Raw genomic sequence first — 115,343 nt, forward strand, 5'->3', positions numbered from 1 at the left:
CAGCGCCTCTGCCTCAAACATATCAACCAAAGACGCTTGGTTGATTTTGATGAAGTAGGTGCGTTTTCCATCGCTGACGGCATAGCCTTGATTGATGCAACCACCACTCACCGATTGCCGGTGCTGACTTTGAAACTTTTCACCCGTTAGGCGAGTGATTTGAGCGTCTATTTCTGTCCACATGGGAGAAATTTTAACCCAGAGTCACGCGAAGGCACGCAAAACTAGATTGACTTCTTTGCGTACCTTTGCGTAAAAAAAACTAGCTAACTGGCTTGATCGCAACCACACCATAAGCATCGCAAGAGAGATACTGTTGAGCCGCTGACTGGAGATCCGCCGCTTCCAATGCTTGAATTCGAGCCGGATAATTCAATGCTGGAGCCAAGTCACCCATCATGGTTTGATAGTAGCCGTATAAGTTAGCGCGATCGCTTGGCGTTTCATTCCCGAAGACAAACCGATTCGCTACTTGCGTCCGGAAGCGGGAAATCTCTGCCTCACTCGCGGGTTCTGTCTGGAGGGTGCGAATATGAGCCAGAATCGCCGCTTCTACCTCTGCCAAATTCTCTACCGGCAACTGCGCCCCAATATAGAAGATGCCTTGATGCCGATGGCTCATATTGCTCACCCCAATATTTGTCACCAGGTGCCTGTCTTCCCGCAAATCTCGGAACAGCCGCGACATTCGACCTTGTCCCAGAATCACGCTCAACACATCCAGCGCGTAAGTATCGGATAAGTGCGCCATTCCAGGCACTCGCCACATCATCACTAACCGCGCTTGCTGCAAGCTTTCATCAACATACTCGCGGCGGACAATTTCCCTAAAAGCAGGTTCGGGAGTGAGGGTTGAAGCGATCGCTTCCTGACTTTTGACTTCTGGCGGCTGAGTGCTGACTCCTATCTCCGTCAATCCCTCTGCCACAATTTCAATTAATTCCTCAACCGGCAAATTGCCCACAACTGCCGCTGTTATCGATTGGGGTTGATACTGACTGGCGTGGAAATCGCGCATCTGTTGCGCCGTCAGATGCTCAATTACCGCTGCTGGCCCAAGTACCTGACGCCGGTAGGGCAGGGTGTCAAATGCCACCTCCATCGCCCGCTGGTAAGTCCGACGGCGGGGATTATCTTCCGAGCGGCGAATTTCTTCTAAAACGACCAATCGCTCTCTTTGAAAGGCATCCTCTGGAATGCTCGGATTTAGCACCACATCTAGTTGCAATGGTGCCAAATGGGCAAAATCTTTAGGAGCTGTTGTGATGTAGTAGTGGGTATAGTCCTGACTGGTTGCTGCGTTTGTTACGGCACCCCGCTCTTCAATCAGTCGCTCGAATTCTCCACTGTTGAGCCTTGGTGTCCCCTTAAAAACCATGTGTTCTAGAAAGTGAGCCATGCCGTTAATGGGATCTGGCTCATCGAATGAGCCGACGTTTATCCACACGTTCAGGTTAACGGCTTCGACGGGCATCTGCTCCGCCACAATCGTTAAACCGTTAGGCAGGCGGTGGAGAGTAGGGGCGTTGAGTGGCGTAGATTTGAGCAGAGTTGAGGTCATGGGTTCTTCGTCGCTGGGCTATTTCTCCTTTTATCTTACTCAGTCTGCACCTGTCTCCTCAGCCAGCTCCCCAGCATTGCGCGATCGCGCTCTAGATGTGATGTTTTTAAAAAGTTTCCCGCTCCTATCGGCTTTAACACATATTCCCTTTCTGTGCCATTTTTTAAAGTTAATTAAGAAAGTCAATCATTCTTTAAAATTTGGCTTGTTGATTAAACTTTGTTTATTTATGTATTGTGAAATACCTTTCTTATGAAATATTCATTTTAAGTTTTAAAAAATTTGAAAAAAGTCCGTATCTTTAGATAAATTTAAGAATTTAAAATGCTTTATCCGTCTAGAGACAGATACTATAGTTTAGTCTGCTAGACCAGACTAAAGCTTCATTTAAGTGGAGTAAGTTGTACTTATGCTGAGTGTACTTTCAGGAAGTACAAATACCATCATTGCGGCTGGTTACTATACGACTGCGTTTTTGATTTATCGCGGTTTTCTCCGAGGGCAGCATCTACTCAGCAATCCATTGATACTCGTAACTCTAGCAATCTTCTTTAGCTGTGCTGTAGAACATTCAGTGCAGCTTTTAAAATTAGTCTTTGGTGGGCAAAACGGCTCCCCAATGATACTGACAATTCAGGGAGGTTTCGTTCCACTCATGGCTGTAGTCGTGGGAGCTTTCATTGCGCTGAGGCGTTACTACTCGCTCCTAGTTGAAAATTTCCAAATCCAAAAGAACACTAAAAATCAACTGGCTCAGGCTCAGGCTGAGTTGGAAAGAGCGAACGCCAATTTGGAAGTTTTGACAGATCGGGGCAAAAACTTATTGCAGACGAATCAACAATTGGAAAGGGAAATTATTGATCGCAAACAGGCACAAAAAGCAACAGCATACACTCAAAGCTTATTAAATTCCATCGTAGAAAATCTGCCAATTGGGATTTTTATTAAAGAAGTGAATGAATTGCGATTTGTATTCTGGAACAAAGCCAACGAGGAACTCACTGGTTATTCTCCGGAAGAAGTGTTAGGCAAGAACGACTATGGCATTTTCCCGCCAGAGCAAGCTGATTTCTTCACAAGTCGCGATCGCGAAGTGTTGGCATCTGGGAAACTTCTGGAGATTCTGGAAGAGCCAATCCAGACAAAACATCAAGGTTTGAGGATTCTGCACACTAAAAAAATCCCGATTTTCGACGAATCGGGAATTCCCCAATATTTGTTAGGCATTTCCGAAGATATCACCGAGCGCAAGCAAGCGCTGGAGGCTTTAGGAGAATCGGAAGCTGCCCAAAGCAGCGCGATCGCAGCTCTGCAACAACAAGCAATCCAGATGAAAAAAGCGATGCAGGCGTTGCAAAGTAGTCAATCTCAACTGGTTCAGAACGAAAAAATGTCCAGTCTGGGGCAGCTAGTTGCGGGTGTTGCTCACGAAATTAATAATCCAGTCAGCTTTATTTACGGCAATCTCGCTTACGCAGAGCAATACACCCAAAATTTGCTGCACCTTCTACAACTTTACCAGCGTTATTATCCCGATCTAGTCCCAGAAATCGAAGCGTATAAGGAAAATATCGATCTAACTTTTGTCATAGAAGACCTATCGAAGATACTCTCTTCCATGAAGCTAGGAGCAGATCGTATTCGCCAGATTGTTCTGAGTTTGCGGAATTTTTCTCGGCTCGATCAAGCAGAAATGAAGGAGGTCGATATTCATGAGGGGTTAGATAGTACGCTGCTGATTTTACAGCATCGAATGAAAGCAAAGGGGGGAAATCAGGGAATTGAGCTGATCAAAGAGTACGGCGATCTCCCGCTTGTGGAGTGTCATGCTGGACAGATGAACCAGGTGTTTATGAATATCCTCAACAATGCGATTGATGTTTTGGAGGAGTACAGCTATCAGCACTTAGCGATCGCAACCATTGAGAATTTGCATACACACTGTCTTCCGCACTCTCTTCCGCTAGGTCAAACTCCCCCCATTCCCAATGTCCAAGCGCCAGTTGCTTCAATTAGAATTCGCACGGAGGTTGTCGAAATTGATGGCAGTCCTCAGGTAGTGATTCGGATTCGAGATAATGGGTCTGGCATCCCTCCAGAGGCGATGGCACGACTATTTGACCCTTTCTTCACGACTAAACCTGTTGGCAAGGGGACAGGCTTGGGTTTATCCATTAGCCATCAAATTGTGGTCGAGAAGCACGGTGGGATTCTAACGTGTTCTTCAGAACCCGGACAAGGAACAGAGTTTTGCATTGAAATCCCGATTGTTCATCGTCGAGCGCGAACCTGTCAGGAAGCCGAAACTTAATGTAACGTAATATTAAGTCTCGGAAGAGCGAATCCTCGTTCTCAATTCATGCCAAGCCGTCATGTTGTCGTTATCGGTGCTGGAATTGGTGGTCTCACTACTGGGGCATTACTGGCTCGTCGAGGCTACCCAGTCTTAGTTTTGGATCAAGCTCTGGTGCCTGGTGGATGTGCTTCCACGTTTAAACGCAAAGGATTTACCTTTGATGTGGGAGCGACTCAGGTAGCTGGACTAGAACCGGGGGGGATTCATCATCGGATTTTTCGAGAACTAGAAATTGAAATCCCAGCGGCGACGCCTTGCGATCCAGCTTGTGCGGTGTATCTACCGGGAGAAACCGAACCAATTAACGTATGGCGCGATCCCCAAAAGTGGAAGGAGGAGCGTCAGCGGCAGTTTCCCGGAAGCGAACCATTTTGGGAGCTGTTGGCGACTTTATTCCGGGCGAGTTGGGCGTTTCAATCGCGCGATCCGGTGCTACCGCCGCGAAATTTATGGGACTTATGGCAGCTGGTATCGGCGGTTCGTCCTGATACGTTGATTACTTTGCCCTACACTTTTTTGACAGTGGGAGACGCTTTGCGGGGGTATGGATTGGGCGATAATCAGCGTCTGAGAACGTTTCTGGATTTGCAGCTCAAGCTTTATTCTCAGGTAGATGCAGAGGAAACGGCTCTACTCTATGCAGCGACTGCGTTGAGTGTTTCCCAGGAGCCGCAGGGACTATTTCATCTCAAAGGCAGTATGCAGGTGTTGAGCGATCGCCTAGTCTCCTCTTTAGAGCGAGATGGTGGCAAGCTGTTGATGCGCCACACCGTTGAACGTATCCACACCACAAATGGCAAAGCCACTGGTGTCGTCATTCGCAATCAAAAGACCGGCGTTGTCTGGACAGAACCCGCCGACCACGTTGTTGCCAATGTCACCGCGCAAAATCTGGTGCAGCTGTTGGAATTGGAAGCAGAGAAACCAGAGAGTGCCAATTCTCCATCCAAAATCCAAAATCGATATCGTCGTCGAGTCGATAAATTGCCCCCATCGTCGGGAGCTTTTGTGGTGTATCTAGGTGTCGATCGAAGTGCGATTCCTTCAGGATGTCCGCCTCATTTGCAGTTTCTCTACGATTATGATGGCCCGATTGGGGAAAATAACTCTCTATTTGTCTCCGTGAGCCACGCCGGAGATGGTCGCGCACCAGAAGGCAAAGCAACTATCATCGCCTCTTCCTTTGTTGACACTCGAAATTGGTGGCAATCTGAGGATTATGAACAGCTAAAGCAACAATATACCGAGGAAGCGATCGCTCGCCTGAGTCAATTTTTTCACTTGACACCAGAAACTATCGTCCATCAAGAAGCCGCCACACCCCGCACCTTTGCCCGCTTCACAGCACGCGATCGCGGGATTGTCGGCGGAATTGGTCAGCGAGTTTCTACCTTTGGTCCCTTTGGCTTTGCCAATCGCACACCCGTGAATCATTTGTGGCTAGTGGGAGATTCCACCCATCCCGGCGAAGGAACCGCAGGCGTCAGCTACTCCGCTCTCACCGTGGTGCGCCAAATCGAAAATGCCAAGAATTGATTCAGATGCAAGTGTTACAAAGATAGCAATCCTATTTGAGTTGTGAGCCAGCCCTTGAGATCCCCGACTTCTTTCTCGAAGCCGGGGATCTCGCGTTTACGAATTATTTAGGACTGGATCTAAGTGTTATTAATATGCGCTGATTAATATGCGCGGTAATTCTGTTTGAAGCTTACAGAAAACCAGAATACCTCGGCTAAGTTAAAGGCATACTGGTTTTCTGTAAGGCAATCAGCGACGTAAAACTCAATCGGATTCGACAATCGACCCGCTATTAAACGCCACCCTTTTTTAGCCCTCGTTACGAGTACCGCCCTGTTGTGGTGTGCTTAGCTCCAATAAATCCGGTGTAACAATAAAGCCAAAGTACACTGCGATCGCGGCGGTGACTGCATGAAGCCAGACATCATTGCCAAAGATTGGGATCAAGCCCAAAGTTGACTGGGTAGCTGGAAAAAGCCCCATTAGCGTTAGTACCCCATAAAAAATTCCCAGGACTCCACTATAGAGGCGAGAACTGTCTAAGGCGATGGATGCAAAAATTCCCAGCAGTCCTACGACAAGGTGAACAACATTATGTAAGACATTGATGGGGAATAACCCCAGCAAGTAACCGTATCCACTTGTGTATCCAAGACCCGCCATATCAGGCGTAACTGTAGGCGCTTTCACAAAGGCTGGAATAAATCCCATTACACCACACAGGAAAAAGAAAATGCCGACAATTAACGCAAATTTTTGCGTTGATTTCATTCCTTTCATCATTAAATTTCCGTACAAAGTTTGATTTTAATCTAAGCAGTATTAGCAGCTCTTTCGCCTTTCCTAAGGAAGAGGTGTTGAATCTGCCCAGAGAAAGGGTTTATTGTTAAAGGCGAACGTAATCGATCATACAACTGTAGCAAATTTAGACTACTAACCTAGACAGAGCGCTTGTCCCGTCTTAATTTCAGTAATTTTTTGTAAAGATGGATACAAAGAGGAGCGGTTAGCAATCAATTAACGCGAATATTAAGCGAAGTATACCCTTCACCACAATTAGGTAATTCTCGTTATTGAGGCGGTTAAGGTAGATAAAAATAGCAGCACTGCTAACGATTAAACCTACTCCGAAGGTCAAAAGAATATGCGTAGATTGGGAAGACGAGTGAGATCCGTGCAGGCTGCGCTAAAACCACAATTAATCCGGCAACTCAAAGCTGAAAAAGCTAGACTACTACGCCAATATCATAATTTGCTGGCTAACCCATTAATCGCTGACGTTGTTGTTAATTCCCGCAATATCACCAAATGCAAAGCTGCTGAAGCTGCACTGAATCAGGCAAACGAAGCCTTAGAAATTCGCGTTGAGGAACGTACCATTGCATTAACAGAAACCAATAATCAATTGCGGCAAGAAATTATCGAAGGCAAACAAGCTCTGGATGGGTTGAGAGAAAGTGAAGAACGGTTCCGTTGTTTGAGTAGCTACTCGCCAGTGGGGATTTTTTTGACAAATATGGAGGGTTGCTGCACCTACACAAATCCCCGCTGTCAAGCCATCTGTGGCTTCACCTTAGAGGAGAGTTTGCAAGAAGGGTGGTTGCAGTTTGTTCACCCAGGCGATCGCGATCGCGTCTTTGCAGATTGGTTGGCACATACTGCTGAACAGAGAGAATACTCTGACGAGTTTCGCTTTCAAACTAAAGAAGGAATTGTGCGTTGGGTTTACGTTCGGTCTTCACCGATGTTCTCCGATCGAGGAGAATTTATCGGTCATGTTGGAATTTTAGAAGACATTAGTGAAAGCCTGCGGCACGCTACGCTACGCCAGCACGCAGAGGAACAGCTAACACAGCAGCGCAGCCAGCAGAAAGCAATCCTCGATAATATTCCCCATTTAGCTTGGTTAAAAGACAAAGAAAGCAGATTCATTGCCGTCAACGAGGCATTTGGCAAAGCCTGCGGGCTCAAACCAGAAGACTTAATTGGGAAGACAGATTTAGATATATGGCATCCAGATTTAGCCCAGAGATATCGAGAGGACGATCGAGAGGTGATGAAAATCGGCAAGCGAAAGCGTGTCGAAGAACCCGCAGTCTACCAAGAAGGAAAAATGCTATGGACAGAGACAATTAAAACCCCAATTTTTAATAACACCGGGGAGGTAATCGGAACAACCGGGATTGCGGTCGATATCACCGAGCGCAAGCAGTCAGAAGAAGCACTCCACCGCCGCGAACAAGGATTTAAAGCACTGGCTGAGAATTCCCCTGATATCATTTCCCGATTTGACAAAGAATTGCGACATTTATATGTCAGTTCCGCTGTAGAGCGAACAATCGGAATATCCCCAGAAATATTTATCGGCAAAACTCATCCAGAGTTAAGAATCCCACCAGAAATTTATATTCCTTTTCAACAAATCCTTCAAGATGTATTTACAACAGGTCAGCCACACATTTTGGAAAGCAAGTCCCCAATGAGCGGAAAATGCTATCAAGCTCGTATCGTCCCGGAATTTGCTTTAGATGGGTCAGTGGAGTCTGTGTTAAGTGTCGCTCGTGACATTACTGAGCAAAAACAGACAGAAGAAGCGCTCCGGGATGCACTTCAGAGACTGAACTTTCATTTTGAAAACTCACCCCTAGCGGTCATAGAGTGGGATTGTAATTTTCGGGTGTCGCGTTGGTCGTCGGAAGCAGAAAAAGTTTTCGGATGGAAAGCGGAGGAAGTTATTGGCAAACATCCCGCTGAGTGGCAGTTTGTCTTTTCTGAAGACGTGCCAACTGTTGATAGTGTCATTCAGCGGTTAATTGATAGCAGAGAGCAGCGTAATGTTTCCCGAAACCGCAATTACACCAAGGATGGTTCCCGTGTCTATTGCGAATGGTACAACTCGGCATTATTCGATAAATCGGGCAATTTAGTATCGGTGCTGTCTCTAACTCTGGATGTAACTAAGCGTAAAAAGATGGAGGAAGCGTTGCGGGAAAGCGAAACACGCTTCCGGATTATGGCTGACAACGTGCCTGCATTGATTTGGATGTCAGACATTAATTACAAGGGAACATTTTTCAATCAAGCTTGGTTAGATTTTACAGGACGTAGCCTTGAACAAGAACTGGGCAACGGTTGGTTAGAAAGTGTCCATCCTGATAATTTACGACGTTGTTTGGACACCTATAAATCAGCCTTCAATACTCGCCAACCAGTGCGAGTGGAATACCGCCTCAAGCGTGCTGATGGGAATTATCGCTGGGTTTTAGATACGGGGATTCCGCGCTTCACACCTGATGGCAGCTTTGCAGGTTACATCGGCTCGTGCATAGATATTACGGAGCGCAAACAGGCAGAAGAAGAGATTTTGAATGCTTTGGCAAAAGAAAAAGAACTGAGCGAACTGAAATCTCGCTTTGTCTCCATGACTTCCCACGAGTTCCGCACGCCTTTAAGCATTATTTTGTCTGCTTCGGAATTATTAGAATATTATGGCAATCTCTGGAATCAAGAGGAAAGACTAGAACAACTTCATCTCATTCAATCCTCGGTTCACCACATGACCCAGTTATTAAATGATGTACTGACATTAGGGAAAGCCGACGCGAGAAGATTAGACTTTAATCCGGCAACCCTTGACCTAATTGAATTCTGTCAGGCAATCGTTGCCGAAATACAACTTACCGCGAGCAGGGGACATAAGATTATTTTTACCAGCCAATCCCCATGTCTGAATGCTTGTATGGATAAAAAATTGCTGAGACAAATTCTCAATAATTTACTCTCAAATGCTATCAATTATTCACCAGAGAATAGCAATATTTATTTTAAGCTTGCTTCTGAAGATGGAGAGGCTATTTTAGAAATACAAGATGAAGGAATTGGGATTCCTCTAGCAGATCAATCCCGATTGTTTGAACCGTTTCACCGGGGAACAAATGTCAGCAACATTAATGGTACGGGATTAGGACTGGCAATTGTGAAAAGGTGTGTAGACTTACATCAGGGTAGGATGATATTAACCAGTAAAATTGGGATTGGCACGACGTTTCAAGTCGTTCTTCCTTTAAATAACAGATTGACGAGTCAAACCTGTGAAGAAGATTCTGGTGATTGAAGATGAGCCAGCCGTTAGAAGCAACCTTCTCAAACTCCTCAAGGCTGAGGGTTTTGATGCCATTGGTGCAGAAAACGGTTTAGTGGGGGTGCAGTTGGCAAGGGAACACGAACCTGATTTAATTATTTGTGATATCATGATGCCCGATTTTGATGGTTACAGCGTGCTAACTCAATTGCGCCAAGACCAGATGACGGCGATAATTCCCTTTATTTTTCTCACCGCTAAAACGGAGAGAGAAGACTTGCGCCAAGGGATGCAGCTGGGGGCTGATGATTATCTGACGAAGCCGTTTACCAGAGCAGAATTGTTAGGCGCGATCGCTACTAGACTGAAAAAACAAGAAGCTGTGACACTCCTGCAAGGGAAAATCCAAGAACTCCAGCAGCTCAATATTCAGAAAGATGATTTGCTCGCTAGAGCCTCTCACGAATTGCGAACCCCTCTAGCCAACATGAAGTTGATTATCCAAATGTTGGAAATCATCTCTAATGAAGAACAACAGCAACAATATAGAGCCTTATTAGAATCTGAATGTATTCGGGAGCTAGAGCTAGTAAACAATATCTTAGATTTGCATCGGTTAGGATCAGAAAAAAATTCAATTTCTCCAGAGACTTTGATTTTACAATACTGGTTTCCGACGCTAATTGAGCCATTTAAACCAGGAATAGACCAGCGCCAACAAATCCTCAAAATCGATTGTCCTCCCGATATTCCTCCACTGATTTCAGATCGGCTTTGTCTAGAACAGATATTGATAGAATTAATTGGTAATGCTTGTAAATATACACCCCAATTTGGGAAAATATCCATTAGTATCTATGTAGATAATTCAACAAAAATTAATTGTTTAAATTCAATAATTAGCTTTAAAATTACTAATCAAGCAGAAATATTAAATACGGAATTACCTCGAATTTTTGATAAATTTTATCGCATTCCTAATGCGGACATCTGGAACCAAGGAGGAAGTGGGTTAGGTCTATATTTGGTACAGAGTTTAGTGAAAAAAATTGGAGGAAATCTTCAAGTTCAAAGCACACAGGGTTGGACTACATTTACCGTGCAGCTACCTATTCAGACAAGTGTTTGAGTAAAAAAGAGTAATTAGATATCAATAGGCATTTAGCTTAAGGATAAGGTAGTTAAAATAGACATCTTGTACCTTTCTCAGTCAGCCCATCTACCTTAAACTCAAGCTCAATGCTCATCACTTACGTCCATTAAAATGGGGTGAAATTATTACTTCGCCTTCTTCAGAAGACTTGATTCTGTAAGCCTGGGTTTTAAATCCCAAGTGCGCTAAGTGCGTAATACGACTGGTGCAAGAAGGTGAGGGCTTGAGCGATTAGAGGGGGGAATTTATTCTCCGGAGGGATTGAAGCGAAGCTCAAGTTTTAACAGAAGTGGATAATGACATAACCTGAAAGGGCAGGCGAATTACAACTCTTTGAGGCAAAAACTCCGATTCTGTGTAAGATGTAACAAAAATTCTACACAGTAATTTCGTTGCTGCATAAGAATAAGTAATAGTGGCTTCAGCCTGTTTTCCTCAGAAACAGCTACAGACAAACTTATGTACGTCTATCGCACCTCTCAATTTAACCGAAAGACCCTGTGCTACGGTGTTCAGGCTCAAGTAGATAAATTATGCAATGAACTTGAGCCTTTGAGTATTGATGAGTCACAGGCACGTTTTGAGAGGGTTTATCCCTACTTAAAGCGGAGAGGGGAAAACAATTTACGCCTCATTGCCAGAATTCGACCCGTACAGGACGACCTGGTGCTATGCTTACTAGACATTTTTCTCCGTGGCTCTAAAGAATACAAAAAGTTCCTGCGAACCCCAGAAGAGTACGGTACTAAGAATCTTGACTGCCAATTAGATGAGAAAGCGTTAACTGGTTGGCTTCAACAGCAGCAACCCTCAGCCAGCAACGTGTCTTCAAGACGTGAACCGCTTCCAGACGATTTGCTTCCCTGGCTAGAACCTCCAGGCTGGGAGATAGAAAAGGATAAAGACTCTTGGGCAATCCTCTACGAAAGTGATGAGTGGATTGCTAAGTTCAAGAGTCCAGAAATCGGAGAAAACTGGGAAATTTACTATCAAATTGTCTCTGGAATAGAAGAAAAATCGAGGAACGCTGAGAAAATTGCTGCTTGGCCCGGTGTGTATTTGTGTGGTGAAAATAATTGCTATGTGCTATTTAGCCAACTTGAAACCGCCGATACACCACCTCGAAAAGTATTATTTCTCCTAGCATCTTTTGCTCATCGACCTTCTACGGAAGAGATAGCCCAAATAGGACAGGCAACCAATTTATTTGACAGTTATAAAAATGTTTTATCTAAGCCTTTAACGTTGGATGAACTCACTCCCTTTGCTCGACGGTCTTATCCGAGTTACTTAGTAACAGATAAACAAAGTTGGCTTGCCATTCAAAGAGGAGCAGAAGTAAATCTAGCCCTTTCAGCAGAAGAAGAGGCAATTCTTAACTCGGTGTCAACAACATCAGCACGGGAAAATAACTGTCTGCCGCTTTTCTTAAATGGACGAGCGGGTAGCGGTAAATCTACCATGCTGTTGTATTTGTTTGCAGATTATTGTTATCGAAAATATTACTACGAACCGGGAAAAGAACTTCCAGGTAGACCGCTTTTTCTTACTTATAATAAGCGTCTATTAGAGGTGGCGAAAGAGTTCGTACGCTGTCTGCATACATTCCATCACCGCTTTGTGGCAGATCGAACAGAAGGTTCGGAAATCCCCGATGTCAGTGCCTTCTTTCAGCCGTTTGGGACATTTCTTTTAAACTTACTTCCTTTAGAAGCAGACGATGCGTCGCTGGCTAACCGGATGATCCAGCAACCTTACTCTGCGGGAAACCCTACCGGCTACCGGCATACACTCCAGGAGCGTTTCGATTCCCAGAAATACATTTCTTTCCATCGCTTCCGACAGCTTTACCGAGACTCAAAGCTGCCACAAGCACAGGTGTATTCCCCAGAACTTTCCTGGCACGTTATTAGAACGTTCATCAAGGGGTACAGTCTCAGGTACATGACTCCAGAAGACTACCAGCATGAAGTGCCGACTCAGGAACGCACTGTCCCAGTCGCTCAGTTTCAAGAAATTTACAAAACCATCTGGGGACGTTGGTATAAGCGACTAACAACCGAGCTAGGGTACTGGGACGATCAAGACTTGATTAGATTGGTGCTGGAACTCAAGTGTTACCGTGCTGAGTACACCGCCATTTTCTGCGACGAGGCGCAAGATTTCACTCGGATAGAACTTCAGTTGATTATGCGGCTGTCTGCATTCTCTCAGTGCGATCTGGGATACCAGCCTATGCGTAATTTGCCTTTTGCTTTTGCTGGAGATCCTTTCCAAACCTTGAACCCGACAGGATTTCGTTGGGAGAGCGTACAGGCAGCATTTTACAATGAAGCGATCGCAGCACTCGATCCTACACAGCGATTAAATCTGCGGATGAATTTCCCGGAGCTGAAGTCTAACTATCGCTCTTGTACTGCGGTTGTGCAAGCGATTAACCTGATCCAATTGTGTCGTCAGGTTCTGTTTAAAATTCCGGCACTTCAGCCGCAAACAGCCTGGAAACAAGGTCACTTTCCCACTCCGCAAAAATTTATTATTGGTCGGAATATTCAAATTGAGCAACTCAAACGCTACCTGAGAGACACAATTATTATTGTGCCTTGTGAAGAAGGGGGAGAGCTTGCCTATGCTCAAAACGATGCAGTTCTTTCTCAAATTTTGGCAGAGATTCCAGAGTCAGAACCGCTCAAAAATGTATTAAGTGCTAGTGCAGTTAAAGGATTGGAATTTAAACGAGTCGTTCTCTATAAATTTGGTGAGGAATGTAACAAAGCTGTTTGGAGTCTGGTCAATCGGCAGGAAGACTCAAAAGACCTTTTAGCGGATCGTTTATACGAATTTGAATTTTTCTTTAATAAACTCTACGTGGCTGCTTCCAGAGCCAAAGAACGTCTATTTGTTGTTGATTCTCAAATCGGAGACCAGCGGCTTTGGGGGGTCACAGAAACTTATTTAGAAGTGCTTTTACAGCATTCACAAAATCCTGCTTGGAGAGAAAACGTTCAACCCATCCGTTTGGGAAAACCTGAAAGCGCACGAGATATGCAAGAAGATGACTGGCACTCGATCGCGCAGGAGTTTGAGAGCCGGGGAATGAACTCGGAAGATCCAGATTTCATGAGGCGTGCCAGACAGTGTTATAGCGATCGCGCTTATGCTAAAAAAGCAGAAATTTGTGAAGCTTGGGCACTCAAATTTGAGCAGAAATTTGGCGATGCCGGTCAGCGTTTTCTCCTGCTTGGAAAAACAGAAGACGCTTGGGATTGTTTTTGGCAGGGGATGTGTTGGTCAGCATTGTTAAAGCATGACAAGGCTCCGCCAGGTCGGGAACTAGAGCGGGAGATTGCCCAATTCATGGACAAAAAATTGAGCCAAGCTTCTTTAAAGGAGTTCACTCACTTCCTTCAGAACTGCATCAAAAGCAACCAGTTAGAAATTCACCGGAACAGCCGACAGTGGAAACTAGCTTTGGAGGAATATGCGACGGGAATTGGGGCTTTAATTGCTGGGACCAACCTCCACCCAAATGAATGGCAGCGATTTGGAGAGGTTCTCGAAGCTTTAGGCGAAGGCTGGAATGGGATGCTCTACCGTGCTGGAACTTGTTTCTACCGCGCCAAGAAGTATGAACGTGCCGCGCAATGTTGGGAACGGTGTGATTCTACTCAACAGCGTAAATATTATCTAGCAAAAGCTTCTGTTCTTGGTTTGCCAAATGGCTTGGAGTATTTAGAAAAAGCCGGGGAATCTGAGCAGATTGTTAATAAGTGGAACCAAGCGGGTAGGCCTCACACTCAATTGTGGTTAAAGTATGTTGCACCAATACTAGAAAAAGGAAAAAGAAAGAGCGGTGCGGCAACAAAGGCGAAACAGAAAAAGCGGTAATTAGTCATTCGCGATCAGTTTTTAGATTTTGGCAAAATACCTAATCCCTCTTTTGTGACTTTAGAAAAAGAGGGGTGACAACCCACTAATGACTAACGACTAAAACGATGGTGAGTTCTCAAGGGACTGAGGTTGTATACTTTGTTTCCAACCTTGGATTGCCCGTTGAGCGTCGGTATAGGCAGATGAACCGTCGGGGATGTTTTGAGCGATCGCGATCGCTCTTTGTACATCATTCCGAGCCTGATCTTGTGCCATCGCCAACAGTTGATAACTCCAGCGATTAATCACCTCTCTAGCCTCAGCACCAACTCGCGTCGAGTTACGCACCTGACGAGCCGTTTGAACTGCTTGCGCGATCGCATCTGGTGTTCCTGGATTTGCTAACTGATAAGCGGACTGCAAAATCTCTTGCGATCGCAGTTCTGTCCGCCAACCTTTAATTTTTTCCTGAGCTTCACCGTAGAGTGCCCGTCCCGAGCGAATCTGTCCGGCTGCGGTAATTGCCCCCGGAAGATTACCAGAACTCGCCAAAGCTTGCGCTTGATCCAAATAAGGCTGGTCTTGAACCCGCTGAATTCTGTCTTGCCACCGTTGGATTTTGCCTTGAGCTTCTTGATAGAGGACTCGTCCTGGTTGAATCTGTCCCGCTGCGGCGATCGCACCGGAAAAATCTCCGGCATTTGCCAAACCTGTGGCTTGATCCAAATAAGGCTGGTCTTGCATTCGCTCGATTTTCTCAGTCCAACCTCGGATTTTGCGCCTCGCTTCTGTATAAAGAGCGCGTCCTTGACCGACTTGACTGGCTTCGTTAATGGCTTCTTGTAGGGAATTCATATCCCCCAAACTTGCCAGTTGATCGGCGCGAGAGAGATAGGGACGATCTTCTACCGTCTCTATTTGACTCGTCCAGTTAACCACCAGGGATTTGGCTTCTGAGGAGCGGGGATTCGTGCTAGGAACCAGTTGTGCTTCCGCGATCGCTGCGCTTAAGTCACCCACCGTTCCCCCTCTTGCCAGTTCTCGCGCCCGATCTAAATGGGCGACATCTTCAATTTCTCTCTGCCAGCGAACAATTAAATCCTGGGCTTTATCGTATAGAGGGCGTCCGGGATTTAGCTTTTGGGCAAGGGCGATCGCGTCTTCCAAATCTGAAACCGTTCCCTTCTGAGCGCGAGACTGGGCACTTGCCAAGTCGTTCAAATCTTGCGCTTCGCTTTGTAAATTCAGGCTTTCGGGAATTTTACTGGTAATGAGGATCGTCGTTTGCCAGTCTTTTCGATCGAGCGCCTCTTGAGCCATATCGATTAATTTGCGCCCAAATTCTGTCACCGCGCCTTGGGCTTCCTTGTATGCCAAACTGCTGGGCGGAATTGCCTGTGCCAGCTTGATCGCCTCCAACAGATTATCTAATCCTCCGCTCTTAGAAAGTTGGAAAGCTTTATCCAACTTGGCGCTCTCTTCCCGCGCCGACTGAATTAGATTCACCAGTTGATCGTACTTGGTTGTTGCCCAGTAGTTATTGCCGATATAGACCAGTTGTACGGCATCGCGAAAAGCCTGATTCCAGTTAGACTCGCGTACCTCGTCCTCGGCTTTTTTATAAAGGTCTTCTGCCTTCGACCAGATAGATTGCCAGCGATTTACGCGCTCATCCACCAACTTGTAGGCTGGTACGCCAGTGGGGATTTTGCGAGCCATTGCGATCGCGTCCGACAATTGACCCGCTTGGAAGGATTCCTCTCCTAATTTCAAAATCTCCAGCGACCACTCTTCCAGATACTTGTCAATTTCTGGGCGTAGCGGGTGATCTTGTGGCAAACCACTCACCAGCGCGATCGCTTCTAGTAAATCTTTTGCTGTCTGCTTAGAAGCCGCTATCTGAGCGCAGCTGAGGCGCAGCGATGCCGAAGCCGTAGGCCAAAAAATCGCTGGGCAGTTCGGGAGGGCTGGCAGCTTAAATAACAGCGCCACCGCTGTAAAACCCAGCCCCCCAGAGAGCAGCACCACCAATATGCCCCAGAATGCCCAGCTAGTCGGCAAGCGTAAAAAACGTTTAGGACGAGGTGACTTGGGTGTTTCTGAGGGAGAGGGGGGCTGTGTAGCCGGAATTTGCTGCCCCCCCTCTGCGGGTGCTGAACGACTACCCGCCGGACGCTTAGGACGATCTGTTGGTGCAGGAAGGGGCTGTTTCCCCTGACGAGGTGCTTTGCCGGGGACGGGTCGTGAAGAGTTCTCGCTCGCGTGTGGTTTGCGATCGCTCGGACGCCCAGACGCAGGTACTCGTTTTTGGGATGTCCACCCAGCCGAATTTGAAGACTTGCCGCTCCGCCCGCCATCTGGAATTTCGGGATTTCTAGTCATAGCTTACTCACACCACAACGCGCTTCGCCTGGGACGAATGCTTTTTAGCACAGGCAGTAGTTGCAATCCTACTCCCCTCAGCCGCAAAAAGCTATATTCTAATCCAGAAGTCAAAATCTATAATTCATCATTCACAAGGAAATTTTCAATTCAGCTACAGAATCTAGAATCTTTTCTAGCCTTGTGACTTTGTAACTTCTGATTCCTAAACAGACTCTGCACGTAAATCCTCAATCAGCGCCGCTAATTCGTCACTGCTAGCCTGGTAAACCTCTCCACAAAAATGGCAAGTCGCTTCGGCTCCATCATCTTTTTCAATCATGTCTTGCAGTTCGGCTTCACCCAGCATCTTCAAAGCACCCAAGACGCGGCTCATCGAGCAACCACAATGAAATTGCAGCATCTGGACTTCTGGTAGGATGACCAGACCCAGATCTCCCAGGAGTTGTTCCAAAATTTCCGGCAACGTCTTACCTGCCTGTAACAACGGTGTAAATCCCGCCAGTGCTTCCATTCGAGATTCCAAAAGCTGCACGAGGCTCTCGTCGCTCGCCGCCTTGGGCAGGACTTGCACCAGCAACCCACCAGAAGCCCGGACTGTACCCGCTTCTATGAATACACCCACTGCTAGCGCCGAGGGCGTTTGTTCGGAAGTCACCAGATAGTGGGCAATGTCATCCCCAATTTCACCAGACACCAGCTCAACGGTACTCGAATACGGGTAGCCGTATCCTACATCCCGCACAACATAGAGGTATCCCTCCCGACCGATTGCTCCCCCGACATCTAGTTTTCCTTTAGCGTTTGGGGGCAGTTCCACGGTTGGGTTATCTACATACCCTCGCACGGTTCCATCCAATCCCGCGTCAACGAGAAGCCCGCCGAGTGGACCATTTCCCTTAATGCGAATGTTGACCCTTGAACCCTCTCGCTTCATGCTAGAGGCAAGTAATAGCCCAGAGGACAGGGTGCGTCCCAGTGCAGCGGTTGCTACGTATGAAAGGTTATGACGCTGTCTGGCTTCTTGTGCGAGGCGTGTGGTAATGACCCCAACAGCTCGAATTCCACCCTCTGCCGCCGTGGCACGGATTAACTGATCAGCCATGAAAAGACCTTACATTTCTTAACACACTATACTTTTATTGTAGGCATGGCAGTTGATGGTGAGGTAGCATCTGCGCTGCTAATTATTGGAACCGTTAAAAGCAGCGAGTTCTTCAAACAAGAGTAAGAATCTGAATCTTCTATCAGGTGCAGTTCAATCAGACACAGATGGATAAACAGACTAAGAATCAGGATAGAAATCAAATCAGCATTTTCGATAATTCAAGAATTATATTTTAGGTTACTTTAGTTAATCAAAAAATCGATATTAAATTAAAATTACTCTTGTATTTTTGATTAAAATATTAATTAGTTGATGCATTATAATTTTCATCTGCCAAGGTTATTTAGCCGCTATTTTGGAGAAAAACTATTACATTAGGGTGAGGAGCAGTAAATAGAAACCTCTGTACCAGTAACAACTAATAACCAAAAAATCACAACGGTTTATGCTAGGAAACTTTCAACAAAGCCATCTCAGAATAGAAGTCAATTCCCCAGCCGCAGTCATCGGCGACAGTCTGCTTCGTCCCAGCCAGCTAAGCCAATGGCTGTGGCCCCAGCGCCTTTCCGCAGGGCTACCGGAACAACTGTCTGAGGGGTTAACTTACACCAGTTGGGTGGGGCCAGTGGCGATACAACACCAAGTGGAAGTGGCTCAACCCCACTGTCTGCGCCTGCTCTTGAGCCAAGGAATTGACGGTTATCACGAGTGGTACTGGGGAGAACATTGGGTACAGTCACGTCTGGAAGGGGTATCTCTTCTGTCGCTGAGTTTGGGACAAACACTCAGTTTGCTGCGCCTGCGAGAATTTCTGGCATCCCGATCTAAGGGCTGAGGGCGGAGAGGTGAGGGCTGAGTAGAAGAACAAATTCCATTGTTGAGAATACTGCGGCGCTTCAAGACTAACTTGAATACGAACTGAGCCAGAGAGGCAGAGAAAATAGATTCTTCTTTCCAGTCGCTTTTTGCAAATCCTTTTGTCTTCAGTCTGTGGAACAAAAGAAACCCGTTTTCTAGTAGAAAACGGGTTTTTATTCGGGGATAGACAATTTTAAATTTATGGCGAGTGACCTCGATTGACCTAGCTACTGTCTCACCAATCGTTGCTGTTCTCGCTCTTTCACCTCTGTCAGTCCAATTTGCTCTAAGAGCGATAGAAACTCCTGATGGATTACCCGATCCTTGGGGTACTTAGCCTGGGCGGCTAAAATTACGCCTAGAGTGTCATACCAGTATGCTGATCGCGCGTAGATTGATGCCTTGCGAATCTGCGATCGCGCAGCTGCCAGTTGTTTCTCTAGAGCTGGTGTTGCGGGTACGTGCTTAATCCAACCTTGAGCAATCTGATCTTCAGAAGGTCGATTCGGATTGCACTTCACAGTAACTGTCCATTGATATTCTCTTCCTGGAACCAGTTCTGGCAAGTCTTTGGACATCTGGAGCTGATTAATCCCAGCCTGAGGTTTTTGAATTTTTTGCTCAATAATTGGCTTAGATACTCCTGGATCAACCAGCGTAAAAACGATCGGTACCGATTGCGTGCCCGACAAGTACCAGTAAAAGACGGGACGACTTGATGCCGTCAATCCGGTGTGAGTCGTAGGAGCCAGCAAAGTCACAGATATAGGCTGGGACTCAGAGCATTCTATTGGCGATTCATCAACGCCTCTAGTACCGCCTCTGGGAATAATCACATCAGCGGGTGGCTGATAACGAACTCGCGTTCCCGTTCCGATGGTGCCTCCGGGAACCCCCACATCACTCGGCTCGTAAGCAGAGCCTGTTGGCTTTTTCGGCACAACATCTGCGTAGGCGGTCGAGCTAAACTCTAAATCAATTGATAGGCGGCTCAATAGAGAATTGAGGGGAATTTGGATTAAACCGAGAAACTGGATCAAAATCACTGATACAGTGCCTGCCACCCTGGTGCCTAATTTACGGGAAACGGCCATAAATCTACAAATGATGTAATGCCAATAAATATTTAGACGACCATTTGGCGATCGCAGTTTCCCGATCCCGGTACTGCATCCGGGTATTTGTTGTAATTTTTATTACTCTATCAAACAAAACTTGGTAAACTTCGGTCTGCCGTTCGCGCTCTTTGAGCATGAGCTAAATACTTACCCGGCGGGGAAATTCTACCTGGAAGGTAGATCCTTGACCTAAATGGCTTTCTACTGAGATTTTTCCATGCATTAATTGCACTAATGAGTGAGTGATAGCAAGTCCCAAACCCGTCCCCGGATATCGTTTAGCGAGAGACTGATCGACTTGCCGAAATTCTTCAAAAATATGCTTTAAGTTTTCCTCAGCAATTCCAATTCCGGTATCTTGAACCGTAAGTAACACTTGATCTGGAGAAACTTCTTGCACCTTAATGTACACGCTTCCGGTGTCGGTGAATTTAATCGCATTGGAGAGAAGATTCACCAAAATCTGCCGCATCCGGGCGCTATCGTTCAATATCTGAGGGTTTTGTAAGTTTGCCTCGACTTGCAGCTCCAAATGTTTTTCTGAAGCAAGCGATCGCAATTCTTCTGCGGTTGTTCTCACCAGCACTGGCAGATTAAATTCTTCCGGCTGGAGTTCCAATCTTCCAGCTTCAATTTTTGAGAGGTCAAGGATGTCATTAATCAGCGTTAGCAGGTGTTTCCCATTGCTGAGAATGCGATCCACCATATCCAATTGCTGGGGAGTGAGCTGATTTTGCCGTTGGCGCAACAGCAGTTGCGAAAAGCCGATCACGGCATTCATTGGCGTCCGCAGTTCGTGGGACATGGTAGCGAGAAACTGCGATTTCAACCGTGCTGCTTCCATCAATTGCAGATTCTGAAGTTGAATCTGCGTGGAAAGATTTTCGAGTTCCTTATTTTGCTGAGCCAGGATTTCGTTTTGTAAAGCTAAGCGTTCCTCTCGTTCTTCTAAAGCATTGATCAGACGCGCATTGTTAATTGCGATCGCGGCTTGTTCTCCCACCGCCGCCAGCAGATATCGATCTTCCTCGTCAAACGCATGAGAATTTTCCCAATTACCAATTGCCAGCACCCCCAACCGTCCCGCTTGCGCGGACTCAATCGCCACCACATAAAGCGAAGCAGGCAACTCGGAGGGGTTTAAGGTGTCGGATGTCGAGTGGAGGAAAGCGGCTTCTTCCCCTTCGATGAGCTGGGAAATCCCGGTCAAAAATACCTGAGAAAGCAATCCTTCCCCCGAACTAAAACCATCTTCCAGCCGCAATTTTTCCGTACCGATTCCCGCCGTCACTGTCAAGACCAAGCGATTGCACTGGGGGTTTTGCAGCATGATAAAGCAAAACTGGGCACCCGCGATCGCATCGCAAACAGCTTGAACCATCACCCGTAACAAACCGGGTAAGTCACTCAGTCGCTGGTTTAGTAAATTCGTCAGCTGCTGGAGTGTCCGGAGTTGTTGCTGTTGTTCGCCCAGAATGATGATCGCCTTGCGTAAGTTCTCGGTCGCCGCTTGCGCCTCCCGGTATAATTTTCCATTTTCGACCGATAAGGCAGCGCGACGGGCAAGTTCCTCTGCCAGAGACAAGTCCATTGCATCGTAGCGGTGTTTCTCTTGAGTGGACACAAAGGAAATTGCCCCCAGCGTCCGTCCGCGCACTAACAAGGGCACCACCATGTAAGACTGAAAGCCTATCTCCCGAACTATTTGCAGATGTTCGGGGCTGCGGGTCGTAGCTACGAGCATTTCGTCGTTAACTTCATCGGCGAGTTTTGGTTTGCCCGTGCGTAATACAACGCTTGCGGGATGCTCTCCATCCGGATCGGGGGGAAACCGTTGCAGCATCTCCTGCACCAACTTCTGTTGAGTGGGGTTTCCATGCGCCGCCGCCAGCCGATGAATTGAGCCGTCTGCTCCCAGAATATCGACCAGGCATAAATCGGCTAAGTGAGGGACTGCCAGTTGAGCCAGATTTTCCAAGGTAGTTTTGTAATCAAGGGAAGCAGACAGGACAGCACTCGCTTCTGCCAGGAATCGCTGGTTTTCTAATGCCCGCTTGCGCTCCGTAATGTCGCTAATAATTCCAGACATCCGGAAAGGCTTGCCGTTCCCATCTCGCTGGGCTTTGCCTCTGGCAATGCAGTAACGAAAATGCCCAGAAGCGTGCAACAGCTTAAATTCCACATTACATTCAACTTGATGCTCCAAGTGATCGCGGACTGCCTGGACGATGCGGGATCGATCCTCTGGATGCAAAAGGTGACACAATGCCTGGTAATTCCCGACAAATTTTTCACGGGCTAAGCCGCTGATTTCAAAACAGCGGTCATTCCAATAAACGGTGTTGGTGGTGATATCCCAGTCCCAAATCCCGTCATTCGATCCCTCTAGAACGAATCGATAGCGTTCTTCGCTTTCTTTGAGTAATTGGTTCGCCTCTGATGCCTGTCTTTCCGCTCGATAGACGCGAATCGCATTGTGAAGGCTGCGAGAAAGGCTTTCTGGAGAAACTTTGCCTTTAGAAATATAGTCGGATGCTCCGGCTTTCATCAGTTCGACGGCAGTTTGCTCGTCTCCCTGACCCGTCAAGACGACCAAGGGGATTTTTAAACCAGACGAGCGGATGTCCTGAACTAGGGAGAGTCCATCCCCGTCAGGCAGGCGATAGTCGAGGAAGACACAGTCAAAATGGTCGCTGTGTAAAGTAGCGATCGCTCCTTGGCAGTCACTGGCTTCGACTAATTCCATTTGCACGCCAGCCGTTTTGAGCGACCGGCGAACCGCCATCCGGTCTACTTCATCATCATCGACTACCAGTATTTTTAACTTTTCTTCCATAACCATTCAAGGACGGAATTCGTAAAAAGTTTTGAGTTTTAAATTTTGAGTTTTGAATTAAAGAATTCTCTTGTCACTCAAACCTCAACACTCAAAATTCATCCCTCTCACAACCCATTACCTATTCTCCAAAATCAGGGCATCTCACTGAGCATCCAATATTGATTGAGTGTTGCCACTACCTCCACGAATTTCGCAAATGTTACGGGTTTGACAATATACCCCGCGACATTGAGATTGTAAGCTTCCACCTTGTCTTTGTCTTCATTGGAAGTCGTCAGTACAATCACTGGAATTGCTCTAAGTTCCGGGTCTGCCCGCAATTCCCGCAAAAATTCAATTCCACCCATTTTGGGCATATTCAAGTCGAGTAAGACCAGCCGACGCTCTCGCGGAACCTTGGTTGAATCGTCAGTCCCCCGCAACATTGCTAATGCTTCTAGACCATTATTCGCAACATAAAAAGGATTTTGAATATTATTTTTTTTAAATGCCCGTTTCACGGTCATTACATCAACTTCGTCGTCATCAACTAGCAAAAGGTTTGTCATCTTATCTCCCATGATTAATAGAATTTGGCATTCGCATTTTTAAATTCATTTTTTATCAATTATTTTATTTATTATAAATAGCCAGCTAAAAAGCTAATGATTACTGATTGGCTATTTCGGCCAGGTAAAGTAGAAAGTCGATCCTTGATTGAGTTGAGATTTTAGGTAAATGGTGCCTCCTTTGTTTTCGATAACTTTCTTAACAATGGCAAGTCCCACGCCAGTGTTCTCTACCTTATCTCGTGCCTCCAGAGTTTGAAACATAACAAAAATTTTTTCATGATATTGGGGATCGATTCCACACCCATCATCTGCCACGGCAAATTCATAGAATGCTTCTTTATCTTGGACTGATATAGTCGCGGTTCCATCTGACCGAGGGTGGTGTTTGAAGCAATTGCTGAGCAGATTCGCAAACACCTGTTCTAGGGACGAACGCTCGGTGAGGAAAGTAGGCATTCCGGGCTGGATGGTGATGGTGAAGGTAGGTGGAGGTGCAAGGGAGCTGATAACTTCTGCAAGTAAAGTGTCAACGTCCACCAGATCCACGACAGTTTTGATCCGTCCCACACGAGAATACTGCAAAAGACCGTTGATTAGAGCTTCCATCCGATGAACCCGCCCCCGCAGTAGATTCATATTCCGTTGGGTTTCCGGATTTAGCAAGTCGAGTAGGTCTTCTTCAATCCAAGTGGAGAGGTTCGAGATCGCTCTCAAGGGTGCTTTGAGGTCGTGGGAGACAATATAAGCGAAGTGGTCGAGTTCGGCGTTGCGTTTTTCTAAAGCGGCGTTGGTGTTGGTAAGGATGGTACTCAGACGGGCTAATTCCGCCGCGCGATCGCACAAAGCTTCTTCAGCGATTTTTCGCTCGGTAATATCAACACACGAGCCAATATAACCCGCAAAACTGCCATCTGCCAAAAATCGCGGCGTTCCCGTATCCAAAACCCAACGGTACTGACCATCTGCCCGCAACAAACGGTACTCCATTTGGAAATTTTTGTGAACCTGAAAAGCCGCCTGATAAGTATCCGAGCAGCGCTGTAAATCCTCTGGATGCACGCCTTGCGACCAACCTTGGTCTAGTTCCTCCTCCAAGGTACGTCCTCGGAAGGTCAGCCAACGCTGATTGAAGAAATCACACTGCCCACCCGTACCTGCTACCCATAACAAGACGGGCGCAGTATCTGCCATCGTGCGGAAGCGTTCTTCGCTCTCCCGCAATGCCGCCTCTGTGCGCTGACGCTCTGCGAGTTCTTGTTGAAGCGTTTTAAACAAACCCGCGTTGTCAACGGCTAAAGCGGCGCGACGGGCAAGTTCACAGGCAAAAGTAAGGTCAGCTTGACCGTAGTGACGACCCGACTCGGCTGAGGTAAAGGTAATTGCCCCCAAGGTGCGTCCGCGAGCTACCAGGGGCACCACCATTGCCGATGTAAAGCCGATGTTCCTTAATATTTCCAGATGTTCGGCGTCACGAGCCACCTCGACCAGAAGGGAGTCGGGAACCTCCGCGTATAACTCCGCCTCACCCGTGCGTAAAACGTTAGGGAGACCATAAGGTGCATCGGGATCGGGCGGGTAGCGTTCCTGCAATTGGTAAGCCCAATCTACCTTCGAGGGGTCTTGATGGACAACCGCCAGTCGGCGAATTGTTTGATTTTCGTCCAGCATATCGATGGAACACCAGTCAGCCAGCTGGGGTACTGCTAGCTGAGCCAGGGTTTCCAAGGTAGTTTGATAGTCTAGGGAGCTAGTCAGGAGGGTCGTCGCTTCGCCCAAAAAGCGTTGTTGTTCATCAATTCGCTGGCGTAGCGTAGCGTGCCGCACGCTTTCACTAATGTCTGTACTCACCCCGATGATGCGTACCGCGTTGCCAGTTTCGTCACTCAAAACCTGCCCTTTTCCAGAGATCCAGTGGATGCTACTGTCAGACCAAACCACGCGGAATTCAAGCTCAAAGTCAGTCTTCTGTTCCACCGACTGAGCGATCGCCCTCGTTAAGGAATCCCGATCGTCTGGATGAACCAGTTCTACAAAGGCGGCAAAGGTACCGGCAAAAGTTTCTGGAACAAGACCGTGCATACGTTCCAGGGTATCTGACCACGTCATCTCGCCTGTGAGGATATTCCAGTCCCAGATCCCCATCCTTCCTGCCTCCAGGGACAACCGCAGTCGTTCTTCGCTGGTACGCAGCGCCGCTTGCGTTTGCTGCCGACTGGGCAGTTCATCTGCCGACACCGTTGGAGTTGGCGGTAAGAAACTGCGAGCGCTGAGCATTTCCTTCCAAGCGCGATCGCGGCTTCTGTCTGGGGTACTTAGAGACCTTTGGGGATTATTGCTGACAGCACTACCGAGCTGCATTTCCCAAACGGAATCGCTTAAGCTTCCAGCTTCTTGATACTTTTTTGCTTTGCCGAAAGCCCCTAAAACAGCGTTCCACAGACCCAGTTTTGTGCCCCCATACCAGCTGCCTACCAGGATGCCAGCAAAAAGTATTAGAAAAGGAGTCTCTTTCCCACCAGTTAGAATGTTTAGAATCAGTTGAATTAGCAGTGCGAGTGTCACCGCTAATAGAGCGATACCGTAACGCATTAGCTGGAAGCCTACCCCTGGCAAAAGTTTCATCCTTCTAAACACAAATTGCCATAAAACCACTTCCTCAAGCATCAACCACTAGGAAGGTGATCGAGGGTCGAGGGGTTTCGTCTGGGTTCACTAGGATTTGCATCCAGTATTATAGAACTCGCTCCGGAAAGTCCGCGCAATTCAAGTGATGTTGCGATCGCAAAGCGCTGACTTATCTGTTCTCGCAAATTTTTCTGGAGTCGCTTTTTAATAGAATCAACCCTAGCGTAGCATCAGCCATAGGGACGATTAGAGAGATTCAGTATCGATAATTTGCACGGTTACTCCATCGAAATCTAGATTAAGAAATCCTTAATCGGAAATTTAATCTTAAAAAAAAGTTTAAGGCGTCACCCAAGTAAAAGAATAAGTTTTAGCACCAATCAGAAATTTAGAACTGCCATTAGATGAGTATTAAAAGTTTTTGTATTGGTACTTTTGTATGCCTAAGCAAGGGTGGTTTTGTTGATCGCGGTTTTCTATTGAGTGCAATCAGAAACCTCACCCCCAGCCCTCGACCTTCACGGAGAGGGGAGAATTTAGAAGCGGTTTCAACCGCCGACTTAAGAATGGTGGAAGAGATGAGTCTAGGTACTCAGAACTGATTTAGCCCAGGTGAAGCGAAAGGTTGCTCCTTTCCCTAGCTGAGATTCTACCCAGATGCTTCCGCCTTGGGTTTCAACAATTTTTTTGACGAGGGTTAGACCGATGCCCGTGTTTTCGACGGTATCGCGGGCTTGTAAAGTCTCAAAGATAGCAAAAACCTTCTCGTGATATTCGGGAGCAATTCCCGGTCCATTATCTGCTACGGCAAACTCATAGCAGTTGCCTTGGTCTTCAACAGATATCGTCACTTGTCCCTCGGCTTGGTGGTTGTGTTTAATCGCGTTGCTAATCAGATTGGCAAACACCTGTTGCAGGGGCAAGCGTTCGGTGCGGAGGGTCGGCATTCCAGGGTTTACGGCGATGGTAAAAGTTGGGGGCGGTGCGAGGGTGTCAATCACCTCTGCGAGTAGTTTTTCCACATCCACCGATTCCACAGACGCCTTGAGTCGTCCAACGCGAGAATATTGAAGGACGCCATTGATCAGCGCTTCCATGCGATGGACGCGCGATCGCATTAAATCCATATTGTGCCTAGTTTCTTCACTCAGTTGGTCGGAGATGTCTTCTTCAATCCAAGTGGAGAGATTGGCGATCGCTCTCAGGGGTGCTTTGAGGTCGTGGGAGACAATATAGGCAAACTGATCGAGTTCTTGGTTGCGCTTCTCTAGGGCAACATTGGTTTGGGCAAGGATAGCACTCAAGCGGGCTAATTCCCCCGCCCGCGATCGCAAATCTTCTTCTGCTTGTTTGCGTTCGGTGATGTCGCTGTTGATTTCCAGGGTTGCTAAAGGTTCACCCTCATCATCTGTCTGTAATGTCCATCGGCTAGAAACCCGAATCTGGGTACCATCGTGCTTGGTGTCGAGCAGTTCGCCTCTCCAGTACCCGTCGTGAAAAAACTTTTCATCGATTTCTTCAATATTTGGAGGAAATTCGGTTCTTAGGAGTTCGTGGGCGGTTTGACCGAGGGCTTCTTTCTTCGTCCAGCCATACAGCCGTTCTGCCCCCTGATTCCAATAAGTAATCCGATCGTCGCGATCGCGCACCAAAATCGCGTCATTTGCCAGATCCAGCAGTGTCGCTTGTTTTCGCAACATTTCCTCAGATTGCTTGCGCTCCGTAATGTCGCGCATAATCCCAATCAACAAGCGCTGATTGTAAGAGTACATTTCGCTAAACGCTAGCTCCATTGGGAACGTGGTGCCATTTTTGCGCCGTCCCACTGTTTCTTGTAATCGTCGCATTTTGACGGGGTTGTTGCCGCCGACAAAATAGTTGAGCGCCTGGATGCTATCACCGCTGAATGGGTACGCCACCAATAGTTTCAGGTTCTTGCCAATCGCTTCGGCGGGTTCATACCCAAACATCGAAGCAGCAGCTTGATTAAAAGACTCAATATGACCCTGCTCGTTGATGGTGATAATCCCATCCACCACATTGTCTAAAATGGCGTGGATGCGAACGTTACTTTCGCGCAAACCCGTTTGTTGTGCTGTCAGTTCTCGGTCGAGCTGATCGAACAAATACACCGCTGCCAGCGATCCCAGAAGACCCAGTGTTGCGGTAGCGCTAAGTACGCCAATGGTAATTCGTTGCTGGTGCTTTAAGTCTCGGCTGCGCTGCTCAAGCAAACGAGCTTCCTCGGCGGAAAACCGGGTAATCTGCCGACGAATGGCATCCATCCTGGTTTTAGCTTGAGGCTCCCATTGGACAGCGCCAGCATTTGCCTGTTTGGCAGCTCTTATCCGAGCTACATTCTGGTTCATCATGCTGACTTTTTGATCTACCAGCTTTTGAATCTGCTGGATTCGTTGCAGTTGTTGCGGCTTATCTTTGACGGAATTATCCAGTTCTTGCAGAAATTTAGGAATGGTCGCGATCGCTTCGTTATAAGGTTCTAGATATTCTGGACGGCTTGTTAAGGCATAACCCTGCACCCCTGTCTCGGCATCCACCAGCGCTGTGAGCAAGCGATTGGCTTTCAATAGCACCTTCTGAGTTTTGTCAACATAATTTTGCGCCATTGCCGTACTGCGTTGCAGCCCAGCAAACACCACCACCGACGTTAAAAGACACATAATCGGGATGGCGATGATCAGGGCACCCCGCCGACGCACGGGAAGATCGGACCAGAGAAGGTGTAGGTGGTGAGTTCCAGAAGGAGCCATTGCGAGCTTTGACTTTTAGCTTTTAGGTTAACTAACTTGGTCTTTATCCTAGTGAAAGTGTAGATTTTGGCTGATAACGAGTTAATCTCTTGTGTTGGGGTAGCGATATCGGGACGTTTTACCAAGTCCCAAGATAACGCAATCCGCTTCAGGGACAAGTACAGCCCTTCCGATAGAGGTGCAACTTAACGAGCTGGCTAGCCTCTGCTTCGGCTCTAGACCATTTACCGGAAAGATTCCTTTAAGAAATCCTCAGCCCGGATGATTCTCAGGCAGCCAACCCGGTATACTCATACCAGCGGTAGTTGAACTCTGTGCTGCTCTTGCTGCCATTGGGGCAATTCAAAAATCTGAAGTTCGACTTCCTACCACGTCTGGTGATTTCGAGCAAGGCATTTCCCCAGCTCAAGAGTCAACTAGCTCAACGACAGAAACCGCATTGAGCGATCCGGCACAAAGGTAAAATCCAGATGGTTAGTAGTTTATTGCAGTTATCGATCGTACACTCGTACTAAAATTGACCAATTGCCCAACTATCCCTGAAACAACTGCCTCGCTCAAACTTTAGTTTATGGTTAAGTTCCCCACGTACCAGCTAGTAAAAATATCGTCTCAAAGAGATCGGGAGGGTATAAATTACTAATACTAGAACACTCAAAGGATGGCAGTAGTATCGACAGGATCGACAACTGCAAAATCTTTAGGAAATCTTTATTTTTAGAAAGTTCATAGAATTGCAAAGTGTGGAAGAGAAGATGAGTCAAATTCGCGTCGCTTTAATTGAAGACCACGACCTGACTAGGGTCGGCATCCGGACAGCGCTGCAACAGCGCGGAGAAATTGAATTTGTTGGCGAAGCCGCCAATGCCACTGAAGGTCTGAAATTACTGGAAACGGCCAAGCCAGATGTGGCGATTGTCGATATTGGGCTGCCCGATATGGACGGAATTGAATTGACAAGGACGTTTAGGGAATGGCAGGCGGCTTCGGAGGATGGGGGTCACACTAAGATATTGGTGTTGACTTTACAGGATGACGAAGAAGCCGTACTGGCGGCATTTGCAGCGGGTGCAGATTCCTACTGCATGAAAAACATTAGTTTTGATAAGTTGCTTGAAGCGTTGCAAGTGACGCACGAAGGCAACGGTTGGATCGATCCAGCGATCGCCCGAGTTGTTTTGCAGCAGACGAGAGCGAGTCAGAGCGGGTTAGATCAAGCCGCCATATCCAAAACGGTGATTATCAATGCCACCGAACCAGAATACAGCCAGCTAATTGAAGCTTATCCACTGACGGAACGGGAATTAGAAGTTTTGCAACTGATTGTCGAAGGGTGCAGCAATGCAGCGATCGCTGAAAAGCTTTACATCACTGTCGGAACGGTCAAAACCCACGTCCGGAATATTTTGAATAAGCTATGTGCTGATGACCGCACCCAAGCAGCGGTGCGTGCCCTACGCTCTGGCTTAGTGGGATAAACACCTTTGGCTGTGGAGGAGCGGGCGTTTGGTATGAGTTGACTTCTGCTTGGCTTAACATCGGTGAACCCTTGGCATCTGCCACGACCGGGCAGCTATCCTGGTAGCCTCTAATCCTGGCAGCCTCTATCCTGGCAGTTGGCCTGAGTAACAAACCTTATTCAAGGGGCGTCTCACCATGCCCTCAAAGCTGTTATTCTATCGAATCATCAATCAGCAGCATCACAAAAAATAGAAGCGAGAACCGGACTTGGTTCTGGGAATGCAAGATGAAGGCAAGGGATGAGCGGTGAAAATCCCCTCAAGCTGTCGATGAATGATCTAATTAAGCGGGAAGCGGAGTGTGCCGATGAGTCAGGCAGAAGGGAGCAAACTCAAACTGATGGTGGTTGATGACGAGCATGACAACCTAGATTTACTCTATCGGACATTTCGACGAGAATTTCGCGTCTTCAAAGCTGACAGTGCCTTCAGCGCCATCCAAGTTTTGGACACGGAAGGGGAAATGGCTGTGATTATTTCCGACCAGCGCATGCCCCAAATGAATGGAACCGAATTTTTAAGTAAAACAGTTGAACGCTTTCCCGATACCATTCGGATTCTCCTAACCGGCTACACCGATGTCGAAGATTTGGTGGATGCGATTAACTCCGGTCAGGTGTTCAAGTACATCACCAAACCCTGGAACCCGGAGAACCTGAAAGCAGTGGTTCAACAAGCCTCGGAAACGTACCGAGTGCTAAAGCAAAGAACCAACGAACTGCGCCGCGCTTTGCGTCGAGAAGAACTCTTGAATGCGGTGACAACGGCAATTCGGGAGTCGCTGGATTACCAGAGTATGCTGCAAACCGTTGCCAATACCATTGGAAAAGCTTTTGAGGCGAGCTATTGCGTTTTGCGACCCGTAGAGAGCGATCGCTTAACAAGCGAAGTTTTTTTCTACCCCACTCCAGATGAGCCGAGCGAGAATCCGGAACCCCTAGTACCCAAATACGACTCAGACTCCTTACTGCAAGCAGCCTTGGAAAGCCGCAAGATCCAACTTGCCCAAGGCGAACAAGGGGGAACGAGCTACACTCAGTTGGGGGTGCCGTTGATCTTTCAGCAGCAGGTTCTATCAGTTCTCTGCCTCTATCAAGAAAATAGCGATCGCCTCTGGGCACCCGAAGAAATTCAGCTGATAGAAGGCGTCGCCGAACAAGCCGCTTTGGCGCTTTCTCAGGCGAAACTCTACCAGCGCACGCAACAGCAGGCTCAGCAAATGCGTGCCGAACTAGAAGTCGCTCGTCAAATTCAAAATAACCTCCTCCGCCAAAGCTGGCCGGAAGTAGAAGGGATGCAGGTGCAAGCCTGCTGCGTCGCCGCCAGAGAAGTGGGGGGTGATTTTTTTGAAGTCTATATCCATCCCCAAGGCGATGTTTGGCTGGCAGTCGGAGATGTCTCTGGGAAAGGCGTCCCAGCCGCTCTATTTATGGCAAGTGCAATTTCTATTCTGCGTCGGGAACTGGCTCAGGAAATTTCTCCGGAGCCGGATGTCGTCATGCGGAATCTTAACAGCATTATGTCTAACGATCTCGTCAGTACCAACTGCTTTATCACAATGGTACTGGCTCGTTATACCCCAGCCACTCAAGAGCTGGTGTATGCCAACGCCGGTCACATCTATCCCTTAGTCTGGTCTAATCAGGAAGTCGTACAACAAAGAACAGCACCGAATTCAGACTCGGCATCGGCACTGGAACCAAATTTTCTCAAGACTCGCGGCATCCCTTTGGGAATTTTACCCATCTGGAAAGCCAAGCAGGGGCAATTGACCTTAAAATCAGGTGAAATTCTGCTACTGACGAGTGACGGGATTACCGAGGCGACTGTCAATCAAGAAAGTAGCCTTCTGCATACTGCTTCCGAGATCGCGCCGACGACAGAAGGGACTACTGGCAGCTTTGAAGGTACGAGTAGTATGCTGACACAAGATGGACTTTGGAAACTCGTATGTCTTGAGCCAGTGCCTTTCGATTTGAATAACTTACTAGCGCGGATTCGGGAACACACCAATAACGTTCAGGAAGACGACCAAACCATACTCTCTCTGGAGGTTCTTTAAGTACATGAAAACGGAGCTGCACGTACCAAGTGATTTGAAGTTTTTAACAATTGTTGAAAGCTGGCTACTGGGATGTTTGGAAGTCGAACTGACCGACTCGGTGGATTGGCCTCGTCAATCGAATCGCTTGCGATTGGCTTTAGTGGAAGCATACTCAAACGTGGTGCGTCATGCTCATAAGGAGCAACCAAATCTGCCTGTGTTAATTCGCCTAGAGCTGAAAAATCGGGATATTGCTCTCGAAATTTGGGATCATGGTCAGGGATTTGACTTATCAACTTATCTGCCGCCCACCCCGAATGATAAACAGGAAAGCGGTTATGGGTGGCTGATTATGAATCGGTTGATGGATCGGGTAGAGTATCGCTTACAAGTAAACGGTCGTAACTGTTTAAAGTTAGAAGCGAGTTTACCAGAAGTGACAAAAGCATAGCATAGTGGGATTGATACTTTTTCATCCCATCAGGGGGTCCAAAAGATAGAAACTGTGGAACCAAAGAGAGTTTTTAGCCAGGTATTTGCTGACCTCACGAGCTGGATAGCCTGAGGTTTTTTTAATCGCAACCGGCAAATTGATCTAGGCTAGCCGGGTCAATGATGTGGCATTACTTCTTTTTGTTAACACTCTTTTTGTTAAAAGAAGTTAAGTGAATCTCTATAAGTTTATCGGAAAGTCATAAGTTTTACAAAGGAAAGTTGACTTAATTATGATAAATCGATTCCAAGCTAAACCTGGAATCGAGGTGATAAATCCTAATCTGACGGCACAATTTAGCGGTGTAATCTAACGGCGCAAATTTAGTAGCTCTTGGGGAGATGCTAATAGTTTGATGCGGGTAAAAATAATTTGGCGCTGTGGATTGAGGATAAATATCCAGGAGACATTGACGCCAAAAACGGGAGTCTGTACCTTACCGCTAACCTGAATCTGCGTGTTGCCGTCTTCTAGCGCTTCGGCAATTCCTTCACGGGGAGAGAGGGTCATCCCTTTGGCTTCTGCTTGCAGATAGGATGCGATCGCATCAGGTCCCACCATCGGTGACTCAAATGGGGGATTCATTTCCCCATCCTCTGCAAACAAAGCAGCAGTTGCCTCAAAATCGCCTGCATTCATCGTTTCAAAATAGCGCAGGATGACAGGCTCTGTCATTCCGGCAATATTGAGTTCAGTGGTGGATTCAGATTCGGAATTTAAAAGTAAGTCATCAGCGAGTGTCATGGTATTTCCTGCAAACCACACCGATTAGTATTAAACAAAAAAGCCGGTTCGCACCTGCGCTTCTGGAGGGATTCTTCAGAAATTTCCCGATTTTGTATCTCGTGTAACTGGGGTTTCAACCGCTTGGAGCAAGATATGAGTATGCTTTCCCAAACCGAAATTCGAGAAACTATAATAATTCGAGTCAGATGCGATCGCCATCGTTGCCTGTGAAAGTACCCGTCAGTAGTCGCGAAGTGAAGCAGAAAGCCTTGGAGTTGGGATTCCACAAGGCGGGAATCGCGGCTGTAAATGGGGCAGATGCGGAAGTACAGCGGTTACAGGCGTGGCTGGCACAAGGCTATCAGGCGGATATGGAATGGATGGCGAATCCGAAGCGGCAAGATATCCATCTAGTCATGCCAGAAGTGCGATCGCTGATTTGTGTTGCCCTTAACTACTACACGCCTCACCAGCGTCCCGAAGGTCAGGAATACGCCAAAATCTCTCGCTATGGCTGGGGACGCGATTATCACAAGATCCTGCATAAAAAGCTGAAAGCCCTCACCGCTTGGCTACAAGAGCAGGGAGAAGGTATTTCGGCGCGTTCCTATGCGGATACTGGCCCGGTGCAAGATAAAGTTTGGGCACAGAAAGCTGGAATTGGCTGGATTGCCAAGAATGGAAACGTAATCACGCGCGAGTATGGTTCTTGGGTATTTTTAGGGGAAGTATTGACCAACCTCGACTTAACACCTGACTTGCCCCATACTGAACACTGTGGCACTTGCACTCGTTGTCTCGATGCTTGTCCCACGGGTGCAATTACTCAGCCCTTTGTTGTAGACGCCAATCGGTGCATCGCCTACCACACAATTGAGAATCGAGCTGAAAAGTTACCGGATGTGCTAAGCGAAGCGATGCCATTCGCGAAGCAGGACGAAGTGCCAGCGATCGCATCTCGTCTGCAAGGCTGGGTTGCTGGTTGCGATATCTGCCAAGATGTTTGCCCTTGGAATCAGCGGTTTGCTCAGCCTACGGATGTTGCCGAGTTTCAGCCGTATTCTGGAAATGTAGCTCCGCTTCTAACCGAGTTAGCGGAAATTTCCGATGAAGAGTGGGATCGTCGGTTTCCCGCCTCAGCGCTGCGGCGGATAAAACCGGAGATGTTGCGGCGCAATGCTAGAGCAAATTTGGAAGCCAAAGCATCACTCGACACCTAAAATAGGACGAGCAAATAGGCACTACACTAGACAAAATTCATCCCAAGTTGAGATACACCCAAAACAATGACCGCAAAAGTCATAATTTTTGATTTTGATGGCACAATTGCTGATAGCCTCGATGCCGTCGTAAATATTACTAATCGTTTAGCTGTGGAATTCGGATATCAGCCAGCGAATCTAGAAGATATTGAAAAAATTAAAAGCTTAAGTTCTAGGGAAATTATCCAGTTCTCTGGCGTTTCCATCTTTAAATTACCATTTCTACTTAGGAAAGTTAGAGTAAGATTAAACAATCAGATTCGAGATTTAAAACCTTTTCCAGGGATTAAAGAAACTTTTACGGAGCTTAAATCTCAAGGAAATCAACTAGGAATCATAACGTCTAATTCTAAAGAAAACGTCACAATTTTTTTAAAGGAGAATGATTTTATAGGATTGTTTGATTTTATTTATTCAGCCCCAACAATTTTCGGGAAACACAAAGTAATTAATAGTTTTTCTAAAAAACAAAATATTCAAGCGAGTGAGATGGTTTATGTGGGAGATGAAACAAGAGATATCGAAGCGGCAAGAAAAAGCCGGATAAAAGTAATTTCAGTTAGTTGGGGTTTTAATTCAAAAGAAGTTTTAGCCAAACATCAACCAGATTTTTTGGTTAACAAACCTAGCGAACTGCTAAAAGTAATAAAAAGCTTACAAGAGCAGGTATTGTAAAGCGGAACGTGTTTTTCTAAAAAAGTGTCAAATAATAGCTAGAATAAAACGCGATCGCTCTACTGTCCTAGCCATATAACTGCTAACTAGCCTATTACTTTATAGATAGCTTTGAGAACTTGTAGTAATTGGATTAGACGCTCAGAATCAACCAAGTTCAACTCTGGCATTAGCAGATAAGTCGAAGGATTTCCTCGCTGAATATGCACTAATTGATATCGCAGTCCGTTGGTCGTGAGTCCCCAAACAGATTTTTGATGTTCTAAGCTTTTATAGGCATAGGTAAGTAGTTGAGGAAGACCCGTGAAAGCTTCAACCTGGCTGTTTTTTGCTTCAATCACCAAAACCCAAAAAGATACGTTAGCGCTTGTCTGTTGAGTTTTATTAACTGCTAAAATATCAAACCGTCTTGTAATGATGGTGTCTTCATCGGTGATATTGATATCTGCAATATTTTATTCTAAGGTAATTTGGATAGGGTAGCGATAGAAGCCAGCCAACCGCAGTAATGGAGCAACGGTAAGAAGTTTCACCTGTCCTTCTGAAACTTTTCCTGCTCTTAAATAGTGGTAAAAGTCATCTTGGATTTGGAATAGTTCTTGCTGCTCAAATTCTGTTAGTGGTTCTAGGGATAAAAATGGTGTGAAAGAACCGTTGTAGTGTTCCTGGAAGTTTAAAAGACGATGAATATCATCTAGAGACAAATTCAGAAACAAATTGCGGGCGTTGAGAGTCGTCATGGGTGAATTTTGGATTGAATGAGTTCGGTTGTTGAGGGCGAGAATTCCTTTCTATATTTATGGCTATGTCGGGGGAAGATGCGCTTTTTGCAAGGGATAGATGAGCGAATAGTACCCAATCGTTGATTGCAAAAGAAAATATTGCTAAATCGCAAGAATCCAACTAACGAGAGGGAATGGCAATGCCAGTCTGGGGATCGAAGAAATGGATTTTATCTGGGATTAACGATAACCACAAGCGATCGCCAATCCGCACCACTTTGTCTGGGGGAATGCGTACCTGTAAGGAATAGGCGATCGCTGACTCTAGGAGAGTGGCAGATAAATAAGTTTCATTACCTAGGGCTTCCACCAAATCTACTCGCACCTGGAGATTTTTGGGGGCGGGAACGCCAATGATTAAGTGTTCGGGACGGATGCCTAACGTGAGGGATTGCCCATCGTATTTTTGCAGTGCTGACGCCCAAACATCGGGAAGGGTGAGCCGAAATTGAGCATGGGTAATCAGGAGAGGTGCTTTCATTTGCACCGGCAAAAAATTCATCGGTGGCGAACCAATGAATTCAGCGACAAAACGGTTGGCTGGGTGGTTGTAAAGTTCCAACGGTGCGGCGATTTGCTGGATTTTCCCGTGATTCATTACCGCAATGCGATCGCCCATTGTCATCGCTTCCGTTTGGTCGTGGGTGACGTAAATGGTTGTTGTGCCAAGCTGTCGCTGCAACTTAACAATTTGGGCGCGAGTTTCTGCCCGAAGTTTGGCATCTAAGTTTGAGAGAGGTTCATCCATCAAAAATACTTGAGGATTGCGAGCGATCGCTCGTCCTAATGCGACTCGCTGCTTTTGACCTCCCGATAGTTGTTTTGGCAACCTGTTTAAGAGCGGCTCAATTTGCAACAATTGAGCCACTGTCCGCACCTGCTCATTAATCCCTTTCTCGCGTTCGGGTATGTAGCGAAGATGCTTGGGAAGCGATCGCGTCATTTCCACCAATAGATTTTCCGCCCAGATAGGCATCTTAGAAGTAGGGGCGGGGTCTCCCTGCCCGTCCTGAGGACTCTCTCCCGCGCCTCTGCGCCCTGTGCGCCGTAGCCCAAAGGCAATATTGTCATACACCGTCATGTGGGGATAGAGGGCGTAGTTTTGAAACACCATTGCGATGTCTCGTTCCTTTGGCGGCAAATCGTTTACGAGAGTGTCTCCCACTCGGATATTGCCCCCCGTTAATTCTTCCAGTCCCGCAATCAGCCGCAACAGCGTACTTTTGCCACAGCCAGAAGGGCCTACCAACACCATAAACTCGCCATCTTGCACGGTCAGATTAATCCGTCGCAAGACGTTTGTAGCTCCAGACGGAGACGAAGGTTTATCATCTACGACCAGCGATCCGTCATCCACTGGCGTCAGTAGAGGTTCTGGCGCGATCGCTGCAACGACTTCCCCTGGACGACCGGAAAAGCTTTTGTAAACGTTTTCTATAACAACTTGTGCCACGGCTATTAATACCCACTACTGAATCTATTTTCAATCACTTACTCGCAGCACAGAACTCTCAGGAGCCTCTGAGAACCAAAGCAGTAGGGACTCTCAGGAGCCTCTGAGAACCAAAGCAGTAGGGACTCTTGTGGTGGAAAAGAATTAATTGCTGCAAGTTCGGGGTTCATCATCCTTCCCGATAAACCCCGAACCCCCAACTACGAACAAACGACCGTAACAATTTTTTCGTCCGGGTTGAGTTCGAGCAAGCGATCGCCCGTCCCATCTTTACCGCGCAACTGCACTGAACTTACTGGCATTCGCACGACTCGCTGGGCGTTGGTCAGAAGGACGATCTGAGACTTTGCTGGAGCCGCGACCATCGCTGCTAAAGCATCTGTTTTGCTTGTAAAATGCAGTGCCTGGGTGCCAAGGTCGCCGAGATTTGCCAGTCGGATTGTACTCATCGGCAGGCGTTTGGCATACCCTAACTGGGAAACGATTAAAATGTTCTCGTCATCCCGCAGCGTTAAGGCTCCTACCAGTTGCTCGGAACGCCGCAGCCGCATCGCCTGCACTCCCATCGTGGTGCGTCCCGTCGAGGGTAGATGGTCATCGTTGACTTGAAGCCGCAGCAAACGCCCACCCCCAGTTGCCAAGACAAGCTGGACGCCGGTTTTAGCCAGATTGACATACTTTAACCGATCGTCTTCTTTCAGCTTCATGAGCGTGATGCCGCGACTGGTGAGGTTAGCCAGTTCTACCAGGGGTAGGCGCTTGATTCTCCCCTGTTCGCTGAGCAAAATTAAATCGGCACTTTGGGGATCTTCAGGCAGGAAAAAGTTGGAAACAATCGTTTCTGCTGCTACTTGTGCTGAGTTGGATAGCAAGCCGATCAGCGGCGTTCCCCGCGATTGCTTCCCGGTGGGAGGAATCTCTCCCACCTTAACAGGGTAAGCTTTGCCGCCGCTGCTGAGTACGACTAACTCGGCTTGGGTGCTAGTCAGGTGAGTTTTGACGACAAAATCATCCGGGCGATTGCCGCCATCACCTTTCCCAGTGGATTTATTCCCATTTTTAGGGAAGCGCCGGACATATCCGCGCTGGGTAAACTCCAGAAGAGCCTCTTCTTCTAAGTGTTCAGGAGTCAGGAGTGCGGGCTGAGTAGAGTTTTTGGCTTCTGACTTTCGACTTTTGTCTTTTTCTTTTGAGTTAGGTTTTTTCTCTAGTGGCTGAGTCTTTAATTCTTTCGCCCCAGTCAGGATCTTGCTGCGACGCGAATCGGTGAATTTGCGTTTGAGCGATCGCAAATCTTTTTTCAAAGCTTTCAGGAGTTCGCGGCGATCGCTTAGCAGGAGTTGCAACAGATGAATTCTCTCTGACAACTCCTTAAACTCACCTTGTAAATTTTGCCGTTCTAACCCAGTGAGACGTCGTAAGGGCATTGACAAAATAGCATCCGCCTGAACCTCACTAATATTCAAGCGTTCTTGCAGATTTAACTTGGCGGTGCTGCCATCGGGAGCATTCCGGAGAATTTCAATCACCGCATCTAACTCCCTTAAAGACGCCAGCAATCCTTCGACAATGTGAAGGCGTCTTTCTGCCTCACCCAATTCGTAGGTATACTGCCGAGTCAGCGTCTGTTCTCGGAACTTGAGAAATTCCTCCAACAGCTGGCGCAATGTGAGCTGACGCGGTTGCCCATCTACCAACGCCAACAGGATCGCGCCAAAATTGGTACACAGTGCTGTTTGTCTATAAAGTTGATCGAGGACATGGTGAGGATTGGTGTCTCTTTTTAATTCCACCACCACCCGCATTCCTTCGCGATCGCTTTCATCCCGCAGATCCGCAATGCCTTCGATTTTTGTCTGATTGACCAGTTCCGCTACCTTCTCAATCCAACCCGCCTTATTCACCTGGAAAGGCAATTCCGTCACCACAATTGCCGTCCGCTTGTGCCGTCCCCGACTTGCCGCGATTTCCTCAATCTGGGCGACTCCCCGCACCGTGATACTACCGCGACCCGTGCTGTAAGCTTCCCGAATTCCCTCTGTTCCGACAATTTCGCCCCCCGTGGGGAAATCTGGCCCCGGAACTAGCTCCCATAGCTTCCCGTCGGGGAGATCGGGTCGATCGATTAGGGCAATTAAACCATCGACGATCTCACCCAAGTTGTGCGGCGGCACATTCGTTGCCATGCCGACGGCGATTCCAGCACACCCGTTGAGTAACAACACCGGCAGCTGAGCGGGCAGTACAGTTGGTTCCTGTTGGGAATTGTCAAAGTTGCCGATGAAGTCAACTGTGGCTTCGCCAATTTCACTCAGAAGCGCTTCATGACTAATTGCAGCCAGTCGCGTTTCCGTGTAACGCATCGCCGCTGGTGGGTCATTATCCACTGAGCCAAAGTTACCATGACCGCCGAGGAGGGGATAGCGGCTGGAAAATTCTTGCACCAGACGCACTAAGGCGTCATAAACCGCCTGATCGCCATGTGGGTGATATTTGCCCAAAACATCCCCAACCACCCTGGCGCACTTACGATAAGGGCGGTCTGGCGTCAGTCCGAGTTCGTGCATCGCATACAAGATGCGCCGATGCACCGGCTTTAAACCGTCGCGGACATCGGGTAATGCACGCCCGACGATCACACTCATGGCATATTCAAGATAAGACCGTTGCATCTCCGCGTGTAAAGGCGTGGGGATGATCTGTCCGGTTGCCAAAAGGTTCAGTTGTTTCGCCATGAGTTTTATTCCCTAATTTCCTGAAAACGTAAAATCTTTTTGCATCTTGAGGTTGATGACCGATCGCGGCACAAATGGCAACGTGACAAAGAACCTTTCACAGTAGTATGGAACCGCAGCTATGACCACGACTCTTCCAAAGATCGCCATTGAAAGGAAAAACTCGATGAAAACCGTTTTGATTGTAGAAGACGATCCGATTAATGCTCGGGTTTTTTCTAAGATTCTGAGCAAGCGGGGCGGTTTGGCAGTTAAGCATACCGAAAACGTGGAAGAGGTGATGCAAATTGCCCAATCCGGTGAGGCTGACATTATTTTGATGGATGTTTCCCTGGCCCATAGTGTTTACCAGGGTAAGTCGGTTGACGGCATAAAAATCACGCAGATGTTGAAGGCTGACCCGCAAACTGCTAGTTTGCCTATTATCCTGGTTACGGCTCATGCGATGGAGGGCGATCGCGAAAATTTCCTGAAACAGAGTGGTGCCGATGGCTATATTTCTAAACCAGTTGTCGATCATCAACTGTTTGTGGATCAAATCAAGGCATTGTTGCCACAATAATACTTTTATGTTCCAGGGGTAGGGCGGGCGTTGACCGCCCTGAGTTGTAAAACGCAATTTCTTCCATTTAAAGCGTGAAGGCTCTCTAGTGGCTGCTTGCCTTTCGACTTCTGCTCTCTTCTGTTGCCACCAGTTTAGTACATTTGTATTGTTTAAGGAATCCTGGTGAGTGGTTTCTTTACCTGGCGTGACTCGCATCCCCCGACAACCCTGGCAAGCTTACCTCAAGAGCGCTCTGGCGTTAATCCCACGAACTGGCATTTAAACTGTCCCGGACGTTGAATAAAGCACGTCCAGCGATCGCGCTCATGGCATATTCAAGGTCTTATTCAAGGCCATATTCAAAATCTGACGGTTGCATCTTTGCGTGTAATCCTGTACTGAAAAAATGTCTAGGCGAAATTCGGTTCAGTTGTTTTGCTATAAGTTCTATTACCTATAAGTTCTATTACATTTATTGACAACAGAAAAATTGCTTATTGCGATTGATGACAAATTAGGCGATAAATGCCAACGTAAGAAAGAACTTTTCATAATAGGCTTGAACCAAAAAGCCACGACCACGACTCTGCAAAACAACGCGATTGAAGGGAAAAACTCGATGAAAACTGTTTTGATTGTAGAAGACGATCCGATTAATGTTCGGGTTTTTTCTAAAATCCTGACAAAGCGAGCCGGTTTGCAAGTCAAACATACTGAAAATGTAGAAGAAGTAATCCAAATTGCCCAATCTAAGGAGGCTGACATTATTTTGATGGATGTTTCCTTAACAAACAGTTTTTACCAGGGTAAATCAGTGGATGGCATAAAAATCACCCAAATATTAAAAGCTGACCCCCAAACTGCCAATCTACCGATTATTCTGGTGACAGCTAATGCGATGGAAGGCGATCGCGAAAATTTCCTCCAGCAAAGTGGTGCCGATGAATACATTTCTAAACCAGTTGTCGATCATCAACTGTTTGTGGATAAAATTCTGGCACTGATACAACAAAATTAGTTTTGATGTTAATGGTGCAGTGCAAACTTCATGCAAGTGAGTTGCAAAGCTCTTGCTTCAAAACCTTTTGTAACAGATTGCCCCCAGACTTAAAGATTTCAGGTCTTGTATTGGGTTCGGTAAAACCTAGTTTAGTACACTTGTATTATTTCCGGAATAGTAGACGGGTGGCAATTTTTTCGACGATCCAATCGTGCCCCCTGTTAGAGTGCGATTGGAGTGCGATCGCGTAACGTCTGGGCTTTCTTCGCTGTTTCCCCTGAATGCCTCAATGATGCGACCTTTATTGGCGCTGCCGCCAGTAGTTAGCGCGAGTAATCCTGACTCGCGCCTCTGTCTAGCTGCGATGATACTGATAAATTAAAAATTTTGACCCAATAAGGAGTCAAACTCAGCCCGTAATGCCTTCAGATCGGCAACTCTTGCGACTAACAAATTCTCTTTGCCAGCATCCTTAAGGCGCTTGTTCCAATATTGGATATTGTCAGAATTGTTCAGCCAAAAGTCTACCATCGTATCTAGAATCTCTTCTAAATTCCAGCCTCGCTTGGGGGGAACCATTTCTACTGATTCCAGAAAAGCATCTAGCGTGCATTTAGGGCTTCCTAAGTATTCTGCTCTCTGGGGAGCTGTTTGAATAATTTCCTGTTGATGGTTGAAGAAATAAAGAATGGGAGATACCCCTAAAATTTCAAAGGTATAGTTCATCGCCGTCTCCTCAAAATTTTCTTTCTTTCGGAATCCTACCAATTGTTAAAGAATAGTATGGTCACATTGCTAACATCTTTTGCATCCCACTCAAGTAAATTTATATAATGTTTGATAAACGAGAAATATCTGCCTAAAGAAATGTGCAGGCTCAACTGAGAGGTATACCCTTCGGTAAAATTTACATCAGGATGACTGATTTAAAAAATTAGGGATGCTATTTTTAACAAATTTTCTTAATTGGATTACAAATTTTAAAGGAGAAGTGGCGGCGCTGAGTGCCGCCTTTTTATGGGCGATCGCTTCGGTGGTTTACAGCCGCTTGGGACGGCAAATCCCACCCCTAGAACTGAACTTGTTCAAAGGGATAATCGCGATCGCGTTCCTTGTCCTCACCCTACTTTTGCAAGGACAGCTGCTACCTGAAATCAACCCGACTGCACTGACACTATTGCTACTAAGTGGCGTCCTTGGCATTGGATTGGGAGATACGGCTTATTTTGCAGCGATCAACTGCCTGGGTGCAAGGCGTACCTTGATATTAGAAACCCTAGCACCCCCCTTAACAGCCGTGTTAGCGCTAGTCTTTTTACAAGAACAACTGACGGCTGCTGCTTGGTGCGGAATTTTATTAACCATTCTGGGCGTCGTCTGGGTGGTGACGGAACGGGTGCCTAATTCCACCGCTGAAAGCAAGCATCTGACGATGCGGGGAATTAGTTGGGGTTTACTGGCAGCAGTAGCACAGGCAACAGGTGCCGTCCTCTCGCGGACAGCCCTCATCCAATCGAGTATCAGCCCCTTGTGGAGTACCTTGGTGCGCTTGGGGGCGGGGGTACTGGTGCTACTGCTGTGGAAGTTGCTGGGGCGGCGTCAAGCCAATGACTGGCTTAAACCGTTGCAGTCTTGGCGCATTGTGGGAGTCATTGCCATAACCGCTTTTTTCAGCACCTATCTCGGCATCTGGCTGCAACAAATTTCTCTGAAATTCGCCCCCGCAGGAATTGCCCAAACGCTGAGTTCTACTAGCCCTTTGTTTGTCTTGCCTCTAGCGATTTGGATGGGTGATATTGTCAGTTTTCGAGCTATTTTAGGCGTTTTAGTCGCCTTGGGCGGAGTGGCGGTGCTGTTTAGCCTCCGGTAGGGATTTGGTGGGGAAGCGATCACGGCTTTCTTAAAAAAGAAGTTAATAAGCCATCGCCAAGTGAAGCCACAAATTATCTTATAACCATATTGATACAAAACAAGCCAGCTATAATGTAGCTAACTAAGTAGCTCAAATATCTTCATTTACATCCATCTAGACTTGGCTGCTTATTCTTAACATTATTGAAATTTTTCTCTAATATAGTATGGAATCGTTTTCTCAAAGACAAGGTATTAAGCCAGTTATAAATATACTTCAAAGTGATGGCATGGATGAGCCTCTCCGAAATGGGTTATGGAGTAATTTATGTATTTATTATTGGGATAGCCTTAAGGGAATAAAGACTATAGATTTCATATCTTTTAAAAAACATCCATATGGGATTATTCCTCTTGACCATATGATTTATTTTCTTCATCAAGTATGGCTGCATTATTTTAAGCTACCAATTGATGATTTGCCAGAATATTGGCCTAGTGTTTACACAATACTTAGAAATCATTTTTTTAATTGCAAATGGAATGAAGTATATGACTTTATAGAATTTGTTGTTCGTGTATATCCTGATAATAAAAAATCTGAAATATTTACAGAGCGTTGCAATTATATTTTGCAGCGCGAATTATCTGCCTACCGTTTTGTTAACTATCGAATTGCACGGATAACTTCGGAAATAGAAATTAATGAGATAGAAGAATCTTTAAAAATCGTAGAGAAATTCAAGCCTGTATCGGAACATTTAGAAAGAGCATTAAGCTTACTTTCAGATAAAGAAAACCCAGACTATAGAAATTCTATAAAAGAATCAATAAGTGCTGTTGAATCTATTTGTATATTTATAGCTGGTAGAGAAAGAGCGTCCAGTTTAGGAAAAGCTATTCAATATATAGAAAAGAAAAGTATTGTAGAAATTAATCCTAGATTAAAAGACGCTCTGGAAAAAATGTACGCTTATACAAACGATGCGGGTGGAATACGTCACGCTTTGTTGGAAGAATCTAGTTTAGATTTTGAAGATGCTAAGTTTATGTTAGTATCTTGTTCAGCTTTTATTAATTCTCTTAAAGTAAAATTATCAAAGGTAAAAGCCGATTCTTGAAGTTCCCACCACGATCAGATGCGTTATGAGTATTGTAAATCCACTTAACTTTCGCTAAAGCGCTCTCCCCTTAACTTAAATCAAACCGCTGCTTTAACAGCAAAGCGTCCTGTATTCCGGATAGCATCTAGAAATGCATAGACGGCTGGAGTATGAAGGGCATTTGCGAGAACCGCTACTCCAATTACTCGCTCTAGAGGCGCTGGCAAGCTACACACGCGCACCCCAGCGGGTACAGGTTCGGCAGCAAGGCGAGGCAGAATTGCCGCCCCTAATCCTTGCGAAACCATACTGACGATAGTTGAATCTTCTTTGATTTCATAAGCAATGTTGAGCGGGTATTCTGCGATTACCAAGTATTTGCGAATCCATTCATTGCAGGGAATGCCGGAACTAATAATCAAAGGATAAGTGGCTAACTGCTTCCAGGTAACTTTGGCACTACTTAAATTAGTAGTAGGCGGGAGTAGGAGAACGTAATCATCCCGCAAGATTTCCCAAGTTTCAAATTCATTACCAGCGGGTAAATAGATAAAGCCAATATCGGCATAACCTGCACGTAAAGCATCTCCCACGCGCGAGTAGTCATCACCATCAACGATGCTTACAGTGATATTGGGGAAGCAACTGCGAAATCGAGCGATCACTGTCGGGAGAATATGAGTCGCCACACTCCGAAAACAGGCAACCCGCACGTTTCCACCCTGTAAGCCTTTTTCTAAATTGGCTTCCTTCTCCATTGCTTCCAAAAGCTGTAGCAATTTACGAGCATGAGCCGTAATGCGCTCTCCGACTGGGGTAAGACGCGCTCCATAACGACCGCGAGCTAGTAATACGACTCCCAATTCTTCTTCAAAACTTGCGATCGCATGACTGATTGCTGACTGCGATACCTCCAACTGCAAGGCGGCTTCGCTGAAGTTGCCGTAGTCTGCCACTGCGACTAAAGCACGAATCTGGGAAAGCTTCATCCGGCTTTTATTGATTTCATTCATGGCGGTTATGCAAGCGGTGTATGCATTGTCGCAAACGCAGTCAAATCATTTCTTCTATATATGAATTTTATTCATAGTAGCTATATAAATATTGCTTTGTCTATCAAATAACCAAAAGTTACATTTAATTTGTCAGCAAATTTAGGTTGTGCAATCTAGATTTTTTGGTTGAATTAGTCGAGATTTTACAAGCTCATCTCTAGTTCCACATCACCCATTCAGGTGATTCTACTGGAGGAAGTAAGCTTCTAATCTTCAACTTTACTCTGTAATTAAACTTCATCAGTTGCGGCGGAATCCATATTGAGAACTGCTGCAAGCAAATAAGTTTGTCTATCCTACTTTTTTTGCAGCACAATCCGAAATTTATTCTATCTTAAAGCGGAGAAATTTACTATGGAGACGTCTGAAAACTGTTTTGACAGGAAAAGGCTAGAAACTCTGTATACTCACAAGGAGCAGAAGCCTGTTCAGGAGACCAAAGTATTTTCTATACTGAATAGTGTTTGGCAGCATTTAGTTACATTCTTCACTCAAGAGCCAGAGGTAAAAGTTTGGAAGAAGTCCGACCGCTTTGGAAATATCTGGTGGGAAGCTTACGATCCTTTCAGCGGCAGCTCTGCAATCTTTGGCTGTGAAGTTGATATGCTGCAATGGGTTGAAACAAGATACCACGGGAACAATAATTCAATGTTTTGAAATAAGACAAAACATTAGAATCCGGGGACTTTTATCTTCTAGCTAGATTTTCTGGGTAAGCTCTTTTAAAGCGAAACAAAAAAAGTAACACGCTATCTTCTCGACGTATTGCACAACCCCCAGCTAATGCTAGGGGTTTTTGGTGGAAGCGATCGCTCCCTCTCACTCCAACTGAATTTATTTCTGGCAATTACGAATCGTCTTCAATTCCCATCGTCAAATCTAGCGTCGCACGGGCAACAGCGGCGTGTTCTGCGGCAATATCTGGAGGAGGAGAGGTAATATTTTCGTTTTGACCTTCGACTAGCAACCTTGGTTTGTCGTCCTCTTCCGGTTTCAGAGTTGAGTTATCTAGATTAGCTTGCTCATTTTGGGTAGTCAGTTTCTCATCTGTCATAAGCGTTCTTTTTGCGAAGTATCTTCGATCTCGTTATCGCTTAACCGCTAAGGTCAATCCATCTGCTATTGGAACGAGACTGATAGAAACCCGTTCATCGTGATGTAATTTTTGATTAAAAGCTCGAATCGCCTGAGTGCTGTTATCCCGATCTTGAGGATCCGCAACTCGTCCGCTCCACAGGACATTATCGATGGCAATTAAACCACCGGGACGCACCAGCTGGAGCGATCGCTCATAATACCCGTCATAATTACTCTTATCGGCATCGATGAAGGCAAAATCAAACGTCTGTGCCTGTTCTACCAACAGCCGATCCAGCGTTTCCAGCGCCGGTGCGATTCGCAGATCGATCTTGTCTGCCACCCCAGCTTCCTGCCAATAGCGCCGCGCTACCGAGGTGAATTCTTCACTGACATCACAAGCAATAATCTTCCCGTCTGGGGGAAGTGCCAAAGCCACGCACAAAGAACTGTAGCCAGTAAACACGCCCACTTCCAGCGTTTTCTTTGCCCCCATTAGCTGAACCAACAGCGCCATAAATTGCCCTTGTTCTGGGGAAATCTGCATCCTGGCATAGGGATGATTAGCCGTTTCTTCCCGCAGACGGCGAAGAATCTCTGGTTCTCGCAAGGATGAAGAAAGCAGGTAATCGTAAAGCTGGTCATCTAACCCTAGGGCTTTTTTTGACATGATGGATTTAGAACTCGAAGAATGCACACAGCCTATCCTATCGTTCCGGCTGTGATACGTAGGAAATGGAGGATGAAGTTAAACGCCATGCTGCGAATTATTTTGACAGTGATTTTGCTAGGGCTGCTGACAGCTTGCGGCATTGGTGTACCGGCACCCGGAGGTCAACTGGTACAGAAAGCGATCGCGCTTCAAGTCAGCCAAACCCAAAAGCAGCTGAGTCAGCAGTTATTCCAGCAACCCGCCAGCTTTGAAATCGCTCAAATACGAGTTACCCACGAGGAACCTTTGTTGATTCAAAAGTTACCCGCCTACCACATCCAAGGCACTTACAACTTTACCCTGCAACGACCCAGCCATCAGGTAACTCAACAACAAAACCACTTTGATATCTACTTGCAACGCCAAATCGAAGGAAAAACTTGGCGTCTGGCAATTCCTCAATCTATTAACACAAACACTGAACCGACTTGGCGCACTTGGTTGATTCAATAAATCAAATTTGAACCATCAATATTTAATAAATTTCTATCCATCCTGCCTCATCGTTTTCTGCAATAACAAAAAAACCAAATGCTTCAATTAATGCTTCCATACAGCCTGTACCGCCATAGGGATAGGCGTAAGAGTAAAATTCAAGCCTAGCTTTATCCGCAGAAATCATCCGACAGGCAGTTAGTTGGTACTCACCATCTTTGAAGGCATAAATCATAGACTCAAAATCCCACGGGGTTTCTAGGCTAGGGTCAGTCCACCTCTGTTCTACAGGAGTGGCAAACCAGCGACGGTAATGTTCAGCCCGTTCTTCTTCAGTAGGCCACCAAAAATGGGATAACGCTTCATCATCAAAAAAGGTCAGCCAATCTTTGTCATCGCGCCATAAATTCGCATCTTTGTCTTTCTTAATCTCATAAAAAACTCGACAGAGGGCATCGAATCGGTTCCGCTTGTTTACTTGAAACTCCACAAATTCACCAATCTCTTCCTCCATGTTCTTTCCTTCGCGTTCTTTGCGTCTAAGCGCTTCGCGCAGGCTTCGCCAACGCGGTTTAAAAATCCAACTCATGTGAAAGTTGCCAAACTATCACAACCCAATCTATCGTCACCGTTATCCCCAGCCACGATTGAGGCAATTCCCTCAGGCAGAGATGACACAGATGTATTTCAACTTTATTGGTTTCAGCGTGGGTCTGGTAGTTTTGATGCTGGTAGCTTTTGGCGTAGTCCAAGGGTTAAATGTGCCAGCGGGTAACTTTATCGATTGGGTAATTGGCGCGGCAAGTTTTTGGTGGCTGCTGGTGATTGTGACAGTTCCGTGGAATATCCACTTTGATGCTAAAGAAGTCATAGCAGAAGCAGCACTGTCAACAGAAAAGGGAATTGCGATTGATGAGAAGCAAGTTAAGTATGCAAAAGTTATTGCAAATCGGTCATTTTGGGTAGCGATCGCGCTTCATTTTCTCTCTGCTGGCGGTCTTTATACTCTCGCCGTAACGGGTATCAGTGCGGTTGGATATGTCAGTTCCGGTGCGGCTTTGCTATTAACAGCTTTGCGTCCCGCCGTGCGAACCTACGAATATTTAGCCACCCGGTTGTTGATGATTCGCCAAGAATTTCAGTATCCTCGCCAAGATATTTGGGAACTGCGTAGCCGCTTTGATAATTTAGAGTATGCCCTCAAGCAATTAGAAGCGCAAATGAATCCTGAAGATCCATATTCTTTTGTCGCCACTCAACAGCGCTCAGGCGATGAAACTCGCAAAGAATTAGCCCGCGTGAATGCCACAATCGAAGAACTGCGAGCCACAAACCAAGCCGATCACGAGCGCTTATCCAGAGAAGCGAAAAATGCGATCGCTCAACTCAGCGCCGATGGGCAATTTCTCGATCACGTCCGTGAAATTATCCGCTTTTTCAAAACCGCCTAATCAGGGGTGAGGACTGAGGGTTCAGGATTGGGGAGGGCAGAGGGTTGAGGGCTGAGTAGAAGCACGCGACACATAAAACAGTAAGAGAGTTGAAGTTAACTTAATGCGCCCAAGGCGGAAGTGTTGAGTCTGGAGTTCTGTTGCCTCTCCCTTGTTAATACCTCAGTCCTCACCCCTCAGCCCTTACTTTTCAGTCCTTACTCCTTACAATAGTGCCGCTGACTCATACAACCTTCTGAGAGTTGCCTCAATCTTGGTGCCGTACTGTGGATCTGCCGCCCACCGTCCACTCAACTGAGAAATCAGCGGCGCGACGCCCCGCGTCACAAAGCGAAAGCGCGGATCGACCAGTTCCTGCACCAAAGGCTCTAAACTCGCGTAAGCTTTCAAGTGTTGGATATGGGCGCGGACGCCAATTCTGGCGCTGGGGAAGGTCGCGCTCTCAGAAGCACCGCCAATCGATCCTAAAGCGGCAAAATTATTTTGGCTGGGCTTAATGTCGCCCCCAAAGCGCAAAAAGCCGGTTTCGACACACATTTGACAGAAGGCAATGTCATAGTTGACGCCCTCGATTGTGGCTTCTTCCCGGTAAAGTTTGGGTAAGTCGGGAAACTGGACAAGGGCGTTCTCGTTATTGGCTTTGAGGAACATAATCATCTGTACCTCGGAGGTATTGCCATATCCCATAATCCGGTCTAGTTGACCGGGACAGATGGGTAAAATAGAGCGCAAAGACAGGGTGCGGGTGGCGCTATCCCAACCAACCGAGATATTAAAAGGCCGAAGTTCAATGGCTTTGACATAGACGACACCTCGGTAGGACACGCGGCGGACTGAGGTGTTATTTGTCAAGTCAATTGCGAGCCTGTCCACTAGGTCAATAGGGATGTAGGCGTTGCTATTGATAAGAACGCCCTTCTCCCCATAGACCTGGTTATTAATATTGATATTGATGGAAGGATAGGTGGGGGAAGTGCCAGGATTGGGGCTAGGAGTACCGCCTCGGCTCCAAGATGCCAATCCGTCTGCAATTCCTAGCGCGATGTCGCGGCGGCGATTCTGAATTAAGAATCGGTCATCCGGGTTGGTGAGATAGCCAACTTCCATTAGCAGGGAGGGAATAAAAGTGTCGCGGCAGAAGCTCAAACGTCCGACGCCGGTGGCGGTATCTGGCTTGACTCCCCGGCTGGGCAGCTGGGGAACGCGGCGCAAAAGCGCCAAAAGTAGCAGTTCGGCATTCTGCTTGCGTTCCTCGTTGTTGGAAATGTAGAAGACTGTAGCGCCACGAGTCGCTGGGTTAGAATAGGCATCGGCATGGATTTCTAGCGCCACGTCACCGCTACGAGAGCGGGCGTTGATCCAGGAAATCGACTGCGTTGAAGTCTGGTCGTCTGGGACAGAAAGAACTTCAAAACCCCGCGATCGCAGTTCAGGTACAATCTGGTCGCGCAGCAGAATCATCTCTTGAGCCTCTGTGGTGCCACCTGCTTGTCCTCCTGGCTCTCCAGCACCATGACCGGCTGAAATAAAAATTCGTCCCATTTTGAAAGATTCTCCCAGCGCTAAAAGTAATCTATATTAATCAACCACGATAAGGACTTCCGGGTGCTACGGCTAGTCCAACCTGACGCTTCCTCTTTGAGAACAGCGAATAAATTGTTCCAGACACATATATTAATGGGTACTAAGAAGAAGAAACTGTAAGATTTTCGGTATGGTAGAGCTGGAAATCATCAATTCATCCCCATAGATGAACAAAATCGTTGAAGTCTTACCAGATAAAACGGCGCTGATTGAGCGATCGCTCCAAGTGTGCGTCGAGCAAATTCACGCCGCAATCGAACAGCGATCGAGCTGTACTATCGCCTTGTCCGGTGGCAGCACCCCTAAGCCGCTGTATGAAGCGATCGCGACCCAAAATCTGCCTTGGGATAAAATTCACATTTTTTGGGGCGACGAACGCTACGTGCTGCCAGACCATCCCGATAGTAACCAAGGGATGGCGCGGAGTGCATGGCTGGATAAAGTAAATATCCCAGCCGCTAACATCCACCCCATGCCCACCGAGGAAGCCGATCCATCTGTCGCAGCGGATCAGCACGAACAACACATCAGGGAGTTTTTTCAAGTTCAACCCGGTGAATTTCCAGCGTTCGATCTCATTTTGTTAGGGATTGGAGACGACGGACATACAGCTTCTCTGTTTCCCCACACAGAAGCCTTGAATGTACGCGATCGCCTGATTACCGTCGGCAACAAAGACGGGCAACCCCGGATCACCTTCACGGCACCTCTGATTAATCATGCTCGGTGTGTCATATTTGTGGTTGCCGGTGCGAGTAAACGACCTGCCCTCGCTCAGGTTTTTGCCCCTACCGCTGACGACCAAACCTATCCCAGTCGGTTAATCCAGCCCCAAGGAGAACTTTGGTGGCTTTTTGATGAGGCTGCTGGTCTTGAATTAAGCCGGTCTTGAACTAGCCAGTCTTAAACTAGCCAGTCTTAAACTAAAAAGTTAAGACGCCTCGCCATTCAGACTATATTTGAATTTCCACCTTCCACTCCCATCTCTAGGAGGGATACAGCCTGCAAGGAGGTTTTATGATTGTCTGCCCGAATTGCAATCACCAAAATCCTGATGGAGCAGCCCAGTGTGAGGCTTGCTACACCCCCTTACCCGCCACCACCGCCTGTCCCAACTGTGGCGCACCCGTCCAAACCGACGCCACCTTCTGCGGTCAGTGTGGTTCTAACCTGCGACCGAGCAGTTCAGGCGAGATAGGCTCATCGACCGGATTAGACCCGTTCCCCAGCGTCCCGGACTTAATGGCACCTGAGCCGCTGGTGGCACCCGATCCTTTAGTGGCTAGCCCTCAACCCTCGATGCCCAGTTCTAACCCGGATGTCCCCGCTCCGGTGCCACCCGTTCCAGCTACAGTGGTGAGTCAGCCACCTGCACAGGAGGAAGCAGCCGAGGAACGAGCAAGCGTCAGTCCACCCCCAGCGGCGGCTTCTAGCAGCACTCCACCCGCGCCCGCAGCGCCCGCAGCAAGTGCCTCTGGTAGCTCAAAAACGCAGCTACAGCAGCAAAATGCCCGTCTCTTGCACATCCAAACGGATACGATGATTGAATTGCCAGCACAACTGTCGGTAATTCACATTGGCAAACCGAATGACCAGATTCCGCCTGATATCGATGTTTCAGGATTCCCCAATTCCGAGATTGTTTCTCGGATTCATGCGGATGTTCGCGTGGAGGGAGACGCCTTCTACATAGAAGACGTTGGGAGTGCGAATGGCACCTACATTAACCATAACCCCCTGCCTAGCGGCAATCGGCACCGTTTAAGAACAGGCGATCGCATTGGCTTAGGTAAAGGCGACAAGATGACATTCTTGTTCCAACTCTCTTAATCCCAGAGACTGTTCGATGCGATCGCAAAGCCTGAAAATCATGCTGTGTCGCCTCTTGGGGTGAGGGGTTATGGCAATTGCAGACTGTTTTTTTAAGTGATAGGCTTGAGGGAAACAATTTGGCATCGGACTCAGGTTTATGGAAATTCCCACCGTTTAATAAACCTGGAAGTGAGAGAAATTGGTAATCCCATCGAATCAATTCGGGGGATGCACCGACTTGACGCCCTCATGATACGATTGCCATTGGTAACACCCGTGGGTGCCTTGGAACTAAAAACGCGAAACCAGGTGGAACGAGGTCAAAAGGGTTTAGAATTCCATCTGCCCACGTTCTACCCAAAGTTCGCGGTCTAACTCCAGTCATGGGGGATTTCTCTCAATTCCTTGAATCGAGGAAGTCACTTCGGTTGACAGTGTTACGAGTCCCAAGCCTAGAGGCGGAAATCTTTAGAAGTATGTAACATCGGTGATTACCCTGACCCTGCTGCATCCTATCCAATCTATACCAGTTCAGAATTGGACTTTTGAACCCGAATCAGTAGTAATTCGGATTGGACGGTCAACCGAGAATGATGTCATTCTTTATAGTGCGGTTGTTTCTCGCCACCACGTCGAGATCCGGCGCAATGGTTCCGATTGGGAAGTTGTTAGTTTAGGTGCAAATGGCACCTATCTCGATGGAAAACGCATCGCCCAAGTGCCGGTGGTTGATGGGATGATTATTCGGCTTGCCAGCTCCGGTCCCCAAATTCAAATTCGGATTGGCTCGACCGAAACGAAGGTAAGGCAAAATGCGGCTGCGGGCAAACAATCGGTTGCTCGAAAGTCAGAAGAGAAATCTAGAGATAGAGAGACTTTCATCGATGCTCGTTTGCTGGAAGCAGATGAAAAGAATCAACCCAACGTGAAGCTGGTAACTGCTGCGGAAAATCTTGGTAAATCTAATCAATTACCCTAGGTTTCCCTACCATCCTCATTCTCGATTATCTCGATTATGTGTAATAAATCTGGAGGGGCATGGCAATCAAAACGCCCTTACCCAGCGGCTGTGGTCAAAACGTTGGAGCCGCGACATATTTCACCCAATTTAGAAACGCGATAAACGGTATTAAGCTAGCAGAAACCGAAAAAGCCAGAATCCAGGTTTATCTCTTAGGCAGCAACGGATTGCCGCGCTGGAGATGATCCTGGATTCTGGCTTAAATTGAGATGGGGGCAGAGGGACTTGAACCCTCACGACCTTTTACGGTCAACGGATTTTCATTCTCTCGCAGCTTTCGCTGCTGCCTTTTAAGACTTTGAGAATTGGACTCTCCCTTTACCCTCGGCTTGACGTTAGGGTAGCTCCCGTCGAGTCTCTGCACCTTCCGAAGAGTTTTGAGTTTTGAATTTTGAGTTTTGAGTTTTAAATTCACTCAGTCCTCCGTCCTCAGTCCTCAATCACTAACTTTGGCTTGGCTCAGGATTGCCATGTCTGTTGCCAGATTTAGGTTTCCCTGAATTTGAGAGCCGTCACTTGACAGATTTCTCCATCAAGGCCCAGTTTTCTAAGTCCGTAGCGTCTGCCATTCCGCCATGCCCCCCTGATGGGGAGAAGTATCGTTCCGTATCTTCTACAAAACTAACTTCATTGTCTATTGCACCATTAAATGGGGACTTTGTGCAACTATTCCTTTAGTAGTCTCACCAATTAAGCGGCTGATTCCAGCAAACGGTAAAATATGGACAGTTCGTCGGGTGTCTAAACGGATAGTTCTCTTTTGGGAGACTTTTTGTGTTGATGTTCGCGCCGGGACGCCGGTACTCGTCCTCGTTCTTCTACCGCCAGAAAAAATTATGATGGTTGCGATATTGTATCTAGTTTTGAGTGGAGCCTACCTGGTAGTGATTCCCTTCGCCCTGTATGCCTACCTGCAACAGCGTTGGTATGTTGCTAGCTCCTTTGAACGGAGTTTCATGTATTTCCTGGTTTTCTTTTTCTTCCCAGGTTTGTTGCTCCTCAGCCCATTTTTGAATTTTCGACCCAAGCGGCGGCAAGTTCAGAGTTAAGGTTTGTCGTTGGATAAGCGCTAAATGCGACGAATTGACATCATTGGAATTGGCATCGGCGTCTTTGCCGCCGGTGGAATTGCGTATTTTCTGTTGCTGGTGGCTGGGCTAGATAGCTTGGAAGCGGGGATTTGGAGTCAAGTTTTCCTGGTGGGCGGGTTGGTTGGCTGGCTGCTGACTTACTTGTTCCGAGTGGGAACGAAACGGATGACCTATAACCAGCAGCTAAAAGACTATGAAGAAGCCGTTTTGCAAAAGCGACTGGAAGAATTGACGCCAGAAGAACTGGCTCAGATGCAAGCTGAAATCGAACGGGAAAACAAATTAAAAAAATAGCAGATAGCCGTCAGCGGTCAGGTGTCTAGGGGCACGCAATGCTGTGCCCAAAAAAGGAGCGTAGTTCCTTTTTGGCCCCTGACCGCTCACCCTTGAATTGCTAAAGCTCGAAGTGCCACTGACCACTGACCACTGATTTTTGACAAATGACTTCAATTTCCGAGTGCTTTGAGTCTCTCGCGCGTCGCTCTGAATGTGCCTTAATTCCCTTTATCACAGCGGGAGATCCGGATCTGGAGACTACGGCTAAGGCGTTAAAAGTCCTTGATGCCGCCGGTGCTGACATGATTGAGCTGGGCGTTCCCTATTCAGATCCGTTGGCAGATGGACCCACGATTCAAGCGGCTGCGACTCGCGCCTTGCAACGGGGAACCCGTTTGGAACAGGTACTAGAGATGGTCTCCGGCGTTAGCAAAGAGGTGCGATCGCCTATCATTTTATTTACCTACTACAACCCGATTCTAAACCGGGGCATTGAACCGTTCTTCAAGCAGATTGCGAATGCTGGGGTGCGGGGATTGGTCGTGCCAGATTTGCCATTGGAGGAGTCTTCCAACCTGCTGCAAACTGCTGCCAGTATGGGAATTGATGTAATTTTATTGGTCGCGCCTACCAGTTCCCCAGAGCGAATAGAAGCGATCGCGCGTCAGTCTCAGGGATTCATTTACTTGGTGAGTGTCACTGGTGTAACGGGAATACGATCTGGACTGGACTCGCGGGTGCAAGATATCCTCAAGCAGATACGAAGCGTTACGGATAAGCCCATCGGCATTGGGTTTGGCATCTCTGAGCCAGAACACGCCCGTCAGGTGAAAGACTGGGGAGCAGATGCTGCAATCGTCGGGAGTGCCTTGGTGAAACGTTTGGCAGAAGGAACACCCGAACAGGGACTCGATGCGATCGCTGAGTTTTGCCGGAGTTTGAAAACGGCGATTACGACCTAACCCCGTTTGTAAAGTGGTGAGTTTTGAGTTTTGGGTTATCAGAGAGTTTTTTAATTCAAAACTCATCACTTAAAACTTTTGTCTCATTTCCAATGAGCGATTAAATCATTAATCGCTACCCATAATTCTGGCAAGTAACATAGGCGCGATCTCAGTGATGGGCAAAACATACTGCGCTGCACCAAGAGCGATCGCTTCTTTTGGCATTCCAAACACCACACAGCTTTTCTCATCTTGGGCAATGGTAACGCCACCCGCACGAGCGATCGCTTCCATTCCTTCCGCACCGTCTCTACCCATTCCAGTCAACAATATCCCCACCGTTCCTTGACCGTAGAAACTCGTCACCGACTTAAAAGTGACTGTGACAGAGGGGCGATGTCCCCCCATCGGCGGGGCGGCAGAATGACAAAATCTGCCTTGAGTATCCAATTCTAAATGCAGCCGTTCCGGTGGAAAATAAATCGTTCCCGCTTTTGGTATTTCCCCAGCACGGGCAATTTTGACTGGCAAACGACATTCTGTCCCTAGCCAATCCACCATTCCCTGTAAAAACCCTTCGCTGATGTGCTGAATACAAATCACCGGCAGGGAAAAATTCACGGGCAGATGGATAAGAATGTTGTAGAGAGCTTGCGGACCTCCAGTAGACGCGCCAATCACCACGATTTTGGATTTCTGATGGGGGATTTTAGCTTGGGGATTTATCGTTGAAAATTTAAAATCTAAAACTGCCTTCTTCCGATACTGGGTAAAGACACTCACACCAGAGAGGATTTTAATCTTGCCAATTAACTCCTGTTTTACCAACTCATAATCCGATCCTGCGCCACCACGAGGCTTGGGAAAAATATCCACTGCCCCCGCCTCTAAAAGCCGGAAAACATTTTGCCTATCTTCTTCCTGTACTGAAGTGCTAATCACCAGAATCGGGCGCGGATAAGTTGCCATAACCTCAGAGATAAATTCCAGACCATCCATCTGTGGCATATATAGGTCTGTGCAAATCACCTGGGGCGCACAAGAGGGAATCAGTGCCAATGCTTCTCGACCCGTTCGCGCCATCCCCACCACTTCAATTTCCGGTGAGGACGACAGAATCCGTTTCAGCACTGTCATCGCGATCGCAGAATCGTCTACTAATAAAACTCGAATTGGCATTTTGTTCATTGCTAATTGCTAATTATTCAAAAGCGATTAGCGATTAGCGATTCACTACACAAGTCTTCTTAATGTTTCTAATAATATTTCTTGGTTGAAAGTGCCTTTGGTAATGTAAGCATTCGCACCGGCTTCTGCACCTCTGCGTTTATCTTCATCTGAAGCCAGGGATGTCACCAGAATGATTGGAATTTCATTATATTCCTTATTTTGGCGAATCCTCGCGGCAAAACCCAGACCATCCAAATTCGGCATTTGCACGTCGGAAACCACCGCATCAAAAGAACGAGTTTTGAGTTTGTTGAAACCGTCCAACCCGTCCACTGCTGTCACTACTTCATAACCAGCACCCTCCAGAATGCGTTTTTCCTGAGTGCGAATGGCAATAGAATCTTCTGTCAACAAGATTACGGGTTTTCTGACTTCGTCTGTAATTGGTTTGAACGATTTTACTTGTGGAGTTCGTTTTCGCACAGATTTAATTAAATCTGAAGGATTTAAAATCATGCAAACTTCCCCGGTACCGAGGATAGTTGCGCCAACTACATTACGAACTCGTTTGAGCAATTTACTTTGAGATTTGAGTACCACATCCTGTTGATCTACCCAACCATCAACGAATATCCCCAGTTGCTCTTCTCCCACTTTCAAAATAATGCAGGGCAGTTGTTCTTTGTCAGCAGTTCTTTGTCCGTTACTACTGACGACTGGTAATTCCAGCAAATCTGCTAGTCGCGCGACGGAAACCGGGTGCCCATTCAAAACAATGGTCTCTCTGCCTTCGATCGTAAAAATCTGCTCCAGGGAAATCAACCGCGTTGTTTGCACAAACTCCACTGGTAGGGCATAAGCTTTTCCGCTCACTTCTACAATCAGTACCGGCGCGGTTGCCAGGGTTGTGCCCAGACAAAGCCGCAGCGTGCAGCCCTTTCCGGGTGTTGATTCAACCTCAATGCTGCCTTTGAGGCGTTCTACATTGGTGCGAACCACGTCTAACCCTACGCCTCTGCCTGAAACTTCGGTCACAAAAGTCCGCGTTGAGAAACCGGAAGCAAAAATCAACGAGTGAATTTGAGCCGGTGTCATGGCGGCGAGTTCTTCTTCCCGGCAGAGTCCGCGCTTGAGAGCTGTCTGCTTAATTTTTTCGATGTCTAATCCTCGCCCATCGTCCTTGATCGCGATCGCAATATTTGTGGCAGTTTGGTAGCTTTTGATCTCAATGGTGGCGGTACGCGGCTTTCCCTGTGCTTCTCGCTCGGCTGGGGTCTCAATGCCATGATCGACGCAGTTGCGAAGGATATGCATCAAGGGATCTTTCATTTCTTCCAGGATGCGCTTGTCCGCTTTAGTTTCGCCGCCTTCAATGATCAGATTGACTTCTTTATTTTGCTGTCTGGCTAAATCCCTTACCATCCGGGGAAATAACTGAAAGATGGTGGATAGGGGCAACAGGCGTAGGGTGCGAATGCCTTCTTCCAAATCACCGGCAATTGTGTCTAGTCTGGCAGTATCTTCATAGATGGCATCTCTTAACTGGTTGATCAGAACTCCCAAGCGCTCGTCGAAGTGCTGTAGGGGTTGGCTCCCCCCGTTTAGGCTGTAGGGCTGTCCCCCCATCGGTGCTGTAGGGATGCGGTCTCCCCGCCCGTTCTGAGGGGAAGCGATGAAACTTACCGCTTGCCGCCCACCTGTTATCTTTTCTCTGTGTAGGCTCAGCGCTGAAGTTTTCTGCACGCTTAGACGGCTCGACTCCTCCCACAGCGCCACAATTTCCTCAATTTCAGCTAAGCGATGGGCAATGCGGATTTTGGTAACGGTGAGTTCGCCTGCTTGGGTCAGTAACGCATCAAGATTGCGGGTTTCGACGCGAATCGTTTCGATGCGGTAGGGTTCACCGAGTGCAATGGGTGGCGAGGGAGGGGATTGAGAGCCATTGCTCGAAAAGTTGGGTAGACCGCCCCTACTGTCGAGAGCATTAGGGGCAGGTTTCAAACCCACCTCCTTCAACCCCACCTCCATTGGTATCAGAGCTGCGGGGGTTTGTCGAAACGTTGTCTGTAATGTTTCTATGTCGGCGGCTGTTTCGGGCAGTTCGGAAGTTATATCCGGGGAAAGGGTTTCTTTCTCAATTGCTTCCTCATCTTCTGGCTGAACTACTTCCTGAACGCCTTCCTGGTCTAAAAAATTCTGATGATTTTGATTGGCTGGAGTTGTAAATTCAGCTCCCATCATTTGGGCGAGGACGAGAAAGGTGTTGATGCCTGCTGGTTCCCCGGTGACGGCTTCGCAGACCAGTTTGCGAATGGCATCCAAACCTTGATAGAGGCGATCGCATATTGTAGATACCAGTTGTGTCTCGCCACGTTTGACGCCTTCCAAAATATGTTCCAGTTGATGGGTGAGAGTTTCTACATCACGCACGCCCAGCATTCGAGCATCGCCTTTGAGGCTGTGGGTTTCTCGCAATAATTCTTCTAATCGAACTTCGTCGTCAGGGTACTTTTCTAAATGCAGCAACCCGTCATCCAGTTTTTGCAAATGTTCTTCGCTGGCAATTTTGAATAAATCTCGGAGTTCGTCGTCTTCTATAATCATGGTTAACAAAGAAGCTTTTAGCTTTTGGTTGTTAGTTTTAGAGATAATTAGCCGTGATTTTTGAGGATATTTTTAAGCGGATCTAGCAATCTTGGTTGACTGGTGAATTTTCTTTGGTTAACGAACCGCGTTGGCGGAGCCTGCACGTTAGCGCTTAGACGCTCTAGCAAAGCGGTGCGAAGCCTAGGACGCCAAGTAAGAGAGGAAAAGGAGCAGATAATTTTACAACTCCTGAATGGATTGCTATTTGGGATTCTCTACACCACTGACTTGAGGTTGAGAGCCGCTTCATTCAATCTTTGGATGCCGATTTTAGTTTGAGTAATGCCACTGGCATTTTCTTTCGCTGCGACATTGAGGCTGCTCATTGCATCAACGACTTGTTGAATCGCGATCGCTTGTTGTTTGGCGGAAAGCGAAATTTGTTGACTGTTTATAGCGATATTTTCGATAGCATCAGCCACGCCGGTGAATGCTTGTGCTGTGCCCTGAGCGGTTTTCACCCCGGCTTCCACCGTTTTCGTCCCTTCATCCGTCACCATCACCGTGACATTGATCGCGTTTTGAATATCGCCAACTAGGACGTTAATTTTCCCGGCGGATTTCTTACTTTGTTCTGCCAGTTTGCGAATTTCTGCCGCCACCACCGCAAAGCCTTTGCCATGTTCGCCAGCTCGAACGGCTTCAACGGCTGCATTCAGTGCCAGCATATTCGTCTGGTTGGCTAAGTCACTCACCAAGCCAGAGATATTGCCAATTTGATTCGTTTGCTCGGATAGAAGGAGAATTTGAGAAGCGATCGCTCCCACTCTATCTTTGAGCAGCGCCATTTCCTCCAAAGTTCGCCCGACGGCTTGGCTTCCACCCTCCGTCAGCGACAGCACCTGCCGCGAGCCGGTTGCTGCTGCTTCGGCTTGCTCTGCTGATTGCTGGGACGAAGCACCCAACTCATCCATCGTGATCGTGGTTTGATTCACAGACGCTGCTTGTTGAGCTGCCGTGCGTTCTTGTTGCTCTACCGTGGCAGCGATTTCTGATGAAGAAGTGACAATCGTGTTGACGATGCCAGATATTTTGGCACCCAGCGGCTTAGCAATCGTGATGCTGAAGAAAATGCCAAAGATAATCGCAGTAACGGGACCAAGAATTACACCCAGAACCAGCCAAAATGTTGTTTGAGTCACATCTTTTTCTGCTGCCCTCTGGGCTGCTTCCCCAATGTTGTGGCTGTATTGCAAAACTTCTAGAACCGATTCTGTGGATGTGTTAAAGGAGTTTAGTTCTTCGTTTGCTGCCAGTTCGCTGAGTTGATCCAGCAGGGAATCTGCTGCTTTTGCAGCTGCAAATTCCGGTGAAGTCTGCCTCTGCTGACTGACAAGCTCAGCCAGACGGGTTGGGGGATCTAAGATGCCTAGCTTGACAAATTGTTGATAAATATTCAGAAAACTTTCATGGTCTCGTTGCCACTTTTTCCAGTCTAGAAGAAATTTTTGATAGAGCTTTTTTTCGTCCTCGGTCTGTGGAGCTGACTCATATTGTTTAAACCCTTCGTCAATCTGCTCTTTAGCATTTTTCATTCGGTCTAATTCAATTTGCCGATTTTCTTGGCTCAAGAGTGTATTAAGTAGCGCTCGCTCCGCTGACTGGATTTGGGTCTGCCCTTCATTGATTTTCCACAATCCAGTTATGCTGGGCAAAGTATTATTCCCCAGTGTATTGATATGACCGCTCAGCCGAGAAGCTCCGTTCCAGCCTACTAGGGCAACCACTAATACAATTAGACCCATTAATAAAAATGAGCCGATTAATCGGGATTGTAAAGACAAATTCTTAAACATCAGACTTATCCTGCATTGTCAAATTACACGATTGGTTGAAGATTAAAGGCGACTTTGTTCAGATTCTGGTGCCAAGTATTAGTTTGAGTAAGGCAAGGAGTTTCTTTGCTTCCCCAATCAATCCACTATGACTGGCTGGATAGCGATCGCTCATTTCATAGCCCTCAGCAAGAGAAAGTCAGTAACCCAAAATACTCTAGCTAGTTCCCCCTGGCTCTGATTTTCCATTTTTGAATTAAATACATCCTCACAGGATTAGCAGAAATACTGTTGACAAATTCTTCTTGTGGCAAGTTTTTCTGAAAAATTGAATTGCTAAACAGAGGATTGTTTAGCAAATGTAAAATTTCTTAGTCAAGCTTGCCCCTAAAATCTCCAGAATCCACCAGAGAAATACTCCTGGGAATTTTTTAAAGGATTTATTCATACTCAGTTTGGCTTAGAACGACTTTTATTATTAATCCCTCTTTTGCCCTAGGAGTGTTAAGAGTTTAAAAAACTTAAAATATAGAGATGATATTTATTTACGTTACCAACCAGTCGTGTGCATATTCACTAAACGACTGCCTGAAATCTTAAGGAAGTGTTACTGAGGTTTTGAGTGCAGATTTTCGGTGGAGTGATGCTGGTAGCAGTTTCTTTAGCTTGCTGATTAAAAGCACCATATAGAGCGTTCATCGCGCCCACAGACGTGAAAGAAAGCGATCGCGCTTCCGCTTTTCTGTTCAGCATCACCAACTCTATAAGGAGTGCAATACCGCCTGGTTTGCTTTTTCAGCAAGCAGTAGAGCCTTTTTGGCAATTTTTTTGGCAATAGAATTTAATAACTAATCACACTTCTTCATCAACCATTAATTCTGTTTGCGTCAAGAGCTTCGGTAAATCTAAAATAGCCATCATTTTTTCGCCGTAAGCAACCGTCCCCCGGAGGTATTCATTATTACCAGAACGCGCTGCGGCAGGCACTGGCATCATCTCCGACAGGTGCAAATACATCACATCCAATACCTGATCAACTATCACGCCAGCAACCAGATCGTCGATGCAAGCAATCATCGCTTTTGATGTATTCTCTAGATTACCCAATGGTAAATTTAATACTCCACGAATATCGATTAATGTCAAAATCTCACCCCGCAAATTCATATTGCCGACAATATAAGCTGGGCAACAAGGAATTGGAGTAACTTTGCGAATATCAGTAAATTCGCGCACGTTTCCTAAATCTACACCAAAATATTCACCATTTAAATTAATCACTGCCATCGGGCGACTCCCAGAAAAATCTTGGCTCTCTGCTTGCCGCATTAAACTGTCTGCCCGTTCCCGAAAAATCGCTTTTTCTTCAGATGTTGTATTGGAGGAAAATAAACGGTTTTTCTTAGAAAAACTAAGGGAAGTATCAGCTTCCCCTTCTAGATTGAACGGTTTTTTTTCTGTAATTAATGCTTCAATTTGCTCTGAGGATTGGAGAAGCTTTTCCGGGTTCAGCAACATCACGATATCTGCCTCTACCTTGGCAACACCCCTAACCAAATGGGGTTGATTCGTGACTTCTCGTTTATAGGAGAAATCTGTTGCGATCGCATTCGCGGAGATTTTCTGCACGTCGTGAACTTCATTGACAACAATGCCAAATCTCAATCCCTGAGATATCAGAACAATGACACTATCCGTGAGGCGGTATTCAGGGAATCCGTACCCAAGGCGAAAATGGAGATCCATAACTGGCAAAATTTCACCCCGGAGATTAAGCACTCCTACCATTTCCGGCGGTGCTTCTACGATTGGGGTTAACTCCGGGAGAAAGAAAATCTCCTGTACTGAAAATGCTTCTATTCCATAAAGTGAAGCATTCAAGCTGAAAACAATATAGTGTTTAGATTCCATAGAGTTTATAGCTGAGGCTGTAACATTTTTTGGAGGTGTACGATCAATTCTCTAGCCGTCATTTTTTCTTGCGACTCAATTGTCGTTTCTTGGGGTAATTTTTTTAAAATTTCTAAAGCGGCTGTTCGCATTTTTAAAGTTCTCAAGAGATTACCTTCACTCTCATAAAGGCTACTGAGTTCTAGATACGCCGAGATAGAAGAAGGCACTAAATAAATGATTTTTCTCAATAAATTTTTAGCTTCTTCAACATCCCCTTTTTCTTCAGCAATATGGGCGAGTAAATATAAGGGCTTTTCCGAAAGAGAATCGATTTTCAGTGCTAGTTGGCAGTAGTGAACTGCCTTATCATACTCACCTAAATTGGCATATATTAGAGCCATCAAATAGTAGGAGCCAAAGTTTTTGGGTGCCAGAGCGATCGCTTGTTCTGTTTTTTGAATCGCCGAAGCATAATATTTCTGTTTAAAAAGGGTTTCTGCTTCACAGAGAAGTGTCTGAAAAGTGGAAATGTCCGCCGGTATCTTGCTAAGCTCTAAATTAGATAAGTATCCAGATTCATTGACTTTTGGATTAATTTTATCTCCAATTTGTACCGGGAGATAATTTTTAGGGATTAATTGTACAAATTCTCTTTCCTGTTGATTTGGCGTCGAAGAGGATGGGCAGCTTATTGGTTCTTCAGTATTAGAATAAACTTTTACTGTTTTCTTAGAAAGCTTTGCCCCAATCTTTTCTTCGGGGCGCTGATAGATCGTAGATTCGGGAAACGACTCAGTGTGAAACAAGCTTAGATCCAGCCCTTGAAGTTCAGCATGAGCCGTCAAAAGATATCCTCCTGGTTGTAGAGTATTGTAAAATTTGTTGACAACAAGGGAAATAGCCGGTCTGTCAAAATAAACAAAAACATTCCGGCAAAGAATCAAATCAATATTTTGAATATCTAACAATAGATTAGGGAAGGGTGTTTTAATTAAATTGACGATTTTGAAATTAACCATATTTTGAATATCTGCGTTAATTTTCCATTCCGTCCGATGTTGCTCAAAGTAACAATTTTGTAATTGCAGGTCTAACAATCGAAATGACCAAGAGCTATAAATTCCTTGTCTTGCTTTATTAATGGACTCTTGATTAATATCTGTTCCTAAAATATAGAGATTCCAGTTTTCCCAGTCTGGGATGAGTTGGGTGAGAAGAATCGCCAGGGAATAAGGTTCTTCACCAGTTGAACATCCCGCGCTCCAAATTCGCAGAGTTTTTGTTTGCCTTTTAGCAGCGATTAAGCGCGGTAAAATTTGATGTTTTAATAAAGAGAATTGACCTTTGTCTCGAAAAAAATAACTTTCGCCAATTGTCAACAAAATCGCGAGTTCTTGCCATTCACACTGACTTTGATAACTATCAGTTTCTAATAATTGATAATAGACTTCAGGAAGATAGATAGAAACGGCATTCATCCGCCAGCAAATTTTCTCACATAAAGCTTCTCGATCTTGCGGGCGAATCTGTAAGCCTGTATGAGTCCCGATGAGTTGTAAAAAACGCTGTACGAGAGCCTCATTAAATTGTCTTTGAAATGACACAGAATCTCCTTCTGATTAAAATTGCCCGGTAGGGCGAAAAAATCGCTTTACGGGCATACTCTACAGGCATCCAGGGAGGGAAGCAACGATGCGGCATCGGCATTCATCGGGAAGGGCAACGCTTTGCCGGGTTGAATTGTTAAAGGGAGGGAATCCAGGGAATTTCAATCGAAAACTCTGCCCCCTGACCTGGTTCTGACAGGCACTTGAGCATCCCGCCATGTTTCTCTACCACAATTTGGTAGCTAATAGATAGCCCCAAACCAGTTCCCTTGCCGACTGGCTTGGTGGTGAAGAAGGGGTCAAACAAACGCTTGATCACGTCCTCTGACATTCCTGGGCCATTGTCTCGAATCCGAATCACAACGATTTGGTTCTGAGTCATGGGGGGTCGGTCATTGGTGATTGGCGTTAGCGGCGTGTTAGGGCTTCGAGTCTCTTCCCCATTACCTGTTACCTGTTGACGATTTCGGATTTCGGTAGAAATGGTAATTTTCTTTGGTTCTGGTTGGCTGTCGAGGGCATCAATGGCATTACTGAGAATGTTCATGAACACTTGATTCAGCTGACCGGCGTAGCAATCGACTAAGGGAAGATCGCCGTACTCCTTCAAGACTTGAATCCCGCCGTAAGCGCCATTAGGTTTCAAACGGCTATGGAGAATGAGCAAACTATTGTCGATTCCCTCATGGATATCCACCGGCTTCATTTCAGCTTCATCCAGGCGAGAGAAGTTTCGCAGTGACAAGACAATCTGACGGATGCGGTCAGCGCCCATTTGCATGGACGATAGCATTTTGGGCAAGTCATCGATGATGAAGTCTAAATCAATCTCTTCCTCCTGGGTTTGAATTGCGGAAACAGGATTGGTGTAGTGCTGTTGATAGAGGTGTACGAGATCGAGTAGGTCTTGGATGTAGTCGCTGGTGTGGCTGAGGTTGCCGGTGATGAAATTGACTGGGTTGTTGATTTCGTGGGCGATACCGGCGACCATTTGACCCAAGCTGGACATTTTTTCGGTCTGAATCAGCTGAGATTGGGCTTGTTTGAGATTGTGCAATGCTTGCTCTAGTTGTTGGGTCTGGGTTTGAGCAGCACGGGCGGCGGCACGACTTTGGGCGTAGAGTTCGGCTTGGTCAATGGCGATCGCTAGCTGATCCACGACGCCTTGCAGTAGCTCGATTTCGCTGTCAAGCCAAGGACGAGATCCACTGCTATGACTACAGACAATCGCGCCTAGATGACCGGCGTGGGTTTTCAAAGGTAGCAGCAGCACCGAACGAACACCCAAATTGCTCAGTAGAGGCACGAGACTTTGCATTCCATCCTCGGCACTGAGGCGGCGATCGCTTGTCAGATCGTCAACCCGCAAAGTCTGAAGTTGGCGGATTTTCTCGCTGAGGGGATCGAGTTCTTCTGGGGGACACTCGGAGAGCAAACTGGGTCTACTGGCGTCTGTTGTCGCTTCGTGAGTGACGGTCAGACTCGCCTGATTGGACTGCGCCCAGCACCACAAATACTGGCATCGGTCAACTTGCAACAAACAGCGAATCTCATTCACAGCGGTTCCCAGGATGGTATCCAGGTCGAGGGAATCGCGAATCTGGCTTGCCAAGCGGAACAGCAAGGCTTCTCGACGTGCCGAGAGGGCTTCTTTCGCCCAAGACCGATCGATGGCGATCGCGATCGCGTTGACGACCCACCCCAACGCTTGATGAACAGCTTCGCTAAAGCGTTGGCTGTTGCATATAGCCATGACGCCCACCAGTCGGTCTTCGACAATCAGGGGATAGGTTGCCAAATAGCTTTCGGGGATTCGCAAACAGCTTTCAGCGACAAAATCATTGTACAGACGGGCTTCCAATCCGCCCCCAGACCGATAATTACTATCCTGAGTCAGATAGGGTTGACGAGTTTGAGCGACGAAGCCGATTAGGGAACCGTCGAGAACCTGGTGACGCTGAGCCAACAAATCTTCCCAATAGAATTCGCGCTGAGAATCAACCCTTGTGGTTGCTTGCAATTCCAAGCGGTTAAGTTTTTGATTAAATGTCCAGATACACGCAAAAGTTGCATCGAGATGCTCCACCATTGCTTCCGTACAGCGATTGAGGCTTTCCGATAAAGAGCCAGCCGCGCCCAAGGCAGTACCGACTTCTGCTTCCAGGGTGGAGAGGCGCGATCGCTCCATCAGCGCTGCCTCTGACTGTTTACGACCTGTAACATCCCGGAAATAAACCGATAGACCATCTTGATAAGGATAGCCTCGCACTTCAAACCAGCTCTCTAGAGGCTCATAAAACACCTCAAAGTGAACGGTTACTTGATTGGCAACTGCCCGGTGATACTCATGATAAAAATTAGAACTGGCTGTTTCTGGAAACTCATCCCAAATACACCGATCAATTAACTCATCTTTGCTTCTAAACAAAAGCTGCTCTGCCCGTGAGTTCAGATAAGTAAATCGCCATTCCGTATCTAAAGTAAAGAAAGCATCGGTAATACTTTCCAAAATGTTCCGAGTGCGGTTCTCGCTGTTGACAGCTGCCTCCCGCGCCGCCTGTTCTCGCGCCAAAAGTTGAATGCGCTCCTCCTCCTGCCGCTTGTGATCGTCGATATCCGTGTTCGTCCCAAACCAACTAACGATCTTGCCTTCGTTATCATGCACGGGAACCGCCCGCCCCAGGTGCCAGCGATAGCTTCCCTCAGTTACATTCAACAGGCGAAATTCAACTTCGTAAGGCTCTCCCGTAGAGAGAGAATGGCTCCATCGGGCGATACAATCTGGCACATCCTCCGGATGCAGCACATCTTGCCATCCCCAGCCCACCATTTCCTCAAACGTGCGTCTGAAATATTCCAGAACGCGCTGGTTCACATAATCGAGTGCCCCATCTGGCTGTGCCGTCCATACCTGCTGCGGAATCACTTCAGCTAAGGCGCGAAAGCGCTGTTGGCTTTGTCTTTGTAATTCTTCTGCCCATTTTCGCTCAGTGATATCTTGACGGATGGCGACATATTCAACAGGTTGTTGGTCGGAATTTAAGACGGGCACAATTGTCGTATCCACCCAGTAACAAGTTCCGTCTTTGGCTCGATTTCTGATTTCGCCATGCCAGACGCTGCCACTGCTGATGGTTGCCCACATCTGCTGAAAAAATTCCTTGGGGTGATGTCCAGAATTAATGATGCGGTGATTTTGTCCGAGCAGTTCCTCTCTGGAATATTGAGAAATTTCGCAGAATTTATCGTTTACATAATTAATCTTTCCGGTGCGGTCTGTAACTACCACAATCGAAGATTGATCGAGGGCAAACTTAATGTCTGCCACTTCTTTGAGGGACTCAGAGAGTGCCGACTCGGCTCGCAGGCGCTGTTGTTGGGTATGAGCATCTTTGATGGTAATCGTCAGATATCCAGCCATATCAACCAAAGTGGCGATCTCGTGTTCGTTCCATTTATATGGTTGCGGCGAGTCAAAGCACAGCAAGCCGATTAACTGGTCGGAATGCTGCAAGGGGATGTCCAGCATAGACTGAGTTTGGCCTGTCAGCAAGGCATCCGCTAAAGGTGTTAGCCTGAAGTCTTGGGTAACATCGTTACAGATGAAGGATTCGCCCATCTGCAAGGCATTAAGATATTCCGATGCAACCGTCAGATCGATGGCTAATCCTGAGAGTTTCGGCATTCCCGGCGGTTCGATGGAGGAAATCACCATCAAGATGCCTTGGGGATTAATCGTTGAATAAGCTACTCGCAGATGAGGAAAATATTCGCTAATTTGTTTGAGCGTGCGTTCAATTATTTGCTCTATTGACAAACCCGATCGGGTTTTAGTCGAGATGCTATTGAGCAATTGGAGACGAGTTTTGCTGTTCAGGAGTGCTGTCTCGGCTCGTTTAGCGAGCGTGATGTCTGTCTGAATGCCAACTAAGTAAAGTAAATCGCCCTTGTCTGAGAACACGGGCGAAATTTTTAATTGGTTCCAAAAAGGTTGACCATCTTTGCGATAGTTTAGCAGCGTGACTTTAACTTCTTTCGCTTGAGCGATCGCATTCCGAATTTTTGCGATCGCTTCTGGATCGGTATCAGCACCTTGCAAAAACCGGCAGTTGTGACCAATCACTTCATCTGGTTGATACCCAGTGATTCGGGTGAAAGCTGGGTTTGCGTAGACAATTGGGCAATCTGGTTGGTGGGGATCGACGATGACAACGCCATCTGAAACTGTTTTCACAGCTTGTGCCAGTTTCAGATTTTCTGCTGCGACTCGATGCAAGGCGTCTTTCGGTTGCTGACGTTTGGTGATATCCATTACTGTGCCAATCGTGCGAACCGCTGTTGCCGTTTCGCTGTAAAGAACTTTGCCTTTTCCCGCTATCCAGCGGACGCCGCCATCAGGGCAGACAATGCGGAATTCAATCTCGTGGTCTGTTTTATTCTCAATAGAGGCAGCGATCGCTCCAGCGACAAGTTCCCGATCTTCAGGATGAACGCAATTCAGGAATGCTTCCTGAGTTCCATCAAAGGTGCCTGGAACTAGACCCAATAGTCTCTCTAAATTATCAGAGCCTGTCGTATCAATGACTTGACCTGTTACCAGATTAAAGTCCACAAGGCTCGTATAAGAAGCTGCTAGCCCTAACTGAAATCGGGCTTCTTTCTCGCAAAGCGCTGCTTCAGTTTGCTGTTGATTGATAATAATTTGTTCAAGATTAGTTAAATTTTTTCGCAGTTGTAGTTGAGCGATCGCTTGCCTTCCTAATGTCGCCAGCGCTTCCTGCTGTTCCCGACTTAAATCTTGCGGCACATCATCAAGCGCAGATAGCACGCCTACCATTACGCCCTCAGGCGTGATTAAGGGCACACCCGCATAAAATCGGATTTTTGGGTCGGATTTCACTAAGGTATGGCTAGCAAACCTTTTATCAGACAGCGTATCTCGAACGAGCATCAACTCGCATTCGCAGATTTCTGGTTGCAGGATTGCATAAGTGCAGAAAGCAACATAGGCGTCAGTGTCTGGCGTGGAAATGCCCAATTTTGACTGGAGCCAATGTTGTTTGCCATCCATGAAGCTGAGCAGCGCCATCTTCGTCTGGCAAATATAGGCTGCCAAACGTGTCAGTTCGTCAAACGCAGCGACAGCTCTTTGAAGATACGCTAGCTCCGGAGGAGCCGCAACGCTGATGCAATTGGGAATAGAGTCTAGTAGGGGACACCATCGCAGAGTATCGAGCGGGATAGCTCCGTTTCCAGGTATTTGTGCGTTCATTTTAAGCGCCCTTTTCTGCGAATGCTGCACTTTTTTAAGCTAGCTGTATAAATGTTTACTCTTATTAAAACCGGATGATGAAGACACTCTTTGAGACTTACCTCTTCTTTGCCTCTATGAGAGGATTTTGTGAAGGCTATATGATGTAAATTTTCCCTTACTTAGTTACTGAACTTAATCTTTTATACTGCATCGCTCAAGTTAGGTTGGTTGATGCAAGTCACAAACTAAAAGAAACAACAGAGCGAAGCCCCCAGACGTCTTTAGGGAAGGAGAGCTTTTTAGGATCTGCAAGCAGAAGTGCGATCGCACTTCTGCTTGCAGTCTGCTAAGTTGCCGTTTTAGCGCAACTTGGCAGAACCTGCTGTATTTAGGATTCCCGTTAAGGAGATATTTCTATCACATACTGATTATTTTTTGATTGAACAAACACCCCACCTGCTTCTTCCAGATAATTTTATATTCAGAAAACAGATGTAACTTCAGTTCTGTGTTTTGTTACAATTATTTAACTGGATTCCCGTAGTTCTTCTATTTACTGAGTAATAATTATCAAGCTATAGTGCGTATAGTAGACGCTTCATTTTAATAAAATTCAATTTTTGTGAAGTGTTTTGGTATAGAAAAATATTAAACAAACATTTATGAATAACTAGCGTTGAAACACTCAACATAAAGTAGAAAAGCTTTAAATTAAAAATAGCTAGGCGGGATAGATGTATCCTACAAAGGAAAGCGATGCTCTCTTACCTACTGGGGCTGACGTTAAAATAATTTGGATTCGGCATTTTAATAGCCTTTGAACCAAATTCAACGATTGTAGATTTTCGTAGACTAAAAATTGGGTAAAGAAGATGTCTTCAACTTTGAGTGATATACCGACCATCCTAGCGGTGGATGATAGTAGCGTTATGCAGACGCTGATCAAACGTGCCCTAGAGAGAGACTACAGAGTTTTGGTGGTAGATAATGCAGTAGATGCTTTATCGGTGATTTACCACCAACCGATTTCAATTTTATTACTGGATGTCTCCATGCCAGGAGTGGATGGCTTAGAACTCTGCCGCACGGTTCGGAGTTTGCCGCAATTTCGAGATTTACCCATCATCATGCTGACAGCGCGAGACGGAGTTTTTGATAAAGTACAAGGGCGACTGGCAGGTGCAACTGAATATTTGACAAAACCCTTTGAGGCTGAGCAACTACGCCAGATTGTTGGCAATTTTATTACTTCAAATTGTTCAACTGAAATTTAATTTCCACTCCCTCAAACTAGAACTGTTAGCGTAGCGAATACTTGTTGGTTAAAATCAGTTGCCAACAGGATGCCATTGGTTCAAATCCCCGACATCTCTCTCGAAGTCGGGGATTTCGCCTTCACGAATCATTTAAGACTGGTACAGTTATCCTATTTCTGGGTTATTTTGCTGATAGCTAATCGCCAAAATAGAGGTTTGCAATTAACCATTAGCCATTCCTACTTTTCCGTCAGCGTAAAAACGCCATCCCAGTTATCAGGAGGTGGTTCTTGGAGAAACAACTGACAGCGTTTCAGGTGCAAAGCAGCCGCTTTGTCGTTTTTATCAATTTCTTCCAGAATGGTGCCAAACTCACCCATCGCGCGAGTAAACTTACGATTTAAGTAATAGTCACGTCCCTTATGGTAAAGATCGATTACCGCTCTCTTTTCATCGGAAATTTTCTCTTCCCGCAGCCCCACCAGTTCATAGATATTAACCGGCGTATTCTTACCTTTGACTCGAATACAGTCAAGCTCTCTTGTCCAAATTAAATCTTTGCAAGGCTGATAAGTGCTTTCGCTAATCACAATATCGCAACCATATTGCTTGCTAGCACCTTCTAAGCGAGATCCCAAATTCACTTCGTCGCCAATTGCGGTGAACTCCATGCGCTTACTGGAGCCAATGTTACCGCTAATTACCGTACCGGAATTAATCCCAATCCCAATCTTAAACGTTGGGAATCCTATGTTTTGGCGACAGGCATTAAATTCTGTCAAACGATGCCGCATTTCGACGGCTGTTTGTACCGACATCCAGGCATGATCCTGCAAGGGTAAGGGAGAACCAAAGACTGCCATAATGGCATCGCCAATATATTTATCGAGGGTGCCTTTGTGTCTAAAAACAGCATCTACCATCGACTCAAAATATTCATTGAGCATCTGCACCACATCTTCTGCATTCATGCTTTCGGTTAAGGTGGTGTAACTGCGAATATCTGAGAACAAGATGGAAACTTCTTTTTTATCGCCCCCTAGTTTGGCGTCACCGCTATTGATTAACTGTTCTGCCAATTCTTGAGTCATGTAGCGGTACATCGTACTCTTGAGGCGCTTCTCTTGAGAGATGTCATCCATCACTACCAGGGCACCGTAGACGTTGTTATTGTCGCTGGCATCCGCAATGGAGTTAATTGACAGGTGAATGCTATGTTGTTGTTCTTCTGTCGAGAGCAAAGTTTGATCGGGGTAGTATTGTTGGCGGCTTTTTTCTTCAGCGGCGTCTATCGCAGCTTTAAACCATTTAGAAAAGTCACCTTCTTTGATGCGGATCAGATCGGCAATTTTTCTACCTTCTATTTGATCTTCATTTTTAAATCCTAAGAGTCGCTTGGCGCTTTCATTCGCTGCAATAATCTGACCGGATTTATCAGTCGAGAGAACTCCATTAGAAAGGCTGCGGAGAATATCACGCTGCATTTGTTCTTGCTGTTTGACCGTCGCAAACAATTTGGCATTTTGCAGCGCTACACCGGCTTGAATATTAAATGCTTCCATGAAAGCTTCATCGCTTTGATTAAAGCTTGCCTTCCAGCATTCAGGGGGTTCGGGCCAAGTTTCCGGATTATAAGAGGGGAATTCTCCCTGCTTTTTCTTATTTACAAGTTGGGTGACACCAATCAACGCTTTATCGGCGTTAAAGATTGGCATACATAATAAGCTACAAGTGCGATAGCCATTTGCCTGATCGACTTGTTTAGACACTTCAGAATCTGGATCGGCATAGAGATCAAAGGAGATATTCAGGGGTTTGCCAGATTCAGCAACTTTACCGACATAACCTTTTCCAACTGGCACTCGCAGTTCTCGCATGGAACCGTCGGAAAGAGGGATTCGTGTCCATAAGTCATGGCGATCGCTATCTAACAGCCACAGAGTGCTACGATCTGCATTCATCAGCTCCTGGGCTTCATGCATGACCCGTTTCAGGGTATCTTCTAAGTCGAGATTGCTCTGGCTTAAGGATCGAGTCGCCTTCATCAAGGCATCAGAAGCCCGCTGTCTCTGCGTTGCCATGTAAAAAGAGCGGGAACTTTCCAGAATCAGGCGAATGGAAGGAGCAAATTCGGCAAATATTATTTCATCTTTTGAAGTAAAGCCATTGAGATCGATTCTTTCCGCTAACGGCTTTCCTGGCTGATTAGGTAAATTTAATTTATTAATTAATTGAACGACTGCAACTAAATTTTCCTCTTCGTTTACCAGAGGTAAAGTCAACATTGTATAGGTGCGATAGCCATTTTCCTGGTCTTTCTTCTTGGCGAACGCAGAGCGGGGATCTTCGTAAAAATCAAAAGGAATATTAATACTTTTCTTATGGGTTGCAACCTCACCTGCAATCCCTTTATCGGCAGGAATCCGCAACTCTAAAGGTCGCCCCTCTGCACCTTCGGCAAGAATTGACCAGAGTTGGTTCTTTTCTTCATCCAGTAAATAGATTGTTGTGCGATCTGCACCAAGTAATTCTCCGGTTTTCAAGGTAATGGCATTCAACATTTCTTGAAGAATGGCATCAAAACCCTGACTATCAGTCAACATTGACAGGGTTTGATTGACTACCTGGAGCTTTTCTTCGACACCTGTGACAACTTCTTTGAAAGTTTCCTTATTCAGTGGGGCAAGAAGTGCCGTAAAACTTCCTTCTTTTGTGGCTAATGCACCACCCGTACCTGTAGGAATACTTGTAGAGGTTTGGGGAATTTGATTCCCCATTTGATTTTCATCGTGAGGAACAACATCAATCACCCTGTCTGTATCGTTCCAAGCATGCTTTTTGGTAGATGAAGGTGTCATAGATTTTTTCAGATGCCTGAAGTTGAGCGAGGTACGAGGCGGTGGAATTATCCTACAAATTTAACAGCCAAACTTTTTGTGCCTGATGAGCAAATGCCATACTACTTACTCAACAGTTTACTCTTTGTTTTGGAGTTGGAGAGAGGGCAGGTTATTTATTTGTTGTCATTGGTCTTGCGTCCATTATGTTTGACTGCGGCTTGAGCTAGCAAGGACTCTGCAAAAGCGATCGCATCTTTAGCAGAGTGTCCCCCGGCTAGCGTTGCTAATTCTTGGCGACGAGTCTGGTGATTGTCAAGCACGCTGACTCGAACCACTGTGCGTTCGGAAGCCTGAAGGATGTAAGATGTCGGATCTTCTTCCCGGAGTCCTTGAATTGCTCTCTCTAAGGGGAGGGTTGGATGAATTGCTTCGGCGTCGGTTGTTGAAACTTCGCCCTTTTTCCCCGCCTTCCGGGCAGAATCTGGCTTTTGGCTTCCTTCAACGACGTGTTTATCGACGCGGAAATGGCGGTCAGCCATTGCGGCGACGAGGGGTTGGTGAGTAACGCAAAGAACTTGGTGTCCCTGAGAAAGTTGGTGGAGTTTCTCTGCGATCGCTTGGGCAACCCGTCCAGACACCCCGACATCAATTTCGTCAAAAATTAGGGTTCCGGCGGCTTCCAGTTGCGAGAAACAAGCTTTCAGCGCCAGCAGAAAGCGGCTCATTTCTCCCCCAGAAGCAGTGGCAGATAGCGGTTGCAGGGGTTCGCCTGGATTGGGACTAAAATAAAAGGCGATCGCGTCGGCACCTGTTGCGGTTGGGGGACAAGGGGTAATTTTGACTTGAAACTGCACCTTTTCCATCGCTAGAGGCTTAAGTTCCTCCACGAGTCTGTTTTCTAGTTCGTTAGCAGCAACGCGGCGCAAAGCTGTCAACTGGTCAGCTTGAGATGTCAAGGTTTCATGACATTGGAAATAGATTTTTTCCAGTTCTTCGAGGGAGTGACCGCTATCGGTGAGGAGAGCAAGTTCCGCTTGGATGCTCTGACTGTAAGCGATCGCTTCCTCTAACGTTGGACCATACTTGCGGCAAATCTGCTTCAGGGTGCGGATGCGCTCTTCCACTTCCCCCAGTCGCTGGGGATCGGCCTCTAAAGAAGCACCGTAAGCATTAATTTGCTGTCCGGCTTCCACCACTTGCGCCAGAGCCGTACTCACCATATCCAGAACGGGTTGCAGCGTGGCATCATACGTCACCATATCAGTCAACGTGGCTTCGGCTTGACCCAATAAGTCTGCACCCGCTGACTCCCCGGCATCATTTTGATAAAGAGCTTGATAAACCTGATAACTCAGCTGTTGTAACTCCACCACATGACTTAAGCGCTGGCGTTCTTGTTCGAGCTGTTCTGGTTCATCCGGTTCGCTCAAATTAGCAGCAGTCAATTCTTGGGCTTGATACTGTAGCAAGTCGAGCCGTTGCAAGCGTTGCTGCTCAGACTGACGGCGTTTGTCTAGGCGATCTCGTGCCTGTTGACACTCAAGATTGGCAGCTTGAACGACTGAGCGTTGCTGTAGCACCGGATCGCCACCATAGACATCCAGCAACTCTCTCTGAAGCGCGGGTGCCACGAGTTGCACGGTTTGACCTTGGGCAGTAATTTCTACTAAGCGATCGCGCAGGCGATCCATCAATTGCCGGTTGACAAGAACGCCATTCACGCGAGAGCGGCTGCGGAGGCTTCCTTGCAGACAGGCAATCTCCCGACAACAAACTACGGCTGTATCATCCAGCAGCTCGATCTCTTGTTCGGAGAGCCACTCGGTCACAACTCGGTCAACCTTGAAGGTGGCTTCCACCAAAGCGCGATCGCTACCTGTGCGAATCGACCATTTGCTGACTTTCCCGCCTAAGGCGGCGTCAATCGCATCCAGGATAATCGACTTTCCCGCGCCGGTTTCGCCGGTCAGAACATTCAACCCAGAGCCAAATTCAAGCTCCAGATGGTCAATCAAGGCAAAGTTTTCAATCCGTAGGGACAGGAGCATGGAGCAAAATTCACCTTGAGGGAAGAGGGCAGGCAGTAGCAACCCAGTGAACAATGGCAAGTGCGAAGCATTTGATGCTGTGCGAGTTATTTAAAACAGGTACTGGGCTACCAAACTTAGTTTAGTGTTTAGTTTTAAGTCCCGAAGCTTTTTCAGGGTAGCGGGAAATTGACCGAACTGGCATTGTGCCCAGCCAGAGCCGGCGTACCTTGTCCTGGCGCTTCCCTCACTTATTGTTACAATACTTAACAGAGTTGCTCTGAGTCGGTTCCCAAGCTTATGAATGTAAAAAGAGTCTCCCCTATGTCACATCGGACAGACGCAAGCGATCGCATTCCGACACCTACAATAGATGCGATGAACAAGGCTGCCCAGATAGCATCCGCCGCGCCAGGAGAGCCGGTGATGGTGGAGTATGAGCTGACGCCGACAGCAGAGCAATATCCAGCAGTCGTGGCTGCCAAAACCGCCTATATCCAAGCAGAAGAACTGCGCTACAACCCCGCCGCCATTACCGAGTACTACCGGAGACATCCATTCCAAGTTTGGGGGCGATTGTTCAACATTCTGGCACCGCTACTCCGCTTTGGTTTGGGTTTGTGGTGGGACAAGCAAACAGGTCGAGTTCCCAAAAACGAGCGAAAACGGGCAATTCAACTGCGAAAAATCATTACTAGACTGGGACCTGCTTATATTAAGGTCGGACAAGCGCTTTCAACCCGACCGGACTTAGTTCCGACGACTTATTTAGACGAACTGAGCCACCTGCAAGACCAGCTGCCACCTTTTCCCAATGAATTAGCTTATCGGTTTATTGAGGAAGAATTAGGCGATCGCCCCGAACAAATTTACGCCGAACTCTCCCCCACCCCCGTAGCCGCTGCCTCCTTGGGACAAGTCTACAAAGGCAAACTCAAGACTGGCGAAACCGTTGCTGTGAAGGTGCAGCGTCCGGGCTTAAGAGAAAACATTGCCCTAGATATCTACATCCTGCGTACCCTTGCTGGATGGGCGCAGAGAAATCTCAAGCAGGTGCGGAGCGACCTCGTCTCCATCATGGATGAATTTGGCACCCGCATCTATGAAGAGATGGACTATACCCAAGAGGGTCACAACGCCGAGCGCTTTGCCTCTCTATACGGTCACTTACCAGATATTTATATCCCCAAGATTTACTGGCAATACACCCAGCGTCGCGTCCTGACAATGGAGTGGATTAATGGGACAAAATTGACCCAGCCAGAGGCACTCCGCGCTCAGGGAATTGATGCCGTTCATTTAATCGAGGTAGGCGTTCAGTGTTCGCTGCGGCAATTGCTAGAACATGGCTTTTTCCACGCTGACCCCCATCCAGGTAACTTGTTAGCGACAACTGACGGTCAACTCGCTTATCTAGACTTCGGCATGATGAGCGATGTAAAGCCTTATCAGCGGTATGGCTTAATTGAAGCCGTGGTTCACATGGTCAACCGGGACTTTGAAGGCTTAGCCCGCGACTACGTGAATCTAGAGTTTTTAACCCCAGACACTGACCTAACCCCGATCATCCCAGCTCTTTCCAAGGTTTTCAGCAACGCGCTGGGAGCCAGTGTCGCGGAGATGAACTTTAAGAGCATCACCGATGATATGTCGGCGTTGATGTATGAGTATCCCTTCCGCGTTCCAGCCTACTACGCGCTGATTATCCGCTCTCTAGTGACGTTAGAGGGGATTGCGATTAATGTCGATCCCAATTTTAAAGTTCTCAGTAAGGCGTATCCCTACGTTGCCAAGCGGCTCTTAACCGACCCTTCGCCGGAATTGCGGGCATCCCTGCGCGACCTCCTGTTTAAAGACGGCAGCTTCCGCTGGAATCGTCTGGAAAACCTGTTAAAAAATGCCCGTTTTAGTGACGATTATGACCTGACCCAGGTGCTGAACCAAACCCTAGACTTTCTGTTCTCAGAGCGAGGGGCATTCATCCGGGAACACCTAACGGATGAAATTGTTAAGGGTATTGATACGCTGGGACGCCGCACCTTCCAAAATGTCACGTATTCGCTGCGGGAACGGGTGGGGATGACAGTAAATGAGGCACCGCCGTCGGTAGAAACGTCCGCCAGTCTGGATCATATTAAGCGGATTTGGGATATTCTCCAAGAAACGAACGGCTTTGACCCGATGCAACTACTGCCTGTGATTCCGCAATTTCTGATGAAGCCAGAAACTCAGCGCATGGGTCAAAAAATTGCCGGTGGTTTGGTGCAGCGAGTGGCGGCGCGGTTGATTCGGGACGTTTTACTTCAGGATGCGCCCCCAAAAGCCTCCCAGAACGGTCACAAACCACGCACTTATCCCCCAACATCCCCAACATCCCCACGCTTAGCGTTGCCGCCTGCTGCCGTGAGATAGGGCTGTAGAGACCATCGGGGCACGGGTCATTGAAGAGCGATCGCTCTGCTGACAATTTTGGTAAGAATAATATCGTTCAATTGAACGCGATCTTAGGTTGGGTGAAGCATTAGCGACACCCAACTTTTGCTTTATTCGGTTGGGTTTCTTGGCTCAACCTCGACTTCTACGGGGAGAGGAGCTTGAAGTTTGATGGGGAACATTGCAAGAAAGCTAAGTTTGGGGCGATCGCTTCCCGACTCTTGCTAACCTAAAGCAGCATAGGTTGCCAACTAGATAAATCTCTAAGGATTTTGCTTATGAACGCACAACCACAGATTATTAGACAAAGTGAGTTACTCAATCGGCTGGTGCTAGATCGCAGTACAGCAGAAGAAGTTGGTCGGGTAGATCAATTGTGGTTAAATCCTCAATCGCACCAAGTTATAGGTTTTACCTGCAAGTCAGGATTTTTGGGTAGCCTGAAACAGGTGTTTAGGTGGGAGCAAATTACTACGATTGGCTCCGATAGTCTTATCGTCAACAATACTCCAGAAGTTATTGAACCCGAAACGCCAATTCAGAAAATTTCTTTAATTGGACATGAGGTGTGGACTGACGCTGGCAACAAAGCGGGCAAAATTGTAGACTATCTCTTCAATTTTAAAACCGGCGCTGTCATTAATTATTTATTTGTTTCTAGTGGTTGGCGCGGCGTTTTAAATGGTGTTTATTTGCTCCCGGTAGAAGCGATTTCTAGTACGGGTAGTAAACGAGCGCTGGTCACGGATGCCATTGTCCAAACTCCTCAACAGTACGCCGAGGGACTCAATCAAAAAATGAGTCAAGCGGCAGAGTTACTCAGAGAAGACTATAAGAAAACTCAGGATGATTTAGAAGCGCTAAAGCGCAGCGCTCAAAATATTGCTGAACAAGTCAAAGATACGACTGAAACAATGACTAGCATAGCTAAAGAAAAACTTTCTGAGGCGAAGCAGCAACAAGACGCGTCTCAACCAAATGAGACGATAAAAACGATTGATACGACGGCTCAGCCTTTACCGAGTGAGCCTCCAGAGCTACCTGGAAACACTAATTAAGCGAATGGGAGAAGAAATTGATGATGAAGCGCATCAAATAATCTTTACTTATCATTTTTGATTCAGTTGATTGAGCGGCAACTTAACGGTAAAAGTCGTGCCACTGCCAACTTCACTTTTGATAGCGATCGCTCCATCGTGTAAATCCACACACTCTTTAACGATTGTTAATCCCAACCCTGTACCAGAGATTGTACCAACATTCCTTCCTCGATGGAATCGCTCAAACAAGCGTAGTTGGTCTTCTTTGGGGATTCCGATTCCCTCGTCCTGAATTTGGAAGATTGCCTGACGATCTTGACAGATCAGTTCAAAATGAACTTTGCCACCTCTGGGAGAATATTTAATTGCATTTGAAAGCAAATGATCAATAATTTGTCGCAGCAGCTTTTTATCCAGGTAGGCGTTACTACACTGGCCTTGATGAATAAAAGTAATCGCGTGTTGTGAGCCAATGCTAACTTGCAATTCTTCCACCAACTCGCGGCTAAATTCTACTAAATCCAGCGGTATGGGATTAATCTCTAACTTGCCAGCCTCTGTTTTATCAAGAAGGAGGATGTCGTTTAACAACCGAGCCATTTGTTTGCTAGCGATTCTTATTTTCTGGAAATGCGAGTCCTTTTGCACGTCAGACAACTTGTGTTTGTAGCGTTCCAGTAATTCAGCAGACATGGAGATAATTGTCAGCGGCGTGCGGAATTCGTGAGATGCAGCCCTGATGAAGCGAGATTTGAGATTGCTGAGTTCTTTTTCTTGTTCCAGTGCTTTGCGGGTTTGTTCCGCCTGCTGGTGGCGTTCGGTGATGTCACGCAATAGCCAGCGCAAACCGATTAAGTTGCTGGAGCGATCGCGTATAGCCGCCACGTTCAGTGCAGCTGGGAACGGCGGCTGACCTTTTGAGGGTTGTAAGCGCACTTCCCAGTCGTGCAACTGCGGGAAGTGATTCAATTCGGTCAATATATCCCGAAAGGTTTTGCGATCTTCCTTCGTCACAAAAATCGCCATTGGTTTGCCGATTAGAGAATTTTGGGATCGGTTCAGCAAAGCCGCCGCCGTACGGTTAGCCTCCTGAATGATTCCCAAGGTATTCGTCACTAAGTACCCGTCTGGGGCAAACTCAAATAGCTCTTGGTAGCGCTGGCGTTCTGCTTTTACAGTCTCATGAGCGATCGCAAGTTGTTCGTTGCGTTGCTGCAACTCCTCTGTAGCCACCTGCAACTCTTCCAAAGCTGTGGAGAGTTCCTGCAAAGCCTCCATTGTCAGTGTTTCCTGCGGATCTGGAAGGGATGGGGATTCCCTAGTACGTTGCCACAGCTCGTGCAGACGCTGTTGTGCCGCCTCAATCTGTTGGTTAAAGATTTCCTCTTTCATCACGTACTTGTTCTGTGAGAATTAAGATTAAGAATTGAGGCGCTTGCAAGAGTTTTCATAAATTAACGAGCGATCGCGTCCTTCATACTCACAGCTTTATGAATTTAGTGTAAGAGCAAATACTCCCACAAATGATGCAAGCCAAGGAGCAACGCTATTACTTACCAGAATAATATTTGTAACTAGAGGAAGTGACAAAGGATAAAAGTGAATATTAGGATAGTAAAATCTTGCCATTGCTAGGTGGCTCATACTAATCATAATTGCTTAGCACTTATATCGAAGATTCTTCAACATTTCTTTCAAAGAACCGAATCATAAAGTTTTGATTAATAATTTACCCTGACTAATCCCTAGGAATTGACTTACCCTTAATCCTTAATTGTAATGACAAATTTGGGGGTACTCACGACTTTAGCAATAATCTGCTCCCCAACTCTTCAATTAATATTTAATTGTTTATAAAAGTTCTAAAAACTTAAAATACTATTATAAAGTTTATTTTTATTTAAAGTATGTATTTCCTTCTAAGCACAATTAGTTATTTAATATACAACTATTTTTAAAAGCTACCCAAAATCCTAAAAAATTATTTTTTCGTAAATATAAAAATAAAGATGTAGCGCTAGCTTTAACTTCTTTCAAATTTCGTCATCAGCTATCGCGACTCTCGATTAACGATCGCTACCTCTCGCTCTCGATCGGCAACGACCCAATCGCACAGTTCGCCTAGGTTGGTACTAGCATCAGTGAACGTTGTCTGGTTGGACATAGTGGGTGATTCCCTCATGCTGTAACCTTTCCAGTACATGATAGCTTGAGGAACTGGAGAGAGCGATCGCACTTTGGTGGAATGAATGCGATCGCGTCTCCTCATCCAAAGCAAACGCAAAAATCTATACATGAAGAGTAAGGGAGCGCTCTATTTTCTCTACAGCTCATCCTACTCGCTGGAGAAACTGGTGCAAGTAGTCTCTCCTATTTCTGCATAAATTGGTTTGGTGATGGATTTGGCGTTGATGATTCCAGAAGATAAAATGCTGGCATTTTTCTAAGAACCTGTATGGATTTTGGGAATTTTTAGCAAGTGAGCTGCTAGCAATGCTTTCTGCGTAAGGGATATTATTCTACGAGCGTCGAGCCAATGCCCTGAGCGCTTCTGGATGTCGCCGACCAAATTACTGAAATACGTCGCAGTCACCAACGTAGGGAATCTCACTTCACGCTATCCTAGTATTCCGGTTGGGATTACTTGTGAACCTGTGATTAAGAACGATATCTGGATTACGGAAATGGTTCCAAAGGGTATGGTTTCTCCTTTTTATCCAAAAATGGAGAGACTTTACCAATGCTTTGAGAGCTTAAAGTAGCATTTTAAAGCGCATTTAATCGCACAACAGAAAATCCCCTAGTTCTACAAACGAGCTAGGGGAAGGTAATTAAAAAACATCGGATCTAATTATGACTCATAATCAGCAAAATCGGGCTTTCTTCCAGCCTTCATCCTCGTTTGCCCAAAAATTGGGATATGACTTCTCCACTCAAAAGAAACTGAGTAATGTAGAACAAGAGCAGAGTATTCTTATGTCTTCCAATCCAACTGATTCCCCTAAACCGCCAGAATCAGGAGGCTTAATTCCCACCTTGACTTATGGAGGAGTTGCAGTAGCTGTCATTATTGCGATGGCTTACTTCTCCCAAATCCAGCTAAAATCAATTACTGAACTGCTTAAAACAGTGAACAAAAAAACTAAGTAACTTGCTTGTTTGTACTCAGAAAATAGTTCAGCAGCCAGTTTATAGAACTGGCTGCTGAATACTAATATTTACCAAGTTCAATTATGCGCCGACTGCTTCTTTAGCTGCATACATCACTTCTAAAGTGATGACGTTGAAGCCGCGATCGCGTGCAAATTTCTCGGTGTTGCGCTTCACTTTGCCGCGCACGAAACCAGGAACTTTGTTCAGTTCTGCTTGTGCTTCCTTGTTCCAACCGAGGTCAGAATCAGCCGAAATCCCCTTGGTAATCACTTCTTTGGTATCGTGTCCGCCGAAGATTTCTAGGAGGTGATCTTCCATTCCCAAAGTGAAGGAATTGTAGATCAAATCCGTAATTTGGTTCGTACCTTCGTACCCGCAGAATGGCTTGTAACCGATGGGGAAATTCTGAACGTGAATTGGTGCTGCGATGACGCCGCAGGGAATATTTAGACGCTTACCGACGTGACGTTCCATTTGGGTGCCGAAGATGGCAGAGGGTTCCACACGAGCGATCGCATCCCCAATTTGACCGTGATCTTCGGTGACGATCACTTCATCACAGTATTCGCCCACCTGCTCCTTGAACCACTCAGCATCGTACTTGCAGTATGTTCCCGCCCAAACAACGTGAATTCCCATTTCTCTGGACAGAATTTTCGTGATGGCGGCGGCGTGGGTGCTGTCGCCAAACACCACAGCTTTCTTTCCTGTCAAGTTTTGGCAGTCAATAGAACGGGAGAACCAAGCGGCTTGAGAAACGTGCAAAGTCTGCTCGTTGATGTAGTCTTCGTAGTTAACATCTGCGCCTTGAGCATTAATTATTTCCTGAATTTTGCGGATGCAACGCGCAGTTTCCACCACACCCATCGGCGTGATATCTACAAAAGGCATCCCAAATTCTTTCTCCAGGTACTGAGCCGCCATTGGCCCGATTTCGCGGTAAGGAACCAGGTTAAACCAAGCCTTCGGCAAATTCTTGAGGTTGTGAACCGATGCACCTTCTGGAATTACTTCGTTGACCTGAATCCCCAAGTCAGCCATCAACCGCTTCAACTCGGTGCAGTCGTGGTGATTGTGAAATCCGAGGCTGGAAATTCCCAGGATGTTAACCGAGGGCTTTTCTGTTTTGCCTTCGGGTAAATCGCCTTTTTTCCGGGCTTTCTCGATGTAAAGCTGGACAATTTGCCGCAGGGTGATGTCGGCGGCTTGCAGTTCATTGACGCGGTAGTGGTTCACGTCCGCCAGCATCACGTCCGACTTGGTTTCTATGGAAGCTCGTTCTACAAAGTTTTCCAAGTCTTCTTGGAGAATGCTGCTGGTACAGGTAGGAGTTAAAACAATCAGGTCTGGGTGTTCCTCAACGTCTTTGCGGGTAATATTGTCCACCACCTTTTCTTGGGAACCACGCGCCAAAACGTTCCGGTCAACGGAACTGATGGTAACTGGGGTGAAGTTGCGATCGCGCTCTAGCATCGAGCGCATGACGTTAAAGTAGTCATCGCCAATTGGCGCGTGCATGATCGCATGGACGTTCTTAAAGGAACTGGAGACCCGCAGAGTGCCAATGTGCGCCGGGCCTGCATACATCCAATAAGCCAATTTCATAGAGTTCTCCCTTCGTGCTGATGACTATCAATTTATCTGGAATGAGCTGAAACAGTTGATTTCAAAGGCTAATTGTCTCAGATTGTCTCAAACATCCACCAACCCCGATCTAATGAGCGGTTGGGGTTCTGGTGAACTGGCAAAAATGCCTGAAATGCCCTTCATCTGTATAATCCAGCCTGGGACGAGAGCGATCGCACTCTCCTCAATCTGCAACGATTCTTAATTTTTAGCGATATTCCTTTATTTAATGAGTCGAGGAACCCATTGCTTGGCGCTGTGCATCTAGCAATTCTTGAATACCCTTTTGAGCTAAATCCAATATTTGATTAAGTTGAGTCCGATTAAAGGTGCCTTCCTCAGCCGTTCCTTGAACTTCGATGATGTTAAGTTGGTCGTCCATCACCACGTTGAAATCCACCTCAGCCGCGACATCCTCAACGTAGTTCAAATCTAAAACTGGCTCTCCCTGCAACAGTCCTACCGAAACTGCGGCAATTTGATGGCGAATCGGAGATCGCTCTAACTCTCCCTGCTGTATCAGCTTTTCTATCGCGTCTGCAAGTGCCACAAACCCTCCGGTAATCGATGTTGTGCGGGTTCCGGCATCCGCTTGTAAAACATCGGCATCTACCGTTATCGTGCGTTCTCCCAGTGCCTCGAAATCCAGCGACGCCCGCAAGCTGCGCCCAATCAATCGCTGAATCTCTTGAGTGCGTCCAGACAGCTTCATAAATTCCCGTGCTTGGCGTTGGGGTGTCGCACCCGGTAGCATCCGATATTCAGCCGTTAGCCACCCTTTGCCGGTGCCTTCTAAAAACTTGGGGACACCTTTTTGAATCGTCACACTACAGAGAACATGAGTGTCGCCGCAGCTCGTTAGAACCGAACCCGCAGCAAATCGGGTGAACATTCGTTCAAACCGAACCGGACGCAGTTGGTAAAATTGCCGACCATCAGGACGCAACCAAGACATCGCACTTGCCTCAAAATTCTTGATTAGGATACAGCAGTTACCAGTCAATTTAAGTTAATTAATCTGTTGAACTTTAACAATTTACGATAATTTCTTTAGGAACGACTCGCCGCTATAGCTTTCGGCTATAGCGGCGAGTCGTTTGCTATCATTTTCGTTCTGCTATTCGCAGTTTAGCGGAGCGAGAGCGAGGATTATTTTCCAGTTCATCGTCTTGCGGTGTAATCGGTTTTTTGGTTAACACCTGCAATATCGGCGATTCCCGGAAACCATGCTTTACCAAGCGATCTTCTAAACTGTGAAAACTGATGATGCCAATCCTACCGCCTGGTTTGAGCCAGTTGGGTGCTTGATTCAGGAAGGTTTCTAGAGACTTTAACTCATCGTTGACGACAATTCGTAGCGCTTGAAATACCCGTGTGGCAGGGTGAATTCTGCCGTAGCGGTACTGACGGGGAACGCTATACGCGATCGCCTCTGCTAACTCGGTTGTTGTCTGAAATGGACGCTTTTCTACAATCGCCCTAGCAATCCGCCGTGACAGTCTCTCTTCCCCATATTTAAAGAAAATATCCGCCAGTTCCGCTTCTTTCCAGTAATTAATGACTTCTGCGGCGGTCAGCGATTGCTGCTGATTCATTCGCATATCTAAGTCAGCTTGGTGGCGAAAACTAAAGCCTCGCTCTGGAACATCGAACTGAGCAGAACTCACGCCTAAATCTGCAATAATTCCGTCAAATGTTAGACCATTCGGTTGATATTTTGTGAAATTGCCATGCCAAAATTGGATGCGTTCTCCAGAATCGTGCAATTGGGTTTTAGCCGCAGCGATCGCTTGTTCATCCTGGTCAATCGCCGTCACCCGAACATCCGGTGCTGCTTCCAGAATTAACCGACTGTGTCCGCCACCCCCCACCGTTGCGTCCAGGTAATGTCCCCCCGGAAGGATTTCCAACCCGGCAATTAACTCCCGACTCAGCACCGACAGATGAAAAAATGCCGGTGTCTCTGTCTGATTCGTCAAACTCTTGTCAATTTCATCCATCAAAAAAATTCAGCGACGATAAATAGGCGCACCCTCTATTTTGCCTATAATTTTTCCAATTTTCTGGCTGTACCCATTCTTCTCATTCCGCTCGTTCACCATCAGCACATAACTTTGACCGGGAAGCTGGATTTCAGAGACCAGTTTATTTAGAGTTGAAATTTATCGCCGTTGCTAATTGTCGAGCGCTCTTGCCTTGCTCTCAATACTAGCTCGTAGTGATTTTGGGCACGCTTTTGGTAAACGTTTGCCGCCTCGATTTGTCTTTGTTGTTTGAGAAAAGCGCCATTAACTCGCCCCCTGAAAGGAGCTGGTCTGGATTGATAGCGATCGCCTTCTCAATTGAACACCTGAGTAATCAAGCTCTTTTTGAAGACGATCGAAGTCGCAGAAAAACCAAGCTGTACCGTCGTCAATTTCCGAATTGGCTAGTCATGTCAAGCTGCCTATTCTACTTGTAAACCCAATGTCCCCATCGCGTATGACGTTGCCTTGTTCACTAAATCAGGCCCCGCTTTTTCGGGTGAACCGGCATCGAAGGGTGGGGCTGGATTGTACTCCATCAAGAGTTGAGCGATCTTGGCGGCTTCCTCACCACAAAGCGCTTTAGCAACCACGAGACCAAAATCAATGCCTGCTGTCACACCTCCCCCCGTCATGCGATTGCGGTCAATGACGACTCGCTCTGCTCCGACTTCAACCCCCAATGCGGCTAGGTGTTCCCGCATCATCCAGTGAGTCGCAGCTCGATAGCCTTGCAGCAGTCCTGCCTTTGCCAAAAACATAGACCCGCCGCACACAGAGGTAATAAACTTTGCGGTGCTTCCTTGCTGACGCAGAAATCCAAGGATCTCTGAATCGTCGATGATTGCCATCTGTTTTAAGCCGCCGCCAACACAGATCACGTCCAAGGGCGGGCAATCGTCAAAGGTGGTATCCGGCAAAATCATCATGCCGTCATCGGTTTCGATCGGGTCTAGCGTTTTCCAGATTCGATGAATCTGGACATTGGGAAGCGCACTAAAAACTTGCTGGGGTCCCACAATATCCAGCGCGGTCATGCCAGGATAGATAACCAAACCAATAATCTGCTTTTGTGAGTCCGTCATACATCAATCCTTCTAATGGCGCTTGCAATGAAATCTATCCTTATACTAGGGATGGCAAACCACTGCGCCTAGTCCTCGACCGAGTACTCTTTGAGGCACAAAGATGATTTCCTTACAGCTTTTATTTGAAGCTATCAGTCAGGTAAAAGAGGAACAAGACCTGCGATCGCAACTCGTGCCAAAAATTGGTGAGTACTTTGCCGCCAAGCGATCGGGAATTTTTTTCTTCGACCAGCTTTTGGGCGACCGCAAGTTTCAAAAAATGCTGAACGTTGCCTTATCTATTGAACATAATCCTGTGGCGCGTTACATAGCAGAGCGCCATACGCCTGTCCATGAAGGATTAGTGACATCCCCAAAAGCCTGGGCAATCATTTGTCCTCGTCCCGATCATTGGCACGTGATGGCAGGACCCATTATCGATCGAGGTCAATTAATCGGCTCAGTGGGTTGCACCCGTGAAAAATCAATGCCTGCCTTTGATGCCCAAGATATCGCTGATTTGAGTGCCATTTGTTTACACCTATCGGTTTGGATCGCACGCTTGCGATTCGCGTCAAGCACAATTGAAGACCCGATTTTGGAACCTCAGCACCAACCGTTAAACACCCATCGCTTAACGTCTCGTGAGTTGGAAATTGCCAACTTGGTCGCGCTGGGTCGAACCAACACAGAAATCGGGACTGAACTTTGGATTACCGAGAATTCTGTCAAGCAGGCGTTGAAGCGAATGTTCCGTAAGCTTGAGGTTTCATCGCGTACAGAAATGGTTGCACAGCTTTTTGCGACACAACACCATTTTCCAAGTGCAAAGCCATCTCCATCCAACTTGGCGCTCAACGCTCACCAGTAACCGCTCACCAGTAACCTTTGGCGGCGTTGCCTAAATGATTACGAATTCAGCAACGCCGGATTCTCTATGTTGTGCCAAAATTCCCCTTGGTTAAATGCAGCTCGAATTCCGACGTATCCTGCGGACAAAGCTCCATATAATTAAGGAAGCGAAACAAAAATCAACACTCAGTAGTAAACAGACATTGCCAGTCGGAGTGATTTTGGCGTGTTTATGAAATTTCAGGTGCGGCTGCCCAAATCGGCTTCAAGGAGAGATGGCTGAACTATGGCAAAGATAGAAACTAGAACAGAACCGATGGTGCTGAACATGGGTCCGCACCATCCCTCTATGCACGGAGTGCTACGACTCATCGTTACCCTGGATGGGGAGGATGTCGTGGATTGCGAACCCGTGATCGGCTACCTGCATCGCGGCATGGAAAAAATTGCCGAAAACCGCACCAACATCATGTACGTCCCCTACGTCAGCCGATGGGACTATGCAGCGGGAATGTTTAACGAGGCTGTCACCGTTAATGCGCCGGAAAAACTAGCCGGTATCTCAGTTCCCAAACGCGCCAGCTACATCCGCGTCATCATGCTGGAATTGAACCGCATCGCCAATCACCTGCTGTGGTTGGGACCATTTTTGGCTGATACGGGCGCTCAGACTCCCTTCTTTTATATCTTCCGCGAACGGGAGATGATTTATGACCTGTGGGAAGCCGCCACTGGTTATCGGATGGTCAATAACAACTACTTCCGTATTGGGGGAGTTGCCGTTGATTTGCCCTACGGGTGGGTTGATAAGTGCTTGGACTTTTGCGACTATTTCCTGCCAAAAGTTGACGAATACGAGCGCTTAATCACTGACAACCCCATCTTCCGCCGTCGCGTGGAAGGCGTGGGCACCATCAGCCGCGAAGAAGCGATCAACTGGGGACTTTCTGGCCCCATGTTGCGGGGTTCTGGCGTCAAGTGGGACTTGCGGAAAGTTGACCACTACGAATGCTATGACGACTTCGACTGGCAAGTGCATACGGAAACTGGCGGCGATTGTTTTGCCCGCTACTTGGTGCGGATTCGGGAGATGCGCGAATCTGTCAAGATTATTTACCAAGCTATCAAAGCACTTCCCGGCGGTCCTTACGAGAACTTGGAAGCCAAGCGTATGGCAGAAGGGCCAAAATCCGAATGGAATGGCTTTGACTACCAGTACATTGGTAAGAAAATCGCTCCCACTTTTAAAATTCCTAAGGGCGAACATTACGTCCGAGTCGAGAGTGGGAAAGGTGAGCTAGGAATCTATATTATTGGCGATGATAATGTCTTCCCTTGGCGTTGGAAGATTCGTGCAGCCGATTTCAACAACCTGCAAATCCTCCCTGGTCTTCTCAAGGGTGTAAAACTCGCTGATATTGTGGTGATTTTGGGTAGCATTGATATCATCATGGGTTCTGTAGACCGCTAAAACAAGCAAAAGGCAAAAGGCAAAAATAGGTCGGGAAATGTCCACCTAAAAAAGCTAAACCTTCAAAAGTAGCAGCGGATAGGTAGCGAATGTAACGGAATCGATTGTCGGTTAAAGGAGATAGTTTAACTGCTTCTAAAGCTGAGAAAAGATTCATTACAGTCGTTTCCAATCGCTGCTACTTTTTTTGCTGAGGGTTTGTTAATAATGGCTATTCCTGAAATTACTCAAATACTTTTGACTGCTAAAAAAGAGAAAGGGTTAAGTTTTGCTGATTTAGAAAAGGCTGTTGGACGCGACGAAGTCTGGATTGCGGCAGTGATGTATCGTCAAGCAAGTGCTTCTGAAGAAGAGGCAAGTAAGCTTCTCTTCGCATTAGAGCTTGACCCAAGTTATGCTAAAGAACTAACAGAATGCCCGCTGAAAGGATTGGGACCAGTTGTTCCTACTGACCCTCTGATTTATCGCTTTTATGAAATCATGCAAGTGTATGGAATGCCGCTAAAAAGCGTCATTCACGACAAGTTTGGTGACGGGATTATGAGCGCGATTGACTTTACTTTGGATGTGGAGAAAGAAGAAGATCCCAAAGGCGATCGCGTAAAAATTATTATGTCGGGCAAGTTCCTCTCCTACAAAAAGTGGTAACTCGTTGGTAGGGTTGGGAGCGATCGCTCTCAGGATGCGATCGCCTTCTGAATGGGACGCTGGAAAGCGCGATCGCTTCCCTGTTAAACTCCTGTTTTAAGGATTTTTTGGAGAAAACTGTGGCGAATCAACCCAATGCCGTAGAGTGGACACCCGAAGCTGAAGCCAAATTGAAAGAAATTCCCTTTTTTGTCCGTCCCGCCGCCAGGAAAAAAATCGAAAAATTTGCACAAGAAGCGGGGCAAAAAATAATAACAGTGGAAGTTTATCAGCAAGCTAAACAACAGTTTGGGCAGTAGCAGAATTCGCCCGGAAGTTTAAGGGCGATCGCTTTTTTATCTTCAGTTGAGAGAGCGATCGCGTTTTGTCTCAGTTTTGTCTCAACTATCGCAGTCGTAAATGATTCGTGAAGGCGAAATGCCCGACTTCGAGAGAGAAGTCGGGCATCTTAAGGGCTGGCTCACAACTCAAATAGGATTGCTACATCAGACGACCCACACCCAGTTGAACGTTTAAAACCCGCTATAGTTGATCGTTGGATTGGGTGGAGTTGAAAATCCTGTGTCCGGCAAGCTGGTGGTGCCAGGAGTCGCGATTAACCCGCCAGAATTGCTTGTACTGGGAGTGATAGGATAGCTACTCGGCAAGCTGGTGGTGCCGGGAGTCGCGATCAATCCGCCAGAATTGCTTGGACTGGGAGTGATGGGATAGCTACTCGGCAAGCTGGTGGTGCCAGAAGTCGTGATTAACCCGCCAGAATTGCTTGGACTGGGAGTGATGGGATAGGTACTCGGCAAGCTGGTGGTGCTTGGAGTCGTTATCGCCCCATCTGGCAAGGTTGTATTACCCAAGGGGGCGGGAGACTGATTTGGTTGAGTTGTAGAATCCGGCTGGGTTGTATAGACTCCGAACATCGTTGTCGGATCGGCGGTCGTTGTAGACTGTTTTGCCTTGAGAGTAGAGTTTTGATTGAGTTGGGACATAACTGGAATACTGACCAAATAACAGATTCCTAGAAATCCAGCGATGCCAACAAAACCTTTGACTAAATTCTGCCCCGCTGATGACTTTTTTGATTTTGATATTGTTCGTGAACTCATGGGTGCTTCCTAAATTCAGTAGAGTACCCGCGTGGTGAACAAACTTCTCACAACCCTGTAAATCTACCTATAGACTCCCCTACACTTTAAGAAGTCTCCACAGAGAATTGCTATTAAATCGGGATATCTTTATCACTCCTTTAAATAAATCGTTTATTCTTGCCTGATAGTAAAGCTTTTGTGAAGCGCTTGTGAAGCGATCGCAGCACGTAAAAAGCCCAGAAATTTATTTCCGGGTTAAAGCTAAAGTAAGCTAAAACTTACTGGTCAGCCTCTAGTTGACTGACAAAACCAAGAGGCAAAATCTGCAAGACTCGCCAAAACTCTCGAAACCCAACCTACACGGAAAGATTTTTCAATCAGATAGCGATCGCATCCTCAGTGCTGCTCAAGTCGCACTATTTTAGGCAGAGTAATTATCTATTGATTCGTCATCCGTCGTAGGGCAGAGGCAGATGGATATCTGCTAACTGCTATTAATTCTTGTCGCTCTAGAATGCGCTCATCGTTGTTAAAATCTAGAATTCGTGCAGTTACTTCGCCAATATCTGTTAACGATTTAATCACATTGTCATCTAGTCGAAAATGCTCCCCCCAAAAGTCTCTACGTGGGTTTAAAAAACGCACAAGTTCCCCAGTTCGCCAAACAATAGAACCTAAATCGGTTCCTTTATTGAGATTACAGAAAACACAAGCATAGGCAAGATTATCTGCTGTTGTTGAGCCGCCGTGTTTCAAGCTAATGATATGCTCAACTTGGTAGCGCGAAGACCTGTCTAATTCTGAAATTAGGCAATACTCGCAGAGGAAATCCGCACAGTTGGCAACCATACGCCGGAGTTCTTGACTAATGTAAGGACGAGACACTTTAAATAGTTACTCAGATTTAATATACTTATCAGCCCGTGCTTTTGCTAGGGTCATTATATGCTCTAGCGTCAGGAAATGGTCTAATTCCCGCTTTTCATCTGGCGTAAGTTCTCCTGCTTTGTGTTTATAAACCAAGTCTTCTAAACGTTCTTGCGCTGCTTCTGATAGTCGAAAATTAACAACACTTTGAGGAGTCGTTCCAGCAGCAATGAAGTCAATAATTTCGTCATAAACTTTGATTGTCTTTACAGCAGTCATGAGTTTATCACCCTTTTTCTCTAATTTTAATTATCTAATTCTTTGAGTTTCTTGCTGGCGAACTCGCGTACTTTTTCGTCTAGGTCATTTTCTGCTCTGTCGCGCAACAGCGTTAGAGTCTGAGGATGGTCAGCATAATTTTTGATAATTCCCTCAAGTGCAATTTGCCGAGGGTTGTATTGCTTGTCTTCCTTACGCTCAAAGGGATCTTTAAGGGCGCGATCGCACAAAAATTCAAACATCCCAGGCTCATCCTTCCAACCTTTGGCTAATTCATTCACTGCCACATATCGCTCTTCCCAATTCTTGCCAGACAGAGCATTGGATTTGAGGATAGATAAAGTATCAAGATCGTTTTTCCAACCTCTAGCTAGCTCCATCACCGCTATGTATTGCACATTTAAAGTATTATCAATTTGAGTGAGAGCTTTAAGCCAAGATAAGGTATCTGAATGATCTCTCCAATCCCTTGCTATCTGTTGCACTGCTACCTGCTGGACACGCCAATCACGGGAGCAAGCACAGGTTTTGAGCCAAAGTAAATTTGCTGGATTGTCTTTCCAACCGTTGGCTACCTCTCCCACCGCTATATATCGTACATAAGTATCCATTTCATCTGTTGACTGAGCAAGGGTTTTAAGCCAGGTCAGGGTTTCTAGTTCCTCTTTCCAGGTTGTTGCAATTGCTGAAACCGCTTGTTGGCGAACTACAAAATTTACACTTACCTGAGTAGTTAAGTCTTTAAGGTGATTTAGCAGTTTACTTGCAGTTGCTGTGATCGCACTTCGATTCCTCACATCTGAAAGGCATTTAGCTGCCAAAAGTAGGTTGATAAACTTTTTCGCTTCGCCATTTAAAGCCATCAGATAATCAATTGTTTGACCGGCAAAACTCGTATCAATCATTCCCGCAATCAGCCGCAGAACTTCATGCCAAGATTCATCCTGCCAATGCTTGCCAAAAACCTCTGTTTTCAGTTCCTCCAGTGAAAGACTGCGTTCCTTCTCAAATTGCCAGACAAACTCACTAGCACAAAAGTATTCCAAAAACGTCCGATGCACAAAGGCATAGTAATCTGCACCCAAGAAACACAAAATAAAGTTACGGTGTCGCAGTTGCTCAATTAGTAACCTAGTAACCGTTCTGGCTTGCTCAACTTCTATAGTTTTCAGATAATCAGTCAATACCTTTTCTAAATCATCTGCACTAATCAAGTTGCCAGCCAAACTTTTTTCACTAGCTTGCATCTGGTAAGCTACCTGACGCAGTATTGCTTGCTTATCTTTATAGTCAATCGTTACCGAATCTACCCTCGGATTTTCTAGCAATTTCTGCTCGACATCCCATTGATGCAGCAGTAACCGCGACGCTTGGTTGTAGAGTTCTGGTCTATCTCTTGGCAATTCTTGATTGCGGTTCAAAATCGCCATCATTGTCAGCAGGAGAGGATTTCCCGCCAGTTCTCCAATCGCTGAAGACTTTTTAATTGCCTGTTGCAGTCGCTCCTGTTTTCTAACTTTATCCGCCTCATCGGTGAACGTTAATCCATGCCATCGATAGAGAAAATCCTCGATTTGCTCTGACTCTAAATCTTGCAGCATGAAGTGACGAAACTGTGCATCTCGCAACCGTTGAGGCTTGTAGCCAATAATGCGAGAGGTAACAATTACCCGCGCCTTCGGATATTCATTCGTGAAACGATGAATATCAGTAATTACCTCCTCCCGCTTCGCCGGATCGAACACCTCATCCAACCCATCAAACATCACCAAAACCTTGCCAGTTCTTAGCCGTTCGTGGAGTTCATGTTGATTGAGGCGACAGACAATTCCACAGCCCTTGTGAAAGAACTCCAGAAAATCTTTGCACTCTCCAGAGTCGCGATTGCGAATGTAAGCCCGCAATTCAATCAGCAACGGAATTGACTCTTCAATAACATTATTCAGGGGCGTTCTTGCCCAGTTCAAAGCGATGTATTGCAACAATGTGGACTTTCCCGAACCCGGATCGCCCAAAATTACAACATAAGGATAGGTTTGATAATCATTAACAATATCCAAAACTGAGCGAATTGGCTGTTGATAATAAACTTCTTTGTATCGTTCCCACCCCTCCGGGTTGACGTCTGCTTCAAGTTGGTTACTCTCTCTCAGTCGTTTTTGATGCTCTTTAGGAATCTCGTAAACTTGGGGTAAATATTCCTGGCATTCTCGCACATCCTGTGCTATGAAAACTTGCCATACCTTGAGTTTTTCTCGATAGTCGTAAACAGTCGTATCTAAACTATCTAAATTAAGATTGGCGTATCGCTCTTGCAGCCCTTCCTGATATCGCCTCAAGTCAAATTCAGTAGGAATTCCAGCCAGTTCTTTAGTGCTTTGTTGAATAGCTTCTAGATTTTGAGAGTCAAGTATAGCGCGTAATTCGTCTGATTCGCGGATGATAGCTTTAACTTTTTTAAGATAACGCTTGCCAATCTGTTCCCAATCAAATCCCTCTGGCAAAGATAACAAGTCTAGCTGATACCAAGTTATAGATAATTTCTTAATATTTATAGCTTGACAGTCATATTGAAAAGCACTTCCTAATATCTCTTTAACAGATTTATCATTAATAAATTGATTAAATGGTGTGGTGTAAGCTGGCAGTTGTTCTTCAGAAATTTCAGCATCTTCTAATTCCTGCTGCACTAATTGCAAAAATTCCTTCAGAGCTTTACCAACTACTGTTTGCAGGATATCTTTCTGGAATAATCCCGTAAAATCCTTGATGCTGTCTTTGAAAAAATCTTTGACGTAATCGTCTAAAGCTCCTTTGGCTAAGGGAGCCAGAACCTCTGTAAACACAAATCCCGCGACAGTATTAACTCCCCAGACCAATAACCAATCCACCATAATACTCGCACCTACTGGATTCCGTAGACTACGAGTATAGCGAGTGTGTTGGCGCGATCGCCTTCAGCGTGCAAGTCTCGAAAGAGCGATCGCTACCTGCGTCAGAGGAAGTGCGCTGACAGAGATTTTGGGCAAATTTGAGAATGCGATCGCTACCTCCCCTTTCCTTTTCCAGAGGAAGGTAGCCAGTTTGTTGAGGAAAATAGCGCAACTATTCAAGACATCTTCCAAGGTTGGATCAATTATATTGACCTGATTAACAGCCTGGGTTGAAGCCTCTAGCAATTCTCTATGAGATGCAGTACATAACCGCACCTTGCCCCTCTCCATGTATGTCGAGCCATTCAAGACTGCCCCTCCCCACAAAGGTCGAGCCATTCCATATTGCCCCTCTCCGTGGACGGAGAGGGGTTGGGGGTGAGGTTCCGAATTCCCCTCTGCGACTGCTCTACATAAAATCGCGGGGGTCGGTTACATATCCAGTCAACGCCGAAGCCGCAGCCGTATAAGGCGAAGCTAGATAAATCCCCGCCTCTTTATTCCCCATCCGACCGGGGAAATTGCGGTTAGTCGTAGAAACGCAAATTTCCGGCTCATTCAGACGCCCGAAAGTATCCTTGGGGCCACCCAAACAAGCCGCGCAGGAAGGTGCAGCAGGCTCAATGCAACCAGCCGCCAAGAAAATCTCAGACAAAGTTTGGCCTTCGTACTTCTGCGTGAACAAGTCTTCGTAGACTTTCTGCGTTGCCGGTACTAAATAAGTAGGAACCTTCACCTGCTGTCCTTTAAGAATGCGGGCAGCGTACATAAAATCTGAAGTTTTGCCGCCAGTGCAAGAACCGATATAAACTCGGTCAATCTTGACATCCCGACATTCCCGCGCCAAAGCACGATTGTCTGGCGAATGGGGCTTCGCGACAACCGGCTCTAATTTGGAGACATCATAATGCCGATCTGAGTAGAAACGAGCGTCAGCATCCGTATAAACTGGCTCAAAAGGCTTATCCGTCCGGGCGCGGACGTACTCAAACGTCGTCTCATCCGGGGCGACAGTGCCATTTTTGCCACCCGCCTCAATCGCCATATTACACAGCGTCATCCGGTCTTCCATCGACAGACCGTTAATGGTAGTACCGGAAAATTCCAGCGCCCGATAGGTAGCTCCAGCAACCCCAATATCTCCAATGATTTGTAAGATCAGGTCTTTCGCCAACAGGTAATTCGGCATTTCGCCCTCGAAGACAAAGCGCATCGTCGCCGGGACTTTGATTAGCAGCTTGCCGGTTCCCATAATGAAGCCAGCGTCTGTGTTGCCGATGCCGGTGGCGAACTGACCAAAAGCGCCCGCGTTGCAGGTGTGGGAATCGGTACCAAACAGCACTTCCCCCGGACGGGTGTGACCTTCTTGTGCTAGGGCAATGTGACAAACACCTTTGTAATCGGGATTGGCTTTAAAATCGGCTCGGTCGGTGATGTCGTAGAAATATTTAATGTCTTGCTCTTTGGCAAAGTCGCGCAGAATATCAACGTTGCGGTTAGCGCGTTCGTCGGCAGTAAAAATGTAATGGTCTGGAATCAAAACAATCTTTTCTTTGTCCCAGACTTTAGCATCAGCGCCAAATTCACGCTTAAATACCCCGATTGTACCGGGGCCACAAACGTCATGGGTCATTAACAAATCAACGTTAACCCAAATATTTTCCGTCGGTTCGACAATAGCCCGACCAGAGGCACGAGCCAAGATTTTTTCGGTGAGAGTCATCCCCATAGCTATTTTCCTCTTCCTTGCAAAGACGCGATCGCTTTTATTTGATAATGCCTATTTTCTCCAGCCCTCTGTCATTCTATAACAATGTATTTCAGACAACTAATACTAATGATAGATGTGGGTCGGATACTTGAAATGTCTTGCTCTCAACATTTCCACGTTTTTCACCGCTCAAATTTATTAGGCAAAATTTAAAATAAGGGTTCAACGTTCTGAAGATAAATATGAATATTAAAAACGCTTGTAGATTCATCAATTTACATTTAAAGAACTAAATATTAATCAATGATTTTTCTGACGTTGCGAGTAAGGAATAATGGGTAATTGGTATAGGTAAAAACTTTTCAGTTCTAGAGACGCGATTATCGCGTCTAAATTTTGAATTCAAGAGCTTGCTTTCTTCAATTCAAAACACTCATTACCCATTACCCATTAACCATTACCACTTCAACAGATTAAACTGCTCCATGTCCACCGTCTCGCGGTTGCGATAGATTGATAGCACAATCGCCAAACCCACAGCGGCTTCAGCGGCTGCAACAGTAATCACAAAGACAGAAAAAACCTGACCTTTAATTTCTTGAGGATCGAGGAAATTAGAAAAAGCCATTAAATTCAGGTTTACAGAATTCAGCAGCAATTCAATCGACATCAGCACGCGAACAGCATTACGGCTGGTAATCAAGCCATAGATACCGATGCAGAAGAGGGCAGCGGCTAGCAGTAGAAAATACTGAAGTTCTAAGTGCATGAGTTTTCTTGGTTTCTAGGTGTTGGTATCTGCGGGGAGTTTACCGCTTTCGGAGCCGACCGTCAAAAGTTCGCGAGGACGTTCCGGCAACGTTAACGAGGTTGGTTGAGTTAGCTGAGGTGAAATTTCTTCTGGAATATACTCACGACGTGCCAGAACAATTGCGCCTACCATTGCCATCAACAACAACACAGATGCCAACTCAAAAGGTAGCAAAAAGTCACTGAAGAAATGCAGACCAATCTGCACAATGCTACTTTCAATGGGAGTGGTCAAGACCGCTAAAGTCCAGGGAGTTCTGATCACCATCGTACCCAGAAGCCCAAACAAGCCGATACAGACCAAAGCCGTTGATGCTTGCCGAATCCAGCGATTGCGAATGGGTGCAAAATCTTCCCGCTTGTTTACCAGCATGATGGCAAACAAAATCAGGACGTTAATCGCTCCAACATAAATGAGAACCTGCGCCGCCGCTACAAAGTCTGCATTGAGAAGAAGATACAGCCCAGCGATGCTAACAAAAACTCCACCCAGTAAGAAGGCTGAGTAGACAATATTAGAAAACAGCACCACTCCTAAAGCTGAGCCAATCATCATCAGCGACAGCAGGCCAAACGAAACAATCTGAACGCCTTCAGCTAGATTCATTTTTGTCCTTTGTCAGTAGTCAATAGTTCATGCGTCATTAGTCATTCATCATTAGTTTTTTCGGGTAACTAATAACGAATGACTAATCACTTTTATTTTTCCGTTTGTTCCAGAATTTCATCTGGAAGCTGACCGGGGCGACGGGAACCTTCTGGCAGGTCGTGCGGGTCCATGACTCCCTTTGGCAGGTAGACAAGTTCGCGCAGCGGCGTCACCATTGGGTCTTGCGTGACCTTGTACGGCAAGCGACCCAGTGCCACGTTGTCAAAATTCAATTCGTGACGGTCGTAGGTGCTAAGCTCGTACTCTTCGGTCATTGACAGGCAATTGGTTGGGCAGTATTCCACGCAGTTGCCGCAAAAGATACAAACTCCGAAGTCGATGCTGTAGTGCTTGAGGAGTTTCTTTTTGCTTGCTTTGTCAAACTCCCAATCCACTACTGGCAGGTTGATGGGACAAACCCGCACGCAGACTTCGCAAGAAATGCACTTATCAAATTCAAAGTGAATTCGACCCCGGAAACGCTCGGAAGGAATGAGTTTTTCGTAGGGGTACTGCACTGTAATCGGACGCCGCCGCATATGGTCGAAGGTTACAGACAACCCTTGACCAATATATCGAGCCGCTTGAACGGTTTCTTTGGCGTAATCGCCAACTTGTTTAAGGAACTTAAGCATTGTTCTGTGTCTCTCTCTGATTAGAGAATCGGTTATTGGTGATTGTGGAAAAGGTAATTTTTACCACGATTTATTACCGATTACCGATTACCAATTACCCGCCAAAAGCAACGGGAAATGCTAATTTTAGTGCTGCGGTCAGTAGCAGGTTGACTAAAGACACTGGGAGCAGAAACTTCCACCCTAAATCGAGCAGTTGGTCAATGCGAACCCGTGGTACAGTCCAACGCAGCAGAACCGCTATGAAAACGAGGAAGTAGGCTTTTAGGAGGGTCATGGTGATCCCCAGTGATGCATCAATCACCTGCAACCAGGGACTGGTTTCATTAACTCCTAGCCAGCTGCCTAACATTGAGAGGGGAATGGGAAATTCCCATCCGCCTAGATACAAGATTGCAACTAGCAGGGCGGAGAGGACAAGGTTGACGTAAGAGCCGATATAAAATAGACCGAATTTCATTCCGGCGTATTCGGTCTGATAACCGGCAACCAGTTCTTCTTCTGCTTCTGGCAGGTCAAAGGGAAGTCGTTCGCATTCTGCCAAAGCGGCAATCCAAAAGATGAGGAAACCTACGGGTTGCCGCCAGACGTTCCAGCTGAGGATGCCATAGCCAGATTGATGTTCTACGATGTCGATAGTGCTAAGACTGTTGGACATCATTGCGATCGCAAGTACCGAAAGCGCTAGGGGAATTTCGTAACTAATCGACTGCGCTGCCGCCCTTAAACCCCCTAGTAGGGAATACTTGTTGTTTGAAGAATAGCCGGACATCAGCAAGCCAATCGGCTGAATGCTGGAGAGGGCAATCCACAAAAAGACGCCCATTCCGACGTTAGAGATTATCAGGTTTTGCCCAAACGGCACGATCAGGAAGGACAAAAACACTGGGATGACGACGATGATTGGGCCTAGCGTGAATAGCAAGCGGTCGGTCTTGGCTGGGACAATATCTTCTTTGAAAACCAGCTTTAGACCATCGGCGACCGGCTGCAAAACACCCAGTGGTCCGGCGAATTCTGGCCCAATTCGCTGCTGAGCTGCCGCAGAAATCTTCCGCTCCAGCCAGACGACCACTAGCACCCCTACGGTAGCACCAATAATCATCAGAAACATCGGCAGCGGCATCCAAACGGCTTTGGCGGCACCTGCTGGGATGCCCAGATCCCTGAGGGATTGGATAAAAGTTCCTTGTAGGTCAATACCTGGGTTCATGTTTCCCGAACGAAGTAATTACTAGGACAATTCGAGACAAGATGTATCGAATCAATCTATCTGTTCTTTTGTGAAGATTTTTTTCAGCTACACAGCCTAGTATATCGTTGGAGCGCATCCAGCCCAGCGCCGCAAATAAGAAATTCTACTTATCCTTAAGTTAAAGTTTTCTGTGGTCAGAAAGAGGGGAGGCGCGATCGCGTTGCGCCGACAAGTCGGTTTGCTCGTGTAATTATGACTGATGCTCCTCTAACCAGACGGCTAAATCCGTTGGTGCCGTGAAATCCAATAGCGCCTCACCCAATTCCTCTAATTGAGCAATGGGTAACTGCTGAATCCGCACTTGCATCTGTTGGTCAACGGCACCCAGACGCCGCGCCAGCTGACGCACGATCAGCGATAGTGCCTCTTCTTTCTTTCCTTCTCGTCGTCCTTTTTGGATGATGCTTTGATAGGTTACGGATTCTTGCATAACTTCCTCTCTCAAGAATTGGCGAATTAAATTCTCGCTAAATCGCAAACCAGCCAGCACCTCGACACAAGCCGCAAGATTCCCCCGCTGCTCTGGTTCTTCGATCATATCGATCTGGGCTACGACTTGCTCCAATAAGTCATTGGGGGTATTGCTTTTAGCTAAAGTTGCGAATGGCAATAGTGCAGGGTTTGCCAGTAGTGGCGCTGGTTCTTGCTCCCAAAGACGGATGACTCGGTATCGATGCCTGGTGTTTGTTGCAGCGAACTGCTCAATAAAGACGGCTTCTGAGGTGGTGGACTTTAAAAAAATCACGACTTGCACAATTGGACAGCGATACTGGCGATACAGTCGCACCCAGTAATCCAGCATTCTAAATGGCAGCGGGGGATCGGATGCTGGCAGGGTTTGAAATTCTATGTGCAAGATCCGATTGCCAGTTTGCAGCAGAGTGAGAGAATCGGCGCGAATCGGTTCGGCGCTCAGTTCAGTTTTGAGTACCTGAATGTCGGTAGCTTCATCTGAGAGTAGCCAGCTTACAAACTCAGATGGGTATTCTTCTGCAAGGTATTTGCAAATGTTGTCGTAATCCAATGGAAAGTATGGAGAAACTACTTGGGATTTTACTAGGTGATAGCGATGGAGCGATCGCTACCACGCTACCGCGCAAGAACTTCTGAGAAATAGCGATTTATCATCTAGCGCTGGGAATCCTTAAATAGAAGGTGATTTTCTGTCGCGCTTCACTTCTATTCGTTATGAATCAGCCGAATTTTCGGGAACTTGCAAAGCTTGGAGATGTGAGAGCGATCGCTTCCCCATACAATTTTTGTCGGAAGCGATCGCATTTTTCGGGTTCTAGATGACTATCGTTGTTCTATCGGAAGGTAGTCAGCTTCGCGGGAACCCTTATAAATTTGGGTCGGACGATAGATGCGGTTTTCTCCTAACTGTTCCTTCCAGTGAGCTAGCCAACCAGCAACACGAGCGATCGCAAATACGGGTGTAAACAAATCTGTAGGAATGCCCATCTTTCGGTAAACCAAACCCGAATAGAAATCCACGTTTGGGTAAATTCCTTTTTCGCCTAATTTTTCCTCAAGTGCCCTTTCCAACTCCACAGCGATGTCGTAATACTTATCGTGACCAAATTTCTCAAACAGTTGTTCTGCCAAGTTTTGGAGAATTGTCGCTCGCGGGTCTTTCACTTTATAGACGCGATGACCAAAGCCCATAATTTTCGCTTTGCGCTGTAAGGCATCCTCTAGCCACGCACTAACATTTGCCACTGAGCCAATTTCTTCTAACATGGTGATGACTTCTTCATTCGCCCCTCCATGCAATGGCCCTGCTAAAGTTCCCACCGCTGAGGCAACGACTGCGTAGGGGTCGGTCAGGGTTGAAGCCGTCACCCGTGCCGAGAAGGTGGAAGCGTTCATCGTATGTTCTGCATGAAGCGTCAAGCAGACATCGAAAATCCGCGCCGCCAGGGGGTCGGGTTCTCGCTCGTTCAGCATATACAAGAAGTTAGCTGAATAGTCCAAGTCATCGCGAGGGCGCACAGGGTCGTTGCCTTTCCGCATCAATTGGAACGCCGCCACCATTGTGGGAATTTTTGCTAAGAGACGCACCACTGCTTCCCGAATATAAGCAGGGTTATCTAAAGCGCGACGAGAGTAAAACAAACCCAAAGCAGCGGCAGAAGCTTGCAGCGCATCCATTGGATGCCCGGTTTCCGGAAAACACTTCATCATGTCCCGGATGCGATATTTGATCCGCCGATGATAGCGAATTTCACTTTCAAAGGCCTCAAGTTCTTCCTTCGTGGGGAGCGTACCCCAAATTAATAAATACGACGTTTCTAGGAAGGTACTCTTTTCTGCGAGGTCTTCGATGCGAATGCCGCGATATTCCAGTATTCCCTGTTTTCCATCGACATAGCTGATACTGGATTGGGCAGCGGGAATGCCTTCTAGACCTGGTTTATACTCGCAGACAGTCATGTTGCTACGGATTGGGTGAGGGGAACATACTCAAGTTACCTTACCAGAAACAGTTTTTGTAGTCGCTAGTTTTACCAGAATTTCTAAACGGGGATTACAACAGCCACTTGGGTGAGGAAAGCAAAAACATCTGGCTATGACCCACGGGAGACTGAGTTTCTGGAAGGCTTAATCCAATCATGCCTGCTTTTTTCAGAATTAGGGCTTCTTGGGTATCGCCCCACACCAAAATTTCTGCCCAATTTCCCAAGTTAGGTTGATGACCTACCAGGGCTAATTCAGATCCGCCCGATCGCCGCCATTGCTCTAACCATCTCAGCCAAGCTTGGATGCCACCCCCAGGAGCCAGGTCGATTGATTCTTCTAGGTGGGAACACAAACCGGCTGCGACGAGAATTTTGGCGGTTTGGCGTGCCCTCACCAAAGGACTGGTGAGGATCAGGTCGAAGCGCACACCGATTTCATCCAGTCGTTTTGCTACTTTAACGGTTTTCTTGCGTCCCTCTTGGGTCAGTGATCGCGCTTCATCTTTGGCATCCTCAGATAGCTCGGCGGCGATTCCGTGGCGGATCAAATAAAGTTTCATGGGTTAATTGCTGATGGACGAAGGGAAGAGTTGCAATTCCATTCTTCCACTCGCTTCTACTCTCCATGAAGCAGATTGTCTTTTGGATTAACCAATCGAAGCAGCTTTTGCTTGATTTGGGTGTCATAAACTTCCCATTTCATCTTGGCGTACTCGGAATTTTCATTGAAGCCGCCCAAGAATCCCATCGGAATTTCAAAGCCGCCTGCTGAGAGTCGTCCGCCGCCGAAAAAGCGTCCTTGACTGTCTTGCCCAAAGGCTTCTTTGATAAACTCGTCAGGGTCGAGAGTCAGCTTGCTGGTTCTCAGGGAGCCAATTACAACTTCCAGTTCTTCGTCTTCGTCGTGGACGATTCCATAGACAACAGCAGTGTGGACGTTTTCTTCTGTTACGAGAAAATCTGCTGCTTGAGGGATGGCATCCCTGTCTTCGTAGCGAAGATAACCGACACCGGCGATGGAGAAGTTATTTTGCACAGTACGGTTGGTTAGCGATCGCTCGATTACATCCATCACCCGTTTTGAGCGATACGCCTGCAAGACTGCATTCAACAGTTGGGCGTCATAAAAACGGCTAAGATACCCCGCAGCCAGAAAATCCTCTTCCTGAGCTTGCATCAGCCGGTTGGTATCTGACCTCAGACCATGCATCAATGCTGTGGCACACTTTACGTGTTCGCTAATACCGCTATCCAGCTTTAGCAACCCTGCTTGGAGGTACTGGGTTAAAATTGTCGCCGTGGCTCGTGTAGAAGGGCGAATATCCGTAAATTCAGCATTCAGTTCCGTCTGTATACTGTGATGGTCAATCACAACCGTAATCGGGATTCCTGCCTTTTGTACCCAAGGCAGTAATTGACAGGTGGTGCCTTGGTTATCAATCAGAACGCAGCCCTGATACACAGAAAAGTCCTTCTCTTTTTCCTTCAGGCACTGGACGCTTAAGCGTTTTGCGGGTAAACCTGTGAGTTTAACCAAGGCAATATTCTCTTGGTGGCTCAGGGTGCCTGCGTACACAATATCGGATTGGATATTGTACTGTTTGGCAATCAGTTGATATGCCCACGCACCCGAAAGAGCATCCGGGTCAGGGAAATCTTGCAGAATTACCAGATGGCGATCGCCCCGGTGACGCTCCAAAGTCCGTCGTAGCGATTCCACTATTCTTTCTAGTGGTGGTTCGCTCAACGATCTTGCTGAATAATTACTAGATCCATTCCCTAGGTGTGTGGGAGCTTCCTGTTTTTGTTGAATTTCAACCACAGATTCCGAATCTGGCTTGGTCTCTAAAGGCTTTGACTCGGCGGCGATTGGAGAACCATTAAGAGGCTTGAGCAAATTAGATGGCATATTATGGATGATGCAGGTGTGCAAGGCTATAAGATTAGTATTCCAGTTGCTGCAACGGTCTCTCTCCTCACGCTTCCTGCCAAATATACGACAGTCAGTCAATCGCCCAAAGGGCATAAAAAAAGCGCAGTATAGAAACCCTTGTAAATGCTGCGAAAGTTCGCCTCTTTACTGCGAAAACAGGTTTCCAGAGACGCCGTGATTACGCTTGTCTTGATATAGATCTACCTATTGATCCGATCTTGACAAAAAAACTGGCAAACGGCACTCCCCCTGTGGTCGCGTTTTCCGGACTTGATCTTTTACCCTTTTACCGTTGCGCTCTTGCTCTTTGAGGGGTACCAATTGGCAATAAAGGGTTGAGGAAGGGTACGATGTTCCTCCTCCCCCACCCGTAGGGGCACTCCCCGTAACCGCCAGTCCCTTGACCAGCCAAATTTTAAAAACCCCCCGCAGTTGATCTAAATGCAGGGGGCTTAAACGCCAATCACATATTTTTTCCACTCCAGATGCGTACCACTTTTGAGGTGTTTCGCAACTTCAAAGTGCAGACTACTGTAGGGCTTACGGGGCGGTTGCCGCAACATCATGTTAGCTTCTTTAGGGGTGCGGCTACCTTTGTTAACATTGCAGCGCACGCAAGCGGTGACAATGTTTTCCCAGGTATCGCCGCCGCCACGAGAGCGGGGAATTACATGATCGAGCGTTAAATCGTCCCCTGTATAAGCGCAATATTGACAAGAATGACTATCGCGGTGCAGGATATTTCGGCGAGTCAGGGGAATTTCCTTGTAAGGAACCCGGACATAGTAGCGTAGCCGAATTACCGTCGGAAGTGGAAAATCTGAGTAGACATATTTGCCGTTGTGTTCAACCCGCTCTGCTTTCCCTTTGATCAACAAGACAGCCGCCCGCCGCCAGCTGGTAATGTTGAGCGGTTCATAAGAGGCGTTTAACACCAGAACCTTGCCCATAGGGTGATTGAGATATAGAGAAGATTTTTTCAGATGGTAACACAGTTAATCCAAACGCTGTCAGGGTCGAGAGATAGAGAGGGAACAGGAGGGTCAAGGAGTCGGGAAGAATTCCTGTCTCATTCAGACCTCAGACCGTACTCTTCACTCCTCAGCCTTCACTCCTGACTCTTCAGTCTTCAGGCCTCAGCACTGCATACGACATCCTCTAACAGTTCTGGGTCACACTCTCGGTCACATCTTGCTCTGGGCGATTGAAACCCCACAGCGACAGCAATCACACGCTTTTCTGACGGGGAATGCGATCGCGCCAGAATTCGATTCTGGTGGCTTAGTGCAAGATATCAGCTTAAGGGAAAACTCTAGTTAAAACCCAACTGTTCTTTGTTATGCAAAATCAATGATTACCTTGATTTTAGATAGAAGTTGATACACAACCCTCGCAAAGAGAAGACGTAAGATGAGAACTTATCTGGGTAAATAAAGTTAAATCTCAGCCAGCAAAAATACTCCTTAAATATTCTGTTTCCCGTTATTTCTTCGATAATTTCTATAAGCGCATCTTGTTCAAATAGAATTTATTTTAAAATAAAAAAAACTAATTTAAAAATATAAAAAATAACAACTCTATCAACAGATGTTTTAAAGACTCTCTTATAGTAATCCTATTTTAGTGGTGAGATGAGAGGGGTTCAGATCCCCAACTTCTTGGAGAAGTTGGGGATCTCGCCTTCACAAACCACTTAGGACAGCTATATAACATTTTGCTTTGACGTTGCGTGAAATTAGGCGAGCAATGATATACCTTCTGCACTTTTGGGGCACCCTATTTAGATAATAGGGTTTTGAGGGGGTAAAGAGATTGGTAGTTCTATCATCATTGCCTTTGACAGGGATGATACCCCGAACCTTAGACAGATGAAAGACCATAGGACTCAGCACTCAGCACTCACCCGCCGCTTGGTGTGGGCTAGGAACTCTTGTCCTGGGGGCAATCGTCCTAAGAATTGCGCCATATACAAACTTACTACAGGCAGGAATGTGACGCCTGCGTGACGGGCGTCACATTCCTACGGTATCCAGTCTCACAACTTAGTGAGGTGACTGTCATACACTGTCAAGGTTTTCAATCACCAAATCTTTTTAAGAAAAAGTTTACATTTAGAATAAAGAATTCTCGATAGCGAAATGCAACTTCAAGTGACCAGTAAGCCCTCAAGAGTTCTCAAGACTTCCATACTCAAGGATGTCTTACCAGATACTCATCAGACTGAACCATTCACTAATTCAAACAATCTGGTGCAGAATATCCCGAAAGCTCAGGAAGTAATTTGTCAATTTTTTCTGGACATTGTTAAGCAATGGACGCCAGACTTAGTTTTATATGAGTTTAGAATTTTATTTGTTAATCCGGCTAAAGCGGTTGAATCAGCACACTTAAAAGCGCTTAGAACTATTATCCTTTCTAAGGATGAGGAAGAATTTAAAAATACCTTAAAGCGTTCTTGTTATATACTGCTCAATAACTGGATATTGTCTCGCAACTATCAAGCTTTGCAAGACTTAGTTCAATTAATTTCTAATTCTGCTGACGGTGATAGCATCTCTTCTCCGAGTACAAAATGTCTAAAAACTTGGCTTACAGATTTTGTGAATAGCCAAGACTACGAAGAACTTAAGTTATTTGTTTCTAAATATCAAAATCGAGAGCAAGACCATTGGAAGAGCCGTTATACTCCCTATTTGTTAACGCCTCAGTATGTTAATAAGAAGAATCCTGAAGAACAGCGCCAAGCGGCTAAAGGGTTATCAAAGCAGTTAAAAGAGCAGTTTAAGTTTGATCTGGCAATGTACACAGCCCATTCTGGGTCTACTGGATTTAACACTAAGGAAAACCAAAATCCTACGGCTTTGGGCGATCAAGCGCTCCGCTTAATTAAAAAAGTTATCGCAAAACGGGGTATGTTCAGCTATGAAAACATTGCGAATATTTTCCTGAAACAAACCAAACAACTGAAGTACAAGTATTTTAAGCAAGGCTTACTAAAATATTTATTTTATTCGACTGAAAGCCAAGGTGAGGTAAAAAACCTACAAACTAATTTAGGGAAAGCTTTAGAACCCCTCTATAAAGAGATTGATGAGGAAGAGGTCAATAGCCTGCTGCTGCTTAAAACCTGTAAACGGGTGATTGAATGTTTGACAATCAAGAAGAATGGTGAACCGGCTTCCCTGTTTATTTCATTAGCTTCTGAAGGAAAATCGGTTACTCTAGCAATCCTGCTGCTGAAGATTATTCTAATTTGTCCTCCAACTCGAACTCATTTAGAAGTTTGTCTTGCTAAATTAATTAAATATTATGAAGAGTATCCTCAAGAAGAATGTTCTTGGGTAATTAATTTCTTAGAAGTGATCAGAATTACTTTAACAATTTATACGGAAAATATTCAATTCGACTTAGTAAATATGGAAGAGGATAGTCTTTCTCCGGTGCCTAGCGTTAATGGGGCTGCTTATCGAGTTTTTTCTCGGAAGTATGGGAGATAACCGGAAAATTTGCAGTGGCTCTAGAGGGCTACTTGTTTAAAGCGGGGGCGCTAGAACGCATGTCTAAGACTAATTTTTCTCTTGTGATGCTAGCCATCAGACTCTCCCAACTCTGTTCACAAGAAAGCAAACAGAAAATCGCCAGTGTATCGCCAGCAACATGAATTGGCATACGTTGGTAAACCTGTAGGACGATCGCGATCGCATCTATATCGGTAGTAGCGTCGGTAAGGGCGTAGGTGGCGACTCTCAAAAAACTACTTCACCCGCCTATAAAAAAGGGGCGATTAAGGAATCACCCCTACTTGTGTGTTGATTTATACCATTTTGTTGTAGATTTGCCGCTTGTGCAAATTTTGAAATTCTGTTGCGGCATTGGTTTGGTCGTCCAAACTTCCAAATCTAAAATCCACACGGGGATTAATGGCTTGATGAAACGATTGGTTCCCCACCTGGCGTGCGTAACTCTTCAACCATCTCCTGTATCTCTAGGGGCGGTGGCGGAGTTAGACGCGAGACAACCCAGGTGACAACAAAGTTGATCGCCATGCCCAAGGTGCCAATTCCCTCAGCAGAAACGCCGAAAAACCAGGGTGGCATCCCATAAAATTTGACACCCGCAATGTATGAAATGGTAAAGATAAGCCCAGTTAACATTCCCGCGATCGCGCCTTCTCGATTTGTCCGCTTGTCGAAGATGCCTAAAATGATCACCGGGAAAAAACTTGCCGCCGCTAAACCAAAAGCAAAAGCTACTACCTGCGCCACAAAACCAGGAGGATTGATGCCGAAGTATCCGGCAATTGCGATCGCAAACCCGACCATAATTCGACCCACCATTACCCGTAGCGATTCTGACGCACCGGGATTAATGATGCGGTAGTAGATATCGTGAGCAACCGCACTGGAGATTACCAAAAGCAAGCCGGATGCCGTAGATAGCGCCGCCGCTAATCCTCCCGTCGCCACCAAGCCGATCACCCAAGGAGCAAGTTTTGCCACCTCCGGTGTTGAGAGAACGATAATATCCGGATCGATGCCGATCTCGCTGGTGGCTTTATCGGGCGTTAGCTGAATCCGCCCATCCCCGTTCTTATCTTCAAAGGTAAGCAGCTTGGTATTTTCCCACTTGTTCACCCAGTCGAGTTGATGAATTTCCTGAATCGTCTTGTTGTGCAAACTGTCGATCAGGTTATAACGGGCAAACGTTGCAAGTGCAGGAGCGCTCGTGTAGAGTATGGCGATGAATAGCAGCGCCCAACCCGCTGAGTAACGTGCCGCCCGGACATCGGGAACTGTGTAAAAGCGCACGATGACATGAGGCAGTCCCGCCGTTCCCACCATCAAAGCAATGGTAGTAAACAAAACATCCAGCATCGACTTGTTGACAAACGGTTTGGTGTATTCCTGAAAACCGAGGTCAACCTGGATTTGGTTTAATTTAGGGACGATATCGCTAAAAGGGAACGCCAGTTGGGGGATCGGGTTGCCGGTGAGCAGCATGGCGAGCGCGATCGCGGGAATCAAGTAGGCAATAATCAATACGCCGTACTGTGCCACCTGAGTCCAGGTAATCCCCTTCATTCCCCCCAAAACGGAGAAAAAGCCGACAATCACCATTCCAATAATCACGCCAGTGCTTACATCTACTTGCAGGAAGCGGCTGAACACAATTCCCACACCCCGCATCTGTCCCGCGACGTAGGTCATGGAAACAAAAATCGCCGCCACGACTGCCACTAAACGGGCGACATTAGAGTAATAGCGATCGCCGACAAAGTCCGGCACCGTATATTTACCGAACTTCCGCAAATAGGGAGCCAGCAACAACGCTAGCAGAACATAGCCACCCGTCCAACCCATCAGATAGATCGAGCCGTCGTAACCCAAGAAGGAAATCAGCCCTGCCATTGAGATAAACGACGCCGCTGACATCCAATCTGCTGCTGTTGCTGCACCGTTGGCGATGGGTGGAACTCCACGCCCAGCCACGAAAAAGCCTGCGCTTTCTTTAACGCGCGACTGCCAACCGATGTAGAGGTACCCAATGAAAGAAAGACTAACCAATAAAATAGTCCAGACTTCAACTGACATTTTTTCCCTCACTCATCGATATCGTATTTGCGATCGAGCTTATCCATCTGCACGGCATAGATGAAAATCAGCGCTACAAAGACAAAAATAGAACCCTGCTGTGCCATCCAGAAGCCGAGGGGAACGCTACCAAAACGCACCGCATTCAATGGCTCAACTAACAGAATGCTAAAGACGAGAGATACTAGCGCCCACACAATCAAAAGATTCCGAATTAAAGCAGTATTGGCTCGCCAGTAAGCCTGACGTTTATCTTGATGCATAGATTTTTGCTGTTGCCAGAATCTCAAATGAGAATAACTTGATTAGATTATCAGGAGTAGAAGCGATCGCGCTCTTTCGATCCAGCCATCCAGCAGCGAAACATCTCGTAAAAATAAACGTAAAATCCCGGAGGGATATAACCTCGGTTCCTACAAAATGCGGGTTTTTGAAGATTAACACTCACCTGCTCAGCGTATACCGCAACGCTCTGGCTGCTTAAAGTTAGGAAGTAGCAGAAAATCTGCGATCGCTTCCGAGTAAATACATAAATTGCTGTTTTAAAAACAAAATGCAAAATTTTGTAAGAATTGGGACGAATACTCTGCATCATTAGTCGGAAGCAATGGGAATACTAATAACAGATAACCGGGGAGTTAATCTCTAAGAGGGCTACTGTGAACAATCCCAAGCATCCAAACGAACCAACTGAGCCGCTGGCTAAAGCAGAGTCCGAACTCAATACATTTTTTAACCTGTCCCTCGATCTCTTATGCATTTGCGGGCAAGATAAGTACTTCCAGAAACTCAACCCCGCCTGGGAGAGAGTTTTAGGCTGGACGCTGGAAGAATTGATGTCGCGCCCTTGGATAGAGTTTGTTCATCTAGAGGATATGGATGCAACGCTAACAGCATCCACACAATCTGCTGAGAATGCGATCGTCCATTTTGAAAATCGCTATCTCTGCCAGGATGGTAGCTATCGATGGCTGTCTTGGAGAACGTTACCGCATCAAAATGGATGCTTCTATGCAGTTGCCAAAGATATCACCGAGCATAAAACCGTTGAGTTAGAACTACAACAACTCACCGCCCAAGTTAAGCAACAATCCACAAACCTCGACCAAATTCTCTCAGCTTCTCCAGATCGGATTTATCTGATCGATAGAGCGGGAAAATATGCCGATACTAGCCTTGCAGGTGCCCAAGCACTGGGGTTCCAGCGTAGCGATATGGTAGGGAAGACAGGGCAAGAACTCGGCTTGCAACCGGAAAATATGGGGTCAATTGAAGCGCACCATCAGACAGTATTTTCTACCGGGCAACCGATGACTGGCGAAGCTTGCCTTCCCACCACCGAGGGTTTCAAGCACTACGAGTACATTATCACCCCGATCCAAAATCCAGATGCCAGTGTGGATGCAATCCTTAGCACTGTCAGAGATATTACGAGTCAAAAGTGGGCAGCCGCCGCCCTAAAAGAAGCCAACGAAGAACTAGAAAAGAGAGTAGAAGAGCGTACAGCAGAATTACAACAGGTAAACGAACAACTTCGGGATGAAATTAGCCAAAGCCTGCGACACGCAGTGCTAGGCCAGCGTGCAGAAGCAGCACGGCGCGAGAGCGAAGAAAGATTCCGCCGAGTTTTTGATGATGCTCCTATCGGTATCACCTTAGTCAGAAAACCTGACTGTCAGTTTTTCATGGTAAATCGAGCCTTTTGTGAAATTTTGGGTTACACGGAGTCAGAGCTGATTGCCCTTAATCTTTTTGAAATTAACCATCCCGAAGATTTGGAAACGGAAACGCCTTATCTCAAGCAAGTCATTCAGGGAGACATAGACAGCTATCAGCTTGAGAAGCGTTATATCAAGAAAAACCAAGAAATTTGCTGGGTGAAGTTAACAGCAACGGTAATCCGGAATGAAATTGGAGAAGTCCTCTATGAATTAGGCATGGTTGAGGATATCACCGAGCGGAAACGAGCTGATGCCGAAATTCGGAATGCGATGGAAAAAGAACGGGAACTCTGCGAACTGCGTTCTCGCTTTGTTACCACCGTATCCCACGAATTTCGCACCCCGTTGAGCATCATCATTTTGTCTGCCAGATTGCTAGAACGTTTCCCACATCAAGCAACTGAAGAGAAAAAACGCGAGTATTTTGCTCGCATTCAAGCAGCTGCCAAAAATATGACCCATCTATTAGATGATGTGTTGTTTATTGGTAAAGCAGAAGCCAAGAAGCTCGCATTTAATCCAGCACCTTTAGATTTAGAAAAATTCTGCCGCGGCCTCGTGGAAGATATCCAAGTGACAATTAGCAAGCAACACGCGATCGCTTTCGCTTGTCAAGGTCAGACTACCCATTTTTGCATGGATGAAAAGTTGCTTCGGCAAATTTTTACGAATTTACTTTCAAATGCCATTAAGTATTCCCCGAAAGGCGGCAATATTCGATTCGACTTAGTTTGCGAACAAGGAACAGCACTTTTCCTCATCCGAGATCAAGGAATCGGTATTCCTCCCGAAGCCAGAACACGATTATTTGAATCTTTTCATCGAGCTGATAATGTGGGGACAATTCAGGGTACTGGATTAGGACTTTCTATCGTTAAAAATTGTGTGGACTTACACGGTGGAAAAATTGCAGTAAACAGTGAAATTGGAGTGGGAACGACCTTTGCAGTTACGCTTTATTCAAGTAATTGTGGGTCTAAAGTAGAGGCTATTAATTCTCTGGTTCAAGCTTCATAAATCCTGGAAATCATTTTGCTAAAAATATTTTCTAACATCAAGGCATTTATCTAAATTTGAGCTTAGATATTTCCTCCCTTTTTTAGGAACTGCCTCAAAATCTCGCTGGGTTTCCGATCCCATGTATCGATGTGATTGTAAATTAAACCGTCTTTATTAAGTTTATAAGTAGAGTAACCATTAAAAAATAGGCGAGGTTTCCAGGGAAGGCGCAAAACACCGCGCACAGTCCAATTCGCCCTAATCGTATCTTCATCTGTCTGCGCCACATCATGAAGATCGAAAAATATCTCTGTAAAAAATAGCTGCGCGTGAAATCGCAACGTCCAAAAGATAATCCGATAGTTGAATTTGCATTTAAATTTATTCACTGGATCTTCAAAGTAGATATCCTGCGTATAAATGTCGTAGGAAATATCTCTTTCAAAAAGCATGGGTAGATCATTTTTAAGCGTTTCCACCACTTGTTCTACTTGTAATTGATATTCCACCCGCATTCTCTCCTCAACCAGCGGCACAGTGATGATTTTAGCGGCTTTTTAACTTCTTTTTTTGCAGAAAACCGGATTCTATACCATCTGCGATTTTACATCGATTTTCATCGATTGTTTCTTGTCTATGGATGCGATCGCTTACAAAGTAATAAAAGATCCGAAATTCTACAGTAGACGGTATCTCCAGCTAATGCTGTGTCAGGGGGTTAGCGACAAAGATTTCTAGTCAAAAGTCTTCTGCCTAAAAATAAACTGATAGTTGCTGTCTAGATGACCTGCTAGCCATCCGTAATTTCTCTGAAATCTGTCGATTAACACATAAATAGTCAAAGTCGATTGTTTGCACAAATTGTAAGCAAATTGTTACCTTATTCATGAAAATCAACAAATATATGAAATATTCCAAGATAAGATACAAATTGAATATTAAATGTAAAAACTATTACAGCCATAAATCTTGATGCTAAAATTTGTGCAAAATTTTTTGTCAAAAGATTTTATTCCCCACGGGCATTGTTACCTGTGGAAGCCTGGATTAGTGTGGCTGCACATTACATCTGATATTTTGATCGCAGTCGCTTATTATTCGATTCCAATCATGCTGGTATATTTTGTCTCCAAAAGGCGAGATATGCCCTTTTACGGGATATTCCTGTTGTTTGGAACATTCATTGTTGCGTGCGGTACG

The 115,343-nt window shown here is 46.5% G+C and carries 94 protein-coding genes and 1 pseudogene (2 of these 95 running past the window's edge); 39 read left to right on the forward strand and 56 right to left on the reverse strand.

All coding sequences use genetic code 11. The annotated features are described in order from the left end of the window. Both H6H02_RS01020 and H6H02_RS01025 read right to left on the reverse strand, forming a co-directional pair. On the reverse strand, positions 1–183 hold the 5' end (the start) of the coding sequence (locus H6H02_RS01020; protein WP_190813773.1) for a fructosamine kinase family protein. The gene continues 681 nt to the left of window position 1, outside the view; only the first 183 of its 864 coding nucleotides appear in the window; the start codon lies at positions 181–183; its stop codon lies beyond the left edge, outside the window. Between the two features lie 79 nt (positions 184–262). Next, positions 263–1,561: a pitrilysin family protein gene (locus H6H02_RS01025; RefSeq protein WP_190813775.1), complete on the reverse strand. Its 1,299-nt coding sequence runs from the start codon at positions 1,559–1,561 to the stop codon at positions 263–265. Between the two features lie 409 nt (positions 1,562–1,970). Between H6H02_RS01025 and H6H02_RS01030 the strand changes: the two genes are divergently transcribed. After that, the gene (locus H6H02_RS01030) at positions 1,971–3,872 is read left to right on the forward strand and encodes an ATP-binding protein (protein WP_190813777.1); all 1,902 of its coding nucleotides are present in this window, start codon (positions 1,971–1,973) and stop codon (positions 3,870–3,872) included. Between the two features lie 48 nt (positions 3,873–3,920). Beyond that, entirely contained in the window at positions 3,921–5,453 is a 1,533-nt protein-coding gene (gene crtD, locus H6H02_RS01035; protein WP_190813779.1) for a C-3',4' desaturase CrtD, read from the forward strand. Between the two features lie 291 nt (positions 5,454–5,744). Here the strand turns inward: crtD and H6H02_RS01040 are convergent, their stop codons facing one another. After that, positions 5,745–6,206: a DUF4383 domain-containing protein gene (locus H6H02_RS01040; RefSeq protein WP_242040495.1), complete on the reverse strand. Its 462-nt coding sequence runs from the start codon at positions 6,204–6,206 to the stop codon at positions 5,745–5,747. 373 nt (positions 6,207–6,579) lie between these two features. Between H6H02_RS01040 and H6H02_RS01045 the strand changes: the two genes are divergently transcribed. The 3 genes from H6H02_RS01045 (at position 6,580) to H6H02_RS01055 (ending at position 14,557) form a co-directional block, all read left to right on the forward strand. After that, entirely contained in the window at positions 6,580–9,549 is a 2,970-nt protein-coding gene (locus H6H02_RS01045) for a PAS domain S-box protein (RefSeq protein ID WP_190813783.1), read from the forward strand. Further along, positions 9,527–10,645: a response regulator gene (locus H6H02_RS01050; protein ID WP_190813785.1), complete on the forward strand. Its 1,119-nt coding sequence runs from the start codon at positions 9,527–9,529 to the stop codon at positions 10,643–10,645. Before H6H02_RS01045 ends, H6H02_RS01050 begins: the two co-directional genes overlap by 23 nt. A 483-nt stretch (positions 10,646–11,128) precedes the next feature. Then, positions 11,129–14,557, forward strand: a complete 3,429-nt coding sequence (locus H6H02_RS01055) for a hypothetical protein (protein WP_190813787.1) — start codon at positions 11,129–11,131, stop codon at positions 14,555–14,557. Positions 14,558–14,656: 99 nt separating this feature from the next. Here H6H02_RS01055 and H6H02_RS01060 read toward each other — a convergent pair whose 3' ends face one another. Together H6H02_RS01060 and hslO are read right to left on the reverse strand one after the other, a co-directional pair. After that, positions 14,657–16,921, reverse strand: a complete 2,265-nt coding sequence (locus H6H02_RS01060; RefSeq protein ID WP_190813789.1) for a chromosome segregation ATPase — start codon at positions 16,919–16,921, stop codon at positions 14,657–14,659. A 205-nt stretch (positions 16,922–17,126) separates the two neighbouring features. Continuing rightward, on the reverse strand, positions 17,127–18,026 hold the full coding sequence (hslO, locus tag H6H02_RS01065) for an Hsp33 family molecular chaperone HslO (protein WP_190813791.1): 900 nt from the start codon (positions 18,024–18,026) through the stop codon (positions 17,127–17,129). A 448-nt stretch (positions 18,027–18,474) separates the two neighbouring features. Between hslO and H6H02_RS01070 the strand changes: the two genes are divergently transcribed. Then, positions 18,475–18,864, forward strand: coding sequence for a hypothetical protein (locus H6H02_RS01070; protein WP_190813793.1), 390 nt, complete (start codon positions 18,475–18,477; stop codon positions 18,862–18,864). 250 nt (positions 18,865–19,114) lie between these two features. On the opposite strand, the gene H6H02_RS01075 is transcribed toward H6H02_RS01070, so the two are convergent. From H6H02_RS01075 to H6H02_RS01100, 6 genes are all read right to left on the reverse strand, one after another. Continuing rightward, on the reverse strand, positions 19,115–19,981 hold the full coding sequence (locus tag H6H02_RS01075; RefSeq protein ID WP_190813795.1) for a DUF928 domain-containing protein: 867 nt from the start codon (positions 19,979–19,981) through the stop codon (positions 19,115–19,117). A 4-nt stretch (positions 19,982–19,985) separates the two neighbouring features. After that, positions 19,986–20,141, reverse strand: coding sequence for a hypothetical protein (locus tag H6H02_RS01080; protein WP_190813797.1), 156 nt, complete (start codon positions 20,139–20,141; stop codon positions 19,986–19,988). A gap of 3 nt (positions 20,142–20,144) precedes the next feature. Then, positions 20,145–22,841, reverse strand: coding sequence for an ATP-binding protein (locus tag H6H02_RS01085; RefSeq protein ID WP_190813799.1), 2,697 nt, complete (start codon positions 22,839–22,841; stop codon positions 20,145–20,147). Positions 22,842–22,975: 134 nt separating this feature from the next. Beyond that, positions 22,976–23,404 carry a response regulator gene (locus H6H02_RS01090; protein ID WP_190813801.1) on the reverse strand — a complete coding sequence of 143 codons (429 nt, stop codon included), beginning with the start codon at positions 23,402–23,404 and terminating at the stop codon, positions 22,976–22,978. Positions 23,405–23,503: 99 nt separating this feature from the next. Further along, the gene (locus H6H02_RS01095) at positions 23,504–26,017 is read right to left on the reverse strand and encodes a PAS domain-containing protein (RefSeq protein WP_190813803.1); all 2,514 of its coding nucleotides are present in this window, start codon (positions 26,015–26,017) and stop codon (positions 23,504–23,506) included. Between the two features lie 587 nt (positions 26,018–26,604). Then, on the reverse strand, positions 26,605–28,791 hold the full coding sequence (locus H6H02_RS01100) for a PAS domain S-box protein (protein ID WP_190813805.1): 2,187 nt from the start codon (positions 28,789–28,791) through the stop codon (positions 26,605–26,607). A gap of 755 nt (positions 28,792–29,546) precedes the next feature. On the opposite strand from H6H02_RS01100, the gene H6H02_RS01105 reads away from it, so the two are divergent. The 3 genes from H6H02_RS01105 (at position 29,547) to H6H02_RS01115 (ending at position 32,806) form a co-directional block, all read left to right on the forward strand. Then, entirely contained in the window at positions 29,547–30,269 is a 723-nt protein-coding gene (locus H6H02_RS01105; protein WP_190813807.1) for a response regulator transcription factor, read from the forward strand. A gap of 349 nt (positions 30,270–30,618) precedes the next feature. Next, entirely contained in the window at positions 30,619–32,373 is a 1,755-nt protein-coding gene (locus H6H02_RS01110) for a SpoIIE family protein phosphatase (protein WP_190813809.1), read from the forward strand. A gap of 4 nt (positions 32,374–32,377) precedes the next feature. Further along, on the forward strand, positions 32,378–32,806 hold the full coding sequence (locus tag H6H02_RS01115; protein WP_190813811.1) for an anti-sigma regulatory factor: 429 nt from the start codon (positions 32,378–32,380) through the stop codon (positions 32,804–32,806). 351 nt (positions 32,807–33,157) lie between these two features. Here H6H02_RS01115 and H6H02_RS01120 read toward each other — a convergent pair whose 3' ends face one another. Next, a complete protein-coding gene (locus H6H02_RS01120) occupies positions 33,158–33,592 on the reverse strand; it encodes a ketosteroid isomerase family protein (protein ID WP_190813813.1) in 435 nt (144 codons plus the stop codon). Between the two features lie 188 nt (positions 33,593–33,780). Between H6H02_RS01120 and queG the strand changes: the two genes are divergently transcribed. Then, positions 33,781–34,794: a tRNA epoxyqueuosine(34) reductase QueG gene (gene queG, locus H6H02_RS01125; RefSeq protein ID WP_190813815.1), complete on the forward strand. Its 1,014-nt coding sequence runs from the start codon at positions 33,781–33,783 to the stop codon at positions 34,792–34,794. Between the two features lie 66 nt (positions 34,795–34,860). Continuing rightward, a complete protein-coding gene (locus tag H6H02_RS01130) occupies positions 34,861–35,511 on the forward strand; it encodes an HAD-IA family hydrolase (RefSeq protein WP_190813817.1) in 651 nt (216 codons plus the stop codon). A gap of 86 nt (positions 35,512–35,597) precedes the next feature. Here the strand turns inward: H6H02_RS01130 and H6H02_RS01135 are convergent. The 3 genes and pseudogenes from H6H02_RS01135 to H6H02_RS01145 all read right to left on the reverse strand — a co-directional run bounded on the left by H6H02_RS01135 (position 35,598) and on the right by H6H02_RS01145 (position 40,481). Beyond that, positions 35,598–36,251, reverse strand: a pseudogene (locus tag H6H02_RS01135) (restriction endonuclease subunit R). Positions 36,252–36,414: 163 nt separating this feature from the next. Further along, a complete protein-coding gene (locus H6H02_RS01140) occupies positions 36,415–37,746 on the reverse strand; it encodes an ATP-binding cassette domain-containing protein (protein WP_190813819.1) in 1,332 nt (443 codons plus the stop codon). Between the two features lie 200 nt (positions 37,747–37,946). Beyond that, positions 37,947–40,481, reverse strand: coding sequence for a DNA topoisomerase (ATP-hydrolyzing) (locus H6H02_RS01145; protein ID WP_190813821.1), 2,535 nt, complete (start codon positions 40,479–40,481; stop codon positions 37,947–37,949). Between the two features lie 166 nt (positions 40,482–40,647). On the opposite strand from H6H02_RS01145, the gene H6H02_RS01150 reads away from it, so the two are divergent. From H6H02_RS01150 to H6H02_RS01160, 3 genes are all read left to right on the forward strand, one after another. Continuing rightward, entirely contained in the window at positions 40,648–41,043 is a 396-nt protein-coding gene (locus H6H02_RS01150) for a response regulator (protein ID WP_190813823.1), read from the forward strand. A gap of 601 nt (positions 41,044–41,644) precedes the next feature. Further along, entirely contained in the window at positions 41,645–42,043 is a 399-nt protein-coding gene (locus tag H6H02_RS01155; RefSeq protein ID WP_190813825.1) for a response regulator, read from the forward strand. A 193-nt stretch (positions 42,044–42,236) separates the two neighbouring features. After that, the gene (locus H6H02_RS01160) at positions 42,237–42,407 is read left to right on the forward strand and encodes a hypothetical protein (protein WP_190813828.1); all 171 of its coding nucleotides are present in this window, start codon (positions 42,237–42,239) and stop codon (positions 42,405–42,407) included. On the opposite strand, the gene H6H02_RS01165 is transcribed toward H6H02_RS01160, so the two are convergent. Then, the gene (locus H6H02_RS01165; protein ID WP_190813830.1) at positions 42,404–42,751 is read right to left on the reverse strand and encodes a hypothetical protein; all 348 of its coding nucleotides are present in this window, start codon (positions 42,749–42,751) and stop codon (positions 42,404–42,406) included. The two genes, H6H02_RS01160 and H6H02_RS01165, sit on opposite strands and share 4 nt — an antisense overlap. A gap of 214 nt (positions 42,752–42,965) precedes the next feature. Between H6H02_RS01165 and H6H02_RS01170 the strand changes: the two genes are divergently transcribed. Then, positions 42,966–43,895 (forward strand): DMT family transporter, encoded by a 930-nt coding sequence (locus H6H02_RS01170; protein ID WP_190813832.1) that lies wholly within the window; start codon positions 42,966–42,968, stop codon positions 43,893–43,895. Between the two features lie 208 nt (positions 43,896–44,103). Continuing rightward, the gene (locus tag H6H02_RS01175; RefSeq protein WP_190813834.1) at positions 44,104–44,997 is read left to right on the forward strand and encodes a hypothetical protein; all 894 of its coding nucleotides are present in this window, start codon (positions 44,104–44,106) and stop codon (positions 44,995–44,997) included. Positions 44,998–45,077: 80 nt separating this feature from the next. On the opposite strand, the gene H6H02_RS01180 is transcribed toward H6H02_RS01175, so the two are convergent. Further along, positions 45,078–45,992 carry a LysR family transcriptional regulator gene (locus H6H02_RS01180; RefSeq protein ID WP_190813836.1) on the reverse strand — a complete coding sequence of 305 codons (915 nt, stop codon included), beginning with the start codon at positions 45,990–45,992 and terminating at the stop codon, positions 45,078–45,080. Positions 45,993–46,388: 396 nt separating this feature from the next. On the opposite strand from H6H02_RS01180, the gene H6H02_RS01185 reads away from it, so the two are divergent. Next, a complete protein-coding gene (locus H6H02_RS01185; protein ID WP_190813838.1) occupies positions 46,389–46,691 on the forward strand; it encodes a hypothetical protein in 303 nt (100 codons plus the stop codon). A gap of 190 nt (positions 46,692–46,881) precedes the next feature. On the opposite strand, the gene H6H02_RS01190 is transcribed toward H6H02_RS01185, so the two are convergent. Beyond that, the gene (locus H6H02_RS01190; RefSeq protein ID WP_190813840.1) at positions 46,882–47,088 is read right to left on the reverse strand and encodes a hypothetical protein; all 207 of its coding nucleotides are present in this window, start codon (positions 47,086–47,088) and stop codon (positions 46,882–46,884) included. Positions 47,089–47,121: 33 nt separating this feature from the next. After that, entirely contained in the window at positions 47,122–47,781 is a 660-nt protein-coding gene (locus tag H6H02_RS01195; protein ID WP_190813842.1) for a class I SAM-dependent methyltransferase, read from the reverse strand. Positions 47,782–47,853: 72 nt separating this feature from the next. Here H6H02_RS01195 and H6H02_RS01200 point away from each other — a divergent pair, with 72 nt between their 5' ends. Continuing rightward, positions 47,854–48,276, forward strand: a complete 423-nt coding sequence (locus tag H6H02_RS01200) for a hypothetical protein (RefSeq protein ID WP_242040496.1) — start codon at positions 47,854–47,856, stop codon at positions 48,274–48,276. 22 nt (positions 48,277–48,298) lie between these two features. Here the strand turns inward: H6H02_RS01200 and H6H02_RS01205 are convergent, their stop codons facing one another. Continuing rightward, positions 48,299–48,847 (reverse strand): hypothetical protein, encoded by a 549-nt coding sequence (locus H6H02_RS01205; RefSeq protein WP_199328912.1) that lies wholly within the window; start codon positions 48,845–48,847, stop codon positions 48,299–48,301. A gap of 91 nt (positions 48,848–48,938) precedes the next feature. Between H6H02_RS01205 and H6H02_RS01210 the strand changes: the two genes are divergently transcribed. After that, positions 48,939–49,709, forward strand: coding sequence for a hypothetical protein (locus H6H02_RS01210; RefSeq protein ID WP_190814215.1), 771 nt, complete (start codon positions 48,939–48,941; stop codon positions 49,707–49,709). A 204-nt stretch (positions 49,710–49,913) separates the two neighbouring features. Here H6H02_RS01210 and H6H02_RS01215 read toward each other — a convergent pair whose 3' ends face one another. Next, the gene (locus H6H02_RS01215) at positions 49,914–51,251 is read right to left on the reverse strand and encodes an N-acetylmuramoyl-L-alanine amidase (protein ID WP_190813843.1); all 1,338 of its coding nucleotides are present in this window, start codon (positions 51,249–51,251) and stop codon (positions 49,914–49,916) included. 208 nt (positions 51,252–51,459) lie between these two features. Here H6H02_RS01215 and pgl point away from each other — a divergent pair, with 208 nt between their 5' ends. The 8 genes from pgl to trpA all read left to right on the forward strand — a co-directional run bounded on the left by pgl (position 51,460) and on the right by trpA (position 56,455). Then, the gene (pgl, locus tag H6H02_RS01220) at positions 51,460–52,185 is read left to right on the forward strand and encodes a 6-phosphogluconolactonase (RefSeq protein ID WP_190813844.1); all 726 of its coding nucleotides are present in this window, start codon (positions 51,460–51,462) and stop codon (positions 52,183–52,185) included. A gap of 125 nt (positions 52,186–52,310) precedes the next feature. Beyond that, positions 52,311–53,123 (forward strand): FHA domain-containing protein, encoded by an 813-nt coding sequence (locus tag H6H02_RS01225; RefSeq protein ID WP_190813845.1) that lies wholly within the window; start codon positions 52,311–52,313, stop codon positions 53,121–53,123. Positions 53,124–53,228: 105 nt separating this feature from the next. After that, positions 53,229–53,480 (forward strand): hypothetical protein, encoded by a 252-nt coding sequence (locus H6H02_RS01230; protein ID WP_190813846.1) that lies wholly within the window; start codon positions 53,229–53,231, stop codon positions 53,478–53,480. Positions 53,481–53,592: 112 nt separating this feature from the next. Continuing rightward, positions 53,593–54,084, forward strand: coding sequence for an FHA domain-containing protein (locus H6H02_RS01235; RefSeq protein WP_190813847.1), 492 nt, complete (start codon positions 53,593–53,595; stop codon positions 54,082–54,084). 59 nt (positions 54,085–54,143) lie between these two features. Further along, entirely contained in the window at positions 54,144–54,311 is a 168-nt protein-coding gene (locus tag H6H02_RS01240; RefSeq protein ID WP_190813849.1) for a hypothetical protein, read from the forward strand. A gap of 651 nt (positions 54,312–54,962) precedes the next feature. After that, positions 54,963–55,175: an NAD(P)H-quinone oxidoreductase subunit L gene (ndhL, locus tag H6H02_RS01245; RefSeq protein WP_190413562.1), complete on the forward strand. Its 213-nt coding sequence runs from the start codon at positions 54,963–54,965 to the stop codon at positions 55,173–55,175. Between the two features lie 24 nt (positions 55,176–55,199). Further along, entirely contained in the window at positions 55,200–55,511 is a 312-nt protein-coding gene (locus tag H6H02_RS01250) for a DUF3007 family protein (protein WP_190813851.1), read from the forward strand. 146 nt (positions 55,512–55,657) lie between these two features. After that, a complete protein-coding gene (gene trpA / locus H6H02_RS01255) occupies positions 55,658–56,455 on the forward strand; it encodes a tryptophan synthase subunit alpha (protein WP_190813853.1) in 798 nt (265 codons plus the stop codon). Positions 56,456–56,563: 108 nt separating this feature from the next. On the opposite strand, the gene cheB is transcribed toward trpA, so the two are convergent. The 7 genes from cheB to H6H02_RS01290 all read right to left on the reverse strand — a co-directional run bounded on the left by cheB (position 56,564) and on the right by H6H02_RS01290 (position 70,800). Beyond that, positions 56,564–57,616 (reverse strand): chemotaxis-specific protein-glutamate methyltransferase CheB, encoded by a 1,053-nt coding sequence (gene cheB, locus H6H02_RS01260; protein ID WP_190814217.1) that lies wholly within the window; start codon positions 57,614–57,616, stop codon positions 56,564–56,566. Between the two features lie 54 nt (positions 57,617–57,670). After that, entirely contained in the window at positions 57,671–60,211 is a 2,541-nt protein-coding gene (locus H6H02_RS01265; protein ID WP_190813855.1) for a hybrid sensor histidine kinase/response regulator, read from the reverse strand. Between the two features lie 257 nt (positions 60,212–60,468). Further along, a complete protein-coding gene (locus H6H02_RS01270; RefSeq protein ID WP_190813858.1) occupies positions 60,469–62,049 on the reverse strand; it encodes a methyl-accepting chemotaxis protein in 1,581 nt (526 codons plus the stop codon). A gap of 555 nt (positions 62,050–62,604) precedes the next feature. After that, positions 62,605–62,781, reverse strand: coding sequence for a hypothetical protein (locus H6H02_RS01275; protein WP_190813860.1), 177 nt, complete (start codon positions 62,779–62,781; stop codon positions 62,605–62,607). 99 nt (positions 62,782–62,880) lie between these two features. Further along, positions 62,881–63,939, reverse strand: a complete 1,059-nt coding sequence (locus H6H02_RS01280; protein ID WP_190813863.1) for a chemotaxis protein CheW — start codon at positions 63,937–63,939, stop codon at positions 62,881–62,883. A gap of 5 nt (positions 63,940–63,944) precedes the next feature. Then, entirely contained in the window at positions 63,945–65,399 is a 1,455-nt protein-coding gene (locus H6H02_RS01285; RefSeq protein WP_242040497.1) for a protein-glutamate O-methyltransferase CheR, read from the reverse strand. A 265-nt stretch (positions 65,400–65,664) separates the two neighbouring features. Further along, positions 65,665–70,800: a PAS domain S-box protein gene (locus H6H02_RS01290; protein ID WP_190813867.1), complete on the reverse strand. Its 5,136-nt coding sequence runs from the start codon at positions 70,798–70,800 to the stop codon at positions 65,665–65,667. A gap of 854 nt (positions 70,801–71,654) precedes the next feature. On the opposite strand from H6H02_RS01290, the gene H6H02_RS01295 reads away from it, so the two are divergent. Further along, a complete protein-coding gene (locus H6H02_RS01295) occupies positions 71,655–72,056 on the forward strand; it encodes a response regulator (protein WP_190813869.1) in 402 nt (133 codons plus the stop codon). 221 nt (positions 72,057–72,277) lie between these two features. Here H6H02_RS01295 and H6H02_RS01300 read toward each other — a convergent pair whose 3' ends face one another. Together H6H02_RS01300 and recN are read right to left on the reverse strand one after the other, a co-directional pair. Continuing rightward, positions 72,278–74,815: an adenylate/guanylate cyclase domain-containing protein gene (locus tag H6H02_RS01300; RefSeq protein WP_242040518.1), complete on the reverse strand. Its 2,538-nt coding sequence runs from the start codon at positions 74,813–74,815 to the stop codon at positions 72,278–72,280. Positions 74,816–75,051: 236 nt separating this feature from the next. Beyond that, positions 75,052–76,926 (reverse strand): DNA repair protein RecN, encoded by a 1,875-nt coding sequence (gene recN / locus H6H02_RS01305; protein ID WP_190813873.1) that lies wholly within the window; start codon positions 76,924–76,926, stop codon positions 75,052–75,054. A gap of 279 nt (positions 76,927–77,205) precedes the next feature. Between recN and H6H02_RS01310 the strand changes: the two genes are divergently transcribed. Both H6H02_RS01310 and H6H02_RS01315 read left to right on the forward strand, forming a co-directional pair. Beyond that, complete coding sequence (locus tag H6H02_RS01310; RefSeq protein WP_190813875.1) at positions 77,206–79,317, forward strand: AarF/ABC1/UbiB kinase family protein; 2,112 nt, start codon at positions 77,206–77,208, stop codon at positions 79,315–79,317. A gap of 299 nt (positions 79,318–79,616) precedes the next feature. Continuing rightward, positions 79,617–80,396 (forward strand): PRC-barrel domain-containing protein, encoded by a 780-nt coding sequence (locus H6H02_RS01315; RefSeq protein WP_190813877.1) that lies wholly within the window; start codon positions 79,617–79,619, stop codon positions 80,394–80,396. Between the two features lie 51 nt (positions 80,397–80,447). Here the strand turns inward: H6H02_RS01315 and H6H02_RS01320 are convergent, their stop codons facing one another. Next, on the reverse strand, positions 80,448–81,770 hold the full coding sequence (locus H6H02_RS01320; protein WP_190813880.1) for an ATP-binding protein: 1,323 nt from the start codon (positions 81,768–81,770) through the stop codon (positions 80,448–80,450). 658 nt (positions 81,771–82,428) lie between these two features. Beyond that, positions 82,429–82,674: a hypothetical protein gene (locus H6H02_RS01325; RefSeq protein ID WP_190813882.1), complete on the reverse strand. Its 246-nt coding sequence runs from the start codon at positions 82,672–82,674 to the stop codon at positions 82,429–82,431. Between the two features lie 557 nt (positions 82,675–83,231). On the opposite strand from H6H02_RS01325, the gene H6H02_RS01330 reads away from it, so the two are divergent. Beyond that, the gene (locus tag H6H02_RS01330) at positions 83,232–83,528 is read left to right on the forward strand and encodes a hypothetical protein (protein WP_190813884.1); all 297 of its coding nucleotides are present in this window, start codon (positions 83,232–83,234) and stop codon (positions 83,526–83,528) included. 81 nt (positions 83,529–83,609) lie between these two features. Here the strand turns inward: H6H02_RS01330 and bchB are convergent, their stop codons facing one another. The 4 genes from bchB to H6H02_RS01350 all read right to left on the reverse strand — a co-directional run bounded on the left by bchB (position 83,610) and on the right by H6H02_RS01350 (position 88,266). Beyond that, entirely contained in the window at positions 83,610–85,136 is a 1,527-nt protein-coding gene (bchB, locus tag H6H02_RS01335; RefSeq protein WP_190526583.1) for a ferredoxin:protochlorophyllide reductase (ATP-dependent) subunit B, read from the reverse strand. 247 nt (positions 85,137–85,383) lie between these two features. Then, positions 85,384–86,112, reverse strand: coding sequence for a ribonuclease PH (gene rph / locus H6H02_RS01340; RefSeq protein ID WP_277922491.1), 729 nt, complete (start codon positions 86,110–86,112; stop codon positions 85,384–85,386). 148 nt (positions 86,113–86,260) lie between these two features. Beyond that, positions 86,261–87,157, reverse strand: a complete 897-nt coding sequence (gene rsmH, locus H6H02_RS01345; protein ID WP_190813886.1) for a 16S rRNA (cytosine(1402)-N(4))-methyltransferase RsmH — start codon at positions 87,155–87,157, stop codon at positions 86,261–86,263. A 446-nt stretch (positions 87,158–87,603) separates the two neighbouring features. Beyond that, the gene (locus tag H6H02_RS01350; protein ID WP_190813888.1) at positions 87,604–88,266 is read right to left on the reverse strand and encodes a DJ-1/PfpI family protein; all 663 of its coding nucleotides are present in this window, start codon (positions 88,264–88,266) and stop codon (positions 87,604–87,606) included. Between the two features lie 103 nt (positions 88,267–88,369). Here H6H02_RS01350 and H6H02_RS01355 point away from each other — a divergent pair, with 103 nt between their 5' ends. The 4 genes from H6H02_RS01355 (at position 88,370) to H6H02_RS01370 (ending at position 91,518) form a co-directional block, all read left to right on the forward strand. Next, the gene (locus H6H02_RS01355) at positions 88,370–89,119 is read left to right on the forward strand and encodes a LuxR C-terminal-related transcriptional regulator (protein ID WP_190813890.1); all 750 of its coding nucleotides are present in this window, start codon (positions 88,370–88,372) and stop codon (positions 89,117–89,119) included. 267 nt (positions 89,120–89,386) lie between these two features. Continuing rightward, entirely contained in the window at positions 89,387–90,571 is a 1,185-nt protein-coding gene (locus tag H6H02_RS01360; protein WP_190667773.1) for an NAD(P)H-quinone oxidoreductase subunit H, read from the forward strand. 207 nt (positions 90,572–90,778) lie between these two features. Beyond that, a complete protein-coding gene (cynS, locus tag H6H02_RS01365; RefSeq protein ID WP_190667771.1) occupies positions 90,779–91,219 on the forward strand; it encodes a cyanase in 441 nt (146 codons plus the stop codon). 119 nt (positions 91,220–91,338) lie between these two features. Then, the gene (locus tag H6H02_RS01370) at positions 91,339–91,518 is read left to right on the forward strand and encodes a PCP reductase family protein (protein ID WP_190413517.1); all 180 of its coding nucleotides are present in this window, start codon (positions 91,339–91,341) and stop codon (positions 91,516–91,518) included. Positions 91,519–91,731: 213 nt separating this feature from the next. On the opposite strand, the gene H6H02_RS01375 is transcribed toward H6H02_RS01370, so the two are convergent. From H6H02_RS01375 to H6H02_RS01445, 15 genes are all read right to left on the reverse strand, one after another. After that, positions 91,732–92,319: a hypothetical protein gene (locus H6H02_RS01375; protein WP_190813892.1), complete on the reverse strand. Its 588-nt coding sequence runs from the start codon at positions 92,317–92,319 to the stop codon at positions 91,732–91,734. Positions 92,320–92,739: 420 nt separating this feature from the next. Beyond that, the gene (locus H6H02_RS01380; RefSeq protein WP_190813894.1) at positions 92,740–93,186 is read right to left on the reverse strand and encodes an HNH endonuclease; all 447 of its coding nucleotides are present in this window, start codon (positions 93,184–93,186) and stop codon (positions 92,740–92,742) included. Between the two features lie 9 nt (positions 93,187–93,195). Then, on the reverse strand, positions 93,196–93,447 hold the full coding sequence (locus tag H6H02_RS01385; protein WP_190813896.1) for a hypothetical protein: 252 nt from the start codon (positions 93,445–93,447) through the stop codon (positions 93,196–93,198). A 26-nt stretch (positions 93,448–93,473) separates the two neighbouring features. After that, complete coding sequence (locus tag H6H02_RS01390) at positions 93,474–96,341, reverse strand: NACHT domain-containing protein (RefSeq protein WP_190813898.1); 2,868 nt, start codon at positions 96,339–96,341, stop codon at positions 93,474–93,476. Between the two features lie 28 nt (positions 96,342–96,369). Next, positions 96,370–96,552: a hypothetical protein gene (locus H6H02_RS01395; RefSeq protein WP_190813900.1), complete on the reverse strand. Its 183-nt coding sequence runs from the start codon at positions 96,550–96,552 to the stop codon at positions 96,370–96,372. Between the two features lie 237 nt (positions 96,553–96,789). Continuing rightward, the gene (locus H6H02_RS01400) at positions 96,790–98,109 is read right to left on the reverse strand and encodes a 3-isopropylmalate dehydratase large subunit (protein WP_190813902.1); all 1,320 of its coding nucleotides are present in this window, start codon (positions 98,107–98,109) and stop codon (positions 96,790–96,792) included. Between the two features lie 439 nt (positions 98,110–98,548). Beyond that, entirely contained in the window at positions 98,549–98,860 is a 312-nt protein-coding gene (gene nuoK / locus H6H02_RS01405; protein ID WP_190413505.1) for an NADH-quinone oxidoreductase subunit NuoK, read from the reverse strand. Between the two features lie 15 nt (positions 98,861–98,875). Continuing rightward, entirely contained in the window at positions 98,876–99,508 is a 633-nt protein-coding gene (locus H6H02_RS01410; RefSeq protein ID WP_190813904.1) for an NADH-quinone oxidoreductase subunit J, read from the reverse strand. A gap of 92 nt (positions 99,509–99,600) precedes the next feature. Continuing rightward, the gene (gene ndhI / locus H6H02_RS01415) at positions 99,601–100,185 is read right to left on the reverse strand and encodes an NAD(P)H-quinone oxidoreductase subunit I (RefSeq protein ID WP_190813906.1); all 585 of its coding nucleotides are present in this window, start codon (positions 100,183–100,185) and stop codon (positions 99,601–99,603) included. 94 nt (positions 100,186–100,279) lie between these two features. Then, positions 100,280–101,398 (reverse strand): NADH-quinone oxidoreductase subunit NuoH, encoded by a 1,119-nt coding sequence (nuoH, locus tag H6H02_RS01420; protein ID WP_190813908.1) that lies wholly within the window; start codon positions 101,396–101,398, stop codon positions 100,280–100,282. A gap of 232 nt (positions 101,399–101,630) precedes the next feature. Then, entirely contained in the window at positions 101,631–102,464 is an 834-nt protein-coding gene (locus tag H6H02_RS01425; protein ID WP_190813910.1) for an Rpn family recombination-promoting nuclease/putative transposase, read from the reverse strand. A gap of 272 nt (positions 102,465–102,736) precedes the next feature. Further along, positions 102,737–103,873: a citrate synthase gene (locus H6H02_RS01430; RefSeq protein WP_190813912.1), complete on the reverse strand. Its 1,137-nt coding sequence runs from the start codon at positions 103,871–103,873 to the stop codon at positions 102,737–102,739. Between the two features lie 94 nt (positions 103,874–103,967). Beyond that, the gene (sixA, locus tag H6H02_RS01435; RefSeq protein ID WP_190813914.1) at positions 103,968–104,459 is read right to left on the reverse strand and encodes a phosphohistidine phosphatase SixA; all 492 of its coding nucleotides are present in this window, start codon (positions 104,457–104,459) and stop codon (positions 103,968–103,970) included. Between the two features lie 56 nt (positions 104,460–104,515). Further along, positions 104,516–105,808, reverse strand: a complete 1,293-nt coding sequence (locus H6H02_RS01440; protein WP_190813916.1) for a bifunctional oligoribonuclease/PAP phosphatase NrnA — start codon at positions 105,806–105,808, stop codon at positions 104,516–104,518. Between the two features lie 476 nt (positions 105,809–106,284). Next, positions 106,285–106,782 carry an HNH endonuclease gene (locus tag H6H02_RS01445; RefSeq protein WP_190813918.1) on the reverse strand — a complete coding sequence of 166 codons (498 nt, stop codon included), beginning with the start codon at positions 106,780–106,782 and terminating at the stop codon, positions 106,285–106,287. A gap of 241 nt (positions 106,783–107,023) precedes the next feature. Between H6H02_RS01445 and H6H02_RS27450 the strand changes: the two genes are divergently transcribed. Together H6H02_RS27450 and H6H02_RS01450 are read left to right on the forward strand one after the other, a co-directional pair. Further along, positions 107,024–107,152, forward strand: a complete 129-nt coding sequence (locus H6H02_RS27450) for a hypothetical protein (RefSeq protein ID WP_277922492.1) — start codon at positions 107,024–107,026, stop codon at positions 107,150–107,152. A gap of 818 nt (positions 107,153–107,970) precedes the next feature. Next, complete coding sequence (locus H6H02_RS01450; protein WP_190813920.1) at positions 107,971–109,329, forward strand: hypothetical protein; 1,359 nt, start codon at positions 107,971–107,973, stop codon at positions 109,327–109,329. A gap of 28 nt (positions 109,330–109,357) precedes the next feature. Here H6H02_RS01450 and H6H02_RS01455 read toward each other — a convergent pair whose 3' ends face one another. The 4 genes from H6H02_RS01455 to H6H02_RS01470 all read right to left on the reverse strand — a co-directional run bounded on the left by H6H02_RS01455 (position 109,358) and on the right by H6H02_RS01470 (position 112,018). Then, the gene (locus tag H6H02_RS01455; RefSeq protein ID WP_190813922.1) at positions 109,358–109,582 is read right to left on the reverse strand and encodes a hypothetical protein; all 225 of its coding nucleotides are present in this window, start codon (positions 109,580–109,582) and stop codon (positions 109,358–109,360) included. Between the two features lie 167 nt (positions 109,583–109,749). Beyond that, positions 109,750–111,423 (reverse strand): sodium:solute symporter family protein, encoded by a 1,674-nt coding sequence (locus tag H6H02_RS01460; protein ID WP_190813924.1) that lies wholly within the window; start codon positions 111,421–111,423, stop codon positions 109,750–109,752. Positions 111,424–111,431: 8 nt separating this feature from the next. Further along, on the reverse strand, positions 111,432–111,686 hold the full coding sequence (locus H6H02_RS01465; protein ID WP_190813925.1) for a DUF4212 domain-containing protein: 255 nt from the start codon (positions 111,684–111,686) through the stop codon (positions 111,432–111,434). 50 nt (positions 111,687–111,736) lie between these two features. Beyond that, entirely contained in the window at positions 111,737–112,018 is a 282-nt protein-coding gene (locus tag H6H02_RS01470; protein ID WP_190813927.1) for a hypothetical protein, read from the reverse strand. A gap of 64 nt (positions 112,019–112,082) precedes the next feature. Here H6H02_RS01470 and H6H02_RS01475 point away from each other — a divergent pair, with 64 nt between their 5' ends. Next, positions 112,083–114,161: a PAS domain-containing sensor histidine kinase gene (locus H6H02_RS01475; protein WP_190813929.1), complete on the forward strand. Its 2,079-nt coding sequence runs from the start codon at positions 112,083–112,085 to the stop codon at positions 114,159–114,161. A gap of 62 nt (positions 114,162–114,223) precedes the next feature. On the opposite strand, the gene H6H02_RS01480 is transcribed toward H6H02_RS01475, so the two are convergent. After that, the gene (locus H6H02_RS01480) at positions 114,224–114,658 is read right to left on the reverse strand and encodes a DUF2358 domain-containing protein (RefSeq protein WP_190814221.1); all 435 of its coding nucleotides are present in this window, start codon (positions 114,656–114,658) and stop codon (positions 114,224–114,226) included. Between the two features lie 457 nt (positions 114,659–115,115). On the opposite strand from H6H02_RS01480, the gene H6H02_RS01485 reads away from it, so the two are divergent. Beyond that, a protein-coding gene (locus H6H02_RS01485; RefSeq protein ID WP_190814223.1) for a PAS domain S-box protein crosses the window boundary here: on the forward strand, positions 115,116–115,343 show its beginning. Its footprint extends 1,680 nt past the window's final position; 228 of the gene's 1,908 nt are visible here — the first part of the coding sequence; it begins with the start codon at positions 115,116–115,118; its stop codon lies beyond the right edge, outside the window.

This window comes from Coleofasciculus sp. FACHB-1120 (genome assembly GCF_014698845.1).
In the GTDB taxonomy this organism is placed as follows: domain Bacteria; phylum Cyanobacteriota; class Cyanobacteriia; order Cyanobacteriales; family FACHB-T130; genus FACHB-T130.

Excerpts from the sequence above, each read along its gene's own strand:
- H6H02_RS01170 (WP_190813832.1), top strand. The coding sequence starts at position 42,966 with ATGCTATTTTTAACAAATTTTCTTAATTGGATTACAAATTTTAAAGGA.
- H6H02_RS01480 (WP_190814221.1), bottom strand. The coding sequence starts at position 114,658 with ATGCGGGTGGAATATCAATTACAAGTAGAACAAGTGGTGGAAACGCTT.
- H6H02_RS01450 (WP_190813920.1), top strand. The coding sequence starts at position 107,971 with ATGCAACTTCAAGTGACCAGTAAGCCCTCAAGAGTTCTCAAGACTTCC.
- H6H02_RS01200 (WP_242040496.1), top strand. The coding sequence starts at position 47,854 with ATGAAGTTAAACGCCATGCTGCGAATTATTTTGACAGTGATTTTGCTA.
- H6H02_RS01210 (WP_190814215.1), top strand. The coding sequence starts at position 48,939 with ATGTATTTCAACTTTATTGGTTTCAGCGTGGGTCTGGTAGTTTTGATG.
- H6H02_RS01290 (WP_190813867.1), bottom strand. The coding sequence starts at position 70,800 with ATGAACGCACAAATACCTGGAAACGGAGCTATCCCGCTCGATACTCTG.
- H6H02_RS01165 (WP_190813830.1), bottom strand. The coding sequence starts at position 42,751 with ATGAACTATACCTTTGAAATTTTAGGGGTATCTCCCATTCTTTATTTC.
- H6H02_RS01325 (WP_190813882.1), bottom strand. The coding sequence starts at position 82,674 with ATGTATAGATTTTTGCGTTTGCTTTGGATGAGGAGACGCGATCGCATT.
- H6H02_RS01185 (WP_190813838.1), top strand. The coding sequence starts at position 46,389 with ATGGAGACGTCTGAAAACTGTTTTGACAGGAAAAGGCTAGAAACTCTG.
- H6H02_RS01120 (WP_190813813.1), bottom strand. The coding sequence starts at position 33,592 with ATGACACTCGCTGATGACTTACTTTTAAATTCCGAATCTGAATCCACC.
- hslO (WP_190813791.1), bottom strand. The coding sequence starts at position 18,026 with ATGGCTGATCAGTTAATCCGTGCCACGGCGGCAGAGGGTGGAATTCGA.
- recN (WP_190813873.1), bottom strand. The coding sequence starts at position 76,926 with ATGCTCCTGTCCCTACGGATTGAAAACTTTGCCTTGATTGACCATCTG.
- H6H02_RS01115 (WP_190813811.1), top strand. The coding sequence starts at position 32,378 with ATGAAAACGGAGCTGCACGTACCAAGTGATTTGAAGTTTTTAACAATT.
- nuoH (WP_190813908.1), bottom strand. The coding sequence starts at position 101,398 with ATGAACCCAGGTATTGACCTACAAGGAACTTTTATCCAATCCCTCAGG.
- H6H02_RS01390 (WP_190813898.1), bottom strand. The coding sequence starts at position 96,341 with ATGGTGGATTGGTTATTGGTCTGGGGAGTTAATACTGTCGCGGGATTT.
- sixA (WP_190813914.1), bottom strand. The coding sequence starts at position 104,459 with ATGAAACTTTATTTGATCCGCCACGGAATCGCCGCCGAGCTATCTGAG.
- H6H02_RS01280 (WP_190813863.1), bottom strand. The coding sequence starts at position 63,939 with ATGGAATCTAAACACTATATTGTTTTCAGCTTGAATGCTTCACTTTAT.
- H6H02_RS01085 (WP_190813799.1), bottom strand. The coding sequence starts at position 22,841 with ATGGAAGAAAAGTTAAAAATACTGGTAGTCGATGATGATGAAGTAGAC.
- H6H02_RS01080 (WP_190813797.1), bottom strand. The coding sequence starts at position 20,141 with ATGCTCAAAGAGCGCGAACGGCAGACCGAAGTTTACCAAGTTTTGTTT.
- H6H02_RS01410 (WP_190813904.1), bottom strand. The coding sequence starts at position 99,508 with ATGAATCTAGCTGAAGGCGTTCAGATTGTTTCGTTTGGCCTGCTGTCG.
- H6H02_RS01300 (WP_242040518.1), bottom strand. The coding sequence starts at position 74,815 with ATGGGGAATCAAATTCCCCAAACCTCTACAAGTATTCCTACAGGTACG.
- queG (WP_190813815.1), top strand. The coding sequence starts at position 33,781 with ATGCGATCGCCATCGTTGCCTGTGAAAGTACCCGTCAGTAGTCGCGAA.
- nuoK (WP_190413505.1), bottom strand. The coding sequence starts at position 98,860 with ATGCACTTAGAACTTCAGTATTTTCTACTGCTAGCCGCTGCCCTCTTC.
- H6H02_RS01310 (WP_190813875.1), top strand. The coding sequence starts at position 77,206 with ATGAATGTAAAAAGAGTCTCCCCTATGTCACATCGGACAGACGCAAGC.
- H6H02_RS01360 (WP_190667773.1), top strand. The coding sequence starts at position 89,387 with ATGGCAAAGATAGAAACTAGAACAGAACCGATGGTGCTGAACATGGGT.
- H6H02_RS01250 (WP_190813851.1), top strand. The coding sequence starts at position 55,200 with ATGCGACGAATTGACATCATTGGAATTGGCATCGGCGTCTTTGCCGCC.
- H6H02_RS01465 (WP_190813925.1), bottom strand. The coding sequence starts at position 111,686 with ATGCATCAAGATAAACGTCAGGCTTACTGGCGAGCCAATACTGCTTTA.
- H6H02_RS01155 (WP_190813825.1), top strand. The coding sequence starts at position 41,645 with ATGAAAACTGTTTTGATTGTAGAAGACGATCCGATTAATGTTCGGGTT.
- ndhI (WP_190813906.1), bottom strand. The coding sequence starts at position 100,185 with ATGCTTAAGTTCCTTAAACAAGTTGGCGATTACGCCAAAGAAACCGTT.
- H6H02_RS01385 (WP_190813896.1), bottom strand. The coding sequence starts at position 93,447 with ATGACTGCTGTAAAGACAATCAAAGTTTATGACGAAATTATTGACTTC.
- cheB (WP_190814217.1), bottom strand. The coding sequence starts at position 57,616 with ATGCCAATTCGAGTTTTATTAGTAGACGATTCTGCGATCGCGATGACA.
- H6H02_RS01445 (WP_190813918.1), bottom strand. The coding sequence starts at position 106,782 with ATGGGCAAGGTTCTGGTGTTAAACGCCTCTTATGAACCGCTCAACATT.
- H6H02_RS01180 (WP_190813836.1), bottom strand. The coding sequence starts at position 45,992 with ATGAATGAAATCAATAAAAGCCGGATGAAGCTTTCCCAGATTCGTGCT.
- H6H02_RS01225 (WP_190813845.1), top strand. The coding sequence starts at position 52,311 with ATGATTGTCTGCCCGAATTGCAATCACCAAAATCCTGATGGAGCAGCC.
- H6H02_RS01270 (WP_190813858.1), bottom strand. The coding sequence starts at position 62,049 with ATGTTTAAGAATTTGTCTTTACAATCCCGATTAATCGGCTCATTTTTA.
- H6H02_RS01055 (WP_190813787.1), top strand. The coding sequence starts at position 11,129 with ATGTACGTCTATCGCACCTCTCAATTTAACCGAAAGACCCTGTGCTAC.
- H6H02_RS01175 (WP_190813834.1), top strand. The coding sequence starts at position 44,104 with ATGGAATCGTTTTCTCAAAGACAAGGTATTAAGCCAGTTATAAATATA.
- H6H02_RS01205 (WP_199328912.1), bottom strand. The coding sequence starts at position 48,847 with ATGAGTTGGATTTTTAAACCGCGTTGGCGAAGCCTGCGCGAAGCGCTT.
- H6H02_RS01070 (WP_190813793.1), top strand. The coding sequence starts at position 18,475 with ATGCTAGGAAACTTTCAACAAAGCCATCTCAGAATAGAAGTCAATTCC.
- crtD (WP_190813779.1), top strand. The coding sequence starts at position 3,921 with ATGCCAAGCCGTCATGTTGTCGTTATCGGTGCTGGAATTGGTGGTCTC.
- H6H02_RS01460 (WP_190813924.1), bottom strand. The coding sequence starts at position 111,423 with ATGTCAGTTGAAGTCTGGACTATTTTATTGGTTAGTCTTTCTTTCATT.
- pgl (WP_190813844.1), top strand. The coding sequence starts at position 51,460 with ATGAACAAAATCGTTGAAGTCTTACCAGATAAAACGGCGCTGATTGAG.
- H6H02_RS01190 (WP_190813840.1), bottom strand. The coding sequence starts at position 47,088 with ATGACAGATGAGAAACTGACTACCCAAAATGAGCAAGCTAATCTAGAT.
- H6H02_RS01040 (WP_242040495.1), bottom strand. The coding sequence starts at position 6,206 with ATGAAATCAACGCAAAAATTTGCGTTAATTGTCGGCATTTTCTTTTTC.
- H6H02_RS01215 (WP_190813843.1), bottom strand. The coding sequence starts at position 51,251 with ATGGGACGAATTTTTATTTCAGCCGGTCATGGTGCTGGAGAGCCAGGA.
- H6H02_RS01440 (WP_190813916.1), bottom strand. The coding sequence starts at position 105,808 with ATGCCATCTAATTTGCTCAAGCCTCTTAATGGTTCTCCAATCGCCGCC.
- H6H02_RS01030 (WP_190813777.1), top strand. The coding sequence starts at position 1,971 with ATGCTGAGTGTACTTTCAGGAAGTACAAATACCATCATTGCGGCTGGT.
- H6H02_RS01320 (WP_190813880.1), bottom strand. The coding sequence starts at position 81,770 with ATGAAAGAGGAAATCTTTAACCAACAGATTGAGGCGGCACAACAGCGT.
- H6H02_RS01130 (WP_190813817.1), top strand. The coding sequence starts at position 34,861 with ATGACCGCAAAAGTCATAATTTTTGATTTTGATGGCACAATTGCTGAT.
- rph (WP_277922491.1), bottom strand. The coding sequence starts at position 86,112 with ATGTCTTGGTTGCGTCCTGATGGTCGGCAATTTTACCAACTGCGTCCG.
- H6H02_RS01110 (WP_190813809.1), top strand. The coding sequence starts at position 30,619 with ATGAGTCAGGCAGAAGGGAGCAAACTCAAACTGATGGTGGTTGATGAC.
- H6H02_RS01100 (WP_190813805.1), bottom strand. The coding sequence starts at position 28,791 with ATGGCTCCTTCTGGAACTCACCACCTACACCTTCTCTGGTCCGATCTT.
- H6H02_RS01285 (WP_242040497.1), bottom strand. The coding sequence starts at position 65,399 with ATGAATGCCGTTTCTATCTATCTTCCTGAAGTCTATTATCAATTATTA.
- H6H02_RS01265 (WP_190813855.1), bottom strand. The coding sequence starts at position 60,211 with ATGATTATAGAAGACGACGAACTCCGAGATTTATTCAAAATTGCCAGC.
- H6H02_RS01400 (WP_190813902.1), bottom strand. The coding sequence starts at position 98,109 with ATGGGGATGACTCTCACCGAAAAAATCTTGGCTCGTGCCTCTGGTCGG.
- H6H02_RS01145 (WP_190813821.1), bottom strand. The coding sequence starts at position 40,481 with ATGGCGAAACAACTGAACCTTTTGGCAACCGGACAGATCATCCCCACG.
- H6H02_RS01470 (WP_190813927.1), bottom strand. The coding sequence starts at position 112,018 with ATGATGCAGAGTATTCGTCCCAATTCTTACAAAATTTTGCATTTTGTT.
- rsmH (WP_190813886.1), bottom strand. The coding sequence starts at position 87,157 with ATGGATGAAATTGACAAGAGTTTGACGAATCAGACAGAGACACCGGCA.
- H6H02_RS01105 (WP_190813807.1), top strand. The coding sequence starts at position 29,547 with ATGAGTCAAATTCGCGTCGCTTTAATTGAAGACCACGACCTGACTAGG.
- H6H02_RS01060 (WP_190813789.1), bottom strand. The coding sequence starts at position 16,921 with ATGACTAGAAATCCCGAAATTCCAGATGGCGGGCGGAGCGGCAAGTCT.
- cynS (WP_190667771.1), top strand. The coding sequence starts at position 90,779 with ATGGCTATTCCTGAAATTACTCAAATACTTTTGACTGCTAAAAAAGAG.
- bchB (WP_190526583.1), bottom strand. The coding sequence starts at position 85,136 with ATGAAATTGGCTTATTGGATGTATGCAGGCCCGGCGCACATTGGCACT.
- ndhL (WP_190413562.1), top strand. The coding sequence starts at position 54,963 with ATGATGGTTGCGATATTGTATCTAGTTTTGAGTGGAGCCTACCTGGTA.
- H6H02_RS01375 (WP_190813892.1), bottom strand. The coding sequence starts at position 92,319 with ATGAGTTCACGAACAATATCAAAATCAAAAAAGTCATCAGCGGGGCAG.
- H6H02_RS01045 (WP_190813783.1), top strand. The coding sequence starts at position 6,580 with ATGCGTAGATTGGGAAGACGAGTGAGATCCGTGCAGGCTGCGCTAAAA.
- H6H02_RS01095 (WP_190813803.1), bottom strand. The coding sequence starts at position 26,017 with ATGAAACTTTTGCCAGGGGTAGGCTTCCAGCTAATGCGTTACGGTATC.
- H6H02_RS01355 (WP_190813890.1), top strand. The coding sequence starts at position 88,370 with ATGATTTCCTTACAGCTTTTATTTGAAGCTATCAGTCAGGTAAAAGAG.
- H6H02_RS01090 (WP_190813801.1), bottom strand. The coding sequence starts at position 23,404 with ATGGGAGATAAGATGACAAACCTTTTGCTAGTTGATGACGACGAAGTT.
- H6H02_RS01195 (WP_190813842.1), bottom strand. The coding sequence starts at position 47,781 with ATGTCAAAAAAAGCCCTAGGGTTAGATGACCAGCTTTACGATTACCTG.
- H6H02_RS01430 (WP_190813912.1), bottom strand. The coding sequence starts at position 103,873 with ATGACTGTCTGCGAGTATAAACCAGGTCTAGAAGGCATTCCCGCTGCC.
- H6H02_RS01025 (WP_190813775.1), bottom strand. The coding sequence starts at position 1,561 with ATGACCTCAACTCTGCTCAAATCTACGCCACTCAACGCCCCTACTCTC.
- H6H02_RS01075 (WP_190813795.1), bottom strand. The coding sequence starts at position 19,981 with ATGGCCGTTTCCCGTAAATTAGGCACCAGGGTGGCAGGCACTGTATCA.
- trpA (WP_190813853.1), top strand. The coding sequence starts at position 55,658 with ATGACTTCAATTTCCGAGTGCTTTGAGTCTCTCGCGCGTCGCTCTGAA.
- H6H02_RS01240 (WP_190813849.1), top strand. The coding sequence starts at position 54,144 with ATGGCAATCAAAACGCCCTTACCCAGCGGCTGTGGTCAAAACGTTGGA.
- H6H02_RS01330 (WP_190813884.1), top strand. The coding sequence starts at position 83,232 with ATGACTCATAATCAGCAAAATCGGGCTTTCTTCCAGCCTTCATCCTCG.
- H6H02_RS01295 (WP_190813869.1), top strand. The coding sequence starts at position 71,655 with ATGTCTTCAACTTTGAGTGATATACCGACCATCCTAGCGGTGGATGAT.
- H6H02_RS01315 (WP_190813877.1), top strand. The coding sequence starts at position 79,617 with ATGAACGCACAACCACAGATTATTAGACAAAGTGAGTTACTCAATCGG.
- H6H02_RS01275 (WP_190813860.1), bottom strand. The coding sequence starts at position 62,781 with ATGCTGAACAGAAAAGCGGAAGCGCGATCGCTTTCTTTCACGTCTGTG.
- H6H02_RS01350 (WP_190813888.1), bottom strand. The coding sequence starts at position 88,266 with ATGACGGACTCACAAAAGCAGATTATTGGTTTGGTTATCTATCCTGGC.
- H6H02_RS01150 (WP_190813823.1), top strand. The coding sequence starts at position 40,648 with ATGAAAACCGTTTTGATTGTAGAAGACGATCCGATTAATGCTCGGGTT.